Annotated in this window: 94 protein-coding genes and 3 pseudogenes (1 of these 97 only partly in view); 55 read left to right on the top strand and 42 right to left on the bottom strand. The window is 59.6% G+C overall.

The annotated features are described in order from the left end of the window. Positions 1–14: 14 nt before the first annotated feature. The gene (locus JFU04_RS13760; RefSeq protein ID WP_106803901.1) at positions 15–956 is read left to right on the top strand and encodes an alpha/beta fold hydrolase; all 942 of its coding nucleotides are present in this window, start codon (positions 15–17) and stop codon (positions 954–956) included. Here the strand turns inward: JFU04_RS13760 and JFU04_RS13765 are convergent. Continuing rightward, positions 919–2385 (bottom strand): sensor histidine kinase, encoded by a 1467-nt coding sequence (locus JFU04_RS13765; RefSeq protein WP_106803900.1) that lies wholly within the window; start codon positions 2383–2385, stop codon positions 919–921. The genes JFU04_RS13760 and JFU04_RS13765 overlap by 38 nt on opposite strands. Beyond that, positions 2382–3092 (bottom strand): response regulator transcription factor, encoded by a 711-nt coding sequence (locus JFU04_RS13770; protein WP_201144383.1) that lies wholly within the window; start codon positions 3090–3092, stop codon positions 2382–2384. Before JFU04_RS13770 ends, JFU04_RS13765 begins: the two co-directional genes overlap by 4 nt. A gap of 476 nt (positions 3093–3568) precedes the next feature. On the opposite strand from JFU04_RS13770, the gene msrB reads away from it, so the two are divergent. From msrB to msrA, 3 genes are all read left to right on the top strand, one after another. Then, entirely contained in the window at positions 3569–4069 is a 501-nt protein-coding gene (gene msrB, locus JFU04_RS13775; RefSeq protein WP_201144385.1) for a peptide-methionine (R)-S-oxide reductase MsrB, read from the top strand. Between the two features lie 35 nt (positions 4070–4104). After that, a complete protein-coding gene (locus JFU04_RS13780; protein ID WP_201144387.1) occupies positions 4105–5865 on the top strand; it encodes a cytochrome c biogenesis protein DipZ in 1761 nt (586 codons plus the stop codon). Positions 5866–6023: 158 nt separating this feature from the next. Further along, complete coding sequence (gene msrA / locus JFU04_RS13785; RefSeq protein WP_106803897.1) at positions 6024–6719, top strand: peptide-methionine (S)-S-oxide reductase MsrA; 696 nt, start codon at positions 6024–6026, stop codon at positions 6717–6719. Between the two features lie 112 nt (positions 6720–6831). Here the strand turns inward: msrA and JFU04_RS13790 are convergent, their stop codons facing one another. Continuing rightward, complete coding sequence (locus JFU04_RS13790) at positions 6832–7782, bottom strand: alpha-E domain-containing protein (RefSeq protein ID WP_120448562.1); 951 nt, start codon at positions 7780–7782, stop codon at positions 6832–6834. A 2-nt stretch (positions 7783–7784) separates the two neighbouring features. Further along, entirely contained in the window at positions 7785–9194 is a 1410-nt protein-coding gene (locus tag JFU04_RS13795; protein WP_120448563.1) for a circularly permuted type 2 ATP-grasp protein, read from the bottom strand. A gap of 397 nt (positions 9195–9591) precedes the next feature. On the opposite strand from JFU04_RS13795, the gene JFU04_RS13800 reads away from it, so the two are divergent. The 3 genes from JFU04_RS13800 (at position 9592) to JFU04_RS30400 (ending at position 10568) form a co-directional block, all read left to right on the top strand. Continuing rightward, positions 9592–10137 (top strand): hypothetical protein, encoded by a 546-nt coding sequence (locus JFU04_RS13800; protein ID WP_065905174.1) that lies wholly within the window; start codon positions 9592–9594, stop codon positions 10135–10137. 72 nt (positions 10138–10209) lie between these two features. Beyond that, positions 10210–10422 (top strand): hypothetical protein, encoded by a 213-nt coding sequence (locus tag JFU04_RS13805; RefSeq protein WP_065905176.1) that lies wholly within the window; start codon positions 10210–10212, stop codon positions 10420–10422. 11 nt (positions 10423–10433) lie between these two features. Continuing rightward, on the top strand, positions 10434–10568 hold the full coding sequence (locus JFU04_RS30400) for a hypothetical protein (RefSeq protein WP_256595100.1): 135 nt from the start codon (positions 10434–10436) through the stop codon (positions 10566–10568). Here JFU04_RS30400 and JFU04_RS13810 read toward each other — a convergent pair. Both JFU04_RS13810 and JFU04_RS13815 read right to left on the bottom strand, forming a co-directional pair. Beyond that, positions 10559–11911, bottom strand: coding sequence for a cation:proton antiporter (locus JFU04_RS13810; protein WP_065905178.1), 1353 nt, complete (start codon positions 11909–11911; stop codon positions 10559–10561). The genes JFU04_RS30400 and JFU04_RS13810 overlap by 10 nt on opposite strands. A gap of 57 nt (positions 11912–11968) precedes the next feature. Next, positions 11969–12895 carry a LysR family transcriptional regulator gene (locus JFU04_RS13815; protein ID WP_201144389.1) on the bottom strand — a complete coding sequence of 309 codons (927 nt, stop codon included), beginning with the start codon at positions 12893–12895 and terminating at the stop codon, positions 11969–11971. Positions 12896–13008: 113 nt separating this feature from the next. Between JFU04_RS13815 and JFU04_RS13820 the strand changes: the two genes are divergently transcribed. The 6 genes from JFU04_RS13820 to JFU04_RS13845 all read left to right on the top strand — a co-directional run bounded on the left by JFU04_RS13820 (position 13009) and on the right by JFU04_RS13845 (position 19673). Next, positions 13009–13974 (top strand): aldo/keto reductase, encoded by a 966-nt coding sequence (locus tag JFU04_RS13820; protein WP_201144391.1) that lies wholly within the window; start codon positions 13009–13011, stop codon positions 13972–13974. A 200-nt stretch (positions 13975–14174) separates the two neighbouring features. Beyond that, entirely contained in the window at positions 14175–16169 is a 1995-nt protein-coding gene (locus tag JFU04_RS30405) for an aminotransferase class I/II-fold pyridoxal phosphate-dependent enzyme (protein WP_201144393.1), read from the top strand. 39 nt (positions 16170–16208) lie between these two features. Then, the gene (locus tag JFU04_RS13830; RefSeq protein WP_371920701.1) at positions 16209–17030 is read left to right on the top strand and encodes a transporter substrate-binding domain-containing protein; all 822 of its coding nucleotides are present in this window, start codon (positions 16209–16211) and stop codon (positions 17028–17030) included. 237 nt (positions 17031–17267) lie between these two features. Further along, positions 17268–17972, top strand: coding sequence for an ABC transporter permease (locus tag JFU04_RS13835; RefSeq protein WP_065905185.1), 705 nt, complete (start codon positions 17268–17270; stop codon positions 17970–17972). Positions 17973–17979: 7 nt separating this feature from the next. Further along, positions 17980–18678 (top strand): ABC transporter permease, encoded by a 699-nt coding sequence (locus JFU04_RS13840; RefSeq protein ID WP_201144395.1) that lies wholly within the window; start codon positions 17980–17982, stop codon positions 18676–18678. Next, positions 18675–19673 carry a DMT family transporter gene (locus JFU04_RS13845; protein WP_201144397.1) on the top strand — a complete coding sequence of 333 codons (999 nt, stop codon included), beginning with the start codon at positions 18675–18677 and terminating at the stop codon, positions 19671–19673. Before JFU04_RS13840 ends, JFU04_RS13845 begins: the two co-directional genes overlap by 4 nt. Here JFU04_RS13845 and JFU04_RS30250 read toward each other — a convergent pair. After that, positions 19629–20168, bottom strand: a pseudogene (locus tag JFU04_RS30250) (TetR/AcrR family transcriptional regulator); the annotation flags it as partial. The gene JFU04_RS13845 and the pseudogene JFU04_RS30250 sit on opposite strands and share 45 nt — an antisense overlap. A 90-nt stretch (positions 20169–20258) precedes the next feature. Here JFU04_RS30250 and JFU04_RS13850 point away from each other — a divergent pair. Beyond that, positions 20259–21257, top strand: coding sequence for a succinylglutamate desuccinylase/aspartoacylase domain-containing protein (locus JFU04_RS13850; RefSeq protein ID WP_201144399.1), 999 nt, complete (start codon positions 20259–20261; stop codon positions 21255–21257). Positions 21258–21261: 4 nt separating this feature from the next. Here JFU04_RS13850 and JFU04_RS13855 read toward each other — a convergent pair whose 3' ends face one another. After that, the gene (locus tag JFU04_RS13855; protein ID WP_201144401.1) at positions 21262–22050 is read right to left on the bottom strand and encodes an aldolase; all 789 of its coding nucleotides are present in this window, start codon (positions 22048–22050) and stop codon (positions 21262–21264) included. Positions 22051–22053: 3 nt separating this feature from the next. Further along, positions 22054–22758 (bottom strand): haloacid dehalogenase type II, encoded by a 705-nt coding sequence (locus JFU04_RS13860; RefSeq protein ID WP_106803888.1) that lies wholly within the window; start codon positions 22756–22758, stop codon positions 22054–22056. Positions 22759–22873: 115 nt separating this feature from the next. Here JFU04_RS13860 and JFU04_RS13865 point away from each other — a divergent pair, with 115 nt between their 5' ends. The 6 genes from JFU04_RS13865 to xylB all read left to right on the top strand — a co-directional run bounded on the left by JFU04_RS13865 (position 22874) and on the right by xylB (position 29956). Further along, a complete protein-coding gene (locus JFU04_RS13865) occupies positions 22874–23719 on the top strand; it encodes a LysR family transcriptional regulator (RefSeq protein WP_201144403.1) in 846 nt (281 codons plus the stop codon). Between the two features lie 280 nt (positions 23720–23999). Further along, entirely contained in the window at positions 24000–25532 is a 1533-nt protein-coding gene (locus JFU04_RS13870) for a sugar ABC transporter ATP-binding protein (protein WP_201144405.1), read from the top strand. After that, positions 25525–26502, top strand: a complete 978-nt coding sequence (locus JFU04_RS13875; protein ID WP_065905202.1) for an ABC transporter permease subunit — start codon at positions 25525–25527, stop codon at positions 26500–26502. The genes JFU04_RS13870 and JFU04_RS13875 overlap by 8 nt, the downstream gene beginning before the upstream one ends. Positions 26503–26536: 34 nt before the next feature. Continuing rightward, positions 26537–27469, top strand: a complete 933-nt coding sequence (locus JFU04_RS13880) for an ABC transporter substrate-binding protein (RefSeq protein WP_065905204.1) — start codon at positions 26537–26539, stop codon at positions 27467–27469. Between the two features lie 21 nt (positions 27470–27490). Beyond that, positions 27491–28483 (top strand): substrate-binding domain-containing protein, encoded by a 993-nt coding sequence (locus JFU04_RS13885; RefSeq protein ID WP_201144407.1) that lies wholly within the window; start codon positions 27491–27493, stop codon positions 28481–28483. 15 nt (positions 28484–28498) lie between these two features. Further along, positions 28499–29956 carry a xylulokinase gene (gene xylB / locus JFU04_RS13890; protein WP_201144409.1) on the top strand — a complete coding sequence of 486 codons (1458 nt, stop codon included), beginning with the start codon at positions 28499–28501 and terminating at the stop codon, positions 29954–29956. Positions 29957–30382: 426 nt separating this feature from the next. Here xylB and JFU04_RS13895 read toward each other — a convergent pair whose 3' ends face one another. From JFU04_RS13895 to JFU04_RS13910, 4 genes are all read right to left on the bottom strand, one after another. Then, the gene (locus tag JFU04_RS13895; protein ID WP_106803884.1) at positions 30383–30841 is read right to left on the bottom strand and encodes an REP-associated tyrosine transposase; all 459 of its coding nucleotides are present in this window, start codon (positions 30839–30841) and stop codon (positions 30383–30385) included. Positions 30842–31022: 181 nt separating this feature from the next. Next, positions 31023–31289 (bottom strand): hypothetical protein, encoded by a 267-nt coding sequence (locus JFU04_RS13900; RefSeq protein ID WP_201144411.1) that lies wholly within the window; start codon positions 31287–31289, stop codon positions 31023–31025. Positions 31290–31391: 102 nt separating this feature from the next. Further along, positions 31392–32240, bottom strand: coding sequence for an NmrA family NAD(P)-binding protein (locus JFU04_RS13905; RefSeq protein ID WP_201144413.1), 849 nt, complete (start codon positions 32238–32240; stop codon positions 31392–31394). A 100-nt stretch (positions 32241–32340) separates the two neighbouring features. Beyond that, positions 32341–32781, bottom strand: coding sequence for an Lrp/AsnC family transcriptional regulator (locus tag JFU04_RS13910; protein WP_065905217.1), 441 nt, complete (start codon positions 32779–32781; stop codon positions 32341–32343). Between the two features lie 109 nt (positions 32782–32890). Between JFU04_RS13910 and JFU04_RS13915 the strand changes: the two genes are divergently transcribed. Further along, the gene (locus JFU04_RS13915) at positions 32891–33796 is read left to right on the top strand and encodes an EamA family transporter (RefSeq protein WP_201144415.1); all 906 of its coding nucleotides are present in this window, start codon (positions 32891–32893) and stop codon (positions 33794–33796) included. Here JFU04_RS13915 and JFU04_RS13920 read toward each other — a convergent pair. From JFU04_RS13920 to fabF, 3 genes are all read right to left on the bottom strand, one after another. After that, positions 33774–35753 (bottom strand): peptidase U32 family protein, encoded by a 1980-nt coding sequence (locus JFU04_RS13920; protein ID WP_106803880.1) that lies wholly within the window; start codon positions 35751–35753, stop codon positions 33774–33776. The two genes, JFU04_RS13915 and JFU04_RS13920, sit on opposite strands and share 23 nt — an antisense overlap. 70 nt (positions 35754–35823) lie before the next feature. Further along, complete coding sequence (locus JFU04_RS13925; protein WP_065905223.1) at positions 35824–36204, bottom strand: RidA family protein; 381 nt, start codon at positions 36202–36204, stop codon at positions 35824–35826. A 73-nt stretch (positions 36205–36277) separates the two neighbouring features. Beyond that, on the bottom strand, positions 36278–37546 hold the full coding sequence (fabF, locus tag JFU04_RS13930) for a beta-ketoacyl-ACP synthase II (RefSeq protein WP_201144417.1): 1269 nt from the start codon (positions 37544–37546) through the stop codon (positions 36278–36280). 107 nt (positions 37547–37653) lie between these two features. On the opposite strand from fabF, the gene JFU04_RS13935 reads away from it, so the two are divergent. Beyond that, entirely contained in the window at positions 37654–38136 is a 483-nt protein-coding gene (locus JFU04_RS13935; protein WP_201144419.1) for a winged helix-turn-helix transcriptional regulator, read from the top strand. Here the strand turns inward: JFU04_RS13935 and JFU04_RS13940 are convergent, their stop codons facing one another. Continuing rightward, positions 38137–39459, bottom strand: a complete 1323-nt coding sequence (locus JFU04_RS13940) for an OprD family porin (RefSeq protein WP_201144421.1) — start codon at positions 39457–39459, stop codon at positions 38137–38139. It abuts the gene before it with no gap. 376 nt (positions 39460–39835) lie between these two features. Then, positions 39836–40249, bottom strand: coding sequence for a VOC family protein (locus JFU04_RS13945; RefSeq protein WP_201144423.1), 414 nt, complete (start codon positions 40247–40249; stop codon positions 39836–39838). Positions 40250–40364: 115 nt separating this feature from the next. On the opposite strand from JFU04_RS13945, the gene JFU04_RS13950 reads away from it, so the two are divergent. Then, complete coding sequence (locus JFU04_RS13950; protein WP_201144425.1) at positions 40365–41690, top strand: LLM class flavin-dependent oxidoreductase; 1326 nt, start codon at positions 40365–40367, stop codon at positions 41688–41690. 45 nt (positions 41691–41735) lie between these two features. Here the strand turns inward: JFU04_RS13950 and JFU04_RS13955 are convergent, their stop codons facing one another. Next, the gene (locus JFU04_RS13955; protein ID WP_065905235.1) at positions 41736–42605 is read right to left on the bottom strand and encodes an isocitrate lyase/PEP mutase family protein; all 870 of its coding nucleotides are present in this window, start codon (positions 42603–42605) and stop codon (positions 41736–41738) included. Between the two features lie 227 nt (positions 42606–42832). Here JFU04_RS13955 and JFU04_RS13960 point away from each other — a divergent pair. The 4 genes and pseudogenes from JFU04_RS13960 to JFU04_RS13975 all read left to right on the top strand — a co-directional run bounded on the left by JFU04_RS13960 (position 42833) and on the right by JFU04_RS13975 (position 47612). Next, positions 42833–43824: pseudogene (locus JFU04_RS13960) on the top strand (LacI family DNA-binding transcriptional regulator). Positions 43825–43973: 149 nt separating this feature from the next. Further along, entirely contained in the window at positions 43974–44807 is an 834-nt protein-coding gene (locus JFU04_RS13965) for an inositol monophosphatase family protein (protein WP_201144427.1), read from the top strand. 56 nt (positions 44808–44863) lie between these two features. Further along, positions 44864–46234 carry an MFS transporter gene (locus JFU04_RS13970; protein ID WP_106803873.1) on the top strand — a complete coding sequence of 457 codons (1371 nt, stop codon included), beginning with the start codon at positions 44864–44866 and terminating at the stop codon, positions 46232–46234. A 79-nt stretch (positions 46235–46313) separates the two neighbouring features. Then, positions 46314–47612 (top strand): OprD family porin, encoded by a 1299-nt coding sequence (locus JFU04_RS13975; RefSeq protein ID WP_201144429.1) that lies wholly within the window; start codon positions 46314–46316, stop codon positions 47610–47612. Positions 47613–47644: 32 nt separating this feature from the next. Here JFU04_RS13975 and JFU04_RS13980 read toward each other — a convergent pair whose 3' ends face one another. The 3 genes from JFU04_RS13980 to JFU04_RS13990 are packed head-to-tail and all read right to left on the bottom strand — an operon-like array spanning position 47645 to position 53487. Then, a complete protein-coding gene (locus JFU04_RS13980) occupies positions 47645–50695 on the bottom strand; it encodes an efflux RND transporter permease subunit (RefSeq protein ID WP_065905245.1) in 3051 nt (1016 codons plus the stop codon). 9 nt (positions 50696–50704) lie between these two features. Further along, complete coding sequence (locus JFU04_RS13985) at positions 50705–51901, bottom strand: efflux RND transporter periplasmic adaptor subunit (RefSeq protein ID WP_242485896.1); 1197 nt, start codon at positions 51899–51901, stop codon at positions 50705–50707. A gap of 29 nt (positions 51902–51930) precedes the next feature. Then, positions 51931–53487, bottom strand: coding sequence for an efflux transporter outer membrane subunit (locus JFU04_RS13990; RefSeq protein WP_342389441.1), 1557 nt, complete (start codon positions 53485–53487; stop codon positions 51931–51933). A gap of 329 nt (positions 53488–53816) precedes the next feature. Between JFU04_RS13990 and JFU04_RS13995 the strand changes: the two genes are divergently transcribed. Further along, positions 53817–55142, top strand: a complete 1326-nt coding sequence (locus JFU04_RS13995; RefSeq protein ID WP_201144433.1) for an LLM class flavin-dependent oxidoreductase — start codon at positions 53817–53819, stop codon at positions 55140–55142. A gap of 15 nt (positions 55143–55157) precedes the next feature. Here JFU04_RS13995 and JFU04_RS14000 read toward each other — a convergent pair whose 3' ends face one another. From JFU04_RS14000 to araD1, 6 genes are all read right to left on the bottom strand, one after another. Then, on the bottom strand, positions 55158–55316 hold the full coding sequence (locus JFU04_RS14000) for a DUF2256 domain-containing protein (RefSeq protein WP_120448592.1): 159 nt from the start codon (positions 55314–55316) through the stop codon (positions 55158–55160). Then, a complete protein-coding gene (locus tag JFU04_RS14005) occupies positions 55313–56851 on the bottom strand; it encodes a cryptochrome/photolyase family protein (protein ID WP_201144435.1) in 1539 nt (512 codons plus the stop codon). The genes JFU04_RS14000 and JFU04_RS14005 overlap by 4 nt, the downstream gene beginning before the upstream one ends. Before the next feature lie 164 nt (positions 56852–57015). After that, the gene (locus tag JFU04_RS14010; protein WP_201144437.1) at positions 57016–58602 is read right to left on the bottom strand and encodes an aldehyde dehydrogenase (NADP(+)); all 1587 of its coding nucleotides are present in this window, start codon (positions 58600–58602) and stop codon (positions 57016–57018) included. Positions 58603–58718: 116 nt separating this feature from the next. Beyond that, complete coding sequence (locus JFU04_RS14015; protein WP_201144439.1) at positions 58719–60275, bottom strand: UxaA family hydrolase; 1557 nt, start codon at positions 60273–60275, stop codon at positions 58719–58721. Positions 60276–60320: 45 nt separating this feature from the next. Next, positions 60321–61640 (bottom strand): MFS transporter, encoded by a 1320-nt coding sequence (locus JFU04_RS14020; RefSeq protein ID WP_201144441.1) that lies wholly within the window; start codon positions 61638–61640, stop codon positions 60321–60323. Between the two features lie 68 nt (positions 61641–61708). After that, the gene (gene araD1, locus JFU04_RS14025) at positions 61709–62707 is read right to left on the bottom strand and encodes an AraD1 family protein (RefSeq protein WP_201144443.1); all 999 of its coding nucleotides are present in this window, start codon (positions 62705–62707) and stop codon (positions 61709–61711) included. A 103-nt stretch (positions 62708–62810) separates the two neighbouring features. Here araD1 and JFU04_RS14030 point away from each other — a divergent pair, with 103 nt between their 5' ends. After that, complete coding sequence (locus tag JFU04_RS14030) at positions 62811–63755, top strand: LysR family transcriptional regulator (RefSeq protein WP_201144445.1); 945 nt, start codon at positions 62811–62813, stop codon at positions 63753–63755. A gap of 21 nt (positions 63756–63776) precedes the next feature. On the opposite strand, the gene JFU04_RS14035 is transcribed toward JFU04_RS14030, so the two are convergent. Then, entirely contained in the window at positions 63777–64904 is a 1128-nt protein-coding gene (locus JFU04_RS14035) for an FAD-dependent oxidoreductase (RefSeq protein ID WP_201144447.1), read from the bottom strand. A gap of 317 nt (positions 64905–65221) precedes the next feature. Here JFU04_RS14035 and JFU04_RS14040 point away from each other — a divergent pair, with 317 nt between their 5' ends. Continuing rightward, the gene (locus JFU04_RS14040) at positions 65222–66055 is read left to right on the top strand and encodes an oxidoreductase (protein WP_201144449.1); all 834 of its coding nucleotides are present in this window, start codon (positions 65222–65224) and stop codon (positions 66053–66055) included. 90 nt (positions 66056–66145) lie between these two features. On the opposite strand, the gene JFU04_RS14045 is transcribed toward JFU04_RS14040, so the two are convergent. The 3 genes from JFU04_RS14045 to JFU04_RS14055 form a co-directional block, all read right to left on the bottom strand. After that, a complete protein-coding gene (locus tag JFU04_RS14045) occupies positions 66146–67465 on the bottom strand; it encodes an ankyrin repeat domain-containing protein (protein WP_242485897.1) in 1320 nt (439 codons plus the stop codon). Positions 67466–67693: 228 nt separating this feature from the next. Further along, positions 67694–68104, bottom strand: a complete 411-nt coding sequence (uraH, locus tag JFU04_RS14050) for a hydroxyisourate hydrolase (protein WP_106803861.1) — start codon at positions 68102–68104, stop codon at positions 67694–67696. Between the two features lie 10 nt (positions 68105–68114). Then, positions 68115–68618: a GlcG/HbpS family heme-binding protein gene (locus tag JFU04_RS14055; protein ID WP_201144451.1), complete on the bottom strand. Its 504-nt coding sequence runs from the start codon at positions 68616–68618 to the stop codon at positions 68115–68117. Positions 68619–68764: 146 nt separating this feature from the next. Here JFU04_RS14055 and JFU04_RS14060 point away from each other — a divergent pair, with 146 nt between their 5' ends. The 3 genes from JFU04_RS14060 to JFU04_RS14070 all read left to right on the top strand — a co-directional run bounded on the left by JFU04_RS14060 (position 68765) and on the right by JFU04_RS14070 (position 71271). Continuing rightward, positions 68765–69436 carry a heavy metal response regulator transcription factor gene (locus JFU04_RS14060; protein ID WP_065905273.1) on the top strand — a complete coding sequence of 224 codons (672 nt, stop codon included), beginning with the start codon at positions 68765–68767 and terminating at the stop codon, positions 69434–69436. Beyond that, complete coding sequence (locus tag JFU04_RS14065; protein ID WP_201146395.1) at positions 69433–70812, top strand: heavy metal sensor histidine kinase; 1380 nt, start codon at positions 69433–69435, stop codon at positions 70810–70812. The genes JFU04_RS14060 and JFU04_RS14065 overlap by 4 nt, the downstream gene beginning before the upstream one ends. A gap of 210 nt (positions 70813–71022) precedes the next feature. Continuing rightward, on the top strand, positions 71023–71271 hold the full coding sequence (locus JFU04_RS14070; protein ID WP_065905276.1) for a CsbD family protein: 249 nt from the start codon (positions 71023–71025) through the stop codon (positions 71269–71271). Positions 71272–71460: 189 nt separating this feature from the next. On the opposite strand, the gene JFU04_RS14075 is transcribed toward JFU04_RS14070, so the two are convergent. From JFU04_RS14075 to JFU04_RS14090, 4 genes are all read right to left on the bottom strand, one after another. After that, positions 71461–71826 carry a response regulator gene (locus tag JFU04_RS14075; RefSeq protein ID WP_201144453.1) on the bottom strand — a complete coding sequence of 122 codons (366 nt, stop codon included), beginning with the start codon at positions 71824–71826 and terminating at the stop codon, positions 71461–71463. 23 nt (positions 71827–71849) lie between these two features. Beyond that, on the bottom strand, positions 71850–73289 hold the full coding sequence (locus JFU04_RS14080) for an ATPase domain-containing protein (RefSeq protein ID WP_106805665.1): 1440 nt from the start codon (positions 73287–73289) through the stop codon (positions 71850–71852). 305 nt (positions 73290–73594) lie between these two features. After that, positions 73595–74575 carry a CobW family GTP-binding protein gene (locus JFU04_RS14085; RefSeq protein ID WP_201144455.1) on the bottom strand — a complete coding sequence of 327 codons (981 nt, stop codon included), beginning with the start codon at positions 74573–74575 and terminating at the stop codon, positions 73595–73597. 9 nt (positions 74576–74584) lie between these two features. Then, positions 74585–76186 (bottom strand): amidohydrolase family protein, encoded by a 1602-nt coding sequence (locus JFU04_RS14090; RefSeq protein WP_342389442.1) that lies wholly within the window; start codon positions 76184–76186, stop codon positions 74585–74587. A gap of 484 nt (positions 76187–76670) precedes the next feature. Between JFU04_RS14090 and JFU04_RS14095 the strand changes: the two genes are divergently transcribed. The 12 genes from JFU04_RS14095 to JFU04_RS14150 all read left to right on the top strand — a co-directional run bounded on the left by JFU04_RS14095 (position 76671) and on the right by JFU04_RS14150 (position 93795). Then, positions 76671–77963, top strand: coding sequence for an MFS transporter (locus JFU04_RS14095; RefSeq protein ID WP_162946086.1), 1293 nt, complete (start codon positions 76671–76673; stop codon positions 77961–77963). Positions 77964–78217: 254 nt separating this feature from the next. Further along, positions 78218–81124, top strand: coding sequence for an FAD-binding and (Fe-S)-binding domain-containing protein (locus JFU04_RS14100; protein ID WP_201146399.1), 2907 nt, complete (start codon positions 78218–78220; stop codon positions 81122–81124). A 104-nt stretch (positions 81125–81228) separates the two neighbouring features. Further along, entirely contained in the window at positions 81229–82794 is a 1566-nt protein-coding gene (locus tag JFU04_RS14105) for a PucR family transcriptional regulator (RefSeq protein WP_201144457.1), read from the top strand. Positions 82795–82865: 71 nt separating this feature from the next. Next, complete coding sequence (locus tag JFU04_RS14110; protein WP_201144459.1) at positions 82866–83366, top strand: hypothetical protein; 501 nt, start codon at positions 82866–82868, stop codon at positions 83364–83366. Positions 83367–83581: 215 nt separating this feature from the next. Next, entirely contained in the window at positions 83582–85012 is a 1431-nt protein-coding gene (gene gabP / locus JFU04_RS14115; protein ID WP_201144461.1) for a GABA permease, read from the top strand. Positions 85013–85264: 252 nt separating this feature from the next. After that, positions 85265–86548: a 4-aminobutyrate--2-oxoglutarate transaminase gene (gabT, locus tag JFU04_RS14120; protein WP_201144463.1), complete on the top strand. Its 1284-nt coding sequence runs from the start codon at positions 85265–85267 to the stop codon at positions 86546–86548. 45 nt (positions 86549–86593) lie between these two features. After that, positions 86594–86923, top strand: coding sequence for a tRNA-binding protein (locus tag JFU04_RS14125; RefSeq protein ID WP_120448609.1), 330 nt, complete (start codon positions 86594–86596; stop codon positions 86921–86923). Positions 86924–86991: 68 nt separating this feature from the next. Further along, the gene (locus tag JFU04_RS14130; RefSeq protein WP_120448610.1) at positions 86992–87714 is read left to right on the top strand and encodes a haloacid dehalogenase type II; all 723 of its coding nucleotides are present in this window, start codon (positions 86992–86994) and stop codon (positions 87712–87714) included. A 69-nt stretch (positions 87715–87783) separates the two neighbouring features. Then, the gene (locus tag JFU04_RS14135; protein WP_201144465.1) at positions 87784–88641 is read left to right on the top strand and encodes a DMT family transporter; all 858 of its coding nucleotides are present in this window, start codon (positions 87784–87786) and stop codon (positions 88639–88641) included. Positions 88642–88837: 196 nt separating this feature from the next. Continuing rightward, entirely contained in the window at positions 88838–90271 is a 1434-nt protein-coding gene (locus tag JFU04_RS14140) for an amino acid permease (RefSeq protein ID WP_201144467.1), read from the top strand. 611 nt (positions 90272–90882) lie between these two features. Next, positions 90883–92358, top strand: coding sequence for an NAD-dependent succinate-semialdehyde dehydrogenase (locus JFU04_RS14145; RefSeq protein ID WP_201144469.1), 1476 nt, complete (start codon positions 90883–90885; stop codon positions 92356–92358). A gap of 84 nt (positions 92359–92442) precedes the next feature. Further along, positions 92443–93795 carry an aminotransferase class III-fold pyridoxal phosphate-dependent enzyme gene (locus tag JFU04_RS14150; protein WP_242485899.1) on the top strand — a complete coding sequence of 451 codons (1353 nt, stop codon included), beginning with the start codon at positions 92443–92445 and terminating at the stop codon, positions 93793–93795. Between the two features lie 323 nt (positions 93796–94118). Here the strand turns inward: JFU04_RS14150 and gcvA are convergent, their stop codons facing one another. Then, complete coding sequence (gene gcvA / locus JFU04_RS14155; RefSeq protein ID WP_201144473.1) at positions 94119–95042, bottom strand: transcriptional regulator GcvA; 924 nt, start codon at positions 95040–95042, stop codon at positions 94119–94121. Between the two features lie 197 nt (positions 95043–95239). Between gcvA and JFU04_RS14160 the strand changes: the two genes are divergently transcribed. From JFU04_RS14160 to tnpC, 8 genes and pseudogenes are all read left to right on the top strand, one after another. Continuing rightward, positions 95240–96013 carry an SDR family NAD(P)-dependent oxidoreductase gene (locus tag JFU04_RS14160; protein ID WP_201144475.1) on the top strand — a complete coding sequence of 258 codons (774 nt, stop codon included), beginning with the start codon at positions 95240–95242 and terminating at the stop codon, positions 96011–96013. 91 nt (positions 96014–96104) lie between these two features. Continuing rightward, a complete protein-coding gene (locus JFU04_RS14165; RefSeq protein WP_201146400.1) occupies positions 96105–96446 on the top strand; it encodes a carboxymuconolactone decarboxylase family protein in 342 nt (113 codons plus the stop codon). A 70-nt stretch (positions 96447–96516) separates the two neighbouring features. After that, positions 96517–97185: a cupin domain-containing protein gene (locus JFU04_RS14170; protein WP_201144477.1), complete on the top strand. Its 669-nt coding sequence runs from the start codon at positions 96517–96519 to the stop codon at positions 97183–97185. A 2-nt stretch (positions 97186–97187) separates the two neighbouring features. Next, positions 97188–98345, top strand: coding sequence for a flavin monoamine oxidase family protein (locus JFU04_RS14175; protein ID WP_201144479.1), 1158 nt, complete (start codon positions 97188–97190; stop codon positions 98343–98345). Between the two features lie 261 nt (positions 98346–98606). Next, positions 98607–99323 (top strand): annotated as a pseudogene (locus JFU04_RS14185) (alpha/beta fold hydrolase); the annotation flags it as partial. Between the two features lie 495 nt (positions 99324–99818). Beyond that, complete coding sequence (gene tnpA, locus JFU04_RS14190; protein ID WP_120449271.1) at positions 99819–100151, top strand: IS66-like element accessory protein TnpA; 333 nt, start codon at positions 99819–99821, stop codon at positions 100149–100151. Then, complete coding sequence (gene tnpB, locus JFU04_RS14195; RefSeq protein WP_162946121.1) at positions 100148–100483, top strand: IS66 family insertion sequence element accessory protein TnpB; 336 nt, start codon at positions 100148–100150, stop codon at positions 100481–100483. The genes tnpA and tnpB overlap by 4 nt, the downstream gene beginning before the upstream one ends. A 61-nt stretch (positions 100484–100544) precedes the next feature. Further along, the gene (tnpC, locus tag JFU04_RS14200; protein WP_201144480.1) at positions 100545–102071 is read left to right on the top strand and encodes an IS66 family transposase; all 1527 of its coding nucleotides are present in this window, start codon (positions 100545–100547) and stop codon (positions 102069–102071) included. Positions 102072–102091: 20 nt separating this feature from the next. On the opposite strand, the gene JFU04_RS14205 is transcribed toward tnpC, so the two are convergent. Next, positions 102092–103054 (bottom strand): DMT family transporter, encoded by a 963-nt coding sequence (locus JFU04_RS14205; RefSeq protein WP_120449273.1) that lies wholly within the window; start codon positions 103052–103054, stop codon positions 102092–102094. A gap of 93 nt (positions 103055–103147) precedes the next feature. On the opposite strand from JFU04_RS14205, the gene JFU04_RS14210 reads away from it, so the two are divergent. Then, positions 103148–104056: a LysR substrate-binding domain-containing protein gene (locus JFU04_RS14210; protein WP_120449274.1), complete on the top strand. Its 909-nt coding sequence runs from the start codon at positions 103148–103150 to the stop codon at positions 104054–104056. A 78-nt stretch (positions 104057–104134) separates the two neighbouring features. Next, positions 104135–104443, top strand: coding sequence for a helix-turn-helix domain-containing protein (locus JFU04_RS14215; protein WP_201144482.1), 309 nt, complete (start codon positions 104135–104137; stop codon positions 104441–104443). Positions 104444–104615: 172 nt separating this feature from the next. Here the strand turns inward: JFU04_RS14215 and JFU04_RS14220 are convergent, their stop codons facing one another. The 4 genes in view from JFU04_RS14220 to JFU04_RS14235 are tightly spaced (at most 10 nt apart) and all read right to left on the bottom strand, a layout consistent with a single transcriptional unit that may run on beyond the window. After that, the gene (locus tag JFU04_RS14220; protein ID WP_201144484.1) at positions 104616–106658 is read right to left on the bottom strand and encodes a hypothetical protein; all 2043 of its coding nucleotides are present in this window, start codon (positions 106656–106658) and stop codon (positions 104616–104618) included. 10 nt (positions 106659–106668) lie between these two features. Next, complete coding sequence (locus JFU04_RS14225; protein ID WP_242485901.1) at positions 106669–110229, bottom strand: helicase-related protein; 3561 nt, start codon at positions 110227–110229, stop codon at positions 106669–106671. Between the two features lie 9 nt (positions 110230–110238). Beyond that, positions 110239–113016, bottom strand: a complete 2778-nt coding sequence (locus JFU04_RS14230; RefSeq protein ID WP_201144486.1) for a DISARM anti-phage system protein DrmE domain-containing protein — start codon at positions 113014–113016, stop codon at positions 110239–110241. Between the two features lie 2 nt (positions 113017–113018). Beyond that, positions 113019–115343, bottom strand: the final stretch of a protein-coding gene (locus tag JFU04_RS14235; protein WP_242485902.1) for a hypothetical protein. Its footprint extends 4182 nt past the window's final position; only the last 2325 of its 6507 coding nucleotides appear in the window; its start codon lies off the right edge, out of view; its stop codon occupies positions 113019–113021.

Here is a 115343-nt window from a genome sequence, read left to right on the forward strand (position 1 = left end):
CAAGGAGGCCAGTGATGAACGCTATCGAGCAGGACAGGATCCAGGTCAACGGGATTGAGTTGAGTGTGTACATCGCCGGCCCGGAGCAGGGCCGGCCGATCTGGCTGCTCCACGGTTTTCCCGAGTGCTGGCATTCCTGGCGCGAACAGATCCCCGCGCTGGCGGCGGCTGGGTTCCGGGTGTTTGTCCCGCAAATGCGCGGGTACGGCCAATCAAGTTCGCCGCCCGAGATTGCCGATTATGACGTGCTGACGCTGTGCGCCGATATCCAGCAGGCCATGGATCACTTCGGCCATGCACAGGTGGTGATGGTCGGCCATGACTGGGGCGCCGTGGTGGCCTGGCACCTGGCGCTGCTCGAACCCGAGCGCATTACGCACTTGATCACGTTGTCGGTGCCGTTTGCCGGCCGTGCGCGGCGGCCGGTGATCGAAATCCTGCGTGAGCTGTACGCCGACCGCTTCAATTACATCGTGTACTTCCAGCAACCCGGCGTCGCCGAGCAGGAACTGGACGCGGATATCGAACGTACGCTGCGCTTGTTCATGCAGGATGAAGATTTGTTTTTGCAGAAGCGGTCCGCCGACTCAAGCTTGTTCGACGGTGCGCAGCCCCCTGGTCCGCTACCGGCGTGGTGTTCACGAGAAGACCTGGACGTCTACGTGCAGACCTTCGCCGAGCATGGCTTTCGTGGCCCGCTGAACTGGTATCGCAACTTTGAGCGCAACTGGCAACGCAGCGAGTTCCTGGCCGGCCGGCAGGTGCTGCAACCGACGCTGTTCCTGATCGGCGACCGCGACCCCGTCGGCGTGTTTGAAGCCCACACCCTCAAGCGCATGCCGGAGTCGGTGCCGAACCTTGAGCAGCAGGTCCTGGCCAATTGCGGTCACTGGATCCAGAACGAGCAAGCTCAGCGGGTCAACGCGTTGATGCTCGGGTTTCTAGGGAAAACGTAAAGGTCGCGCCGTGCCCTGGGCGGTCGACCAGACGAATGCTGCGCCCGTGCAATTGCAGGATGCGGTGCACGATGCGCAGGCCCAGGCCACCGTCGCGCCGCGCGCCGCCGATGGTGAAGGCGCGCAGGAACAAGCCTTCACGCAGTTCGGCGTCGATCCCTGGGCCACTGTCGCTGACGGTCACCGCCACGCCATCGGCGGCTGGCGACAGGATCACCTCGACTTCGCCATTCACCGGTGTATGGCGCAAGGCATTGTCCAGCAGGTTGGTGAGCACGCGTTCGATCAGGCCCAGGTCCGCCAGCACGGTGGGCACCTGCGGGGGTAGGGTGGCAGTCAGGGTGATGGCGCGCGCCTCGGCGGTGAGTTCGAATTTCTGGAAGATGTCCTGCACCAGGTCCGGCAGGGAGAAGCCTTCGATCACTGGCTGCACAAAGCCGTGTTCCAGGCGCACCAACTCCAGCAGCGACTGGGCCAGGCCACCGACCTTGCGACTCTGGTCAAGGGCAATGCCGAGGTAGCGCCGGCGCTCTTCGGGGCTCAGGCTGGCATCCTTGAGCGTCAGGGTTTCCAGGTAACCATGCAGGGACGCCAGCGGCGTGCGCAGGTCATGGGAGATGTTGGCGACCATTTCCCGGCGTTCCTGGTCCTGGTGGGTGATGGCCCGCCACTGTTCGCCCAGGCGGTTTTCCATCTGCACGAAAGCGTGGTCGAGCACGGCGATTTCGTCGCCACTGTCGAGTTCCGGGGTGGCCGATGCCTGGGTTTTCGGCGCGCCGTTGATATCGAACTGACCGACCTTGTCGGTGAGCTGGCGCAATGGCCGGGTGATCCACGCGAAGGCGATGAGCCCCGCCAGCAGGCACAACAGGGCCACCAGGCCGATGGACCACAGCGCGATCTTCAGCGCCATGCCCGTGGCGTCCTTGGCGTCGTACACATCATGGGCTTCGCCGAGCAGCACCACGTAGAGGAAGCCGGTTTGCTGGCCGTTGGCCTTGAGCGGCGCGGCGCTGAACACCTTGCGCCCGTCGACGCTGCGCGGGTCATCGCCAAGGATCGGCAGCATGGCGCCGCTGAGGAAGCGCCGGATCGGTGCCAGGTCAACCTGGTCGCGCAGCAGGTGGCCGCTGGGTGCGGCATTGCCGACCACACGGCCGTCGATGTCGAGCAGGTACACCTCGACACTCGGGTTGACCAGCATCAACTGGCTGAACAGGTTGCGCACGGCGTCGGGCTTGAGGCCATCGGCGTCCATCAACTGCGTGTCACGGGCGATATGTGCGGCCAGGTCACGGGACAGGCCTTGCACCACTTCCAGCTCGTGCATGCGGTTGGAGCGCACTTGCAGCCAGGCCGAGGTGCCACTGCAGATCACCAGAAGCACGGCGAACACCACCGACAGGCGCTGGGTCAGGGTCAGCTTCATGGCGGGCTCTCGGCGAACTTGTAGCCACGGCCCCACACCGTGAGGATGCGCGCGGGGTTGGCCGGGTCGGCTTCGACCTTGGCGCGCAGGCGGTTGATATGGGTATTCACCGTGTGTTCATAACCTTCGTGGCTGTAGCCCCACACGGCGTTGAGCAGGTCCATGCGCGAGAACACCTTGCCGGGCTGGCGCGCGAAGAAATACAGCAGGTCGAATTCCCGTGGGGTGAGGTCCAGGCGCTGGCCTTGCAGCGTCGCGTCACGGGTCAGCGGGTTGATGAACAACTGGCCGAGGTCGAGGCTGCCGGCGTCCATCTTCAGGTTGCGTGCCATTGCATCGACCCGGCGCAACAGTGCCTTGACCCGCGCGACCAGCTCCGGCATCGAAAACGGCTTGGCCAGGTAGTCATCCGCGCCCAGCTCCAGGCCGAGGATGCGGTGCAGTTCGCTGGAGCGCGCGCTGGTGATGATGATCGGCGTGTAGCGCGTCATGGCGCGGGCGCGCCGGCAGATTTCCAGACCGTCGACGCCGGGCAGCATCAGGTCGAGTATCAATGCATCCCAACCGCCTTGCTCAAGCAGGCGCAGGCCTTCGTCGCCGTCGGCGCTGTGCACCACGTCGAACTGCTCATCGCGCAGGTGCAGGCAGATCAGGTCGGCAATATGCGCATCGTCCTCGACCACCAGGACACGTTTGGGCTGATCCATGTAAGAGAAACCTTCGCTTGTCGTTCGCGCATTGTGCGGCTTTTGCAACAGTGTAGTTATCACGAATTGTTTAACTCTGCGTGAGGATTCCGCGACCGTAAATCCTCCAACATCTGCCTATCGAAAGAGTGCGGGTTGTGGTGGTTCTGGTTTTGGCTGTGGCAGGGATTGTGGTTGTGGCAGTGACTCTGGCAGTGGTTGTGGCAGTGGTTGTGGTTGTGGCGAGCGGGCTTGCCCCGCGTTGGAGTGCGTAGCGCTCCCGCTTTTTTTGGGGCCGCTGCGCAGCCCAACGCGGGGCAAGCCCGCTCACCACAGAAGCCCCCTCACCACAGAAACCTGCTTACCACAGAGTCCACTTACCACAGAGACCTGCCTACAAGAGAAACCTGCCCACCACAGAAACCTGGCTACCACACAAGCCCGCGCACCACAGGGTAATCGTCGCCCAATGGACGGTATGGATCGAGGAGAACAGCATGTATTCACGTCGACAAATTCTGCTGGCCGGTGGCGGCCTGGGTGTCGCGGTCCTGGCGGGTGGCCTGTTGAGACAGATCAACCTGGTCACCGCAGCCGAGGCCGCCGAGACGTTCGAGGTCAACCACTCCGACGCCGAATGGCGCAGCCTGCTGACCGCCGAGCAATACAATGTCCTGCGCGAGGAGGGCACCGAGCGCCCCTACACCAGCGCCCTCAACGACGAGCACCGTGCGGGCACCTTCGCCTGTGCCGGGTGTGCGCTGCCACTCTTCTCCTCGGCAACCAAGTTCAACAGCCACACCGGCTGGCCGAGTTTCTGGCAACCGCTCGACAACGCCGTGGCCAGCCACACCGACACTTCCTACGGCGTGGTGCGCAAGGAAATTCACTGCCGCCGGTGTGGTGGCCATCAGGGGCACGTGTTCGATGACGGCCCGCCCCCCACCGGTTTGCGCTATTGCATGAATGGTGCCGCCATGACCTTCACTGCGGCTTAAGCCGATGTTTACTTATCTGTCTAAGGGAAGATCCCATGTGGCTTCTGGTTCTCGCGTATCTGGGCGGCGTGCTGACAATCGTCAGCCCGTGCATCCTGCCTGTTCTGCCTTTTGTCTTCGCTCGCACCGGGCAGCCGTTTTTGCGCAGTGGCTTGCCGCTGTTAGCGGGGATGGCGGTGACGTTCGCCCTGGTCGCCTCGCTGGCGGCGGTGGGCGGCGGCTGGGTGGTGCAAGTCAATCAGTACGGGCGCTGGCTCGCGTTGCTGTGCGTGGCCCTGTTCGGACTCACGCTCCTGTTGCCGCAACTGTCCGAGCGCCTGACGCGTCCGTTGGTGGCGGCCGGCAGTCGCCTGTCGGAAGCCGCCGGGGCCGATGCCAGGCCGCGTCCGGGCGCCTCGTTCCTGATCGGCGTGGCTACCGGCCTGCTCTGGGCACCCTGCGCCGGGCCAATCCTCGGGTTGGTACTGACCGGCGCCGCGCTGCAGGGCGCCAGCATCGGTACTACCTTGCTCTTGCTGGCCTACGCCGCCGGGGCTGCCACCTCCCTGGCCTTGGCGCTGCTGGTCGGCGGTAAAGTCTTCGGCTTCATGAAGCGCTCGCTCGGTGCCGGTGAATGGCTGCGCCGTGGCTTGGGTGCCTTGATGCTGGCCGGCGTCGCGGCCATCGCACTGGGTCTCGACACCGGCGTGCTGGCGCGGCTGTCGACCGCGTCCACCGGTGGCCTGGAGCAAAGCCTGGTGAACACGCTGAGCGCCAAGCCTGAGCAGAAGGGCGGGGCGATGATGGCTGGGGGCGCAATGATGGCCGCCGCCAACCACAGCGACACGTTGCCGATAGAAGGTGCGCTGCCTTCGCTGGACGGCGCCGTGCAGTGGCTCAACAGTCCACCGCTGACCGCCGAAGGGCTCAAGGGCAAGGTGGTGCTGGTGGATTTCTGGACCTACTCCTGCATCAACTGCCTGCGCAGCCTGCCGTATGTCAAAGCCTGGGCCGAGAAGTACCACGACCAGGGCCTGGTGGTGATTGGCGTGCATGCGCCGGAGTTTGCGTTTGAGCGCGACGTGAACAACGTCACCCAGGCGATGAAGGACCTGGGCATCACCTACCCGGTGGCCATCGACAACAACTACAAGGTCTGGCGCGCCTTCAACAACCAGTACTGGCCGGCGCATTACTTCGCCGATGCCAAGGGCCAGATTCGCTATCACCATTTTGGCGAAGGCGACTATGCCGAGTCGGAGCGGGTGATCCAGCAGTTGCTGCGTGAGGCCGGCGCACAGAACGTCGCCAGTGGCCTGATCGAGGCCGACGCCAAGGGCGTGCAACAGGCGCCGGACATGAACGAGGTGCAGTCGCCGGAAACCTACCTGGGCTTCCAGCGCGCCGAAAACTTTGTCACCACCGGCACCCTGGCCACCAACCAGGTGGCGAACTACCCGGCGGCCGGCAACCTGGCCCTGAACAACTGGACCCTGGAAGGCCACTGGAATGTCGGCGGCCAGCAAGCCACCCTCGACCAGGCGAATGGGCGGATTGTCTACCGCTTCCATGCCCGCGACCTGCACCTGGTGCTCGGCCCGGGCACCGATGGCAAGCCGGTGCGCTTCAAGGTCAGCATCGACGGCCAGGCACCTGGCGATGCCCACGGCACCGACGTCGCCCCGGATGGCAGCGGCACCGTCACCGAACAACGCCTGTACCAACTGGTGCGCCAACCCGGCGCCGTCAAGGACCGCACGTTCACCATCGAATTTCTCGACCCGCACGTGTCGGCCTACGCCTTCACCTTCGGCTAACTGATTTTTTGACTGGATAACCCCGTCAATGTGGGAGCGGGCTTGCTCGCGAAGGCGCTGAAACCGTCGCCGAATGCGTTAGCTGACACAGCGTATTCGCGAGCAAGCCCGCTCCCACCGGTTGACCCCGTTGATTCAGTTGCACTGGAGTGACTGTGATGAAACTGCTCAAGATCCTGCCCGCCCTGGCTTTCGCCGCGTTCGTGGGCCAAAGCTCGGCCTTTTCCTTCGGCGCCACCGAAGACGCCGTCGCCATCGCGCCACCGGCGCTGGACCTGCCCGCCGAACCCGGCAACCTGCAAACCGCTGTGTTCGCCGGTGGTTGCTTCTGGGGCGTACAAGGCGTGTTCCAGCATGTGCAAGGGGTGAAAAACGCCGTCTCCGGTTATGACGGCGGCGCGGCGAACACGGCCCAATACGAGTCGGTCAGCGGCGGCGACACCGGCCACGCCGAATCGGTGTCAGTGACGTACGACCCTGGCAAAGTCAGCTACGGCAAGCTGCTGCAGATCTACTTCTCGGTGGCCCACAACCCCACCGAACTCAATCGCCAGGGTCCGGATTCCGGCACCCAGTACCGCTCGGCGATCTTTGCGCAGAATGCCGAGCAGCAAAAAGTTGCCCAGGCCTACATCGCCCAGTTGGACGCGGCCAAGTCGTTCGATAAACCCATCGTGACTAAAATCGAGATGGGCAAGGCGTTTTACCCCGCAGAGTCCTACCACCAGGACTTCCTCACGGAGAATCCGTCCTATCCCTACATCGTGATCAATGACCTGCCGAAAGTCGCACAACTCAAGAAGCTGTTTCCCGACCAGTACCGCGCCGAGCCGGTGCTGGTCAAAAACCAGTAACCCCCTGTGGGAGTGGGCTTGCCCGCGAATGCGGTGGATCCGTCAGTACTGCTGTGACGGGCATACCGCTTTCGCGGGCAAGCCCGCTCGCACTTGTTGATCTGCTGCGTGGCTACACCACTTCCAGATACGAGCTATGGATCGCCCGCGCCAATTCACGCACGGTGTCGATAAACTCGGTCAACCGGCTGTGCAGCCCATCCTCGAGAATCTCATCGATCCCGGTGTACCGCAGCCGCGCTTCGAACTCCGCCGCCAGGCGCTGCGCCGTGCGCCCGTAACTGCCGGGCAGGTCGGCGAGGATATGGCTCAATTCCTCGATACACGCATGCAGCGAGCGCGGCACGTCACTGCGCAACAGCAGCAACTCCGACACCGAGCGCGCGTTCAAGGCATTCGGGTACAGCTCGGTATACGCCTCGAACGATGACAGCGCGCGGAGCAGGGCACTCCACTGGTAGTAACCACGGGCCGAGAGGTCGCTGACTTCCTCTGATTCCTCGCCGAACATTTCATAACGCGCATCCAGCAGGCGCAGGGTGTTGTCCGCGCGCTCGACGAAGGTGCCCAGGCGAATGAACCGGTAGGCGTCATTGCGCATGATGGTCCCGGACGTGGCGCCCCGGAACAGGTGCGAACGCTGCTTGACCCAATCACAGAAGTGGCTGATGCCATGTCGCGCCAGGCCGCCGGCGGCGATGCTGCGCATTTCCAGCCAGGTGGCGTTGAGGTTTTCCCACATGTCGGCGGTGATGCGCCCGCGTACCGCATGGGCATTGCCCCTGGCCGCGCGCAGGCAGTTGTAGATGCTGGCGGGGTTTTCTTCGTCGAGCGCGAAGAAGTGCAACATGCGCTCGGCGTCCAGTTGCGTGTGGCGCTCCAGGTAACTGTCGAGGGTGCCGCTGCTGAGCAACGACATCGCCAGTTCATCCAGGCCATCGCTGCGCCCGGCCTGGGGCATCAACGACAACGAGTAACTGACTTCGAGCATGCGCGCGAGGTTCTCGGCGCGCTCCAGGTAACGCGACATCCAGTACAGATCTGCGGCGGTTCTACTCAACATACTCAGCCCTCCACCACCCAGGTGTCCTTGGTTCCACCGCCTTGCGACGAGTTGACGATCAACGAGCCTTCACGCAGGGCCACCCGCGTGAGGCCGCCGGGCACCAGGCGGGTTTCCTTGCCCGACAGCACGAAGGGCCGCAGGTCAATGTGCCGCGGCGCGATGCCGTTTTCGACAAAGGTCGGGCAGGTGGACAGGCTCAGGGTCGGTTGGGCGATATAAGCATGTGGACGCGCCTTGATGCGCTGGCGGAAATCCTCGATTTCAGCCGCGCTGGACGCCGGGCCGACCAGCATGCCGTAGCCGCCGGAGCCTTGGGTTTCCTTGACCACCAGTTCCGGCAGGTGTGCGAGTACGTGGGACAACTCGTCGGGCTTGCGGCACTGGAAGGTTGGCACGTTTTGCAGCACCGGCTCTTCATCCAGGTAGAAACGGATCATTTCCGGCACGTAAGGGTAGATCGACTTGTCGTCCGCCACGCCGGTGCCGATGGCGTTGGCCAGCACCACGTTGCCGGCGCAATAGGCGGCTACGAGGCCGGGCACGCCGAGCATCGATTCGGGGTTGAACGCCTGCGGGTCGAGGAACGCGTCGTCGATACGGCGGTAGATCACGTCCACGGCCTTGGGGCCGTCGGTGGTGCGCATGAACACCTTGAGGTCATGCACGAACAGGTCGGCGCCTTCCACCAGTTCCACGCCCATTTCCCGGGCCAGGAACGCGTGTTCGAAAAACGCGCTGTTGAAGCGGCCCGGCGTCAGCACCACCACATTGGGGTTGTCCAGGCGGCTGGAGCTTTTCAGGGTCTTGAGCAACAGGTTGGGGTAGTGGTCCACCGGCGCGATGCGCTGTTTGGCGAACACCTCGGGAAACAGCCGCATCATCATCTTGCGGTCTTCGAGCATGTAGCTCACGCCACTGGGCGTGCGCAAGTTGTCTTCGAGCACGTAGTACGTGCCGTCGCCGTCGCGCACCAGGTCGACGCCGGAGATGTGCGAATAGATATCGCGGTGCAGGTCGAGGCCGACCATGGCCTTCTGATACCCCTCGTTGCCCAGCACCTGGTCTGCCGGAATGATGCCGGCCTTGATGATGCGCTGGTCGTGGTAAATGTCGGCGAGGAACATGTTCAGCGCATTGACGCGCTGGATACAGCCGCGCTCGATCACGCTCCACTCACTGGCGGGGATGCTGCGCGGGATGATGTCGAAGGGGATCAGGCGCTCGGTGTCTTGTTCGTCGCCGTAGAGGGTGAAGGTGATCCCCGCGCGGTGGAACAGCAAATCGGCTTCGCGACGGCGCTGGGCCAGCAGTTCCGGTGGCGTGTTGGCCAGCCAGCGGGAGAAATCCTGATAATGCGCACGGCACACGCCGTTTGCGTCATTCATTTCATCAAAGAAAGATCGAGCCATTCCAGTACCTTGTCAGTGCCGAGGGACGCATGGGGTGGCACTGCCGCTTTAAAAAACGCATTTTTTTATGAGCCCGTGGCTGACGGTGCCACTGGGCCTGGTCCTTACTTTCTTATGGGGTCGGCTCTGGGTCGGGGGGTAACGAATGCTCCTGTATCCGGGCAGATGAATGGATAAAGCAATGCCTGTGCCGGATTGGGCATACGCGGGGTATTTACCCGTTCGCGGGTAGCCGCTGACGATGGGAAGCCTGCTCACAGCAGGAAGATTGCTTTTCCGGGCTCCGATGGCCGGCCACAAAGGGGCAGGGTGCGCACCACGCTGGTGCATGAACAAACTTGAACTTCGCCCCCTGCCGATTCTTCTAACAGGTCTCACCCCAGCACGGAGCACGGACGTGCCCAGAATCATCTCACCCGATACCCCGGAATCGAACCTGACCGATCACAGCGAACACAACGCCAAGATCTTCGGTTCGCCCAAGGACCGCCTGGACTTCTACCGGCGCGAAATCCAGTACGAAACCACGATTCTCGCCAACCGCACCGACGCCTACCTCACCGCGCAATCGTTCCTGGTGATCGCGTTCGTCTCCGGCATGGGCAACCTCAATCCGGAATGGGGCAAGTTGTTCACCGTGGTCGTGCCGGTATTCCTGGCCGCGCTGGGGATCCTCAGTTCCCTCAACGCCTGGCCAGGCATCCGCGCCGCTTACGAAATCATCGACCATTGGCACTACAAGCAGAGCGAATTGCTGCGCAGTGAACCGGTAATGGGCATGGCCTATGACGAGTCGCCGCTGTTTTCCGAGATGGAGTCGTCCCACAAGGGCTACCGCAAGTCGCTGCTGTTCTCGATGCGCGCCCCGTGGTTGTTCATGGTGTTCTGGGTGTTGCTGGGGGCGTACGCGTTTTACATCCAGGTGGACAATCCTGGCTCTTAAGCAAGTTGAACTTCGGCTACCCGCGCGGGACCTTATCTTTACGCAGTCTGCGTTTTTTCAACGAGGTGACCCATGAGCACAGACAACGATCCGCAAACCAGCAACCGCAACGACCCGGCGATCGACGGCGGCGAGCCGGCGCCAGGTACGGCGGCCGATGCGCCCAAAGATCCGAAGCCTGCCAGTGATCCCAAGGCCAAGGAAAACGACTACAGTCCAGACTTCAAGCCTGAGCCCGAGGTCAAGCCTGAAACCGATGCCGATATCGACACCCAAGGTGGTTAGAGGAGACGGTCATGTCCAAAGAACTGGAAGAAGAACTCAACGACCCCGGCAATGAAGACCCGGGTTCGTTGATGGATGATGCAGAAGTGCCGCTCAATGACCTGGATGAAGCCGCCGATGTCGGCAACACCGAAAATCAGGACTGAGCCTTGCCCTTGGCACGTCGTTCATACCACGCCAGCATCGGCTGGGTACTGAGGCCATGAACGACGATGCTCAAGGCGATCACTGACAGCGTCAGGTTCACCGCCACCGCGCTGCTGGTCCCGATCAAGCCGTGGTTGAGCGCGTAGAACAGGTAGTAAATGCTGCCGATCCCACGGATCCCAAACCAGCCCATCAAGCCGCGTTGCTGGCGATCGATCAGGCTGCCCCACGGGATGGCGAAGACGCTCAGCGGGCGAATCACACAGAACAGCAACGCCGCCAACGGCAGTGCGCGCCAATCCCAATGGCTGATCAGCACAATCCCCAGCACCGTCACCAGGAACACCTCCATCGAACGCTCCACCAGGCTGCCGAACGAGAGCATGTCGCCCATCATCACGCCGGCGGCGATCTGGCTATCCTCCAGCCCGCTGGTGTCGCCTTGCAGTGCGCGTTCCGGCTCCACTTCCAGATGCCCCACCACCGGCAATGCCAGGTGTTCCGACGGCGTCTGTGAATGGCCGGTTGAGCGGAATTCGGCCTGGCGCAGCCCCAATCCGGCGGCGAACACCGACAGGAAGCCGTAACCGCCAACGGCCTCGGCCGCCACATAGGCCAGGGCGATGAGGGCGAGGGTCAGGTAGTCATTCGGCGACAGCGTGCTGTCGCTGTTGGTGATGCGCAGCCACAGCGTTACGCGGCCAATGCCGCGCCCCATCCAATAGCCGATCAACAGCCCGGCCGGCACCGCCCACAGCAGGTTTTTCAGCACCCAGCCGCCCAGCCAGTCACCGTCAAAACCGCCGTGCTGCATGAACACCAGGGCGAAAATCACGAACGGGAACGCCGTGCCGTCGTTGAGCCCGGCCTCGCCGGACAGGCCGAAACGCAGCGCGTCGTAGTCCTGGGCATTATTGACCTGCACCAGGCCCGCCAGCACCGGGTCGGTCGGCGCGAGGATGGCCCCCACCAACAGCGACACCCCCCACGACAGTTCAAACAGGTAGTGCAAGGCCAGGCAGATGCCGAGGATGCTCAACAGCATCACCGGGCCGGCCATGCCGAACGCAATCCGCCAGGTGCGATGGCGCAGCGGCAGGCGCAGCTTGAGGCCGCTGACAAACAGCGAAAACAGCACCGCGACCTCGGTGAGGTGCTCCATCCAGCGTGCAGAGTGCTGGATATCCAGGTGCAACAGGTCCACCCCCAGCGGGCCGATGCCGACGCCCAGCAGCAGGCACACGGCCGAGGCGGTCACCGGCATCCAGCGCAGGTAAGAGGAGGTGAGGGCGAGGGTGAGCAATACGGCGCCGAGGACGGCCATCCATAGAATAAAAGTCATCGAGCAGTTACCGGGCCGTGGTCTATCCAGGTTTGAGAGTGACGGCCCGGCGCAGGTTCAATGTGATTCCATCAACTGCGAACCGATGGTTTTCAGGCGGATCATGTCCATCAATTGGCGCAGTCCCGGCTGCGATTGCCGGCGGCTCGGGTAGTACATGCACAGCGGCTCGCCCACGCAGGCCCAGTCCGGCATGACATCTACCAGGCGGCCGTCCGCCAGTTCCTGTTGCACGCGGTTGGCCAGGCAGTAGGCAATGCCTACGCCTTGCAGGGCGGCATGCACGATGGTTTCGGTATCCGCCGCGCTGAAGTGGCCTGGCACGTCGATGCGCTGCTGGCGCGGGCCATTGCCCAACTCCCATTTGTAGGGCGTCTTGTCGCCCAGGTACATGCGGATGCACGCGTGCTGCAGCAGGTCCTTGGGTTGCTGTGGCGTGCCACGCCGGGCGAGGTAGGCGGGGGAGGCGATGGTGATCCAGCGCAACGCGCCCGTCAGCGGCACGGCGACCATGTCCTGGGGCACGGTGGCGCCGTAGCGGATGCCGGCGTCGTAGCCCTCGGCGACGATGTCGATCATCTGGTCCTGCACGATCAGGTCCAGGCGCAGCTGCGGGTAGGCGGCGCAGAAGTCCCCGAGAATCGGCGCCAGCAGCAATACCGCGGCATCGCGTGGCACGTTGAGGCGCAGCCGGCCGATGGGGGCTTCGCGGTACAGCTCCAGGGTGTCGAGGCCGTCCTGGATCGTGGCGAACCCCACGCTGAGTTTTTCCGCCAGCAGGGTGCCGGCGTCGGTGGGTTCCACGGCGCGGCTGGTGCGGTACAGCAGCTTCACGCCCAGGCGGGTTTCCAGGTTGCGCATGGTGTGGCTCAGCGCGGAGGTGGTCACGCCGAGTTCATGCGCGGCATGGCGAAAGCTGCGGCGGCGGATGATTGCCATGAACACGTTGAGATCGGCCAATTCGGAACGGTTGAAGGCAGCCATTTCAAGTCTCTTTAGTGGGGCTTTGGTTGAATGCGGCGTTGAGCCCTATTCAACCTGGGATGACCTAGAGTAATTGCTTTTCTAAGCATGTTGACGGTCAGGGGTTTTATTTCATGTACGTTGAGACCATCCGCATCGCCGGTATCGATACACCGGTCTCGCGAATAGCCCTCGGCACCTGGTCGATGGGCGGGCACCTGTGGGGCGGCGCCGACAACGAACAGGCGACCCGCACCCTTCGGCATGCGTTGGCACTCGGAATCAACCTGATCGACACCGCGCCGGTGTATGGCTTTGGTTTATCCGAACAGATGATCGGCAAGGCCCTGCGCGGCGTGCGCCACAGCGCCGTGATCGCGACCCAGGCCGGGCTGCATTGGGACGACGGCCCGCCACGGTGCAACGCCACGGCCCGGCGCATCCGCAAAGCGCTCGAAGACTCGCTGGTGCGCCTGGACACCGACTACATCGATCTGTACCAGATCCACTGGCCCGACTCGCCGGTGGCCCAGGAAGAAACCGCCGATGAGTTGGAGCGTCTGCGCCGCGAGGGCAAGATCCTTGCCGTCGGGGTGAGCAACTATGCCTCCACGCACAGGGATACTTTCAGCCAGCACACTGCGGCGGCCACAGTGCAACCGCCGTACAACCGGTTCGAACGCAGCATCGACAGCGCTATCCTGCCGTATGCCAGGCAGCATTGCCTGGTGGTGCTGGCCTACGGGCCGCTGTGCCGCGGCTTGCTCAGCGGCAACCTGCATGCGCAGCCCCCTTTTGCCGGGGACGCTGTGCGCACGCTCGACCCGACATTCAAGGCGCCGCGTTTCGAGCAATACCTGGAAACGGTGGCCGCGCTGGGTATCTATGCGCGCGAGCGCCACGGCAAATCGGTGCTGGCCCTGGCCTTGCGTTGGGTGCTCGACCAAGGCCCGACCATCGCGTTGTGGGGAGCCCGGCGTCCCGAGCAATTGCGCGGTTTTGAAGAAGCGTTTGGCTGGCAACTGACCCCTGAAGACCTGACGAATATCGACGGTATCCTCGCCAGCACCATAAAAGATCCGCTCGGCGCGCCGTTGTAGCCCTGCGCCAGCGATGTCGGCGGCCAGACTTCGAGCCTTGCTCGGTGCAGGATTGGCATTCGCGACCTGTTCGCACGATAAACGACATCGCCCTGAATCTATCCATTGAACGACTGTTCAGTTTCAACTATGTTGACCGCATCCACCCGTTTGCACACAGACGGGTTCGCGCTGTTTCTTCTTGAACGAGAGGCTCTGGCATGCGGTTTTCCCCTTTTGTTGAGCGAATTGCGGGCCAGGGTGTAGCGGCCTGGGACATTCACCACGCCGCCTTCCAAGCCGCCAGCCAGGGCGAAGACATCATCATCCTCAGCGTGGGCGATCCGGATTTCGCCACGCCAGCCTTCATCACCGACGCCGCCGTCGACGCCCTGCGCGAGGGCGACACTCACTACACCGAAATCCCTGGCCGCCCGGCATTGCGCGAGGCGATTGCTGCGCGCTACAGCCAGACCCTGGCGCGACCCTTGAACGCGGAAAACGTGATTACCGTGGCCGGTGCGCAGAATGCCTTGTTCGTCGCTTCGCTATGCCTGTTGCAGGCCGGCGATGAAGTGCTGGTGCTCGACCCGATGTACGTCACCTACGAAGCCACCCTCAAGGCCAGCGGCGCGACGCTGGTGCGGGTGCCGTGCTCGCCGGCCTCCGGCTTTCGCCTCGACGCGCAACTGCTTGCCGCCGCAATCACGCCGCGCACCCGCGCGATCTTCTTCTCCAACCCGAACAACCCCACCGGCGTGGTCCTCAATGCCGAGGAGCTGCAGGCCATCGCCGCGTTGGCCATCGCCCATGACCTGTGGGTGGTGGTGGATGAAGTCTACGAAAGCCTCGTGTTCGATGGCGAATACCACAGCCTTGCCGCACTGCCGGGCATGGCCGAGCGCTGCGTGGTGATCGGCAGTCTGTCCAAGTCCCACGCCATGACCGGCTGGCGCATTGGCTGGCTGGTGGCCGCGCCCGCGTTGATCGTGCATGCCGAAACCCTGGTGCTGAGCATGCTCTACGGGCTGCCGGGGTTTGTGATGGAGGCCGCCACGGCGGCGGTGCTCGCCCACGATGAGGTCACTGCGGGCATGCGCGAGATTTACCGGCGCCGTCGCGACCTGGTGGTGAGTGGCCTGAGCGCTTGCCCCGGGATCCAGGCGCGGGCGCCACAGGCGGGCATGTTTGTGCTGGTGGATGTGCGCGGCACCGGCCTGGGCTCGCTGGACTTTGCCTGGCGGCTGTTGCGTGAAGCGGGTGTGTCGGTGCTGGACGCGGCGGCATTCGGCGAGCCGGCCCAGGGGTTCGTGCGGTTGTCCTTTACCTTGAGTGAAGAACGCCTGGCCGACGCCTGCCGGCGCATCGCAGCGTTTGTCACGCGGCTCGCGGGTGAGCCGCGTATCGCGCCGGCGCCCATTGTCGAAGTGGCGCCGCCGGCACAAGCGAAAAAGATGATCGAAGTGGTCGACCTGCATAAGCGCTTCGGCAATATCGAAGTGCTCAAGGGCATTTCCCTCACGGCCCACGAAGGCGACGTGATCTCGCTGATCGGCGCTAGTGGTTCGGGCAAAAGCACCTTGCTGCGCTGCATCAATATGCTCGAGGTGCCGGACCAGGGCAGCATTCACGTGGATGGCGAAAGCATCAAGTTGAACTACGGCCGCCCCGGCGCGCCACTGGTGGCGGACGCCAGGCAACTGGTGCGCATCCGCTCGACCCTGGGCATGGTGTTCCAGAACTTCAACCTGTGGCCCCACCGCACGGTGCTCGAAAACCTTATCGAGGCGCCCACCCAGGTGCTGCGCGAAAGCCGCGCCGAAGCCATCGAGCGCGCCGAAGCCTTGCTCGACCGCGTCGGCCTGGCCGCCAAGCGCAACGAGTACCCGGCGTTCCTTTCCGGTGGCCAGCAACAGCGGGTGGCGATCGCCCGCGCGCTGGCCATGCGTCCCAAAGTCATGCTGTTCGACGAACCCACCTCGGCCCTCGATCCGGAACTGGTGGGTGAAGTGCTGCGGGTGATCCGCTCCCTGGCCGAAGAAGGCCGGACCATGATCCTGGTCACCCACGAGATGGCCTTCGCCCGGGATGTGTCTTCCAAAGTGGCTTTTCTGCACCAAGGCATGATCGAGGAAACCGGCTCGCCGGACTCGGTGTTCATCGATCCACGCAGTGAACGTTGCCGACAGTTCGTCAACGCGCATCAAACTCGCTAACTCCATAAAAAGACGGGGCAAATCATGACATTCAAACCCATGGCAAGCTGGTTGGGCGGAGCAGTATTGATGTTGGCCGCAGGTTTTACGCTGGCGGCCGAGAAACCTATCGTGTTTGCCGTCGCGGCCGAACCTTATCCGCCGTTCACGGTGAAAGGCGGCAACGGCCAGTGGTCCGGCTTTGAAGTGGACCTGATCCACAAGCTGTGCGAGGGCATGAAAGCCGAGTGTCAGATCAAGGAAGTGGCGTGGGATGGGATTATCCCGTCGCTGCTGGCGAAGAAGATCGACGTGATTTTCTCGTCGATGTCGGTCACTGACGAGCGCGAAAAACAGATCGCCTTCAGCCGCGCCTACTACGACTCGTTGCTGGGCGTGGCGGGGCCCAAGGGCAGTGAAGTGGAGATTTCCCCGGCGGGCCTCAAAGGCAAGTTGATCGGCGTGCAGATCTCCACGGTCAGTGCCAATTACCTGAAGAAGTACTACGAAAATATCGCTGACCTCAAGTACTACGACACCCAGGAATCGGCCAACGCCGACCTGATCGCCGGGCGCATCGACTACATGATGGCCGACGACACTGCCATCGCCATGATGGTCAAGACCCCGGAAGCCAGCGGCCTGGCGCATATCGCCAGTGTGCCGTACGACCCGATCATCGGCCGGGGCGTCGGCGCGGGGCTGCGCAAGGAAGACACCGAGCTCAAGGCGCGCCTGGACAAGGCCATCGGCGAACTGCTGGTGAGCAAGGACTATGACGACCTGTCCCAGCATTACTTCGGCCTGTCGGTCAGCCCGTGCAAACGCACCGACACGCCGGCGTATGTCAGCAAGGTGTGTGAGAGCCCGTATGCGCAATAGGTTTGGAGAAGTGGGAGGTGAGGGCGTTTTTATAGTGAGCTGGCTTTTGTGGTGAGGGGGCTTGCCCCCCGTTGGGCTGCGTAGCGGCCCCAAGAAAAGCGGGAGCGCTGCGCACTCCAACGGGGGACAAGCCCCCTCACTACAGAAAAACCAAAGCCAATGGATAAACCCTCTCACCACAAGAAAAACCTAGCCACAGGGCAATCACACAACCCTCGTTAATCGTGGAGTAAGCCGATGTTCGATCTCCTGAGCTTCAGCGATCAAGGCTGGGGCAATGCACTGCTCAAGGGCTTGTGGATGACCCTGCAGATCTCCGCCGGCGCGTTTGCGGTAGGGCTGTTGATCGGCCTGGTGGTGGCCTGCGCCAAGCTCAGTGCACCCCGGCCGATTGCCTTGCTGATGCGCGGCTACACCACACTGTTTCGTGCGGTGCCGGAACTGCTGCTGATCCTGTTGCTGTATTACGCCGGGTCCATGGGCCTGAACGCGCTGATGCTGTGGCTGGGGTTTGCGCAGGTGAACATCAGCGGTCCGCTGGTGGCGATCCTGGTGCTGGGGCTGGTGCAGGGCGCGTACGCGTCGGAGATCTTTCGCGCGGCGATCCTGGCGATTCCCCATGGCCAGATCGAAGCGGCGCGGGCCTTTGGCTTGAGCGGGTTTGGCCTGTTTCGCCGGGTGACCTTGCCGATCATGGCGCCGTACGCCTTGGCCGGCATGTCCAACCTGTGGATCAACCTGATCAAGGACAGCGCCTTGATCAGCGTGGTCGGCACCAACGAATTGCTCTACACCGCCAAGCAGGCGGCCGGTTCGACCCGGCAATACCTGTTGTTCTACCTCGCGGCCGCCGCCTTGTATTACCTGGTGACGCTGGCTTCCAACTACCTGTCCGGGCGCCTGGAGCGACGTATTCGTCGCTGGATGCCGGTTGTCGAGTGAGCCGCCCATGCCTGAATGGATAAGTTATTACGCCGCACTGATCGCCAAGGGCTTGCAGACCACCTTGTCGCTGCTGGTCATTTCCGCGCTGCTGGGCTTTGCCCTGGCGGTGGGGGTGGCGTTGGCCCGCCTGTCGCGGCGCAAATGGCTGGCACGTGCCGCATTGGCCTACACCAGCGTGTTGCGCGGCACGCCGCTGCTGATCCAGATCTACATTTTCTACTACGGGCTGGGCAGCTTGTTCGCGCAGTTTCCGATGATCCGGGGCAGCTTTCTCTGGCCGTTCTTGCGCGACGGCTATTGGTACATCGTGTTCGCCCTGGTGCTGTCGGTGGGGGCCTATGTGGGTGAGGTGATTCGCGGCGGGCTGCTGGCGGTGCCCAAGGGCGAGATGGAAGCCGCCTCGGCCTTCGGCATGACCCCGCGCCAGGCCCTGCTGCGGGTGCGCCTGCCACGCGCGATGCGCCTGTTGCTGCCGACCCTGGCGGGGGAAACGGTGATGCTGCTCAAGTCCACCGCGCTGGCCTCGACCATCGCCGTGGTCGACCTGCTCGGCGCGGCCAACGTAGTGCGTGCGCAAACCTTGCAGATCTATCAGCCGTTGCTGTTGGTGGCCGGGGTTTACCTGTGCCTGACCTTCCTCATCGAAGGCGTCTATGCCATCGCCGAACGCCGTGGCACGCCGCTGCGCAGGTCAGTCGGATGAGCCCGGATCGCTCGCTGCAGGGGATTGCCCTGTGCTCACTGGCCTATGCGTTCCTGGCGCTGCAGGACGCGGTGATCAAATGGCTGGTGGCCGATTATTCGGTGTTCACCATTCTGTTCTGGCGCAGCCTGGTGGTGGTCGCGGCGTGCGTGGTCGCCGGGCGCATGGGCTTGTTGCGCCGGGCGTGGACTTCGGTGAGCCGCCGGCTGCTGATCATCCGCGGGCTGTTGTCGTTGCTCGCCTGGCTGCTGTATTACACCGGCGCCAAGGACCTGACCCTGGCGGAAATGACCACGTTGTATTTCTCCGCGCCGATCATGGTCACGTTGCTCGCGGCGTTGATCCTCAAGGAGCGCGCCAGCCGTGGCCAGTGGATCTCGCTGCTGATCGGCTTTGTCGGCGTGGTGATTGCCTGTCGTCCGAGCAACATGGTCGACCCGTTGCCGATCGCGCTGACCCTGGCGGCCGCGCTGTGCTGGGCGTTTACCTATATCCAGCTGCGCCAGGTCGATCCGACCACCTCGGTGCTGGAGCAGATGCTGATCACCAATGTGGTGTTTGTGGTGTGCATGGCCGTGACCTTGCCCTGGACCCACACGCCCGCGCCGTTGCCGTCGTGGCTGGGCATGTTGGCGGCGGGGCTGGTCGGCGGTATCGGCCAGTTCCTGCTGTTTGCCAGCTTCCGCCGCGCGACCGCGACGCTGCTCGCACCGTTCGAATACACCGGGCTGATCTGGGCGTTCCTGTTGTCGAGCCTGATCTGGGGCACCTCGATGGATATCTCGCTGATCATCGGCGCAGTGTTGATCGCCGTCAGCGGCACCCTGGCCATGCTCAGTGCACGGCACCCGGTGTCACAGGACGTGGTCGGCGCCGAATGCTCCGTGACGCAACCCCTGTACCCAGCAGCGGCAGATGTGCAGCCCGTTGGCGGGGCTGAAGGTGCCGGGGTTGAGGCACCCCTCGAGCCAGAGTCCGTCGAGCATCGCCGATAGGCCGATGGCGGCGAGGTGGCTGTCGTGGATCACCAGCTGCTCGCTGCGGGCCAGGTCGTCGAGCAGTTGCTGGATCAGTCCGAGGTAGGCGCGGTAGCTGTTTTCGTGGGACTGGTTCACGTGGGGCGAGTGACGGATCAGGCTCCAGAACACCACCCACACGCCGAGCAGGTCGGGGTCCATGACCCGTGGCGAAAACGACGCGCTGAGGAACGCATCCAGGCGCGCGGCGGCGCCTTCGACCCGTTCGACCTGTGCCCACAGCGCGCTGGTCAACTCATTGGCCAGCTTGTGGTAGGTCTCGGCGATCAGCGCGTCGATGCTGCCGAAGTGGTGGTTGAGCAAGCCCACCGACACGCCGGCCTCGGCGGCAATCCGGCGCACCGAAATCCCGGCGTGGCCGTCGCGGGCAAGGCAGGTGAGGGTGGCGGCAATCAGCAGGTCGCGGCGTTCGTCAGGGTCGGCACGGCGCAATTTTGCAGGGGGTGTGGTCACGGCAATGCCCTTGAGGAAAGACCAGAAGGCTCAGGTTAGTTGAACATGTGTTCAATCTCTAGCGGTTAATTGATCAGAGGAGGGCAAGGCATGGCAAAAGACCTTTCGTGGCAGGTGCCCGGTGATGCCGGCAACCTGCTGCACATCGGCGCCTGGCGCTTTGAAGGCGACGGCAGTGGCCCCCGGGTGCATCTGCAGGCCGGCGTGCACGCCGACGAAATCGCCGGGATGCTGGTGCTGCACCAGTTGCTGCCGCGCTTGCAGGCGTGTCAGGACCAAGGCCTTCTCAGGGGCTGCGTGACAGTGGTGCCGCAGGCCAACCCGTTCGGCATCGGCCAGTTTCGCCAAGGCAAATTACTCGGGCGTTTTCATGAGGCCACCGGGCAGAACTTCAACCGCGCCTTCGACCATTCGCTGGCCATGCAGCGCCCGGCCAGCAACCTCGCGCAGTGGCAGAAAAGCCTGGTGCAACTGGCCGCCGACGCCGACCTGGTGCTGGACCTGCACACCGACGATGAAGCCTTGCCGTACCTCTATATCCACCGCAGCTTCTGGCCGGAACAGGGCCTGGCGCTGGCGGCGGCGTTGCAGGTGGACGTGGTGATCGTCTGGGATGACGGCGGCGACGGCTCTTTCGAAGAAACCATCATCAACCACGCCGCGCCGCAGTTGGCCGCCACCCTCGAGTTGCGCGGGCAGGCCGATGTCAGCGATGCCTTGGCGCGCCAGGACGCCGACGCCTTATGGAACTGGCTGTGCATCAGCGGCGTGATCGATGCGGTCGCGACCATCGGCGAATGGCAGGGCGAGGTGGTGGACATGGGCTGCATGGAGACGATCCTCGCGCCACGTACCGGTGTGCTGGTGTTCGAAAAATACCTCGGCGATTGGGTCGAAGAGGGCGAGCGCTTCGCACGGATCATCGGGCGTCCCGGCGACCCTGGCTCCGAAGTGTTGCTGCACGCGGCGCAGCGCGGACGCATGGTCACCGGCCACCGTGAGCGCCTGGTCGCCCAGGGCTCGGTGGTGGCCAAGTTCACCGGCACGCGCTTGTCCGACAGCTACAGCGGCGGCGTGCTGGACCCGTAGGCGATCAGAGGTCGAAGTGCGAGCCGCGCCGTTTCAGGCGGCGCATGGCACTGTCCAGGTGCGCCCGCGCGCTCGCCGGATCGCCCTCGCGCATCTGTGCATACGCCATCTGCGCCACCTGGGGGTCAATCGGCTTCAGCGGTTGACCACTGGCCATGGCCTTGAGCTGTACTTCGGCGGCACGCTCCAGGTAGTAGATGTCATCCCAGGCTTCGGCGATCGTCGGCGCGACCACCATCACCCCGTGGTTTTTCAGGAACAGGATATCGGCATCGCCCAGCGCCGCCGCGATGCGTTGACCCTCGCGGTGGTCCAGGGCCAGGCCGTTGTAGTCCGCGTCGACCGCCGTGCGTCCGTAGAACTTCAGCGCGGTCTGCCCCAGCCACAACAGCGGCGGGCCTTGCAACAGGCACAATGCGGTGGCATTGGGCATGTGCGTGTGGAACGCGGCCTTGATGCGCGGCTGCTGCTGGTGCAATTGCGCATGGATGTAGAAGGCTGTCGCTTCCGGCGTGCCCTCGCCATCGATCACATTGCCGGCGAAATCGCACACCAGCAGCTGGGACGCGGTGATCTCTTCGAAGGCATAGCCGAACGGGTTGACGAAGAACAGCTCGTCATGCCCCGGAACCGTCGCTGAAAAGTGATTGCAGATACCTTCTTCCATACCGTGCAGCGCCGCCAGTTGCAGGCACGCGGCCAACTCCACCCGCGCGTCGATGGCAGCCACGCTGTCGAGGTTGAAGCGCCCGGCACGCGGGCCCAGGGAGGAGGGCGTAAAGGTATGTGCCATGGCTCACCACCCCAGGGACTTGAACAGCCCGGGCACGCCGTCGAGGGTCGGCAGGATGGCGTCCGGCGTGTAGTCGGCCAGCAACTGGCGACCGGTGCCACGGTCGATCCAGACACAACGAAAGCCGATGTCCCGGGCGGCGGCGTGGTCCAGGTGCGGGCTGGCACAGATATGCACCACTTGGTCGAGGCTGACGCCGAGCTGCTCATGCGCGTAGTCGAACAAGCGCCGATTGGGCTTGTAGGCGCCGGCCTGTTGGGCGGTGATGACGCGGTCGATGTGGCCACCCAGTTGCGCGACGTTGCCGGCAATCACATCGTCGTCCGTGTTGGAGACGATACACAGCTTGTAGCCCAGCGCCTTGAGCTGCTGGAGCGTGCCCGGCACTTCCGGGAACGGTGGCATGGCACTGATGCTGTCGGTGAGCAACGCGCTGTCGCTGTCATTGGCGGGCAGGCCCAGTTCCTTGAAGGCCAGCTGCAGGCTCAAGCCCGCCAGGGTGCGGAAGCTGCGATGCGGCGGGGTTTGTTCCAGGGTGTGTTCGTGGCGGTCATACACGCTGAGCAGCGTGTCGGGGTCGACCGAATGCGCGCCTTTTTCCGCAAGGATGCGCTCAATGGCGGCGCGCAGGCCTTCGTCCCACTGGATCAGCGTGCCGTAGCAGTCAAAGGTCAGCCAGAGCGGGCGCGGGGAATGTTCAAGTGGCATGGGGCACCTGTCGAAAAGAGTGAGTGACCGGGTCAGCTTAGGAAACCTGGCGGTCAGTTGGAAATTAAATTAACCTCTCCAGCTCAGTTGAATTATCGATATGAGGGGCGCCAGCATGTTGGATCTAGAATTGCTGCATACCTTGGTCTGCGTGGTGGACGAGGGCAGCTTCACGCGCGCCGCCGAGCGTGTGCATCGCACCCAGTCCACGGTCAGCCAACAGATTCGCAAGCTCGAAGACAGCGTCGGCCAGGTCTTGCTGGTGCGTGATCGCTCCGGCCAGCAGGTCAGTGCCACCGAGCACGGCGAATTGCTCACCCAGTACGCGCGACGCCTGTTGAACCTGTCCCGTGAAGCCCGCGATGCGTTGAACACCGAAGCCCGCCTGGTACCGGTGCGTCTGGGCGTGCCGGAGGATTTCGACGCCACGCGCATGGCCTCGATGCTCTCCGGCTTTGTGCGCGCGCGCCCGGAAGCGCGGCTGGAAACAGTCAGCGGCATGAGCACCGATCTGCGCCGCCAGTTGGAGAACGGAGAAATCGACATCGCTCTGGTCAAGCGCGAAGCCGGCAGCGGCGAGTGTCACGCCAGTTGGCCGGAGCCCTTGGTGTGGGTCTGCGGACACGGCCAGGACCTGCAGGTCGAAACGCTGCCCCTGGCATTGTTCCCCCAGGGCTGTATCTATCGTCAGCGGGCCATTCGTACGCTGGACAAGGCCCGGCGCAGTTGGCGCGTGGCGTTCGGTAGCCACAGCCTGACCGGGATCCAAGCCGCCGTCACCTCGGGGTTGGGCCTGAGCATCCTGCCCAGGAGCGCGGTGCTGCCGACTCACCGCATCTGCACCGAACTACCGCCAGTGCCGCCCTCGGAACTGGCGCTGGTCAGTGGTGTGGAACGCCTGAGCGCCACCCATCAAGGCTTGATCGACTGCCTGCGCGACCAACTGTCAGCAGACGGCTAACGCCCGTTTTCCCTCAGCCAAACCCCTCCCTTAGCCGCTCTCGATCAAGCAGCCTTCCATTGCGCCGATCAGGCCAGGCTTTCCCGGACTGGCACGACTACCACTCCGCGTGAAACTTTCGCGCTCAATAGCACGCAGTAGGGGCGTTTCTGGCAGATCGCCATGATTAAACGTTTCACCTGCCGATAAATGGCCGACGCAAGCGCTTGCGTAAGCAAATGTATCTGACATAGAGTCGGCAGCACTCGACTACAAAAATAATAAACGCAGGAGCTCATTCATGAGCCTTGAACCCTTGCTTGAGATGCAGGGCATCAGCAAGACCTTCAACGGTCTGCGCGTGCTCAAGAATGTCGGCCTGAAAGTCTACCCCGGCGAAATCCACGCCTTGATGGGGGAGAACGGCGCCGGCAAATCGACGTTGATGAAAATCCTTTCCGGCGCTTACCAGGCCGACCCCGGCGGCGAAATCCGCATCGCTGGCCAGCCCGTCGCCACCTTCACACCCGCTACCGCCAAAGCCCTCGGCATCGCCGTGATCTATCAGGAACTGAGCCTGTGCCCGAACCTGAGCGTGGCCGAGAACATCTACCTGGGCCGTGAATTGCGGCGTGGCTGGACCATCGACCGCAAGGGCATGCAGGCCGGTTGCAGCGAAGTGTTGCAACGCCTGGGCGCGGAGTTCACCCCGGCCACCCCGGTCAGCAGCCTGTCGATTGCCGAGCGCCAGTTGGTGGAAATCGCCCGCGCGCTGCACGCCCACGCCAGGATCCTGGTGATGGACGAACCGACCACGCCACTGTCATCCCGCGAGACCGACAGGTTGTTCGCGCTGATCAAGCAACTGCGCAGCCAGGGCCTGGCAATCATCTATATCAGCCACCGCATGGCCGAAATCTACGAGCTGTCGGACCGCGTCTCGGTACTGCGGGACGGCCAGTACATCGGCGAACTGACCCGCGACGCGCTGTCGGCCGAGGTCCTGGTGAAGATGATGGTCGGCCGCGACCTCTCCGGTTTCTACAAGAAGGAGCACGCGGCGTACAACCCTGGCAACGTGGTGATGCGCGTACGTGACATGGCCGATGGCAAGCGTGTGCGCCATTGCAGTTTCGACCTGCACGCCGGCGAAGTGTTGGGCATCGCCGGGCTGGTCGGGGCAGGGCGCACCGAGCTGGCGCGGCTGATCTTCGCCGCCGACCCGCGCACCTCCGGGACCCTCGAAGTGGTCGGCAAGACCGTCACCCAGTTGCGCAACCCGGCGGACGCGATTCGCGCCGGCGTGGTCTACCTCACCGAAGACCGCAAGGCCCAGGGCCTGTTCCTGGACATGAGCGTGGCCGACAACATCAACGTCTGCGCCTGCGTGCCGGACGCGCATGCCGGGGGCGTGCTGGACCGTGGCCACGCCGCGCAACGCGCGAAGGCTGCGATCCAGTCACTGTCGATTCGCGTGGCATCGGGCAAGGTCAATGTCGGCGCGCTGTCCGGCGGCAACCAGCAGAAGGTCTTGCTGGCGCGGCTGCTGGAGGTCAAGCCGCACGTGCTGATTCTCGATGAGCCCACCCGGGGCGTGGACATCGGCTCCAAGTCAGAGATCTACCGCATCATCAATCAACTCGCGCAAGCGGGCGTGGGCATCGTGGTGATTTCCAGCGAGCTGCCGGAAATCATCGGTACCTGCGACCGCGTGCTGATCATGCGTGAAGGCCAGTTGGTGGCCGAAGTCGGCGGGGCCTCCGGCCACGTCATTTCCCAGGAACGTATTATTGACCTCGCCACCGGTGGCGATCAGGTGGTTGCCCATGGCTGATTCGATGATTGCAACACCCGGCAAGGCCGAGCGCGCCCGCGAACTGATGCGCACGGTGGGCATGCTGCCGGTGCTGATCCTGCTGCTGGTGGGCTTTGCCCTGGCCAGCGAGAACTTCCTGACCGTGCAGAACCTTTCGATCATCACCCAGCAGGCGTCGGTCAACGTGGTGCTGGCGGCGGGCATGACGTTTGTGATTCTGACCGCAGGTATCGACCTGTCGGTAGGCGCGATCCTCGCAGCCTCGGCCGTGGTGGCGCTGCAAGCGTCGATGTCGCCGCAGTTCGGCATGTTCGGGATTGCCGCCGGCATCGGTTTTGGCCTGTTGCTGGGCCTGGTCAACGGTGGCTTGATCGCCTTCATGCGTCTGCCGCCGTTTATCGTCACCCTCGGCGCGCTCACCGCGATGCGTGGCCTGGCGCGGCTGTTGGCCGATGACAAAACCGTATTCAACCCCGATCTGCCGTTTGCGTTTATCGGCAATGACTCGATCCTCGGCGTGCCCTGGCTGGTGGTCATTGCGGTGGCGGTGGTGGCGCTGTCGTGGTTCATCCTGCGCCGCACGGTGATGGGCGTGCAGATCTATTCGGTCGGCGGCAACCCCGAAGCCGCACGGCTTTCCGGGATCAAGGTGTGGAAGGTGCTGCTGTTCGTCTACGCCATGTCCGGCGCGCTGGCCGGGCTGGGGGCGGTGATGAGTGCTTCGCGCCTGTTCGCCGCCAATGGCCTGCAACTCGGACAATCCTATGAGCTGGATGCGATTGCCGCGGTGATCCTCGGTGGCACCAGCTTTACCGGTGGCGTCGGCACTATCGGCGGCACCTTGATCGGCGCGCTGATCATTGCGGTCCTCACCAACGGCCTGGTGCTGCTGGGGGTGTCGGATATCTGGCAATACATCATCAAGGGCATCGTGATCATTGGCGCGGTCGCGCTGGATCGCTATCGCCAGTCCGGTGCACGGACCTGAGTTCACCCCCATAACAATCACAAGAGAGACCCGCATGAACCTTAAACGCATCTTTCCCGTCATGGCCTTGGCTGCGCTGATGTCCCAAGCCGTCGAAGCCCGCGAACTCAAGGCCTTGGGCATCAGCATGGGCTCGCTGGGCAACCCGTATTTTGTGACCCTGGCCGATGGCGCCAGCGCCCGGGCCAAGGAGCTGAACCCGAATGTGAAGGTCACTTCGGTGTCGGCCGACTATGACTTGAGCAAGCAGTTCTCGCAGATCGACAACTTCATCTCGTCCAAGGTCGACCTGATCCTGATCAATGCCGTCGACCCGTCGGCCATGGCCTCGGCGATCAAGAAAGCGCGGGATGCCGGCATCGTCGTGGTGGCGGTGGATGTGGACGCCAAGGGCGTCAACGCCACGGTGCAGACCGACAACGTCGAAGCCGGCAAGCTGGCCTGCCAATACCTGGTGGACAAGCTGGCGGGCAAGGGCAACGTCATTATCCAGAACGGCCCGCAAGTGACCGCCGTGACCGACCGCGTCAAAGGCTGCAAGGCCGCGCTGGCCAAGGCCCCGGACATCAAGGTGCTGTCCGACGACCAGGACGGCAAAGGTTCACGCGAAGGCGGGCTGAACGCGATGCAGGGTTACCTGACGCGCTTCCCGAAAATCGACGGCCTGTTCGCGATCAACGACCCGCAAGCCATCGGCAGCGACCTGGCGGCCAAGCAGCTCAAGCGCAGCGGTATCATCATTACCTCGGTGGACGGCGCGCCGGATATCGAGAACGCGCTGAAGACCGACTCGCAGATCCAGGCCTCCGCCAGCCAGGACCCCTGGGCCATGGCGCAGACGGCGGTGAATGTCGGCAATGACCTGCTCAACGACAAAGCCCCGGCCGAAGCGGTTACCCTGCTCACGCCAAAACTGATCACCCGTGACAACGTCGGCACGTACAGCGGCTGGTCGAGCAAACATTGATTCATTGAGAGGAACAGCGTCGTGGTCACCATGGATGACGTGGCAAGCAGGGCCGGGGTGTCGTCGTCGACCGTGTCCCACGTATTGAACGGCACACGCAAAGTCAGCCCGGCGACGGTGCAGGCGGTGCAGCGCGCGATCCAGGAGCTGGGGTATATCCCCAACACCCTGGCGCGCTCGCTGGCCCGTTCGAGTACCAGCACGATTGGCGTGGCGATTTCGGCGCTGTCCAACCATTACTTCAGCGAGACCGTGCACGCGATTGAAACCGAGTGCGCCCGGCACGGCTACATGATGCTGTTCGTCGACACCCATGATGACCCGGAGCAGGAGCTGCGGGTGGTCACGGCGCTGCATCACCGGCGCGTCGACGGGATTTTGCTGGCCCCGTCGACCGGCTCGATGGCGCTCCACTACTTGCAGGCCAATGAGGTGCCTACCGTGTTGGTGGACCGCATGATGAGCCCGCAGTTTGACCAGGTCGGGGTCGAGAACACGTTGTCCACCCAGGCGCTGATCACGCATTTGATCGAACATGGGCACCGGCGCATCGGCTTCATCGCCGGGCGGGCGGGCCTGGGGACCACCGATGAACGCGTCGCCGGCTACCGTGCGGCGTTGCAGGCGGCGGGTGTGGATTTCGATCCGCAGCTGCTGGTCAACGGCGGCTCCAACAGTGAACCGGCCCGCGTGGCCACCGCGCAACTACTGGCCTTGCCGGTGCCACCTACCGCAATCATGGCCGGCAATAACCTGATGACCCTCGGCGCCATGCACGCGCTGCGTGACGCGCAGGTCGAGGTGCCGGGGCAGATGGCCCTGGTGGGCTTCGATGATTTTGACTGGGCGGATTTTTTTGTGCCGCGCCTGACACTGATCGCCCAGCCGGTCCAGGAACTCGGGGCGCGCGCAGTGCACCGGCTGCTGCAACGCATGGCTTCACCCCAGGCACCACCGGAAACGGTGCGCCTGGCGCCGAGCCTGCAACTGCGTAATTCATGTGGCTGTCTCTGACTGGAATACCCGCGTATGAACACCCCTGTTTCCCTCGGCATCGACCTCGGCACCTCGGAACTCAAAGCCATCCTGATGGATGCAAACGGCGCCTTGCTGGCCCATGCCGGGGTGCGTTTGAGCGTGTCGCGGCGCCACAGTGGCTGGTCCGAACAAGCCCCTGAAGACTGGTGGCAGGCGTGCCTGCAAGTGCTGGAGCAATTGCGCCGCCACCCAGCGTATGCCCGCGTGGCGTGTATCGGCCTGTCGGGGCAGATGCATGGCGCCGTGTTGCTGGGGGATGACGACCGCGTGTTGTATCCGGCGATCCTCTGGGATGACTCGCGCGCCGTGGCCGAGGCCGAACACCTCGGCATGGCGTTTGCCGACGCCACCGGCAGCTTGCCCATGGCCGGGCTCACCGCACCCAAATTGCTGTGGCTGGAACGGCACGAGCCCGAGGTGTTCCAGGCGATTGATTGTGTGCTGTCGCCCAAGGACTACCTGCGCCTGCGCCTGACTGGCGAGCGCGTCAGCGAGATGTCGGACGCCGCCGGCACCCTGTGGCTGGAGGTGGCCAAACGTGAGTGGTTCGAGCCGATGCTGCGCGCCACCGGCCTGACGCCCGCGCAGATGCCGCGGTTGATCGAAGGCGGCGCGCCGAGTGGTCGTCTGGTCGCCGCCGGCTTGGGCCTGACGCCCGACGTGGTGATTGCCGGCGGTGGCGGTGACAATCCGGTGGCGGCCGTCGGTATCGGTGCGATCAATGCGGGGGATGGCTTCATCACCCTCGGCACCAGCGCGGCCATTGTCGCGATCACCGACCACGCCGCCGGCAACCCGGCGAGTGCGGTGCACAGCTTCTGTCACGCGCTGCCGAACCGCTGGTACACCATGGGCGCCATGCTCGCCGGTGCCAGTTGTTTGCGTTGGGTCACGCGGCTGGTGGGCCTGGCCGATGAACAGACACTGTTGGACCAGGTCCAGGCGCAGTTGCCGATCGGCCAACCGGTTGCACTGGATACGCCATTGTTTCTACCGTACCTCGCCGGCGAGCGTACCCCGCATAACGATCCGTTGTTGCGCGGTGGTTTCATGAACCTTGGCCATGACTGCACCCCGGCGATGCTTGGGTATGCGGTGATGGAAGGCGTCGGTTTCGGCCTGCTCGACGCGTTGCGCGCGGTGCAGTCGACCGGCGCCGACGTGACGGCCTGCGCCCTGGTGGGCGGCGGCGCCCGCAGCGTGTATTGGGCGCAGTTGCTGGCAAATATCCTCCAGCGAGAAATCTACACCCTGCACGGCAGCGAGCTGAGCGCCTGTATTGGTGCGGCGAAGCTGGGGTTCATGGCCATCGGGCAGGGCGCCCAGCTGGCGGTGGGCCTGCCGGTCAAGGCCCGGTATCAACCCGACCCGACGCAGCAACCGGTGCTGCAGGCTCGCTATGCCAAGTTTAAGGGCTTGCTTGCGGCGGCGAGGGGGTTGCATGACTGAGGGGTGTTGGCGGGATTGATGGGGTGAGCAGGCTTTATGTGGGAAGTAGGTTTCATGTGATTAGCAGGCTTTGTTGCTTGCAGGTTTCTTGTGGTGAGCAGGCTTTGTAGCTTGCAGGTTTCTTGTGGTGAGCAGGCTTGCCCTGCGTTGGGGCGCGAAGCGGCCCCTGGTCCAAGCGCCCCGGGGTGTCTGGATAACCCTGTGGGGCTGCTGCGCAGCCCAACGCAGGGCAAGCCTGCTCACCACAGGAAACCTGTTCACCACATAGAGCCTGCTCACCCCATAAAAGGGCTGTTCACCAAATAAAGCCTGCTCACCCCATAACAGGGCTGCTCACCACACAACAGGCCTGCTCACCCCATAAAGAGTGCTCCCCCCAACAAAGCTGTTCACCCCCAACACGCCTTCTTTGCCCAGAGGCCAGGGTCACAGCCAAGCCGCATCCCACAACGGGTAATCGCCAACACGCTCGACCAGACCTGCCCGCAGTGGATTGGCAATGATGTAGCGAGCCATCTTGCGAAGGTCTTCCTCCACCCGAACCGCGCGGTCGTGGTAGCCACGCTGCCAGAACCTTTCCCGGCTGCGCCGCGCCCGGTTCACGCTCAATGTGCTGCGTGACTTGGTCTGGCGCATGACATCCGCCAGCGTCGCGTCGTTGAGGTCGAACAACCAATGGAAATGATCCGGCATGATCACCCATGCCCACGAATTGACCATGCCGCTGTCGTGGGCTCTTTTGAGTTCAGCGACCAGCAATCGGCCCAGGTGAAAGTCGCTGAACAGGGGGAAGCGTGGATGGACCACGGCGGTGACCAGGTAAGCGCGCCCGGTTTCCGAGTATCGGCCCCGGCGTAAAAGGTGAGAATTCGGCTGACGAAACAATCCGTTGCTCCTTGCAGGGATGAGAGACTTTCACGTTAGCAGCGGAGGTGGAGTACGCATGGGGAGATCCGTGTCTGCCTGTTTCATCGTGGCAAATGGCTTGTTGTGGCAAGTTGATTTCAGGTGACAAGCAGGCTTCATGTGACAGACGGGGTTGTTGGGATGAGCAGGCCTTTTGTGGTCAGCAGAACCTTGTGGTGAACAGGCCTTCTGTGGTGAGCAGAATCTTGTGGTGAGCAAAAACTTTGTGGTGAGCAGGCTTGCCCTGCGTTGGGGCGCGAAGCGGCCCCTTGGCCAGACGATTGAGTTTTTCTGGAAACATGTGGTGACTGTATTGGGGCTGCTGCGCAGCCCAACGCAGGGCAAGCCTGCTCACCACAGAGAGCCTGCTCACCATGTAGGTCCCACTCTCCACAACAAGCCTGGTTGCTACAGAGAGTTTGTTCACCACAAAGAGCCTGCTCACCACAAAGGGCGTATGCCACATAGCGTTTGCTCACCACAACAAACCTGCTGGCCACATAAAGTGTTGTAACCACAACAAACCTATTCAGCCAGCCAACTTGCGCAGCACACTGTCCAGTGAGGTGCTGCCCTTGAGCACCTGATCGTGCTCGAAGCAGATCCAGCCTTCGTTGAACCCATCGACCATGCGCATGCGCGGTGTTGGGTTTTGTGCGCCTTGGGCACGCAGCAATGCTTCCCAGCTCTCACGCTCGACCACTTCGGCGCGTACGTCACGGCCGAGGATCTGCGTCAGGCTGCGGGCGATGTCGTTGGGGCTGACCCATTGGCCTTCCAGTTCGACCACGCGGCGGCCAGCCCAGTCCTGCTGCAGCAACTGCGCCGCCAGGGCGCCGATGTCGGCGGTGGCGATCATCGGTACGGCCTTGTCCAGGGGTTGCAGGAAGCTATGGATGACGCCGGTTTCCCGGGCGGCAATCACATCGTAAAGCGCGTTCTCCATGAACCAGGCCGGGCGCAGGAAGGTCACCGGCAGGTCCAGAGCGCTCAGCGCCTGTTCCATCAAGGTGCGCTGGGTCAGCAGGTTAAGTTCGCGGGCCTGGGCGCCGATGGTGGACAGGCACAGCACTTTCTTTGGCGCCGCTGCCTGGAGTGCCTGGCTGACGGCGGTAATCACCGCGCGCGCTGCGGGGAAGTCCGGCAGCGGGTCGAAATCCGAAGGCGGTAGGATGAACACCCCCGTCGCGCCCCGGAAGGCCTCCGTCAGGGCCTGGGCATCTTCCATTCGCGCCAATGCTATCTCGCAGCCCAGTTCCGCCCAATAGTTCGCCTTGCCCGCGTCACGCATGACTGCGCGCACCGGTTGGCCCGCTTCGATGAGGTGATGCGCCAGGGCGCCGCCGACTTTGCCTGTGATTCCAGTAATGACGTACATGAGCTTTATACCTGTGGTTCCAATGAGTGGAGCCCAGCATAAAGATCGGCCAATGTTGACAGAATAGCGATCCGGTCACTGCGTTGATGACGCCTGGTCACTAATCCGCAAGCGGCGGCAGCCGTCGCTTGACCGGGGTTTTCTTGACGATCGCGGTGTTGGTTTCGGCATACGCGTTCAGCCGGTCGAGGAGGGTGTCGAGGTGGTCCATGGTGCGCACGTGCAAGCGTGCGATAAAGCAGTCATCGCCGGTGACCTTGTCGCACTCGGTGAACTCGGGGATCGCCTGGATCTGGCGTTCAACCTCCTGCAATTTGCCCGGCAACGGGCGGATGCGCACGATGGCTTGCAGCAGGTAGCCGAAGTGTCTGGGGTCGATGTCGACGGTGTAGTGGGTGAGCACGCCGCGTTCCTCGAGGCGGCGCAGGCGTTCGCCGACACTCGGCGAGGACAACCCGGTGATGCCGGCCAAAGCCTTGAGGGACAGCCGCGAGTCGTCCATCAAGGCGGCGATCAGTTGCTGGTCGATGGTGTCGATCATGGGATGCGCCTAATTAGTAAAGGTGAATACGAGGTTTTGCCTTTTTTAGTCGCTGGAGCGGCTGCCAAGCAGATTGCCATAATTGAGCCTCATTTGAGGAGCCTCCATCGTGGACACATCTATCCGTCGCGGTTCGTGGGAAATGGTCGCCGCCATGCTGATCTCCGGCACCATCGGCTGGTTTGTACTGGTGTCGGGCGTGTCAGTGATCGAAGTGGTGTTCTGGCGCTGCGTGATCGGCGGGCTGGCCCTGCTGCTGGTGTGCGCGCTGCTGGGCTACCTGCGGCGCGACCTGCTCAGCTGGACGAAACTCGGCCTGGCGATGCTCAGCGGCGTGGCCATCGTCGGTAACTGGTTGCTGTTGTTCGAGTCGTATTCCCACGCGTCGATCGCCATCAGCACGGCGGTGTACAACGTGCAGCCGTTCATGTTGGTGCTGTTGGCGGCGCTGTTTCTGGGTGAAAAGATCACCATGCAGAAGCTGGCCTGGTTGAGCGTGGCGTTCCTCGGGATGCTGGCGATTGTCACGGCCCATGGCGAGCAAACGTCGGGTGGTGGCGACTATCTCGCCGGGATCGCCCTGGCCTTGGGCGCGGCCTTTTTGTATGCGATTGCCGCACTGATTATCAAGCGCTTGAAAGAAGTGCCGCCGCATTTGATGGCGTTGATTCAGGTCACCACCGGCGCGGTACTGCTGGCGCCGCTGGTGCCCTGGAACAGCCTGCCGGCATCGACCAACGCCTGGTCGGCCTTGATCACGCTCGGGGTGGTACATACCGGGTTGATGTATGTGCTGCTGTACGGCGCGATCCAGAAATTGCCCACGGCCATCACCGGCGCGTTGTCGTTCATCTACCCGATTGCGGCGATCCTGGTGGACTGGATCGCCTTCGGGCATCGCCTCGGCTGGCTGCAATGGCTGGGTGTGGCGGCGATTCTGCTGGCAGCGGCAGGGTTGCAGCGGGGCTGGTGGTGGCCCCGCTCCCGCAGCGTCAGTGCGTGCCCTGGTAGATGAGGTTTTCGGGGTCGAAATGCGCCACGCCACTGCCCGGTTGCGGCAGGCCGAGAATATGCCCCTTGATCTTGCCCACCACGTGCATCTCGCAGGGTTTGCAGTCGAACTTCAGGGTCAGCACTTCATCGCCATGGATCAGTTGCATCGGCGCAACCTTGGTTTTCACGCCCGTCACGCCCTTGGCCTGTTTAGGGCACAGGTTGAACGAGAAACGCAGGCAGTGCTTGGTGATCATCACCGGCACTTCGCCGGTTTCTTCATGGGCTTCGAACGCGGCGTCGATCAGCTTCACGCCGTGGCGATGATAGAAGTCGCGGGCCTTCTGGTTGTAGACGTTGGCCAAGAACGACAGGTGCGCTTCCGGGTACACCGGCGGCGGCGTGGTTTCGGCCTTGCGCCCGCCACGCGGGTGCGCCGCGACGCGAGCAGCGGTCAGGGCCTCGATCACTTCGCGGCGCAACGCCTTGAGCTGCGAGTTGGGGATGAAGAATGCCTGCGGTGCATCCAGCGCGATGTTGGTCGCGTGGTATTCGGTGGTCCCGAGTTGGCCGAGCAGATCGCGCAGGGTGTCCAGCGCCTGTTCCGGCTTGTTGGCCACACCGAACGGGCCGGGCAGGGTGACGCTGGCGCTGATGCCTTCTTCGCTGGTCGCGGTGACGTGCAACTGCTCTTCACGCAGGCGCGCCACCCATGACAGGCCGATCCGGCGTTCAGCCGAGGTCTTGAGCAAGGCCTGCTGCCAGTTGTGGTCCAGGTTGCGGTTCAGCGGATGGTTCGGGCGCAGTTGATGCAGGCCGGCCGGCATTTCGTTCGGCTCGACGCGGTAGCGATAGCGTTTCTCGCCGTCTTCCTCGAACTCGCCCTTGGGCTCGGCGATGTTCGCGCGAAAACCCACCACTTCACGCTTGACCAGCACATTGAGGCCGTCGCCGTTGGACAGCGGCTCATGGGTCACCACCTGCAGGTCGCGCTTGCCGGCTTTTTCCACCACACCCACCGGCAGGCCGGTGAAGGTTGGAGTGTCGAAGGCGCCGATGTCGATCTTGCGGTCGCTGACAAAGTAATCGGTGCTGCCCCGGTGGAAGGTTTTTTCCGGGTCGGGCAGGAAGAAGTGCGCGGTACGGCCGCTGGAGGCGCGGGCCAGGTCCGGACGGTCTTCAAGAATCTCGTCGAGGCGCTGGCGGTAGTAGGCGGTGATGTTCTTCACATAGCCCATGTCCTTGTAGCGGCCTTCAATCTTGAACGAGCGCACGCCGGCCTCGACCAGGGCGCGCAGGTTGGCGCTCTGGTTGTTGTCTTTCATCGACAGCAGGTGCTTTTCAAAGGCCACGACGCGGCCCTGGTCATCTTTCAAGGTGTACGGCAGGCGGCAGGCCTGGGAGCAATCGCCACGGTTGGCGCTGCGGCCATTCTGCGCGTGGGAGATATTGCACTGCCCGGAGAACGCCACGCACAGGGCGCCGTGGATGAAGAACTCGATGGCGGCATCGGTTTCGTCGGCGATGGCGCGGATTTCCTGCAGGTTCAGCTCACGGGCCAATACCAGCTGCGAGAAACCGGCCTGGTCGAGAAACTTGGCGCGGCCCAGGGTGCGGATGTCAGTCTGGGTACTGGCGTGCAGCTCGATAGGCGGGATATCCAGCTCCATCACGCCCAGGTCCTGCACGATCAACGCGTCGACACCGGCGTCGTAGAGCTGATGGATCAGCTTGCGCGCAGGTTCCAGTTCGTTGTCATGCAAGATGGTGTTGATGGTGGTGAACACGCGCGCGTGGTAACGGCGGGCGAATTCCACCAGTTGAGCGATATCGCTCACCTCGTTGCAGGCGTTATGGCGGGCGCCGAAGCTCGGGCCGCCAATGTAGATGGCGTCGGCGCCATGCAGGATAGCCTCGCGCGCGATGGCGACATCGCGGGCAGGGCTGAGCAATTCCAGGTGATGCTTGGGCAAGGACATAGTTTTTTTAGTCAGGCTTGTCACGGTTGAGGCGCGCATTGTAGCCGTGAAATGCCTGACCGGCATCACTTCAGGCTTGAGCGGCCATCGCGGTGACTTCCACACGCATGCCGTCGACCGCCAGGGCGGCGACGCCAACAGCCGCGCGCACGGGCCAGGGCTTGGCGAAGAAGCGTTTGTAGACTTCATTGAAAGCGGCGCGGTCGGCCATGTCGGTCAGATAAATGGTCAGGTGCATCACCCGGTCCATCGAGCTGCCGGCTTTTTCCAGGGCGACTTTCAAGGCCTGCAGGGTGCATTCGCTTTGCGCGGTGATATCGCCCAGTTCCAGGCTGCCGTCGGCGCGGGTCGGGATCTGGGTGGAGACCAGGATGCCGTTGAAGCCGATGACGTCGGAGGAAATCGAATCGGCATCCGGATCGGGAGTGTAGGACAGGTCGTGGTTGGCCATGGGCGCCTCTGGTTGGCAGTCAAGGAAAGGCGCCCATGGTCCCCGAAAATCACAACAGGGGCAAACCGGCGGGTCAGTGCCAGCGGCGGAACAGCACGCTGGCATTCACGCCGCCAAAGCCGAAGCCGTTGGACAGCGCGTATTCAATGGCCATCGGCCGTGCCTCACCGCGCAGCAGGTCCAGGCCCTCGGCGAGGGCGTCAGGGTTGTCCAGGTTGAGGGTGACCGGGGCGATCTGATCGCGCAGGGCGAGGACGGTGAAGATAGCTTCGATGCCGCCCGCAGCGCCCAGCAAGTGGCCGGTGGCGGATTTGGTCGAGCTGATCGCCGGGCTGCCCGTGGCGCCGAACACCGTCTTGATCGCAGCCAACTCGCCTTTGTCGCCCACGGGCGTCGAGGTGGCGTGGGCGTTCAGGTACTGCACCGCAGACGCCTCGATTCCGGCCTGGCGCAAGGCCTGGGTCATGGCCCGGCGCGCGCCGTCACCGTCTTCCGGGCCGCCCGTCATGTGATAGGCATCGGCACTGGTGCCGTAGCCCACCAGCTCGGCAATCGGCTGGGCGCCGCGTGCCAGGGCGTGTTCGAGTTCCTCGATGACCAGGATGCCGGCGCCTTCGCCCATCACGAAGCCGTCGCGCGCCTGGTCGAAGGGCCGCGAGGCACGCTCCGGGGTGTCGTTGAAGTCGCTGGACAGCGCCCGCGCCGCTGCAAACCCGGCGAGGCTGACCCGGTGGATCGCCGCTTCGGCGCCCCCGCATACGGCGACATCGACTTCACCGGCACGGATCATCCGCGCGGCGTCGCCAATCGCCTGCACGCCGGCCGCACAGGCGGTCACCGGTGCACCCAGCGGGCCTTTCAAACCGTAGTTGATCGACACATGCCCGGCGGCCATGTTGCTCAGGAACGACGGAATAGTGAACGGCGACAGACGCCGTGGACCCTTGCTGTCAGTGGTGCGCACCGCATCGGCAATCGCCGGGAAACCGCCTACGCCCGAAGCAATGATGGTCGCGGTGCGTTCCTGTTCTTCCGGGGTTTTCGGTGCCCAGCCGGCTTGCTTCAACGCCTCGTCGGCCGCCGCCAGGGCGAACAGGATAAAGCGGTCCATCTTGCGTTGTTCCTTGGCCGCCAACAGCCGATCAGGATCAAAGCCCGCCTCGGCATCCTGCTGCGCACTCTGGACTTGGCCGCCGATGCTGACCGCCAGGTCGCCAATCAATTCTTCAGGCAGGCGACGGATGCCCGACTGGCCTTTCAACAGGCGCTGCCAGGTTGCTTCCACGCTGGCGCCCAGCGGCGTCAGGGCGCCCATGCCCGTCACAACGATACGTTTACTCATGATCAATCGACTCCGGTTGTGTTGAGGGTACAGACCCTATGGACGTCACTATCATGATGAAAGTAACATGGCGTCACACAACTTTATAGCGACTCACAGGAACCCCTATGCAACGCAAGTCCCTGACCCGCGACGAATGCCCCATCGCCCGCAGCCTCGACCGGGTAGGGGAGTGGTGGAGCATCCTGATCATGCGCGACGCGCTGCAAGGCCTGCGCCGTTTCGATGAGTTTTCGCGCAGCCTCGGCATCGCACCGAACATGCTCACGCGCCGCCTCACCGCCCTGGTCGACGCCGGGATGCTCGAGCGCAAGGCCTACAGCGAACGGCCGCCGCGCTACGAATACGTACCGACGGCCAAGGGCGAGGATTTTCGTATGGTGCTGATGTCGCTGGTGGCGTGGGGCAACCGGCACTACGCCGAGGAAGGCGCCAGTGTGCAGGTGGTGGAGCGCGGGACAGGGCGGTTGGTGCAGCCGATGATGGCTGATGCCGATGGGCAGGTGGTGCCCATGGATGCCTGCACGTTGCAGGCCGGTCCAGCCGCCAGCGCGGGGATGCGCGAGCGGCTGGAGTCATTCGGGCAGTGATTACAGCAGGGTGAACGGGTAGTCGACGATCAGTCGCAACTCGTTCAAATCGCCGTCGCGCTGGTCGGCGTTCGACGCCACGATCGCATCGCGCACGCGCACCGACAGGTTTTTCGCCGGGCCGCTCTGAATCACGTATTTGGCCTCAAGGTCAGTCTCGTGGTGAGCGCCATCGGCGCCATAGTCGCCAGCATACGCGCTGTTGACCGGCGTATGGGTGCCGTTGATGTCCGAGCCATTGATGTAACGACCCATGAAGCTCAGGCCCGGCACACCATAGCTGGCCATGTTCAAGTCATAGCGGATCCCCCAGGACTGTTCGCCCGGGCCGTTGAAGTCGCCCCATTGCACCGAGTTGGCCAGGTACACCGAGTCGCCGCCTTCACCCGCGCCGTTGTTGCCGGTGCCGATGTAGTCGAAGGGCGTATCGCCGTGCACTTTCTGGAACGACAGCGTCAGCGTATGGGCCTGCAGGAACGAATACGCCGCCGCGACCGAATACGTGGTGTTGTTGATCGCGCCGGCCTTGGCGCTGCCGGTGTCGAGGGTGCGGTACAGGTTGCCGTCCAGGGCCAGCGACTGGTCATGGCCCAGCGGGATGACGTAGTTGAGGTTGGTGTAGTACTGACGCCAGATATCTTCCAGTTCGCTGGCGTACAGCGTCGCGCTCAGGGACGGGGTGAAGGCGTATTTGCCGCCGACAAAACTCGCGCTATTGGCCGGCACGTTGGCGTAGGTGGCGTAGATATCGTGGTCATGGTCGCTGGTCATGCCGCTGTTGGTGCTGGTGAAGTGCCCGGCTTCCAGGTCCAGCCCGGCGATCTCGCTGCTGGTCAGGTCAAAGCCGGTGGCGGTCTGGGGCAGCAGGCGCGTACCGCCGGTGGCGAACACCGGTGCAGTGGGCTGCATGTCACCGAACTTGAGCTGGGTCTTGGAGATTTTGATCTTCACCGCGGCACCGACGGAGCCGTAGGCATCTTCGGGATCGCCATGCCGGTCGGTCGGCAGGTTGCCGGTGCCGGCGTCCGCATGGGTAGCGTCGAGTTTCAGCCCGCCGTAGGCGTAGGCATCCACGCCGAAACCGATGGTGCCCTGGGTAAAGCCCGAGGCGTAATTGAGCATCGCGCCCTGGGTCCAGTCACGGTTGTCGGCCCTGCCGCCTTCGCGGTTGCGGTCAAAGTAATAGTTGCGCAACAGCCCGGTGACACTGCTGCCCTCGATAAACCCTTTGGAATCGGCCTGGTCGGAGACGGCGTCGGCTTGCGCGAACTGGCTGATACTGGCGCACACCGCCAGCGCTAACAGGCTGCACTGTTTGATCATGTTGTGACTTCCCCGGAATAATTAACGCGCACAGAAACATCGCACTGACTGGATGGCGCATAAGAGCGTATTGGCAGATGTTTTTCAGGTGAGGCGTTACGATTCTTATTGTGTTCGGCGAGTTTGCCGAGGTTGATTCTAAGCACAGTTCACGCGGCCTGCAGCCAGGCGCTGGATTAAACTCGATTAATTAAACTTCACACTATTTAATCAAGCAGGGGTGTAGCGTTGGCCCTGTCTTAGCCGCTCTGCTTCGACAAAAACCTTTGGTTGCCGCCGCAGACTCTGCGGCGGATTTTTTATGCGCGGTCGAATAACTTATATAACGCGGCACTTAACCAATGGCTATTTAAACCCCGCGTGGCTCAATTGGAATTCAACGCGTATACAGCGCGCTCATCGACCTGAACCCCTTGAACTCGATAGGGTTGCCAAACGGATCGAGGAAAAACATCGTCCACTGCTCGCCGGGCTCACCGGCAAAGCGTACTTGCGGTTGCAATACAAAGTCGGTGCCGGCGTGGGTCAGGCGCTCGGCGGTGGCTTGCCAGTCTTCCAGGGCCATGGCCAGGCCGAAGTGCGGCATCGGCACCAGGTGCTTGCCGACATGCCCGGTGTTTTCGGTCTTGAACGGTGTGCCCAAGTGCAATGACAGCTGGTGCCCGAAGAAATCGTAATCGACCCACGTCTCGGTGCTGCGGCCTTCCTCGCAACCGAGCACGCCGCCGTAGAAGGCCCTGGCGCGGTCCAGGTCGGTGACATTGAAGGCAAAGTGAAAAACGGTCTGCATGCTAAACCTCACGACTGGCACGGTTGTATTTCAAGGAATAAGCCAGCACGTTTGATTATTGGACAGCAAAAGTCCAGCCGGACGATGCTTGAGGACTATTTCCTGGGAGTGCTTCATGACTGCACAACGCCAACTCAAGCTGGGCGCGTTCATGCGTCCGGCCAGTATCCACACCGGCGCCTGGCGCTATCCCGGCGCTTTTCGTGACGCCAATTTCAATTTCGCGCACCTCAAGCGCTTTGCGCAAACCCTTGAGCGCGGTCGGTTCGACGCCTTCTTCATGGCCGACCACCTGGCCTTGCTGAACATGCCCACCGAGGCACTCAAGCGCAGCCATACCGCGACCTCGTTCGAGCCGTTCACGCTGTTGTCGGCCTTGAGCCAGGCGACCGAGCACATCGGGCTGGTGGCCACCGCGTCCACCACCTATGACGAACCCTTCCACATTGCCCGGCGCTTTGCCTCCCTGGACCACCTGAGCAATGGCCGCGCCGGCTGGAATATCGTCACCACCGCCAACCCGGATGCCGCGCTGAATTTCGGCCTGGACGAGGCCTATTCGCATGATCAGCGCTACGCCCGTGCCCGCGAGTTCTACGACGTGGTCACCGGGCTGTGGGACAGTTGGGCCGACGATGCGTTTATTCGCGATGCCGACAGCGGCGTGTTCTTCGACCCCGACAAGCTGCACACCCTCGATCACAAGGGGCGCTACCTGAACGTGCGCGGCCCGCTGCACATTGCCCGCCCGGTACAGGGCTGGCCGGTGATCGTGCAAGCCGGCTCCTCCGAGCCTGGGCGGCAACTGGCGGCAGAAACCGCCGAAGTGATCTTCGTCGCGCCGGGCAACCTGGAGGAGGGCAAGGCCTTCTATGCCGATATCAAGCGGCGCATGCGCCTGATCCAGCGCAACCCCGACCACCTGAAGATCCTGCCTGGCGCCTTTGTGGTGGTGGGCGACACGCTTGAAGACGCACGCCGCATTCGTGCGCACCTCGACAGCCTGGTGCATGAGCAGAGCGCAATTGCCTCGCTGTCGGTTGCGCTGGGTACGGACGCGTCCAAATTCGACCCGGACGGCTACCTGCCGGCAATTCCCGAAACCAACGGCAGCCAGAGCTCGCGCGAACGTGTGCTGGCCCTGGCCGATCGCGAACAACTGACCGTGCGCCAATTGGCACAGCGCCTTGGCGGGTATGCCGGCCTGTCGTTCGTGGGCACCGCCCAGAGTATTGCTGACGAGATGCAGCAATGGCTGGAGGAGGAGGGCAGTGATGGCTTCAACGTGATGTTCCCGTGGCTGCCGGGCGGGCTCGATGATTTCGTCGACAACGTCGTGCCTGAGTTGCAGGCGCGGGGGATTTTTCGGCGCGAGTATGAAGGGGTAACCTTGCGCGAGAACCTGGGATTGCCACGGCCGGGCAACCGGTTCTTCAGCTGAAGCGGGGTGTGGAGGAGGGGGTGACCCCCTCGTTCCGCCCGGGTATTACTCTTTGACGTCCATGAACTCTTGCGCCCAGGCCACGTAGTTTTCCGGCAACGTGTAGGTGTGCGTCAGTTCGGTGGCACTGAGGTTGGAGGTGCTGTGAGTCAACTGGCGCTGGGCGCGCAGGCTGTCGTAGGTGGCCTTGATCGCAGCAAAGTAGGCGCCGTGACCCGCCACGACCACGCGTACACCCAGGCTTGCGAGGCGTTGGCTGTCATTGAGCTTGGGGTTACCGTAAGTCACCAACATCAACGGCACGGTGAGGTTTTCGGCGATTTTCTCCAGGTGCTCGAAGTCGCTGACACCGACCATGCAGATCCCGTCCGCACCGGCCTTTTGATAGGCCAGGGTCCGCTCGATCACGGCTTCGGTGGGCAAGACGCCGGCGTTGGTGCGGGCGATGATCGCCAACTCCGGATCGACGCGTGCTTCCAGGGCTGCCCTGACTTTGCCGATGCCCTCCTCGATGGAGATCAGGTCGGTGGATTTGCGCCCGAATTGCGCGGGCAGCAACGTGTCTTCGATGGTGAGCGCGGCGACACCGGCACGTTCGAGTTCTTCGACGGTGCGCATGACGTTCAGGGCATTGCCGTAGCCGTGGTCGGCGTCAGCAATAAACGGCAACTGGGCGACGCGGCCGATGCGGGTGGCCTGTTCGACGAACTCACTCAGCGTGATCAAGGCAAAATCGGGGGCGGCGAGTACCTGCAACGAGGCGACGGAGCCCCCCAGGATACCTACCTCAAAACCCAGGTCGGCGGCGATACGCGCCGACATCGGGTCGAATACAGACGCGGTTTCAACGCACGTAGGCGTTGCAAGCAATTCACGGAAATTACGACGCAGGGCTGAGTGTGACTTTCTTGGCATGATCTTTCCTGGTTGGGGCCATTGTCGACAAACGATCAATGCCTATTGGTAGGGATGTGAGATTACCATGTAGGAAAACGTAGGATTATGACGTTTGAGAATGGGCTATGCCTCTAGCACATAGGTTAGCCTGTGTTTTTTCCTGCCAGCAACTGCGCCGTTGCCGTCGACTTCAGGTTTTTGCGCTGCCAGAATGCTGCCTTCTCCTTCAGGCCGACTTTGCCTACATGCCTAGCCCGGACATTATCAACGCCGAAGCCGTCGCCCTGCATGCCGGGGTTTCACGCTCTGCCGTCTCCCGTACCTTCACGCCGGGCGCCAGCGTGTCGCCACGCATGCGCGAACGGGTGATGAAGTCTGCCGAGGCGCTGGGTTACCAGGTCAACCTGATTGCCAGGACCATGAACAAGGGCAGCAGCAATTTTGTCGGCATCATCACCGCCGGGTTTGAAAACCCTTTCCTCGCGAGCCTGCTGGGGCCCTTGACGCACCATCTGAGCCTGCACGGCTTGATGCCGCTGCTGATGAACGCCAATGACCCGGAACAACTCGAACGCTCGATGCAGGAGTTGCTGAGCTATCAAGTGGCCGGGGTGATCCTCACCTCGGCGGCAGCGTCGAGCGAACAGGTGGAGCGCTACCTGAATCGGCAAGTGCCGTTGACCATGATCAATTGCGATGCGCACCTGCAGGGTGCCAACCTGGTGGTCAGCGATCATGTCGAAGGGGGCCGGTTGGCGGCGCGTGAATTGCTGCGCAGCGGCGCGACGCGCCTGGCCTTCGTCGGCCAGAGCGAGGGCAATTACAGCTCACGACAACGCTTGCAGGGATTTCGCCAGGTCGTCGCCGAGGCCGGCCTGGCGCCCTTGGCCGAACATTACGAGGCCGTCGGGGGTTACGCTGCAGGCGTGGACGCCGCGCTGGCCCTGTTTGCACAGCCGACGCGCCCCGACGGGATTTTTGCGCCACCGATCTGCTGGCCCTGGGGGTGATGGATGCCCTGCGATTCAAGCTGGGCCTGCAGGTTGCCCGGGATGTGGCGGTGGTCGGTTTTGACGATATTCCCCAGGCGGGCCACGATGCCTACGCCCTGACCACCGTCCGCCAGGACCCCGAGGCGTTGGCCCGGCACGCAGTGGCCGCCACGCTCAACGCGGCAGTGGAGCAGCCTTTCGTGGTGCCGGTGCAGTTGATTCAACGGCGCAGCACGCTGGAATAAATAGTTTAAAAATGTGTTGAAACGAATATTTTTTTCGTGCCTTATAAAGCGGTTCAGTGTGAATGGCGGCAGGTCCGCCATTTTTTTGCATCCACTTTGCACACGTGTGCAACACGCTGAAATTCACACATCCAATAAGGGGGTAGCCCATGCAAAGTAGCCAACAGCGCTGCACACCGCTGAGTCCTGAAGACCTGCAACAGCGTTATGCCTGTGCGCAGGAGCTGGCCATGCAAGCCGCGCGGCGCGCACTCGGGCCTTACCGGCAGCGCGACACACTGGTCGTCAGCCACAAGGGCGACCAGCTTCAGGACTTGGTGAGCATCGTCGACCAGGACACCGAGGCCTACATCAAACAACGCTTGGCCGAGCGGTTTCCGCAGGATGGGTTTCTGGGGGAAGAGACAGGCGGCGCGACCCTTGATGCGCAGTGCATCTGGGTGGTCGATCCCATCGATGGCACCAGCTGTTTCGTCAACGGCCTGCACAGTTGGTGCGTGTCCATCGGCCTGATGGTCGACGGCGAACCGTGGTTGGGCGCCGTGGCGGACGCGGTGCACGACGAGTTGTTCCATGCCTGCAACGGCCAAGGTGCCTGGCTCAATCAGCAGCGGCTGAGCGTGCACACGGCGCCCGATATTGCTCATGGCGTGATGGGCGTAGGCACCTCCCATCGGCGCGGCAAGCAACATTTCATTCCCTTTATCGCGCAGTTGCTGGAGGAGGGCGGTACCTTCATTCGCAATGGTTCGGGCGCGCTGATGGTGGCCTACGTCGCCGCAGGCCGGCTGATCGGTTACTACGAAACCCACATCAACAGCTGGGACTGCCTCGCCGGGCTGGTACTGGTGAAGGAGGCGGGCGGCGTGAGCAATGACTTTCTGCGCAACCACGGCCTGACCGAGGGCAATCCGTTGCTGGTGGCCAACCCGCAGGTCTACGCCCAAGTCGCCTCGATGCTTGGGAATGCCCTGGACGCCTGATCGCAGCAGCACCTTTTAAAGCACGTACAGCACAATAAAAACAGGAACTGTCGGCTATGAAATCTCTATTGAGCTTGCTCAAGGCTGCACCAGCGCGCGCGCTGGAGCCCGAAATCGACCCCAAACTCTTCAGGCGCATCCGCCTGCAAACCTTGCTGTCGATGTCACTCAGTTATGCATTGTTTTATGTCTGCAGGTTGTCGTTCAACGTGGTCAAGCCCGCGCTGGTGTCCCAGGACATCCTCAGCCCCAGCGAATTGGGGATGATCGGCTCGGCGCTCTTCTTCACCTATGCCATCGGTAAATTGGTCAACGGCTTTCTCGCCGACCATGCCAATGTGCGCCGCTTCATGATGCTTGGCCTGGCCCTGAGTGCGCTGGTGAACGCCTGCATGGGCTTGACCACCAACGCGGTGATCCTGACCCTGGCCTGGGGCATCAATGGCTGGGCGCAGTCGATGGGCGTCGGGCCATGCGTGGTGTCCCTGGCGCGCTGGTATGGCGACCGGGAGCGGGGTACCTATTACGGCTTCTGGTCGATTGCGCACAACCTCGGCGAAGCGCTGACGTATGTCGCCGTCGCCGCTGTCGTGGTCACGTGGGGCTGGCAGTATGGCTACTGGCTGGCGACCGCCATGGGCTTGCTCGGCATTGTGCTGGTGTTTGCGTTCATGGCCGACTCGCCGGAAAGCGAAGGCTTTGCACCGGTCAATTCCAAGCCCGCACTGGAAATCAAAGGCACCGTCACCAGCGTTGCCGCAATTCAATGGTTATTGCTCAAGAGCCCGGCGCTCTGGCTGCTGGCACTCGCTTCGTGCCTGATGTATGTCGGTCGCTATGCGGTCAACTCCTGGGGCGTGTTCTTCCTGGAAAACGCCAAGCACTACGACACCCTGACCGCGTCCACGCTGATTTCCGTGGCGAGCATCTGCGGGATTGCCGGTACGGGCTTGAGCGGGCTGATCTCCGATCGCTTTTTCGCCGGCCGCCGCCATGGCCTGGCGGTGGTCTTCGGCGTCATGAACGCAGGGGGCCTGGCGTTGTTTCTGTATGGCCCGGCCGGGCATTACTGGATGGACGTGCTGTCGATGGTGATATTCGGCAGTTCGCTGGGGGCATTGCTGTGCTTCCTCGGCGGCCTGATGGCCGTTGATATCGCCGGCAAGGCGGCGGCTGGCGCGGCATTGGGCATGATCGGGATTGTCAGCTACATCGGCGCTGCAGCCGGCGAAATGCTGACCGGCGTCATCATTCAGCGCGGCACCACGCTGTCGGCCACCGGCCTCAAACTCTACGACTTCAACACCCTCTCGCAACTGTGGGTCGGCGCGGCCATCGGCTCGGTGCTGCTGACCTGCCTGTTGTCCTGGGTGGCACGGCGTCCACGACGCCCCTCGTCACTGGCGGCGCTGCCTGCCAACACCTGACCTTTTCTGTGTAAACCGCCCCGGCGACGGTAGTCGGGGACGGGATCGCTGCGCTCAAAAAACAATGGGAAGCATAATAATGAGCCTCAATTTTCAGCGTGTGAAAAGCAACGTCGTGGTCATTGCACTGGGCTTCTCGGGCCTGGTGCAGGCCGATGGGTTTATCGAGGATGCGAAGGCCAACCTGGTGCTGCGCAACTTCTACATGAGCCGTGACTTTGTCGATAACGGCGCCTCCAAAGCCCTGCCGGGGTCTACCGGGCATGGCCAGGCCGCGGAGTGGACACAAAGCTTTATCCTCGATGCGAAGTCGGGTTTTACCTCGGGCACCGTCGGCTTTGGCCTGGACGCGCTGGGCATGTTGGCGATCAAGCTCGACGGCGGCCGGGGCACTTACGGCACGCAGTTGTTGCCGACCCACGACGGCAACCGGCCGGCTGATGACTTTGGCCGCTTGGCTGTCGCCGGCAAGGCGCGGTTTTCCAAGACCGAGCTGAAAATCGGCGAGTGGATGCCGGTCCTGCCGATACTGCGTGCCGACGATGGCCGTTCACTGCCGCAGACCCTCGAAGGCGCGCAAATCACCTCGCGAGAAATCCCCAACGTGAACCTGTACGGCGGCCAATTTCGCGGCAACAGCCAGCGTAACGACGCCAGCATGCAGAAGCTGTCGCAGAACAGCGTCGGAACGGTGTTGCACGGCAGGAACAGCATCGAATCGGATGCGTTCAATTTCATTGGCGGCGACTATACGTTCAACCACGAACACACAGTGGTTGCGGCCTGGTACGGCCAACTCGAAGACGTCTACCAGCAGCAATACTTCCAGCTGCTGCATACCCAGACGATCACCGAGAGCATCAGCCTCGGTGCCAATGTTGGCTATTTCATCGGCACGCAAGATGGCGCCGCGCTGGCCGGCAGCGAGGACAACCGCACGCTGTCGGGCCTGTTTTCCCTGAAGACCGGCGGCCACACCTTCTACGTCGGCCTGCAACGTCTCACCGGTGAAACCGGCCTGCAGCGGGTTGCCGGCACCAGTGGGGCGACCCTGGCGAACGACAGCTATGGCTCCAGTTACGACCTGGCCAACGAGCGTTCCTGGCAGGTGCGGCATGACTACAACTTTGCGGCCGTCGGAGTGCCGGGGCTGACACTGATGAACAGGTTCATCAAGGGCAGCAATGTGCACGCCGGCGCCGTGAGTGATGGTCGCGAACGCGGGCGCGAAACCGAAGTGGGCTATACGCTGCAGAGCGGGCCGTTGCGCTCATTGAACCTGCGCTGGCGCAATGCGACGCAGCGTCGAAGCTTTGGTAACACCAACAGCTTCAACGAGAACCGCCTGATCGTTCAGTACCCGATCTCGATCTTGTAAGCGCGTCAGTGCACAGCGGGCTGTGCACTGGCTCAACTCTCATACACCGGTTGTTCGACCTCTCGATGGTGCGTGGCACCGATAAACAGGTACATCGCCGGCACCATGAACAGCGTCAACAGCGTGCCGATCGACAGCCCGGCAAAGATCACCAGCCCCATGTCATGTCGACCCGCAGCCCCGGCGCCGGAGGCCCAAACCAGCGGCACCACGCCCAGGACCATGGCCGCCGTGGTCATCAGGATCGGCCGCAGGCGCACGGCGGCCGCTTCTTCAATGGCCTCACGTTTGCTGTGGCCTGCGCGCTGCAGTTCGTTGGCGAACTGCACAATCAGAATCCCGTGCTTGGTGATCAGCCCCAATAGCGTCACCAGGCCCACCTGGGTGTACACATTGATCGAGGCGTAACCCATGGTGATAAACGCCAATGCCCCAAACAGCGCCGGTGGCACCGAGAACAGGATCACCACCGGGTCGCGGAAGCTTTCGAACTGGAAGGCCAGCGCCAGGTAGACGATCAGGATCGAGAACATCAGCAGCCCGACGAAGCCACCGGATTCCTGCATGAACTGCCGCGACTCGCCGGAAAAGTCGGAGGTATAGCCGGACGGTGCCACGTTGTTGAGGATCGTATTGAGTTTGGCCAGCAGTTCGCCCTGGGCCACGCCACTCACGCCGGAAAGCGTGGCCGAATTGAGTTGCTGGAAGTGGTTGATCGACTCCGGCTGCGTCGACGTCTCGATGTGCGCCACGGTGCGCGCGGGGATCATGGCGCCGGCGGGCGTGCGAATGTAGTAATCGAGAATCTGCTCCGGGTTGAGGCGGTTGACCTGCAGCACCTGGGGAATGACTTTGTACGAGCGCCCGGCAGTGGAGAAGTAGTTGACGTAGTTGCCGCCCAGGGCCGCCGACAGCGCCGCGCCGACATCGGCCTGGGTCATGCCCAATGCAGCGATTTTTTCCCGGTCGACCACCAGTCGCGCCTGGGGCTTGTCGAGTTTCAGGTCCATGTCGGAGAACCAGAACAGTTGCTGCTTCTGCGCCTCGGCCATCACCGCTTGCGCGACCTCATTGAGGTTTTCCACCGAATCAGTGGTGGTGATCACAAACTGTACCGGCAACCCTTGGGCACCCGGCAGCGACGGCAACGGAAAGGCGGCGATGGTTGCGCCGGGCACCTGGTTCCACTTTTGCTGCAGGTCCAGAATCAGCTGGGCCTGGGAGCGGGTCCGATCGTCCCAGGTCTTGAGCAGCACGCCGCCCAGGCCTTGATTGAGCGCCGGCAGGCCGGTGAGCTGGAACATTTGCGCGTACTCGGACTCCTTGCTGGCGATCTGGAACGCCTGGTCGGCGATACGCTCCATCTGCTGCGGCGAGGCGGTCGGCGGGCCTTTGATCTGCATGAACACCAGGCCCTGGTCTTCGGTCGGCGACAGCTCGCTCTTGGCGGTCATGCCACTGGCGGCGACCAGCAGGAACAGCACAAAGCCAAACGTCACCAGCACCGGCCAGATGTCCAGTCCGCCGGACAGCACGCGGTGATAACGCCCGCGCAGCCAGTCAAAATACTGATCGAGGCGGCGCGCGAAGCGACCTTCCTCCTGGCCGGTCTTGAACAGCTTGGAGGTCATCATCGGCGACAGCGTCAACGCCACCACGGCCGATACGGTGACCGCGCCCGCCAGCGAAAAACAGAACTCCTTGAACAGCGCGCCCGTCAGGCCGCTGCGCAAGCCGATGGGCACGTACGCAGCAATCAGCACCACCGTCATCGCAATGATCGGCCCGCCCAGTTCGCGCGCCGCCACCAACGCGGCCTCCAGCACGCCTTTACCTTCTTCCTTGATATGCCGGTCGACGTTTTCCACCACGATGATTGCGTCGTCGACCACCAGCCCGATCGCCAACACCAGCGCGAGCAGGGTCAGCAGGTTGATCGAGTAACCGAGCAGGTACATGACGAAGAAGGTACCGACCAGCGACAGCGGGATCGCCACCAGGGGCACAATCACCGCCCGGAAAGAGCCGAGGAACAGATAGATGACCACCGAGACAATGATCATCGCCTCCACCAGGGTCTTCACCACCTCGTAGATCGAGGTATTGATGAACGCGGTGGAGTCATACACGATGTCGCCGCGCACGCCGGTGGGCAGTTGCGATTGCAGCTCGGGGAACGCCTGGCGCACGCTGTCGGCGACCGTGAGGATGTTCGCGGTGGGGGCCACCTTGATGCCGATGAACACCGAGCGCTTGCCGGAAAATGCCACGCTGCTGTCATAGCTCTCGGCGCCGAGGGTGACCGTCGCCACGTCCGCCAGATACACCAGTGCATCGCCTTTCTGCTTGATCACCAGCTGTTTGAACTCATCCACCGTGTGCAGATCGGTGCCGGCGGTGAGGTCCACGGTCACGGTCTGCCCGCGCGTGGAGCCGACGGCCGACAGGTAGTTGTTGTTGGCCAAGGCCGTCGACACGTCCTGCGCGGTGACGTTATGCGCCGCCAGTTTGTCCGGGTCGAGCCAGGCGCGCAGGGCGAACTGGCGTCCGCCGAGGATTTCGGCGGTCTGCACGCCCTGGATCGAATCCAGCTTGGGCTTGACCACGCGCACGAGGTAGTCAGTGATGTTGTTGGTCGGCAGGGTGTCACTGTAGAAGCCCAGGTACATCGCATCGGTGGTCTGCCCGACGGCGATGGTCAGCACCGGTTCCTGGGCCTGGGCCGGCAACTGGTTCTTGACCGAGTTGACCTGGGTGTTGATTTCGGTCAGCGCCTTGCTCGCGTCGTAGTTCAGCCGCAGCGTGGCGGTGATGGTCGAGATCCCGGTGATGCTTGAAGAGGCCAGGTAGTCGATGCCCTGGGCCTGGGCAATCGCCGACTCCAGCGGCTGGGTAATAAAGCCTGCGACCGTGGACGCGTCCGCCCCGTAGTAGGAGGTGGTAATGGTCACCACGGTATTTTCGGTGCGCGGCCATTGGTTGACCGGCAATTCGAAGATCGAACGCAGCCCCAGGATCAGGATGAACAGTGACACGACCACGGCCCACACCGGTCGCTGGATAAAGGTATCGGTAAGCTTCATGGGACACCTTTAATGTTCTTGGGGAGTCGGGGCCGGGTCATTGAGCGGTGCCGCGCTGTTATCGACCTTCACCGGCGAGCCATTCTTGAGTTTCATCTGGCCGCTGGTGATCAACAGGTCGCCTTCCTTCACGCCGGACAGGATCGCTACCTGGTCGCCACGGGTCGGCCCGGTCTGGATAAAGGTTTGCTGCGCCGTCAGCACGTCCTCGCCCTTGTCGTTCTTCGCCGACGTCGCGATGAATACGGTGGTGCCGTAAGGGTTGTAGGTGACCGCGGTCTGCGGCACGGTGAGGTAGCGCTGCGGCGTCCCGGAGGTCACGACGGCGCGGGCGAACATGCCGGGCACCAGGCTTTGCCTGGGGTTCTCGACGGTCGCTTCGACGGTGACGTTGCGCGTGGTCGCGTCGAACTGGGTATCGATGGTGCTGACGCGCCCGGTGAACGTCTGGTTGGACAGGCCGTCGGCGGTCACTGCGACGGGTTGGCCGATGGCGATGGCTTCGAGCTGGGTTTGCGGCACGGTGAAGTCGATGTAGATCGGGTCGAACGTCTGCAGCGTGGCGATTTTGTCGCCGGGGTTGAGGTATTGCCCCGGGTTGACGCTGGTAATGCCGATCCGCCCGGCAAACGGCGCGCGAATGGTTTTCTTCGCCACCAGCGCGCGCTGTTGCTCGGCTGCCGCTTGCTTGGCCTTCAGGTCGGCGGTGTCGGTGTCGACCTGGGCCTGGGACACGGCGTTGACCGCCAGTTGGGCTTTGTCGCGCTTGAGCACGATCACCGCCAGGTCGGCCGTGGCCTCAAGCGAATGCAGTTGCGCGATGTCGGAATCGGCATTCAGTTGCACCAACAAGGCCTGGGCCGGCACCTCTTGGCCAGGTTTGAATCCGAGGGTGCGCACGATACCGCCGACCTCGGTGGTCACATCCACGCCGCGAACCGCCTTCATCGACCCCACGGCCGAGACGCTGGGTTGCCACTCGCTGAACGGCACGTGCATGGCCGTCACTACGGCGGCGGGCAACGGCGCCTTGGACTGGGCGATCAGTGCCGAAATCTGCACGAATTTCACCCCGGCAATGATCGCCACGATCACCAGCACCACCGCGACCATGATCAGCATCGGCCGCCATAACCGGCGCTTGCGTGGGCTGCCCGGTGCGCTGGGTTCGGGAGGCAGGGGAGAGGCAGTCTGGACGTCAGCCATGGAGAATCTCACTGTTTCAATGATTCAGTTCAGTCGAACCGCGCCGAGTCGCTGGGCGCAGGCTTTTTCGTGGCCGGCATGATTTCCTGCCACGACGGCAGGCCGAAGCGATCCGGGCGGCCCTTTGTCGCGGGGTCCACATCCGTGCGGTTCCACCAGCCGCCACCCAGTGCCTGGAACAGCGCCGTGGTGTCGCTGTAGCGCGCAGCCTGTGCCCTGACACGTGCCAAAGCAGTGTTCTGGTAGGTTTGCTGGGCGTTGAGCAGGTTGATGTACGCCACGGCGCCGAGACGGAACTGGGCTTGCACCAGATCCAGGCTGGCTTGCGCGGAGCGTTCCGCCACGACCTGCTGGTTGAGTGCGTCAGCGTCGGCTTCCAGCGCCCGGAGCGCGTTGGCCACGTCCTGGAACGCAGTCAGCACGGTGCCGCGATAGCGCGCCGCCGATTCGTCATAGGCCGCCACGGCCGCGCGTTTGCGGTGTTCAAGCGCGCCGGCATCAAACAGCGGCTGAGTGATCGCGCCGGCCAGGCTCCACACGCCGGAGCCGGACGAAAACAGCTTGGTGCCGCCCGCCACCGTGGAGCCCAATGACCCGGTGATGCTGAACTGCGGCAGTTGGTTGGCCACGGCCACACCAATGTCAGCGCTGGCCTGGTGCAATTGCGCCTGTGCAGAGCGCACATCCGGCCGCTGCGCGACCATGTCGGAAGGCAGGCTGACCGGCAGTGCCTGCGGCAGTTGCAGGGAGGCCAGGTTGAAACGCTCATCCTGATCCTGATTGGGGAAGCGACCGAGGTAGGCCATCAGCTGGTTGCGCGTCTGCGCCAATTGCTTTTGCAACGGCGGCAAGGTCGCGCGCGACTGTGCCAGCGCGGTCTGTTGCGTGAGCACGTCGGCATCACTGATGGCGCCCAGGCGCCGCTGGGCTTGCAGCAAGTCGAGCTGGCCGCCCTGCAGGCGGATGATTTCCTCGGTGACGGCGATCTGGTCTCGCACCGACGCCAGGCTGATCGCGGTATTGACCACATTGGCGGTCAAGGTCAGGTACGTCGCCTCCAGCTGGAAGCGCTGGTACTCGGCCTGCGCCGAGGTGGCTTCGATTTGCCGGCGCGTACCGCCAAACACATCGGGCGCATAGGACACGCTCAACGAGGCCGAACTGACGGTGAGAATCGGCGACTCCGGCAGCCCCGAAGTGACGCCGGAGACTTTCTCGCGGGCTTTTTGCACATTGCCACTGACCGAGGGAAACAGAGACGCCTGGTCGGCATACACCAACTCGTTGGCCTGGCGCAGCGCGGCTTGCGCGGCGCTCACGTCCGGGTTGGCACGCAAGGCCTCTTCAACCAGGGCATTGAGGGCTGGCGAACGGAAGAGCGCCCACCATTGACCGGGAATATCCATCCCGGCGATCAACCGCTGCGCCGCGCCCCCGGTGTCGATATCGGCCTGGGCAGTGGTGCTGAGCTTTTCGCGAGAGTAGTCGGCATTCGCCGGCGCATCGGGGCGCACGAAATTCGGCCCGACCGTACAGCCGGCGAGGGCGAGGCATAGCAGGCTCAAGGGCGCCAGAAGGTGTGCCACCTGTTGCGGTCTGATTACACGCTGCCGCGGGTGCTCTTTCATAGTTACTCTATTAATCAGTTGGTTAACTGCTTTTTTTGTCGAGCAATGCGTGCAGGTGCAACGGACCGGCCGGGTAACAAGGGCGCGGCGTCGCCGGATTCAGATGAGTGTAGGTGGTGCCAGGCGCTGCGCAATGTCAGTGCATGGGGTCGCACAGGCACGGCAGGCGCATTAAATGCGCTTTCGGCATTGTTAATGCATTAGGTTATGCATTGTGGGTATTTTACACAGCGGGGCGAGTCGCTCACTGTATGCGCCCTTAGTCAATTGGGCTGGAATACCTGGACATGAGCAAAAGACAGCTGAAACTGGGCGCCCTGACCATGGGCTGCGGTGGGCCCGGGCGCCACAACCTGTGGCTTGACCCACACCTGCCGGCCGATGCCAGTGTCAACGTCGACTGGTATATCGACATTGCGCGCCAGGCAGAGGCAGCGCTGTTCGACTTGATGTTTATCGTCGACAGCCAGTTCATCACACCGGGGTCGCCCTCCCATTACCTCAATCGCCTGGAGCCGTTGACCCTGTTATCGGCGCTGGCCGTGAGCACGCGGCATCTAGGCCTGGTCGGCACGCTGACGACTTCCTATAACTCGCCGTATAACGTCGCGCGGCGCCTGGCATCGCTGGACCTGATCAGCAAAGGCCGCGCCGGCTGGAACGTGGTCACCAGCGGCGACGCCGGCACTGCCGGCAATTACAGCCGCGACGAGCATTACGATTACGACACCCGCTACGGCCGCGCCGCTGAACACGTGCAGGTGGTACAGGGGTTGTGGAACTCCTATGAAGACGATGCCTTCGTGCGCGACCGCTCCACCGGCCAGTTCCTCGACCCGAGCAAACTGCACAGCCTGAACCACAAGGGCGAGCATTTTTCCGTGGTCGGCCCGCTGAACATCCAGCGGTCACCCCAGGGCCAGCCGGTGATCTTCCAGGCCGGTGATTCGGAACAAGGCCGCGCCCTCGGTGCCGCTACCGCCGACGTGATCTTCACCCACGCCGCCAGCATCGAGCAGGGCCAGGCGTTTTACCAGGATGTGAAGGGCAGGGCAGCGCGGCTGGGCCGTGACCCGCAGCACCTGCTGGTGATGCCCGGCGCAGAAGTCTATGTCGGCGACACCGACGCGCACGCGCGTGAAATCGAGCAGCATTACCATCACGTCGACCATAGTTTTGAACTCGCCCTGAAGGAGTTTGGGCGCAACTTCGGTTGGCATGATTTCAGCCAGTACGACCTGGATGCGCCGTTTCCGCAAGAAAGCCTGGAGGCTGCGCGCAGCAGCTTCTTTACCGCAGCCAAACGCATTGCCGACCAGGCGCGCGATAAGGGTTTTACCTTGCGCCAGGCCGTTGAGTTTGGTCGACAACTGCGTCCGGGTGCCTTCGTGGGCACCGCCGACACCGTCGCGCGGAAAATGGCCGAGTGGTTCGAGGCGCGCGCCGTGGATGGTTTCAACCTCTATATCGGGCACCCAGAGCAATTCAAGCGGTTCACCCAGGACGTCATTCCGTTGTTGCAGGAACGAGGGGTGTACCGCACGGCGTACGAAGGCACGACACTGCGTGAAAACCTGGGGCTGGACATTCCTCGGTTTGCACGCGGCGGCTAGCGATCCAAGCGCTGTTCAGGCGGGCGGGTGGCTGCCCGGTGCTGACGGCTTGTGTCGTCGGCAACGCTGCGAGCAGTAGCGCACCTCGTCCCAACAGCGCGCCCATTTCTTGCGCCAGGCGAAATCCAATCCGCAGACCACGCATTTTTTGACCGGGAGTTCGCTCTTCTTCACAACGACTCCCCGGCATCGAGCCTGGCGAGCAGTGTCTGGCCGCGGTCCCAGAGCGCTTGTTGTCTGGGCTCAGTCATTCGGTCGAGGTTTTTGTAGACCATGCCCATGCGCGGATTGCTGCGCAGAAGGTCGCCGTGACGCATGAGGAAGTGCCAGTAAAGCGCATTGAACGGGCAGGCGTCGTCAGTGGTGCTTTCACTGACCTTGTACGCGCAGTTGCCGCAATAATCGGACATGCGTTTTATATATTGGCCACTCGCGCAATAAGGCTTGGAGCCCAGGTAGCCGCCGTCCGCGTGCATGACCATGCCCAGTGTATTGGGCAACTCGACCCAGTCGAACGCGTCCATGTAAATCGCCAGGTACCAGTCGCAAATCTGATTCGGCGTGATGCCGGCCAGTAGCGCAAAGTTGCCGGTCACCATCAGCCGCTGGATATGGTGGGCATAGGCATGCTTCAGGCTTTGGCCGATCGCCTGGCGCATGCAGTTCATTTGGGTCTCGCCCGTCCAGTAGAACTCCGGAAGCGGCCTGCTGTTGCCAAACAGGTTGCCGCTGGCGTAGTCCGGCATTTTCAGCCAGTAGACACCGCGGACATATTCGCGCCAACCGATGAGTTGGCGGATAAAACCTTCGGCGGCGTTGAGGGGAATCCTCTGCGCCCAATACGCCGACTCGACGTCCTGGCACAGCTGGCGCAGATCCAGCAGGCCGATATTCAGCGCGGCGCTGATCCGGGCATGAAACAGGAAGGGTTCATCGCTGGCCATGGCATCCTGATAGTCACCGAACGCCGCCAGCCCCCAGTCGAGGAAATACTCCCACAGCGCCTGGGCGTCGGCGTGGGTCACCGGGTAGTCAAAGGTGCCTACGTCGCCATAATGCTCGGTGAAGTTTTTCGCCACCAGCGCCAGCACCTCCTGGGTGATGGCATCTGCGGTAAAGCGCATCGGCAAGGGCGCTCTCACCTGCTTGGGCAGCGCCTTGCGGTTGTCGGCATCAAAGTTCCAGGCGCCGCCCACCGGACTGCCGTCGCCATTGACCAGCAGGCCGCTCTTGCGCCGCATCTCACGGTAGAAAAACTCCATGCGCAGCTGCTTTTTGCCGGCGGCCCAGGACGAGAATCCGGACCGGGTGCAGAGGAAGCGGCTATCGGTATGCCACTGGATGGCCAAGCCGCATGTCTTGAGGGACTGCTCCAGGCGCCAGTCACCGCACTCGGTCAGATGCAGCGAGTCGGGCTGCAGCAGCGACTGCCAGCGCTGCAACTCGCCCGGCACCGAGCCGCTGTTGTACGGATCATCAAGGGTAACGTAGTGCACGCGGATGCCCCGCTGTTGCAGCGCATGGGCGAAATGGCGCATCGCGCTGAAGATCAGTGCGATTTTCTGCGGGTGATGGGCCACGTGGCTGGCTTCCTCCATCACCTCGACCAGCAACACCGTGTCGTGTTCGGCATCCAACGCCTTCAAGGAGGCCAGGTCAAAAGACAACTGGTCGCCCAGGACCAGGCACAGTCGGTGAGTCTTATCCATTGCAGAACATCGCCGACCACTGCGATTTGTTGTACATAGCCTATGTCCTTGTATAAGTTTTTAACAAGATAGGCTTAAAGGGATGGACTGACAATCCGCCATAAACAGAAAACCCGACACAGCGGTCGGGTTCTCTATTGAAGCGTTTTTATTCCCCGCTCGCTTTAGTTGCCCAGGGCAGCACGCGTGTGTTCGCCGTCGACCAAGCGCGCAATGCCAAGCGGGTTGGCATCTTGAAGCGCTTCGGGCAAGAGGGCGTCGGGGTAGTTCTGGAAGCAGACCGGACGCAGGAAGCGATCAATCGCCAAGGTTCCCACCGACGTGCCGCGCGCGTCGGACGTCGCCGGGTAAGGCCCGCCATGCACCATGGTGTCGGTGACTTCGACGCCGGTTGGATAGCCGTTCAACAGGATCCGTCCGACTTTCTCCTGCAGCAAGCCGGTCAACCAGCTGTATTCGAGCAACTCATCGGCTTCGCCAAGCACGGTGGCCGTCAGTTGCCCGCGCAGTCCATTGAGTGCGGCGACCAGTTGTGCCTGGTCGGCGACTTCAATAACGATGGTGGCAGGGCCGAACACTTCCTCCTGGAGCAATTCGTCACCGGTGAGCAGCAGGCTGACATCGGCTTTGAACAATTGTGGCTGGGCCTGTTTCCCTTGCTGAGGATTGCCCGCCAGGTGCTCCACGCCCGGATGCGCGTGCAGGTGTTGCAGACCGCTGGCATAGCTGGCCAAGGCGCCTGCGTTGAGCATCGTCTGGGCCGGCTGGTCATGCATCTGCGCGGTGAAGCGTTGCAGGAAGGCGCTGAAATCCGCTGATCTCTGGCCAATGATCAGCCCGGGATTGGTACAGAATTGCCCGCAACCCAAGGTCACCGAACCAGCCAGCTCCTTGGCGATGGTCTCGCCGCGCACTTGCAGGGCCTGGGGCAGAATGATCACCGGGTTGATGCTCGACATCTCGGCAAACACCGGAATCGGCTGCTGACGTTGCGCGGCCATCTTGCACAGCGCATTGCCGCCTTTAAGCGAGCCGGTGAACCCCACGGCTTGGATGGCGGGATGTTTCACCAGCCACTCGCCGACGCCCCCGCCATAGATCATGTTGAACACGCCGGCGGGCATGCCGGTGCGCTGCGCGGCCCGCATGATCGCGTCCGCGACCCATTCAGCGGTCGCCATGTGGCCGCTGTGAGCCTTGAACACCACCGGGCAGCCCGCTGCCAGGGCAGAAGCGGTGTCGCCACCGGCAGTGGAAAACGCCAGCGGGAAGTTGCTCGCGCCGAACACGGCGACGGGGCCCACCGCGATCCGGAACTGGCGCAAGTCAGGGCGGGGCAGGGGCGCCCGGTCCGGCAGGGCACGGTCAATGCGCGCACCGTAGAAGTCGCCTCGCCGCAGTACCTTGGAGAACAGGCGCATTTGCCCGCTGGTGCGGCCACGCTCACCCTGGATACGCCCGGCAGGCAAGGCGGTCTCACGGCAGACGGTGCTGACGAAATCGTCGCCGAGGGCATCCAGCTCGTCGGCGATGGCCTCCAGGAACTCGGCGCGGCGCGCGGCTGGCAGGTTGCGGTAAATCGGGTAGGCGGCGCTGGCCGCCTTGGCCGCCGCGTCGACCTCGTCTTGTGTGGCCTGGATGAAGTGGCCCGGGAGGGCTTCGCCGGTTGTCGCATCGAAACTGTGCAGCTGCACGTTGCCCGCGCCAAGTCGCTGACCACCGATGTAGTTCTGACCGAGAATCTGAGTCATGTCAGGGTTCCTGATTGGAGGATGAAGAGAAATGCCAGGCTCGACACCGGCAAACTAAAGCGGCTCCGCATCGTGCGGGACGACGGGAGCCGGTGTGTCGAAGTGAATGCAGGGCCTTAAGTGATCGCACCGATCTGCCAGGGCACGAATTCGTTCTGGCCGTAGCCATGCTGTTCACTTTTGCTTTTGTCGCCTGAGGCGATGCGCAGCATCATGCGAAAGATGTATTCGCCGCGCTCCTCAATGGTCATGGTGCCGTCGGCAATCCCGCCGCAGTTGACGTCCATGTCCTCTTCCTGGGTTTCCCACAGACGGTTGTTGGTGGCGAGCTTGATCGACGGCGAGGGTGCACACCCATAAGCCGATCCGCGCCCCGTGGTGAAGGCAATCAGATTGGCGCCGCCGGCGACCTGGCCGGTAGCGGAGATCGGGTCATAGCCGGGGGTGTCCATGAACACCAGGCCGTGGGCCCTGACGGTTTCAGCGTATTCGTAGACGTCGACCAGATCGGTCGAGCCGGCCTTGGCCACGGCGCCGAGGGATTTCTCCAGGATGGTGGTCAGGCCACCGGCCTTGTTGCCCGCCGACGGGTTGTTGTTCAGCTCGGCATCCATGCGCTTGCAGTAGGCTTCCCACCAATGAATGCGCGCGATGAGTTTTTCACCCACTTGCTGGCTGACGGCGCGACGGGTCAGCAAGTGCTCGGCGCCGTAGACCTCCGGGGTTTCCGACAGGATCGCGGTGCCGCCGGCAGCCACCAGGCGGTCCACGGCATTGCCCAGTGCCGGGTTGGCGGTGATGCCCGAGTAACCGTCCGAACCACCGCATTGCAGGCCGATAATCAGGTGTTTGGCGCTGACCGGCTCACGCTTGACCTGGTTGGCTTCGGCCAGCAGCGACTTCACTTGAGCAATGCCACTGGCAATGGTCTTGGAGGTGCCACCGGTGCCCTGGATGGTAAACGTGCGCAACGAATCGCTGCTTTCAAGGCCCTGGGCGGCGAGCAATTCGGGGATCTGGTTGGTCTCGCAGCCCAGCCCAATCAGCAGCACCGAGGCAAAGTTGGGGTGGACGGCATAACCGCCCAGCGTCCTGCGCAGCATGGCCAGTGCCTCGCCGCCGGGGTCGACTGCGCAGCCAACGCCGTGGGTGAGTGCAACGACACCATCGACGTTGGGGTACTCGACCAGCGCTTCAGGATGAATGTCGCGGCGGAAGTAATCGGCAATCGCACGCGCCACCGTCGCCGAGCAATTGACCGAGGTCAGAATGCCGATGTAGTTGCGGGTCGCAACACGGCCATCGGCGCGCACGATGCCCATGAACGTCTCTGCGGTGGGCGCAGGACTGCCTTTGGCATCGACGCCGAAGGCATAGTCCCGAGAGAAATCGCCCATTGCGACGTTGTGAACGTGCACATGTTGTCCCGCTTCGATTGGCTGGCTCGCGAAGCCGATGATCTGCCCGTAGCGGCGCACGGGTTGGCCCACGTCGATATGACGCGCAGCGACTTTGTGGCCGGAGGGCACCGGCTCAAGTACCTGGATGCCTTCGGCCTTGAGCTCCAGGCCCTTGATCAGCGGTTGCCGCGCGATCAATACATCGTCGAGCACATTGAGTCTGATCACGGCATTGGCAGCGGTCTCGCTGCCTGTTGTAGTTATGAGTTGCATGACGATTGCCTCGGTTTTTCAGGGAGCGCTATGGAGTCGGGCAGGTCAGGCCAACCCACGCTCGCGATAATCAATCAGGCTGGAGAACAGCATCAATCCTGAAGCCATGACGACGAAGAAGATCAGCGCCAGGAAGTACGAGCCGGTGAATTGCACAATCAGGCCGATCAGGATAGGCACGATCACCCCGACCATATTGCCGCAGAAGTTCATGCTGCCGCCCAACACGCCGGCTTTGGACTGGCCGCCGAGAATGGCGGGCAGGCACCAGTACATGCCGCACCAGCGAATGAAAAACAGCGCGACACAGAGCAGCGAGATAACCACGACGGCATCACTGCTGTAGGCCACGGCGAGGATACAGATCGCGGCAATCGCGGCGGAGCCTGCGAACATGCTGCGCATGACCGTGTTGGGTTGGCCGCCGGCAGCCTTCCATTTATCCGACACCCAGCCGCCAAACAGTTCGCCGATGAAGCCGCATATGAAGATCAGGAAGGTGGCGCCGCCCATGGCCTTGATGTCGAGGTTATGGGCTTTGTGCAAGTAGCTCGGCATCCAGGTCAGCAGGCCGTAGAACACACTGTTGTAGCACGCGTACCCCGCAAACATGGCCAGTACCGAACGACTCTTGAGCAGGTCCTTGAGGACCGCCTTGCGCCCACCGGTGGCTTTCTTCGCGGCTTCGTTGGCATCGGTGATGTAGGCCAGCTCTGCAGCATTGACTTTCGGGTGTTCACTGGGATGGTTCCTGATGTACCACCACGCCCATATGCCCACGACCATGGTGCCGACGCCCGCGATAACGAATGCGATCCGCCAGGAATCAAACCAGGTGATCAGCCCTGCGATCAGGATTGCGCCCAGTGCAGTGCCCAGCGGCGCGCCGCCGTCAACCAGGGTGGCGCCGCGCCCGCGTTCATTGGGCGTCAGCCAGGCACCGTTGAGCTTGGCGCCGGCCGGCATGATCGGCGACTCCGCGACACCCAGGCCGATGCGTGTGATGAGCAACGTGATCCAGTTGTGCGCGCCGCCCGCCAAGGCCTGGAACAGGCCCCAGCCGACCGTGGCAATGCCGACGATATTGCGCGTCTGGAAACGGTCGAGCAGCATGCCGCCGGGGATCTGCATCAGCGCGTACGACCAGAAGAATGCACTCAGCATCAACCCTTCAAGCGCCGGCGTCATGTTGAAATCAGCTGAAATCAGCGGCAGTGCAACCGACAGTGACGCCCGGTCGATGTAGTTGATGGCCGAGAGCAGCAGCAGGAGCAGGAAAATCCTCCAACGTACGGTGGTCGGGCGGGCGGTGATGGCGGGACTCGCTGTCGTAGCGGTAACGACCTGTGCAGTGCCAGTGGTCATTTTCATCTCACTCTTATGTTTATTATGAAATGCAGCCTTGCTTGAGGCCCGATCAAGGGCCGCATCGGTCACAGCGTCTGTACTTCTCCAGTGCTGAAGGCGGGTGCAACCACTTCGATGGTGTTGCACAGCGGTTCACCGAACTCACGCATGCTGACTTCGAAACGGTCGCCCGGCTGGGTCTTGATGTTATCGGCTACCGACAGGGTGGCGGTGCCGAAGAAGTGCACATGCACATCGCCTGGACGCAGGAACTGGGCGTACTTGAAGTGGTGGTACTCAAGGTTCTCCAGGCTGTGGCACATATTGTCCTCGCCACTCAGGAACTCTTTCTCCCATAACACGGTGCCGTCGCGCCAGATCCGGCTGGTCCCCGCCAGGTGCCGGGGCAACTCGCCCACGCGCAGCTCTGGCCCATAGGAGCAGTTACGCAGCTTGGAGTGTGCCAGGTAGAGGTAATTGCGACGCTCCATGACATGGTCGGAGAACTCGTTGCCCAAGGCAAAGCCCAGGCGGTAGGGCTTGCCGTCTTCGCCGATCACATAGAGGCCGGTCAGCTCTGGTTCTTCCCCCGCATCTTCGGCGAAGTCCGGCGACTGGAAGGCCTGGTTCGGGCGTACCACAATTGAACCGTCGCCCTTGTAGAACCACTCCGGCTGGGCGCCCACCGTACCTGCCGCCGGACGGCCGCCGTCGAGGCCCCATTGGAACATTCTGGCGGTGTCGGTAAGTGCGGCCTTGTCGTCGACCTTTTGCTGGTGCATCTGGTCACGGGTGGAGGCGCTTCCCAGGTGGGTCAGGCCAGTGCCGCTGATCAGGCAGTGCGCGGGGTCTTCATGGTCGAGGGGCGGCAGGATTCGGCGGGCTTCCAGCACGTGGGTATAACCTTCAGGACCGAGGGTGGTGCCCCTGGCCTCGACTTCCTTGAGCAGGCTGCGACCATTGGCAATCGCGGCGAGGGCAAGCGTGCGGGTGCTGGATGCACCGTTGACGACTTGAATCGCGTCGCCTTCGACGACGCCGACTCCACGCTGGCCGGTGGAGTCTTCAAATTGGATTAATCGCATGGAGGAGCCTCAGCTTGTTGTTATCGTTGGGGCCACTTTAAATTTCCAGGCTGTTGCTGCCTAATGAGAGTTACGACCCGAGCGATAACTTTCAGGTATACCCATGCTTCCGTCCTTCTCATCCATCGTATCTCGCCTGAGGCTCAAGCAATTGCGCCTCTTGATTGCCCTCGACGAGCACGGCTCGGTGCGCAAGGCGTCGGAGATCATGGCGCTGTCTCAACCCGGTGCCACCAAGGCATTGCAGGAAATCGAAACCATCTTCGGCTCAAGCCTCTTCGAACGCACGAGCAAAGGTTTGGAAGCCAACGACCTTGGCCGCTGCGTGATTCGTTATGCGCGTTTGATTCACACCGACCTCGAGCACCTTCGCGAGGAAATGGTCGGCATTCTCAAGGGACACGGTGGACGCCTGGCGGTGGGCACCATCATGGGAGCCGTGCCGGCATTGGTGGAGAGCCTGGCGCGCCTTCGCGATAAACAGCCGGAGCTGTCGATTGCGATTGTCGAGGACACCAGCTCGCGACTATTGAGCTTGCTGGATCAGGGGCGGTTGGATGTGGCGATCTGTCGAACCAGCGTCAGCCCACGCCCGACGGCTTACCAAACCCGTTTCCGCGCACAGGAACCGCTGGTCGTGGTGGCCAACCCGGGGCATCGACTGGCCAGCGCGCAGACGCTGCAACTCGCCGACCTCATGGACAGCCACTGGGTAGTCTTCCCGGTCAATATGCCCATGCGCCTGACATTGGAACGCGAGTTTCGCCAAGTGGGGTTGAGCTTCCCGCTGTACGCCATCGAGACCTCATCGACATTCACCACCTTGTCGCTGTTGCTCAAGGACCCGAGCCTGGTCGCCGTCATGCCGAACGATGTGGCGCAAATGGCACTCGACCACGGCATGTTGGTCAAGCTGGCGTTGACCATTCAGTCGACCAGCGAGCCCTATGAAATCGTGACGCGGGCCGATGTGGAGTACACGGCGCCGATGGTTCTGTTGATTGAAGAACTCACCGGTGCAAGCGTGAGCCCAGCAGCAGGCGTTTGATAGGACTGAAGCGTCCCGTGTTCAAGTACCTGCGCCGTTGAACATGCTCACCAGGCTGTGCGGTGCGTCGTCACCAAACAGCAACTCATGCAGTTCATTGCACTCTGCAGCCGTTTGCGCGCTGCGCGGGAACATCGCCTGTTCGTACGCATGCAGCGCGGCTTCGACGTCATCCGGGTGTGAGGCGATGGCTTTGCCGAGTTCGGCGCCATCGTACATGGCCAGGTTGGCACCTTCGCCATTCGGGGCTGCAAGGTGTGCGGCATCACCCACCAGCGTCACGCCCGGCACTCGGTTCCAGTGGTGTTCAACCGGCAGCGTGAAGAGCGGGCGCCATACCAGCTCGGTGTCACTGTGGGTAATCAGTGCCGTGAGGGCAGGGGACCAGCCTGTGAATACCTGCGCGATCCGTGCTGCCGCTGTTGGCGTGTGAGTGAAATCGATTGCGGCAAACCACTCCTGGGGTGCGGTGATGGCGACATAGGTGTGCAGCGTGGAGCCCGCCTCACGGTGCGCCTGGATGCCTTTTGCGGGTTGCAGGGCGAACATCGCACCGCCCCCTACCGCCTGGGCGGTGGCGGGGTGGCGGGTGTCGCTGTCATACAGGTAGGTTTCAATGAACGAGCGGCCCATGTACTCGGGGACGGCGGTACTGAGCAGCGGGCGGACTTTAGACCAGGCACCGTCGGCCCCCACCAGCAGGTCGGTGACAACGTGAGTGCCGTCGGCGAAGGTCACCTCATGGCGACCCGCGCCCAGGGCACGCACGCTATTGACCTTGTGGCCCCAGCGCACGGTACCGGCAGGCAGTGAATCGAGAAGCATCTTGCGCAGCTCGCCACGCATGACCTCGGGACGCCCACCGGTGCCGTCGTCGGGTTGGTCCAACAGAACGGTGCCGTCCCAATCAAGCACTCGAGTCGCCTCGCGACCTTCCAGGACAAGGGCGCGGAATTCATCCGTCAGGCCCGCCGCCTGCACAGCCAGTTGGCCGTTGTAGTCGTGGATGTCGAGCATCCCGCCTTGTGCGCGTGCGGTTGCCGACGGCTCGGCTTCATAGACCGTGGCGGCAATGCCGTGGACGTGCAGGACACGCGCCAGGATGAGGCCGCCCAGGCCAGCCCCGATGATTGTGACGCAGGTGTGCATAAGGTACCTGTTGGCTCTGAGAAAGGGGCCGGCTACGCGGCATATCCCGGCCATGGTTGGCCGGAGATTTCTACCCTATTTTGCCGGCAGAAAGGGGTAGGCCTGCAACCAATGATTGTTCAGCCAAGCCGCGGGGCGCTACAGATCAGGCGCCGTCATTCCAGCTGGGACGTGCAGCGCATCTCCACAGCCTGCCAGCAATGCCAATCCATTCCTCGCAGGGCTGATAGGAATAGGCAAGCCTCACAGATGATCCGGCATAGGTCGGCAGCGGTGACATGACTACCATCAGTACTCATCAACCGAGAGGCATATGCATGAGCACTCACAAAACCCTGTTCATCACCGGCATCAGCAGCGGCTTTGGCAAGGCCCTCGCGACCGAGGCATTAGCGGCCGGTCACCGTGTCATCGGTACCGTGCGTAATGAGGCAGCCCTTGCAGCATTCGAGGCGTTGTCTGCGGCACGTGCCCATGGGGTGATTCTGGATGTCACCGACTTTGCGCGGATCGACAGCGTCGTCGCCGAGATGGAGACTCGCTACGGCCCGGTGGACGTCCTGGTGAACAACGCAGGGTACGGCCACGAGGGGATTTTCGAAGAATCGTCGCTGGAAGAAATGCGCCGCCAGTTCGACGTCAACGTGTTCGGCGCAGTTGCCGTGACCAAGGCCTTTGTGCCGTATTTCCGCCGGCGTCGCCGCGGACACATCATCAACATCACGTCCATGGGCGGCACCATTACTATGCCTGGGATCGCCTACTACTGCGGCAGCAAATTCGCGCTCGAAGGCATCTCCGACACGCTGAGCAAGGAGCTCAAGCCGTTCAATATCTTCCTGACCGCGGTGGCGCCGGGCTCGTTTCGCACCGATTGGGCCGGCCGCTCCATGCAGCGTACGCCGCGCAGCATTGCCGACTACGACGCCAGCTTTGATCCGGTGCGCCAGGCGCGCGAAGCCAAAAGCGGCCACCAACTGGGCGACCCGCAGAAGGCTGCGCACGCCATGCTGCAGTTGATCGCCAGCGACAATCCACCGGCCCACCTGCTGCTGGGCAGTGACGCGCTGGGATACGTGCGCGAAAAACTTGAGCAATCCCTGCGCGATATTAGTCACTGGGAGGCACTGACGCGTTCTACGGATGGTTAAGAGGCCGGGAGTTGGCAAGGAGGAGGGCGGTTGTCACCCAGCCGCCTGGCATAAGGCGCGTGTCTTCACGCTGGATGTCTCCTATCGCTCTCATACCCAATGATTTTGGAGATTTCCGCTACGCACGATCGCATTGATCTGCTGCAAGTGACTCATGGACGCCAGAGCCAGGCTTGAGCCTTGGGGGGCATGGAGGGCAGCCTGAGCCAAGACGCTCTGCCGAAACTGGCTAAGCTGGGCAGGCGTCAGGTACTCGGCTTTGTCTTCCCTCTTACCCTTGATTCGGACCAGCACCTCTTCTGGTAGTTGAGTACTTTTAACTTCGCATCCGAGCAGTAAAGTGGCCAGATCTGCCAGGCTGCGCACTTCTATTTCCTTAAGTTTGCCGCCGTTTGCACCACCTGACAGTGGGTGATTCTGATTTTGGTATGAATAGAGCTTGGTGGCGTTGCCCGAGTGGTCATGAATAGGGTGGGAGGAAAGATTCCTGAGTTTTTCAAAACCAAACACTACCGGTATTACCGTGCCTTTATTGAGCAGGCTCAAATAAGGCGCTTTACCCTGCTCCAACGCCTCGCGTAGTTTGCAAGCCCACTGCGTATACAGGACCTCCAGCGCTTTACCTTCGAGCACACGGTCGGGGGCGTTTTCGAACTTAAACGTTAAGCTGCGAGGAAGTTTCACCGCGTTGACGCTGTGCTCAGGGGGCGCGGTGAGCAGCTTGCTGGCAGCACCGGAAACGATATAGGCATCATGCAGAAAGTTCTGCAGCCACGCGCTACCCTCAGCATCAATAGCCTGGGGATCTTTTATAGCGAGCGTCACCGGCTTGTAAGTCAGCGAAAGTGGCGAACCTCGATCCGTTGAGTGTGTGAGGATCTGGGTCAAACGGTGTTGCTGGGCGCGGGATGACGCGTTAGAGGGCACAATCCCGAGACCTCGTGAGTAGGTACGGGCCTTGGTGCGCAGATTTTTACGGGTCGTGGCATCCGTGGCACTTTCAGGCGTTCGATCAGAGAAAAATACCCGACCATTCAACGACTGTGAGCCCCCCTTGGCATCATTGACGCCGCCCTTGAGCGAGCCAGAGGTCAGTATTTCCAGGCCCCAGGGGGAACCATGCAGGGCTTCGGGCTTGATGTAGCCCAGAGGCGCAGTAGGGTTTAAGGATTGCAACAAGGCAATGCGCATGCGGGAGAGGCTGCGCTTGTCCAGGTCACGCATGCTCTCCAGCACATCGATAGGCGAGCGACGTTCGCTATCCAGCACGTCGGCGCGCATGCCTTCGATGCGCGCTTGCAACACCTGCTTGCTATCGCGGCGGGCCACAGCAGCATGAATCGGGTCGTTAGTGTTGCAGATCATCAGCGGCGCTATCGAAGCGCGATTGCCGGGAGGGACACAACTCATACCATGGCTCCAAACTTATTCAGCGTGCAGCTTAGTGGTGTTGCTCTCCTTTCCAGTTCTATTGGCAAATCCCACACCTATTGATACCCGTAGAGCGCTCAACATCTGATGCGCGCGGGCATTTAGATGTCGCTGCATTTTCCCAACGGCTCTTTTGATCGAATCGGTGTCAGGCACAAATGCCGCCCATCTGGTAAGGGCGGCCTTGCCTCTGCGCTGGGGCGACGCTCAATTGCCTCTGTAGGTCGAGAAACCGTAGGGACTGAGCAGTAGCGGGATGTGGTAGTGCGCAAGGGTACCGTCTACTTCAAAAATGACCGGTACTTCGGGGAAGAAACTCGAGACTTTGTGAGCCTTGAACCACTCACCGGTTTTGAAGGTGACACGGTAGGTGCCTTTCTCCAGGGCCTTACCCTCCGGGTACAGGCCGGGAATACGCCCTTGCTCGTTGGTCGCAGCGCTGTTGAGCAGGCTCCAGTTGTTGCCATCCTGTTTTTCCAGCGTGACATTGACGCCAGGGGAGGGCAGACCATCTTGCAGGTTGAGTACATGCACGCTGAGCGGGTTTCCTGCCGCGAATGCCAGCGAAGAGGCGACACTCAATACAACGCCAGCGAACAACGATTTTAATCCAGTCATGAGGATGTCCTTAGTTTTTGACGGTAGGTAGAATTTTGTTGATAGCGGCTAATGCGCAACCTTCATCGTTTGCTGCACCACCGGCGCCGGCCACGCCTATGGCGCCAATGACTTGCCCTTCAAACAGCAATGGCACTCCGCCGCCTAGCAGCAATAGCTCATGCAGGGTGTTGAGGTTTTCCGCATCGGGGGTGCTGCGAGCACGCTCTGCCAATAGCCGTGTCGGGGTCTTGGTCGATAGGGCGGTATAGGCCTTGCGTTGGGCTGCCAATGTATTGTGTGGGCCAACGTTATCGTCACGCTGCAGGGCGACTAAATTGCCTCCTCGGTCGACAATTGCTGCTACACCTGTACGTCCATCGGCATGACACGCTGCCAGCGCGGCATTCAGCAAATCATTGGCGATTGCCAGTGATACGTCGTTGCGCTGCACAACTTGATCCGCAGATGCAACCGCGAGCGCAGAGCTCATTGCGAGTGGCATCAGCAATAAGTTCGATAGGCTTGTCCGCATGCTTTTTCCTTTGTTTGGTCTGGCTGAGTCGTAGTCGGGCAGGATGACGCGTGCGGGCCGTCAGAATGATTGCCTGATGATTACCAAGATGTAATGTGCCAAAACGCTCAGGCGCGCTAGCCTATGCTCCAGTTCTGGAGGAAAAGATGCGTATCCTGGTTGTTGAAGATGAAGCGAAAACCGCGGATTACCTGCACAAAGCCCTGACTGAATCGGGCTACGTGGTAGAAGTCGCCCTGGATGGCCTGGAGGGCCAGTATCTGGCGCAGGAAAGTGAGTTCGACTTGATCATTCTGGACGTCATGCTGCCGCGCCTGGACGGCTGGCAACTGCTCCAGATCATTCGGCGCAAGTGGCAAACCCCGGTGCTTTTCCTGACCGCCAGGGATTCTGTGGAGGATCGGGTCAAAGGGCTCGAGTCAGGCGCCGATGATTACCTGGTCAAACCCTTTTCCTATGCCGAGTTGTTGGCGCGCGTACGTACGCTGCTGCGCAGGGGGCCGCCCCGTGAAGTCGAGCAGTTCCTGGTTGCAGACCTGAGCCTGGACCTGTTGCGCCGCAAGGTCACGCGCCAGGGTGAACGGCTGACCCTGACCAACAAGGAGTTTGCCTTGTTGCACCTGCTGGTCAGTCGGGAAGGCGAGGTGCTATCTCGCTCCTCGATTGCTTCGCAGATCTGGCAGATGAACTTTGACAGCGATACCAATGTGGTCGACGTCGCCATTCGGCGACTGCGCGCCAAGGTTGACGATCCTTACCCGCTCAAGTTGATACACACCGTGCGGGGCATCGGCTACATGCTTGAGGTGCAATCCTGAAACTGTTTCCGCGTACCCTGAGCTTGCGCCTGGCGATCATGTTCGCGTTGGTCAGCGCGTTGCTGCTGGGCTCCATTGGGTTTTATCTTTATCAGTCGCTACAGCGAGAGATCGCGTGGCGCGATGACCAGGCGCTGCTCGGGCGCCTGGAGCGCATGCAAGCACTGATCAACGACAGTGTCAGCGTCGAGCAACTCAGAAATCGGCCCAAGCTCTACGAAAATATGCTGGGCAATCGCGACAACCTGCTGTGGATTCTCGATGACACCGGCCAGGTACTGATCGAAATCAACCCCGTCAGCATGCGCTTGCCCACGTTACCGGCTGCGGCCCAGGCTCAGCTCGGTGACGGCGACTCTTCGGTGCCAGTGCGGCTTGCCTGGCAGCATGTCATGCAGGGTGGTCGCGGCTTGACGCTGATTGCCGGCAAGTTGTTGAGTGAGCGCGAGCAGATGCTGGCGGCTTACCGTCTCAAGCTCTGGCTCGCCCTGTCAGTCGGCGCGCTGCTGGCTTTTGTGCTCGGCGGGTGGGTCAGTCGGCGAGGCTTGCAGCCTGTGCGCAGGCTGGCTCAGCGCGCCGCCGCGATTGATGTGCAGCATCTGCATCTGCGGCTGGATGAGTTCAACGAGCTGAGTGAGCTGCAAGTGCTCAGCCATGCGCTTAATCAAATGCTTGCACGCCTTGAAGACGGGTTCGCCCAACTTTCACGGTTCTCGGAAGACCTCGCCCACGAGATGCGTACGCCACTGAGCAACCTGATGGGGCATACCCAGCAAAGCTTGAGGCATAGCCGCTCCATCGAGGACTATCAGAACCTGCTGGTGTCGAACCAGGAAGAATATGAGCGTCTGGCGCGGATGATCGACAGTATGCTGTTCCTCGCACGGACTGAGCAGCCGCAAGCATCCGTGCATGACGAACTCATCAACCTGCATGAACTGGTCGAGCAACTGTGTGAGTATTTCGAAGGCGTGGCGCAAGAACGCGACGTCACCCTGATTAATCAGGCCCATGCTGAGCTGCGTGCCGATCCGACCTTGATCCGCCGAGCCTTGGCTAACCTGGTGGCCAACGCCCTGCGCTACGGTTCTCCCGCGGCGGGGGTGATTATCCGCAGCGTGGTGCGCGAGGCTGGGGTCGAAGTCTCTGTACACAACCAGGGCCCGCCCATTGCCGCGGAGCACCTACCACGACTTTTTGAGCGCTTCTACCGGTGCGACCCGTCACGCAATCAGCCGGATGATTCCGGGGGCCTGGGGTTGGCCATCGTGCATTCAATCATGCAGTTACATGGCGGCCGGGTGACCGTAGACAGCCGCTCATCAGGAACAAGCTTTCGCCTGGAGTTTCCTGCGCAAAACCCTCGCGTTGTCTGACTCAGCGTCTAACGACTAAGCCTAAGCAGAGAGGCGCTTTTCGCAGCGCCTCTTTTTTGTGGGCGTCAATGACCAGCGGTGGTCATAAAAAGTGGAACTCCCGCTCATCCCCACCGGTCAACTTTTTTGTCCCGATGAGACGCCTATTCCTCTGGTCGCCAGAGCAGTTGGCTTAATTTGAGTTTCCACTGACACGAAGGTGTATGAATCATGAAAAGTGAACAGGTAGAAGGTGTTGCAGAAAAGCTGACTGGCAAGGCACAAAGCGCCGTGGGAAAACTGTTCGGTGATTCGAAGCTGGAAGCCGAAGGCGCCGGACGCCAAGCGGCAGGTCAGCTGACCCAGACTTACGGCGACGCACTGGACAGTGTTTCGACGTTCGTTAAAGAGAAGCCTGTTGCCGCACTGGCAATCGGTGCAGTAGCACTGCTGGTGCTTGACCGTCTCCTGCGGCGCTAAGCCAGGAGTAGGCCGTCAATAGCTTGTCCGAAACCTTCCCTCTGACTCTCCAGGGCTTCCCAGCAGGAGAGGGGGAGGGAGGCGATTCAGGCAGGCATCCACGCTGCTGATCTCGCTGGCTCGCCGCGTCGTAGAGGCCTCTTACGGCGGCGCTGGGTAGTTGTCAGCTGTGATTGATCATCCAGAACATCACGGCCTGTTCGCCAGGAGCTTTCGAACCTCGGCGATGATCAAGTCGATATCGAATGGCTTGGCCAATACAGCATCAAACAAATCTGATCTCTGCATGCCGATATGTGCCTGAGCACCGCTCATCAAGATAATCGGCAAATGGCCAGCGGACGGGAGGGCTCGGACAGCTGTGGCGAATTCCAGGCCATCCATGACCGGCATCATAAAGTCGGTAATGATCAAGGCTGGCTGTTCTCTATTGAGCACCTCGAGGCCTTTTTGACCATTGCTGGCGGTCACCACCATGAACCCCTCATCCTCCAGCGCGAAGCAGAGAATATCAGCGATCAAATACTCGTCGTCGACGACCAGGATGGTGGTCATGTTAATACAACCTGCTCAAAAGCTTAAAAAGTTGAACCGGGGCATGAATCAGTGGGGACTGAGGGTTCATGTCTTAAAGCCTTTTTCAGGAAAACATCATGATCACGGATGACGACCTCAAATCGAGAGGGATCGTAAGAGCTGTCTCTTACTTTAAGAATGGATAGCGTCCGGCTTAGTTCAGAGTGATTCTCAGAGAACCGCATCAGCATCAGATTGTCGACGATGCTGGACAGGTCAGAGTTCGGTGCACTGACCTCTGAGCCAAAAAGATCGCGCATTTCCCAGGACGCAAATACCGTAACGCCCCTGGATCGCAACTCGTTCATCAGCGCACTGAAGAAGTCAGTAATACGCGCGGGATTTGTCGAGACCCGTGTCATACCGCTGAGGCTATCGATGAACAGGCGCTTGATGCCCTTATCTTCAACGATACTCAGCAATCGTGCCCCCAGGCCATCCAGCAGGCCTTCGGTAGTCGGCTGCCAGGCAATATTCAGGGCACCACTGTCTTCCATACCTTTGATATCGATACCCAGTGATTGGCCTTTAAGCCGCAACCGCTGTGGACTCTCGTAGAAACCAAAATGCAGTCCCGGAGCCTCCACCGTCGATTCGGCCAGGAATTTGAGGCCCAGCGTGGTTTTGCCAATTCCTGATGGGCCAATGACCAGAGTCACACTGGAACTGTAAAGGCCTCCGCCCAATATGTCGTCCAGTGAGTCAATGCCACTGGCAATGCGCGTCATGTCGGCGCTGTCTGGGGCGGACGGGTGGCTGTAAAGACTTTCGAGTCGAGGGTAAACCACCAATCCGTTGTCGGTGATCTCACATTCATGAAGGCCTGTCATTGCCCCACTGCCGCGAGTTTTACGCAGTTGAATACGGCGCACCGAGCGAGTGCCATATAGCTCTTCACCCATCTCAATCACGCCGTCTACCATCGTGTGCTCAGGGCTGCCGTCATCGAGTCGCGAACTGGTAAGAAACAGGACGGTGCAACCGGCGAAAGCCGCATGCCCTTGCAACTCTGAAATGAATTTCTTGGTGTCGATGTGCGAATCGGCTTTTGAGCGCGCATTGAGCAAGCCGTCAACTACCATCACGGTGGCTTTTTGGCGACTTATCTCGCGCCGAAGCAGCTTTACTACTTCATCCAGGCCTTCGTTTTCCAGGGTGTCAAAAGCACTGACAAATTGAATTTCGGCGCCGACTTTGGACGAGTCGAAAAAGCTTAGCGTAGAAAGAAACTGAAACAGGCGGTCATGTGACTCGGCCAGTAGCGTGGCGACCAGAACCCGGCCTCCATTGCTCGCATGATGGAACCCAAGTTGGTTGGCGAGGATCGTTTTTCCAGATCCCGGGCGGCCTTGGATTATGTATGAAGCGCCTGCGACCAGCCCTCCCTTGAGCAGAGCATCGAGCCCTTCGATTCCACTTTGGAGGCGTTTTAGCTTTTCCACGTTGCGACCCTGATCTGAAAAAACAGGCTGTTTAAGCCGAGTGAGGCGGAATGCTAACGCCATTTTCGTTCTGGGGCCATTCTCGGCTAAAGCATGGCTGACTTAGAGCGTTATATGGCCCATTCCAGCCGCCTTGAACTCGGACTTAGACTCTCTAAAGTCACGGCGAAATCAGCCTTGCTAGCAGATGACCCTTTAATCTCGCAGTGATTCAATTGCAGTTAGAGTTAGCGAGCGTTTGCGACAAGTGGAATGAAGTCAGGCAAAGCGTAGGAGGGGCGTTGAACTGGCCTGATCTTCATCGCTCAGTTGGCTTCCTGCTCCCACTCTATAGAAAGGCTCGACGGAATCCTTGTCAGCTCATTTAACTCGCAGTCCTGGGTGATGAAGATGGCCACCGATCGACCTCCAGACTTTGTACGAAGTAGCCGTGGCGCGGAAAACGCTGTGCCGACTGTCTGCATCAGAAAATCCCTCTCTGGTGTACAGATCAGTGCTTTGCTTCTGAGCAGTTTTTCGCCGAGACAGCCGGTGACGTTTTCAAGCCAGTCGATGGCATCGCCCGGGTCTGGCTCATTTAGCTGAGCCTGGTATACGTGTATGCGTGGGTGAGCGGTGGCTTGAACGAGCTTGCGTTGGGGGAGGGTGTGATCAAGGGAGCGTGGGGTCGCGTTCAGAAAAGCGCGATGGCTCCTCTTGGCTTGCGATATCTCTTCGACAATGATTGCGAACGGGTTGATTCGCTCTGCTGTTGCCATTGCAGTGCACAGTTCCTGCTGTGACGCTGAATCAATCTTGGTGAGCACTACAGTTTGGGCTGCACTAAGTTGAGCGGCTGCTGCATCGAACTGGGTGCTTAGTAAGGAAGGTCTCGTGCAGTCGTAGGTGCAGATGATCGAAACGGCCATCTGCAGGTCGGCTAAGCCAGCCAGGGAGCGCACCACTTCACCGGGCATGGACAGCCCGCTGCACTCCAGGATGATTCGTTCAAATGGCGGTAAATCCATCCGTGCCCTGGATTCGACTAGATGTTGCACCGTGGTGACCAAGTCATTGTTAAGGCTGCAGCAAACGCACCCATTGCTGAGTGTTTCGATGACCAGCCCATTGGTCGAATCGACGAGTACCGCGCCGTCGATGTTGACGGCACCGGCTTCGTTGACGATTACCGCTGTGCCGGTGCTGTCTTCTACGGTGTAGAGAAGCTGTTCCAGCAGGGTGGTTTTGCCGCTGCCCAGCGGGCCGGTCAAGATGAAGAAATCGATACCCTTTGCAGGAGAAATCATATCCGCCTCCTACAGGGTTGGCTTATGTTCGCCGTTCCAGGTTTCGTCAACCATCTCGCGGACATCGGCGAGCAGTTCCCCGGTATCAAAAATGACGCCGCCCTTGAGGGTGTAATCAAGGCAGCGCTTACGTTCGGCTACGTTGGTGTCATCGTTGAGTCGCACGGCGCCAGTCCCGTAAAGCAGCTTGAAGTCCGACAAGGGGTTCTGGTTATGAATGAGGATGTCGGCCTCTTTTCCGACCTCCAGCGTGCCAGTCTTGTGCTCAATACCCAATAGTTCGGCCCCTTGCAGGGTGGCAGCACGCAGCACCTCCTGTGGCGTGAATCCTGCCTCTTGTAGAAGCTCAAGCTCACGTACATAGCCGAAGCCATAGACCTGGAACATGAATCCGGAATCGCTGCCAGGGCACACCCGGCCCCCTCGGTTTTTGTACTCATTCAAGAACTGCATCCAGATCCTGAAGCTTTCCTTCCACTCCAGTTCATTCTTGGTTGACCAGCGAAAGAAGTAGGCGCCGTGCCCACCTCGTTGAGGCTGGAAGTAGTTCCAGGAGGTGCTGTCGGTGTACTCCTGATGCCAGTCAGCGCGACGAGCTCGCATTACGTCACGGTTACTGTCGTAGACATTCATCGTCGGAACAAAGGTGTGGCCTACCTCAAGGAATGCTTCGAGCACCTCATTCCACTTCTGGCTACCTGGTTTTGTTGCCTGCAGGAATGTTCTGCCGGCGGCGGCGAAGCGGATGTACTCGTCGTTGTAGTTGTAGTCGTCATCAATGAACTGAAGGGTACTTCCTTCCATCAGCGCTTCGGGGAGGCCGTAGGAATGCTCTGTGCTGGTCAGTCCCCACTTCGCTGTCTTGAGCGCGTTCATGCGGCCGACTGAAAGCTGGGCATGGTGGCAGCAGGTTTTGAGACCGAGGTTTCGGCACTCGTCCAAAGCGGCTTCCATAATGGCGGGTGGAGAGCCAAAGAACTTCACACCACAGGCGCCTTTCTCGCGCACCTGGCGCAACCACTCACGTCCTTGCTCTGGGCTGTAGATCACCTTCAGGTAATCGTTCACAGCAGGGAAGTAGACGTACGGGTAGAGATTGGGCGCCCCGATGGTGTGATCAGCTGACGCACGTTGCTGCTCACATGTCCAGGCGAGCCCGTTCATGCAGCCGGCCTCTCGCACCGAGGTGACGCCATGGGCCAGCCAGAGCTTGTATACGTAATCGGCTGAAAGCATCTCACCGCTTTCTGCGTGAAAGGGTGTGCCGACGTGAGCGTGACAATCAATGAAACCTGGCGTAGCGAACTTGCCATGGCAGTCGATCTCGCGAACGCCTTCTGCGGGGCGACGGGCGGGGTTTATCGGCAGCCCGGGGACGCCAACCGCTGCGATTTCAGTGATGAGGCCATTTTCGATAACGATATCGGCAGGCCCCCAAGGTGGGGCACCGGTACCATCAATGACCGTGATGCCTCGAAGCACCAGGCGGGAGTATGGTCCATTGCCTCGCTCGTTGCTGGTGGCGGGTTTGACTTGGCCAAGGCCTTTCTTGGCGAAGCCGGCGACCATTTCTTCGCCTACCTCAATTGACGTAGCAGGGCTCGTCTTCACATAGCCTCCTATTGTTTTATTTACCGACCAGCGACGACTAGTGGCGGGCCTGTTGGAGTTGAGCAGGGGCTCACAGCATTTTAGACGCTGATGTCGAGCCACTCAGGGGTGTGGAGTTACCACAGCACCCTAGGCAGATGGGCAGTAAGAAAGTCGGCCTGAATCGGGTGGTCTTTGTGACCTTTGCTCAGGCTCTACAGGGCCTATCTCAGCCATCTGGTGGCGCGGCTTGGATGTACGGCTGGAGGGTTTGCCCTTACACCCATCCTATCCCTGCAGCTCTTGCATTTCTTAGTGTCTGGAGTCGAAGCGAGACGGTTAAATTCCGACTCGGAATAGGTTGAAGTGCTCGAAATAGGATTTATTTGCCTCAAATTCCTATTTTGGTGTGGTAGAAGCGCGACGTTCCCAGGCGCTCAATTGACGAACCCTACAACAACGACAAAAGGCGCGGCTTTCACAGAAGGCTCGAGGGAATCTGAAAATGAGTGCAATTAGTTTGGATGTTGGTCGTGCGGTGGATACGAGCGCAATGCGGCGCAAAGCTATCATCGCCACTGTTCTAGGGAATGGATTCGAGTGGTTTGACTTCATGGTGTATGGCTTCTTTGCCATTATCATCGGTAAGTTATTTTTCCCTACCGGAGATGACTTGACGTCGCTGATGCTTTCGGCGGCAACCTTTGGTGTCGGGTTTTTGGTGCGGCCTGTGGGCGGTGTGCTGATCGGCATCTACTCTGATCGCTATGGCCGAAAGGGGGCGTTGTCTCTGACCATCATCTTGATGGGGGCTGGTACGGCCCTGATTGGTTTGGCGCCGACCTATGAGCAGGCAGGTATGCTCGCTCCATGTATCATCGTATTTGCGCGACTGCTCCAGGGTATATCTGCGGGGGGTGAGATGGGCGCGGCCACGGCTTATCTGACTGAACAAGCACCTGAAGGGAAGAAGGCTTATTACTCAAGCTGGATCCAGACGAGTATTGGCTTTGCAGTTCTGCTCGGTGCTTGTTTCGGTACCGGCATTACACTTGGCTTGAGCCCGGAGGAGGTCGAGAGCTGGGGTTGGCGAATTCCATTCCTGTTCGGCATCCTGATTGGCCCTATCGGATTCTTCATTCGCCGCAACCTGCATGAGTCACCGGTGTTTGAAGAGTCTTGCGAGCTGACCGAGACGCCGCTGCGAGACGTCCTCCGCGAGTATCCACGGCAGGCGGTCGCTAGCTTCGCCATGATCGTACTTTGGACGGTGTGCATCTATGTCATTCTGTTTTATATGCCAACCTACTCTGTGAAGGTGCTGAAGCTTCCTCAGTCTGCATCCTTCATTGCCGCTATGGTGGGCGGCGGCGTAATTGCGTTCTGCTCTCCAATCACGGGCTACATTTCTGACAAGGTTGGTCGCAAGTACCTGCTGGCTGGAGCCTCGGCGGTGATACTTCTTGTGGCTTGGCCGATGTTCAATATGATCGCCAGTTCGCCCTCGCTTTACACACTCTGCATCTTCCAGGCGGTGTTTGGTGTCCTGATCGCGGTTTACACTGGTCCGATACTCGCTGCGCTTTCAGAGACCTTTCCCACCAAGGTGCTGTCGACGGGCCTGTCCTTGGCCTACAACCTTGCAGTGATGACTTTTGGTGGGTTTGCCTCGCTGATCCTCACTTGGCTTATCAGTGTTACCGGCTCGGTTACTGCTCCAGCTTTCTATGTGATGATCGCGGCAGCGTTCAGTTTTCTAGGTGTAATGCTCGGTTATCGGCAGCCTGGTCGTCGCTGATCGATGAAGCGCCGGGGTCGCTTATGCGATACCCGGCGTTCTTGCTGTGTATTGGGCCATCTCATCTGAAATTTTGTCTTTGCTTAATTCCTATTTTGAGCAGGATAAAATAATGCTTTTATCCTTCTTTGAGTTGGTAGAGCTGCGCGCTTTCTCGGCTTACAGTACCTAACCTCCGTCGCTCTACCTCCGGTCTTCCGCGTAGGGCTTCACGTTGTGTTCCCGTGCTGCTGATCGAGACCAGGCTTTTCCAAATGACAAAAAATAATCCTATCCCCTTCGACCTCAATGTCCTCATGAGTCTGCGCTCCAAGCTGGAGGCTGAGACCTCGGCGGAGGTGAGGTTCGACGCTGCGACTCGTGCGATCTACGCCTCTGAGGCATCGAACTACCGTCAACTGCCAATCGGTATCGTGATCCCTAGAAGCATCGACGACATCATCGCCACGGTGCGAGTTTGCAGGGATTCCGGGATTCCGATTCTTCCGCGTGGTGCTGGTACTTCGATGTGTGGCCAAGCCGTCAACGCTGCGGTGGTCATTGATGCGTCTAAATATCTCAATGCAATTCACGAGATCGATCCGGGCCGACGCCTGGCCAGGGTTGAGCCAGGTGTTATTTGCGATCAGCTCAAAGGCGAAGCTGCAAAGGTGGGCTTGACCTTCGGCCCTGATCCCGCGACTCATAGCCGTTGCACCCTTGGCGGCATGATTGGGAACAACTCCTGCGGCGCTCACTCGGTAATGGCCGGCAAGACGGTAGAGAACGTGGAGCGGCTGGAAATCCTCACCTACGACGGCGAGCGTTTTTGGGTCGGGCCGACCGATGAGGCCGCGTATCAGGAGCATATCAACGCCGGCGGCCGTCGCGCCGAAATCGTTCGTTCCTTGAAAGCGTTGGTAGATAAGAACGAGGAGCAAATTCGTCAAGGCTTTCCTAAGCTGAAGCGTCGAGTCTCGGGTTATAACCTGGATCAGTTGTTGCCGGAGAATGGCTTCAACATTGCTCGAGCACTGGTAGGTGTGGAGGGTACCTGCGTGACAGTGCTCCAGGCCGAGACCCTCCTGGTGAAGAATCCAACTCATCGTGTCCTTTTGGTATTGGGTTACGAGGAGATCTACTACGCCGCCGATTCGGTCCCTCAGTTGCTACCGCTCAACCCTATCGCCATGGAGGGGCTGGACGACGGCATTATCGATGGACTCAAAGAGCGCGGTATGAAGCTCGCTGACATTGCGGAGCTGCCTGCCGGCAATGCCTGGTTGATGATTGAGTTCGGCGCGCTCTCAACCGAAGATGCGATCGCTTTCGCTCAGAAAGCCGTCGATATAGCGCCAGAGCTGCCAGGGCGTCCAAGCGTCCGGCTGGTTACGGATGCCGGCTTGATGAACCGGATTTGGACAATTCGTGAGACCGGGGCTTCGGCCACTTCCCTGGGGTTGGACCCCAACGAACCTGATCCTGTCGTGGGTTGGGAAGATGCGGCGGTTGAGCCAGAGCACCTGGGGAAGTACCTGCGCGAGTTCAAGAGCCTAGTCAGCAACTATGGCTACAAAACGAATCTCTATGGCCACTTCGGCGATGGTTGCATCCACTCTCGGATCACCTTCGATTTGAAGTCTCAAGATGGCCTGGACAACTGGCGGGCGTTCCTCGACGAGGCTGCACACTTGGTTGTCCGTTACGGCGGCTCTTTGTCCGGCGAGCACGGCGACGGCCAGGCAAAGGGTGAGTACCTGCGCATCATGTACTCCGCCGAGATAATGAATGCCTTTGCCGAGTTCAAGGCTATCTGGGATCCGCTCAACAAAATGAACCCAGGCAAGCTGATCCATGCAATGCCTGTCGATGCCAACCTTCGCTTGGGTCCAGATTACAAGCGTCGAGAAATCCCCAGCCAGTTCACATACGACCCTCGTCTCGGCGACAAAGGCCTGGCTCGCGAATCCGAGCGCTGCATTGGAATGGGTAAGTGCCGCTCCCTGGAAGGTGGAACCATGTGCCCGAGTTTCAGGGCTACACGCGACGAAAAATACTCCACGCGGGGTCGTGCGCGCCTGTTCTTCGAGTTACTCAAGGGCGAGGTGATTGAGGATGGCTGGCAGAACGAAGAGGTCAAAGACTCGCTTGATTTGTGCTTGAGCTGTAAAGGCTGCAAGACCGACTGCCCTACCAATGTGAACATCGCGCGATATAAAACCGAATTCCTCAATCGTTACTACAGCGAGAAGCGTCGCCCGGTCATGGATGCGATGATTGGCCGAATTGGTGAATGGCTGCCCCATGCCACCAAGTTTTCACCTGTACTCAATTACGCGATGGGAAACCCGCTGGTGCGCACAGCAGGTTCATATTTCGGCCTGGCGCGCCACGCCAAATTTCCCAAGATCGCGGCGAAGAGCTTTCGCAGTGGTGTCACAGCCAAGCGTATCCTGAAAAACCAAGGCCAGCGCACAGGCACTGAAGTGCTGTTGTGGGTAGATAGCTTCAACAATGGGTTCACGCCCAAGGTGTTGGAGGCGGGTGTGACTGTCCTGGAAACGCTCGGCTTCAATGTGAAGCTGATGAAGCGTCATGTGTGCTGTGGCCGGCCTTACTACGACGTGGGGATGATTGATCAGGCGAAGGCTAATCTGGAGCAGATCCTCACTCAGTTGGAGCCGGTGTTGGAGGAGCGCATGCCTGTCATTGTTCTGGAACCAAGCTGTCTTTCGGTATTCCGAGACGAAATGCCCAGTTTGTTCCCAGCAGACCCGCGTGCCAAGCAACTCGAGGAGTCGATCATGACCCTTAGTGAGTTCATCAAGAGTCGTGGCTTGCAATTGCCCCTGATTGATGAAGATGTCCGCATTCATGGTCATTGCCATCAGAAGTCTTGTGGCGGCATGGAAGGCGAGCAAGGCGTCCTGGAGAAGCTCGGTGGTAAAGGCCAGGTGATCAATTCCGGTTGCTGTGGTGTTGCTGGAGCCTACGCCTACCACAGCAAAACGGCTCCGATAGCCAAGATCATCGGTGAAAAAGAATTCAAGCCCCATATCGACAAAATCCCACAGGAAACTCCGGTGGTCGCCGATGGATTCAGCTGCCGGGGTCAGATCCGAAACGTGAGTGGTCGAGAGGCCATGCACTTGGCTGAGTATCTCGCGAAAATTCTGGGCTAGTCGCGCCAGGCACGGCATTCTCATGCATTCGGCTGCTGGGGCCTGTGTCCCGGCAGTCAGTGGATGCCAGCGTGTAGGTACTTATGGAGTGGAGTAGGTTGGTCATGAAGCTCGATACTGCGATTGAAAACACTGTGTTGCGCGAAGCCTCTGTTGTTGCAGGGGCAAATGCCATGGATCGCGAAATAACGTGGGTTCATATCGTCGATCACCCTGAGATCACCAATTGGTTGAAACCAGGCGAGCTGCTGTTGACTACCGGTTACAACTGGCCGGTGGATGACGATGAAAGCCGAAGCATGGTGCGTCGCCTCAGTGAGATCGGCTTGGCAGGAGTCGTTTTGGCAGTCCCGCATTTTCGGGAGCACTTCACTGAAGCGGCAATCGAAGAAGCCAACCTCTGCAATCTGCCTCTGCTTGAATTGCCTTGGGAGATTCCGTTCAGCGACATCATGCACGATGTGTTGGCACGGATCATCAATATCCAGGCCGAGACGATTCGCCGCTCTGACCACATCCATCGCACATTGACGGAAGCTGCGCTGGAGGGGAAAAACCTGGAGGGGCTGGCTAAGGCTTTGAAAGCGGCACTCGACAAATCAGCTACCGTCGTTTCCGTGGACGGGACGATATTGGGGGCGTCCGACCCCAGCGCAGATGAAGCCTGCGAACGACTGCTGGTTAAAAAACTCACCGAACTGGAGCCTCTCACAGCATTTTTCGAGTCCAATGCCCCTAAAGTGGTTTCGGAGTGGGTGGCCAAGCCCAGGTTGGGTGGAGCCATCCGTTTAAGGAACGAGGTCATTGGAATCGTATGGCTGGGAAGTGATGAGCGCGAGTTTGAAGAGCTAGACTCCCGCGCCTTGGAGCATGCTGCGGTTATTGCAGCTCTGCACCTGACCTATCAGCGAGAGCTGTCTGATCAAGAAACTCGCTTGGGTTACGCATTTGTAGCGGGTTTGTTGGAGGGAAAATTTTCGGCCACGCCTAGCGCTATCGAGCGAGCTCAAGCTTCGGGTTGGAGTGAAAATAGAAACTACAGGGTTTGCCTGGTGCTCTTGAATGAGCCGATTCCGCTTTCTATCGAGGGTTTCACTCGGCGTTCAAGAACTGCGGATCGAATCTCGCAAGCAATGCAGAGTCTGGGTGTGGCGCCGCTCATGTCCGTGTCTCTGAACCAGGTGAGCTTCTTGTTGCCGTCGGAAATTGCGCCGGACGCGTTATGGCGGGCTGTGCGCACCGAGGGCTGTGCAATGGCGGTCAGTCGGACTCATCAAGGAGTGACCGGTATGGCTCATGGCGCAGAAGATGTATCTGCGCTTCTGCCTTTGCTCAAGCCAGGTAAGTTGCATGATTTTGATGAGGTTCTATTTCCCAGGGCGCTGATGGGCGATGCGGATGCTCGACGCTTGCTGGTAGAGAAAATGATTGAACCGCTGGGCAATCCCAAGCGTGGCAACACGCTCATCGAAACGGCTCTTACCTTGGCCAAGGAAGGCTTCCAGTTATTGAATACCTCCAAGGCACTGGATATCCATATTAGTACGTTGCGCTACAGGGTAGAGCGTATTGAGATGATGTTGGGTATTTCGCTCGATAACCCTGATGACAAATTCAAGCTTCAAGTAGCCGCTCAAATGTATCTTTTGGCCGCTGACGAGAACTCTTAGAAAATATTGCGTGTTGGGGCGCGGCTATTAATTGCCTGTCCCAAAGCGTGGGAGGCTATGTGTCTAGGCGTGTGACGAAAACTTCATGCGGGCTGCGTTTGGTATCGCAGTCTGAAAATACTCTCTTTGATCTCGACGGCGGGGTAGTGCAGTCTGAGTTAGTTGCGCTGGCCAGAACGGCTATTGATTTAAAGGCTGCTGGCAACCGCGTTGTCGTCGCCGTGGGTGAACCTCCGTCTGCCGGGGCTGGATGCTCAGGTGGTCAAGTCTACCGTGCGGGCTATGCTGCGATGGTTGTATCTCAGACCAGGCTCATGGCTGAGTGGGAGAAGTGCTTTAACAACGGTGGTGAGGTGGCGGCTCAAGTTCTAGTAGACGCCGTAGTTTTTCACAACGCGCTCAGAGGCCAGCAGTTGGCAGGCGTCTTGTGTGAGTTGACCGATAGGGGGGTTGTTCCTATCGTGGGACTGAGTGCCGGTGGTCGTGGAGCCTGCACTACATTGTTGGATTCGTTCCTGCTGACTTTACTGGATAATCACAAGAAAGGGATCGGGCAAAAAGTAGCTGTTTAATATTACTTATCTTTTTCTTCTCTATTACGGCTGTGTGCTATCAGCCGACCCAAAAAACGATCGCGAATTCGTTTGTCGAGTAGGTAGTCTCTTTCGTCCCCCTCCTGTTCAATGATTCCCTGTAAGTCCCAGGGAAAGGGCCTGCCGGTCGTGCGAACCGAGTAGTTAGATCCAGATATGTACGCCTGCCTAATAATAACTCGAGGCTTTTCAAGATGTCCCAACCCTCTCATTCAGTCCATTCAGCTACTGCTGAAGGATCAAACCTTTCCACTGGTTTAAAACAGCGCCACGTCACGATGCTCTCGATTGCGGGTGTCATCGGGGCGGGTTTGTTTGTTGGCTCGGGTCATGCAATTGCTGCTGCTGGCCCGGCGGTGCTTCTTTCTTATATCGCAGCCGGTACGCTTGTTGTGCTGGTGATGCGAATGCTCGGCGAAATGGCAGTAGCCTCTCCCGATACCGGATCATTCTCCACCTATGCGAACAGGGCCATCGGTCAATGGGCCGGATTTTCAATCGGTTGGCTGTATTGGTGGTTCTGGGTTCTCGTTATCCCCTTGGAGGCCATTGCAGCAGCTGCCATTTTGAACACATGGTTCCCGGTTATTGATACCTGGTTGTTCGCGTTGGCGATTACTGCACTTCTGACCATTTCAAATCTCTTCAGCGTCGCTAAGTACGGCGAGTTTGAGTTCTGGTTTGCGTTGTCGAAAGTGGTCGCAATCATGGCATTCATCATCTTGGTTGCAGTCGCTCTCGTGGGAGGGCTGCCCGGTCGGGAGGTTGAAGGCTTCGTCGCTACCATGCACGCAAATGGCGGTTTCGCCCCGAATGGCTATGGGCCGGTGCTGGGTGCCTTGCTGACGACCATGTTCAGCTTCATGGGTACCGAGATCGTCACGATCGCTGCAGCAGAATCGAAAAACCCGTCTCAGCAGATCGCCCGGGCTACAAACTCTGTTATTTGGCGCATCGGTATTTTCTACATTGTTTCGATCTTTATGGTGGTTTCCATCGTGCCATGGAACGACGCCCAGCTTTCCGTGGTTGGGTCGTACCAGCGTGCGCTGGAGCTGCTGCAAATTCCCTACGCCAAGCTGATCGTCGATATCGTGGTTCTCGTCGCTGTAGCGAGCTGTCTCAATTCGGCCATCTACACCGCTTCCAGGATGATGTTCTCCCTGGCCAAGCGCGGTGATGCGCCACAAGCGCTCAAGGCCACAACTGCCTCAAATGTCCCGCGCAGGGCGGTCTTGGCCAGTACGGCTATTGGCTTCGTTACGACTGCCATTAACTACTTTGCCCCTGAGACAGTATTTGCATTCCTCCTGGCAACCTCGGGGGCAGTTGCATTGCTGGTCTACTTGGTTATCGCGGTTTCGCAGTTGCGCATGCGCAAGCAGCTGGTCGCTGACGGCCAGGAGTTGGGCTTCAAGATGTGGCTTTACCCTTGGCTGACCTGGCTTGTGATCATTTTCATTACGGCCGCGCTGTGCCTGATGCTGACGCTCCCTAAACACACTTATGAGGTGGCGTCGACGGCGGTGCTGGCACTCGTGATCGTTGCCACTGGTGTTTACACCAAGCGCCGTAGCAACGCGGCGAATTGGTCTCAGGGTCTCGTCAGCAATAACCGCCGCTGACCTATTTCAGATCCAGGTTATTCAAGAAGGGTGGGGGCGGGCGGGGGCGCGTGCCCCCTTGTTCTTGGCCGACAGTTGCCAACGGAATAGTTGGGCTCGGCTTGTTGCTGTCTTGCTTTCCTGCCCTGAGCCCCATCTTTTCTGTATCTACTTTTAGTACGAAAAAATCAATCAGTCTTCCTAGTTCTCGCACGTATTTTGAGTGTGAGGGTGTAGTTACGATTGCCACACTGACACACAAAGGTGAATACCATGTCTTCTCAACAAAAACTGTCCGTATCGCCTCGCGCACAACATGTATCCAATGGTGTTGCGGTTGCTCACCCGATCACCGTGAGCCGCGCTGCTGGTGCTTACCTCTGGGATGACCAAGGTAAGAAATACTTGGACTTCGTGGGTGGTATCGGCGTGCTGAACGTCGGTCACAACCACCCACGCGTCGTCGAAGCGGTACGTAAGCAGCTGGATACCTTCTCGCACATCTGCTTCCAGGTCGCGGCTTACAACCAATACACCGACCTCGCCGCAAAGCTGAACAACCTGGTGGGTGGCTCGGAGCACTACAAGTCAGTGTTCCTGACTACCGGTGCTGAAGCTGTTGAGAACGCCATCAAGATCGCGCGTGGCCATACCAATCGTCCAGGTGTGATCGCATTCCGTGGCGGTTTCCACGGTCGTACCTTGATGGGTATGACCCTCACTGGTATGAGCCAGCCTTACCGTCAGAATTTCGGCCCGTACGCTCCGGATATCTACCATACGCCGTATCCGAACGAGTACCGTGGGGTGACCACCGAGAAAGCACTGGCCGCTCTGCAGGAGGTATTTGATACTCAAATCGCTGCTGATCGCGTCGCTGCAATCATCATTGAGCCCGTCCAGGGTGATGGTGGCTTCATCGCCGCGCCGGTCGAGTTCATGCGTGCTCTGCGCAAGAAAACCCAAGAGCTGGGCATCGTCCTGATCTGCGACGAAATTCAGACCGGCTTCGGCCGTACCGGCAAGATGTTCGGCTTCGAGCACTCCGGCATCCAGCCTGACTTGGTAACCGTTGCCAAGAGCATGGCCGGCGGTCTGCCGATCTCTGGTGTCGTAGGTCGTGCCGTAATCATGGATGCCCCACAACCAGGTGGCTTGGGCGGTACGTATGGTGGCAACCCGCTCGGTTGCGCTGCAGCCTTGGAAGTCATCAAGATCTTCGAGTCGGAAAACCTGACGGAGCGTAGCCGCGCGATCGGCGCCCAGCTTCTGGAAGGCTTCAAAGCCCTGGAAGGCCGCTTCAAAGGCATCGGTCACGTGCGTGCGATCGGTGCAATGGCAGCCGTTGAGTTCGTTTCTGATCGTGAGTCAAAAGAGCCAGATGCGGCTCTGGCGCAACGGATCATCGATGCTGCCCGTGAAGAGGGGTTGCTGGTGATCAAATGCGGCGTGTACCGCAATGTTGTCCGCTTCATCTGCCCACTGGTCATTTCCGAGCAGGATGTGGCTGAAGCCTTGGGCATGTTTGAGCGTGCGCTGGTTGTCGCCGAAGCATAAGGCTGAGGTTTTATCGATTTACACCGCAATAATACTGGAGTGGTTATGTCCCCGTTTGAAGCGTTCAATGAGGTTGACATTCGTATCGGCGAGGTCGTGCGAGTGGAGCTCAATGAAAAAGCAAACAAGCCAGCTTATAAGTTCTGGATCAATTTTGGTGAGTTGGGCGAGAAAACCACCAGCGCGCAGTACACCAAGCTCTACAGCCCTGAGGAGCTTGTCGGTAAGCAGGTGGTGTGCGCCGTCAATCTGGGCGCCAGGAAGATTGCGGGCTTTACCTCCGAAGTATTGATGTTGGGTGTCGATCGTGAGCCGGGTGAGGTTGTTTACCTGACCACAGAGCGGCCTGTTCCACTCGGTAGCAAGATTTTTTAACCCTCTAGCCGCTGTGCTGCGATACCGCGGCTGATTCAAAACAAGTAAACCTAAAGTAGGATATCAAGATGCAACTGACCGACTTCAAAGCGTTGACCTTCGACTGCTACGGCACCCTGATCGACTGGGAAACCGGTATCGTCAACGCCCTCCAACCACTGGCCAAGCGCACTGGCAAGTCTTTCACCTCTGACGAGCTGCTGGAAGTGTTTGGTCGCAACGAGTCGCCTCAGCAAACCGAGACCCCTGGTGCGCTTTACCAGGACATTCTGCGCGCTGTGTATGACCGCATCGCCAAAGAATGGAGCCTGCAACCTGAGGCTGCTGAGCGTGAAGAGTTCGGCACCTCTGTGAAGAACTGGCCTGCATTCCCAGATACGGTGGAAGCTTTGCAGTATCTGAAGAACCATTACAAGCTGGTCATCCTGTCCAACATCGACCGCAATGAGTTCAAACTGAGCAATGCGAAGCTGGGTGTCGAGTTCGACCACATTATCACCGCTCAGGATGTGGGTTCGTACAAACCAAACCCAAACAACTTTACCTTCATGATCGATGCACTGGCTCAAGCTGGCATCGAGAAAGGCGATATCCTGCACACTGCAGAAAGCCTTTACCACGACCATATCCCCGCCAACGACGCAGGTCTGGCTTCGGCCTGGATCTACCGCCGTCACGGTAAAGAAGGCTACGGTGCGACCCACGTTCCGTCGCGTATGCCCAACATCGATTTCCGCTTCAACAGCATGGGCGAGATGGCTGAGGCCCATAAGCAAGCGCTTAAGGGTTAATACCGATGCCGGCGACTTTTGCGGGTCGCCGGTATATTCCGCTGAACTTGAACTAACAGCGAGACTGCCATGAGTTCGTATGATTCAACTGTCTCAAGATCTCAGTTCGGGATTATCCCAGCGGTAGTCTCAGTGATCATCTGGAGCACCTTGGCAGTGAGTGTTACCTACTGCCAGAACGTGTCTCCCATGTTTATAACGGGTGCTGCGCTATTTATTGGTGGGCTCATCGGCCTTCCGTGGTTCAGGCTCTGGGCTATGCCGCGCAGGCTCTTTGTGCTGGGCACATTCTGCATGTTGGCCTACCACGTCATTTATTTTTACGCGCTCCAACTGGCTGATCCGATCGGCGTCAGTCTGCTGCACTACCTTTGGCCTGTGCTGATCGTGGTGATGGCTCCACTCTTTGTGTCGAGCGGACGACTCACCACGAGATCGATTTTGGCCGGGCTCGTGGGTTTTGTTGGCGCAGTGATCAGCTGTAATCCGGATCACTCTCTGGGTGAGGGTAACTGGCTTGGCTATGGCCTGGCATTTGTTTCGGCCATCCTGTGGGCAGCTTACTCGCTACTTGCCAAGCAATATACGGGGGTTCGCAGTGCATCGGTTGGGCTGTTTTGTCTTGTGTCGGGCGCTGCGTGCCTGTTGGTTTATCGCGCAGGCGCGCAATGGCCGTCGCTCACCCCTAGTGAGACCTGGGCAATTGTCTACATGGGCTTGGGGCCTATGGGTGGAGCCTTTTACCTCTGGGACTATGCCATGAAAAAGGCCAATCATGAGCAGGTAGCCGTCCTCAGTTATGCCACACCTGTGCTGTCCACCGCATTCTTGGCCATCTACCTGCAGGTCGGCATGCAGTGGTACATCTGGGTAGGCGCCGGATTAGTTGTTTGCTCGATGATAATGTCGAGAAGAGCAACTTCGTAAACGTTATTGATTGTGCGCCCGCGTCAATAAGGTGAAGAAATAGAACAGGTCATTCTATTCATATTCGCCGATTTAACCTTGCCCCCGTCACGCTGGGGGCTTTTTTATATGCCTGAACTATCGAAGTAGAACATCCAAGTGCGCAGCGCCGCAGATGCTTGGCAGAAATGTCGTTGGTAAAAATAGAGGTGACTCGATGATTGAAACAAATATAAGTATCGAAAACCCGAAGATCCAAGATAGTCAACTCAAGACGGGGCTCAAGTCCAGGCATCTCACCATGATGTCTATCGCGGGGGTCATTGGTGGCTCTCTGTTCGTAGGGTCGGCAAGTATCATCCATACTGCAGGTCCCGCTGCCGTCTTGGCATTTCTGGTCGGCGGTATTCTGATGATGCTTATCATGAGAATGCTGGGTGAGATGGCGACGTCCTCTCCTGATACGGGGTCTTTCTCAACTTACGCCGATCGGGCGATTGGCCGGTGGGCCGGGTTTACCATTGGCTGGCTTTATTGGGGTTACTGGGTAAGCCTCATGGCTTGGGAGGCCTACGTTGCAGGTAAGATCCTTAACGGCTGGTTTCCATCGATCAGTATCAATGTCTTCGTTCTGGCAACCACTCTGGTACTGATCAGCATCAACTTCTTCAACGTGAAAAACTACGGCGAATTTGAGTTCTGGTTTGCACTGATCAAGGTCGTGGCGATTTTCTGCTTCTTGATAGTGTGTGGCCTCGCTGTAGCCAATATCTGGACGCTGGGGGAGGTGAGGGGCATCACCAACTTGACGGCGCACGGTTTCATGCCGAACGGCATAGACCCTGTCGTCGGCGCCATGCTGGGAGTGATGTTTGCGTTCCTCGGGGCAGAGATCGCGACTATTGCCGCTTCTGAGTCTGCGAACCCGTCCCAGCAGATCATCAAGACGACCAAGTCGGTCGTTTGGCGCGTAGGGTTGTTTTACGTGGGCTCGATTTTCCTGATTGTGTGCTTGGTGCCATGGAATGACCCCATGCTCGGTGTGCCAGGCTATGGGGCCTACCGCCGCACGCTGGAGCTGCTTGGGGTGCCTGGTGCAGAAGTGCTGATGAATTTCGTGGTGCTGACGTCGGTGAGCAGCTGCTTGATTTCCGCGCACTACACAGCTTCACGCATGCTCTATTCGTTGGCCACTCGCGGCGACGCCCCGTCATTCTTCAAGTTTACAAAACAAGGAACGGGTGTTCCGCTCTATGCCATCGTCGGATCCTGTCTGGTGGCTGTGATTCTGGCACTGATCAATTTCAGCGAGGCGCTGAGACCCAAGGATGTGCTCGATACGCTGATGAACATGACCGGTACTATCGCGCTTCTGGTGTATCTGGTTATCGCGTGCTCTCAGCTGAAAATGCGCCGCAAGCTGGAGCTGAAGGGCAGTGAAATCCCGCTGAAAATGTGGCTGTTTCCTTGGCTGACCTGGGCGGTGATTATCTTCATCGTGGCGTGTTTGGCGGTGATGTCGTTCATGGCTGAGTACCAGGTCCTGGTAGTGTCGACAGGCAGTGCAGGTCTCGCTTTGGTGCTGATTGGAATCCTGCATCAGCGACGTTGTAATCGCTTGAAGCGCCAGGAACACAACGTAAGACTCTGACCATAGACTCACACTCAGCAGACCGCGTGAATGTTGTGCTTATCAGAAGAAAGCCACCCTTTGCGAAAGAAGGGTGGCAATGGATCCCGTCCCCTCATAACAGCACTTAACCTTTCAGTGCTCATTTGACTAATCGTAAAAATCACCCTCTGAATGACTAATCTTGTACGGGGCATTAAATGAATAACAATAAAAGTCTATTCATCAGCATGCTAGTCGCCATTCGGGATTTTTGTTTGGCAAGGCCTGTTACCGAGAAAGATGACGACGTGTTGGTAGCCTGCCCATGCCCTCATATTCATATTGAAGTATCTCCCCCGTTCTCGAAACCACCAGGGGGCACTTCAAGGCTTAAATGATTAATACTTTAAATACTAAAAACACCCCTGTTTATCCTGCTCGGGATCGGTAGCTGACACTGAGTTCGTTGCTTAGGATTTACCCAAGATGAATGGTTGAAGTTACGCCTCCCAAAGACGGCCTGCAGGCGTAGTGGATTGAACCATGGCTCTAAGTGCTTAGTCATCGACGGTACATGAATACCTGTTCCTTCGTGGTGTAGTCACGAAGGTATTTTCTTTTCATTTTTTACGAATCTCGTTGGAGGTTTTATGAGTTTTAAGCTGCAGCGCGAAGAGTTGATACTCACCAAGAACTTTATCGCGGGTGTGTGGCAGGACGCAGTCACTGGCGCAACCCTCCCAGTCAACAACCCAGCTTCGGGAGAGCGCGTAACCCTCGTTGCCGATAGCGACGAAAAGGATGCAAAGGCTGCAGTTGACGCTGCAGTGCAAGCGTTTGAAGCTTGGCGCTCGACACCCGCCAAGCAGCGAGCTGTGATCTTGAAGCGCTGGAATGACTTGATCATGGCTAACGCTGAAGACTTGGGTAAGATCATTTCTACTGAGCAAGGTAAGCCCCTTGCTGAAGCCGTTGGCGAAATCGCCTACGCCGCAAGTTATGTAGAGTGGTTTGCTGAGGAAGCCACCCGGGCGAACGGTGACATCATTCCTCAAGCCGTACGCGGACGTAAAATGGCTGCTTACAGGGAGCCGGTAGGCGTTGTAGCGGCCATCACGCCTTGGAACTTCCCCGCAGCGATGATCGCTCGGAAAATCGCTCCGGCTCTGGCCGCAGGTTGTACTGTTGTCTGTAAGCCAGCGGCGGAAACACCTCTGACTGCTTTGGCATTGGTGAAGCTTGCGGAGGAGGCGGGCGTCCCGGCTGGGGTCTTGAACATCGTCAACACTTCCGCCTCAAAGACGGTAGCGGATGTCTGGTTGGATGATCCCCGTGTTCGCAAAATCACCTTCACAGGATCGACGCCGATCGGTAAGCACCTGGCCCACGAATCATCGCGTACCTTGAAGAAATTGGCGCTGGAGCTGGGCGGTAATGCGCCGTTCATCGTGTTCGAGGACGCCGATATCGATGCCGCAGTAGAAGGTTTGATGGTGGCTAAATTCCGTAACGGCGGCCAGACCTGCGTGTGTCCAAACCGTGTGTACGTTCAGTCGAAAATCTACGGCAATTTCCTGGAGAAACTCAGCGCCCGCGTGTCGGCCCTGGTCGTTGGCCCTGCCAGCGATTCGACGTCGCAGATTGGCCCTATGATCAACGCCAAAGCGATCGCCAAGATCGAGGAGCACGTCAATGATGCAGTCGCGCGTGGTGCTCGAGTCCTCACGGGTGGCAAGCGTCTTTTTACCGAACAGCGTGCCGAGTCCACTTACTACGCGCCAACCGTCCTGGCGGACGTAGATCCTTCCTCTAAATGCTTCCATGAAGAAACCTTCGGGCCGGTTGCACCCATCACTCGGTTTGAAACCGAGGAAGAGGTCATCAAGATGGCCAATGACTCGCCATTTGGATTGGCATCTTATTTCTATACCAACGACATGCGCCGTGTGCACCGGGTTACTGATGCGCTGGAGTGCGGCATTGTTGGCGTGAACGAAGGTGCTATAGCCGCCGAAGCCGCTCCGTTTGGGGGAGTGAAGGATTCGGGCTATGGCCGAGAAGGCTCCGTACATGGCCTGGAGGAATACATGCACATCAAATATGTCTGCCAAGGCGGCCTGGATTGACTCCCGACCTTTGATGAGTGAGCTCTTTACTCAAACCTGTTTGAGGCGGAGAGAATCCGCTATGTGTGTTTATTGAGAGATCGTATGAACAACCTTCAGAAAAAAGATCAACACTGGGTTCACCCTGTGACCGCCCTGATGGATCACCAGGCAAAGGGCGTATGTGCCTGGAAAAGTGCGGATGGGATTCACCTGGTGGATGTGAATGGTCATCGAGTCCAAGACGCCTTCTCGGGCCTCTGGTGTGTGAACGCCGGTTACGGACAGCCGACGATCATCGAGGCCGCAAGGAAGCAGCTTGAAGTCCTGCCTTACGCGACCGGTTACTTCGGCTTCGGTAGCGAGCCTGCGATTGAGCTAGCCCATCGTTTAGCCAACCTGGCGCCTTCTGGTTTGAACCACGTCATTTTCGGGCAGGGCGGATCTGATGCGGTAGACACAGCGATCCGAACGGTACGCTACTACTTCAACGCGATCGGACAGCCTGAAAAAAAGCACTTCATTGCAGTGCAGCGTGGCTATCACGGCTCCTCAGCTTTGGGCAGCGGACTTACCGCACTGCCCGTGTTCCATCGCTATTTTGATGTACCTGCGCCTACCCAGCACCACATTGAAGCGCCTTACACTTACCGTCATAGTGCCGGCCCAGATGAGGTATCGGTACTGCAAGCGACCGTTGCGGCACTTGAAAGTAAAGTGCGAGAAATTGGCAAGGAAAAAGTGGCCGCGTTCATCTGCGAGCCCATCATTGGCTCTGGTGGGGTAATTGTTCCTCCTGCTGGTTATCTGAAAGCAATGCGCGAGACCTGTGACAGGCTTGGCATCCTGCTGATCGTTGATGAGGTGATTACTGGATTTGGTCGTACTGGCCCCATGTTCGCCTGCGAGCACGAAGGTGTTAGTCCAGATATCTTGACACTCGCCAAAGGCCTTACTTCAGGGTATGCGCCCATGGGCGCAACCATCATCTCCGACAGCATCTATGCCGCAATCGCGGAGGCCGGCGCTGATGGTACTCCGTTTGGTCATGGCCAAACCTACGCCGGACATCCTGTCAGCGCGGCAATTGCCAACGCCACGCTGGATCTGTACGAAACCGGTCTCTTGGAAAATGGCAAAGCTGTTGGTGAGTATTTCCAGGAAAGGCTGCGTAGCCTTGAGGCGCTGGCCGTAGTAGGACAGGTGCGGGGGCAGGGTATGCTGGCGGGCGTTGAACTTGTTACAGACAAGCACACACGAGCCAAGCCTGACCCGAGCTTGAAAATCGGTCAGAAAATCTTGGCCCATGCGTTTAGCGAGGGGCTTGTATTCCGTGCTTTTGCCGACGACATACTCGGTTTTGCTCCCTCTCTGAATTACACCAATGCTGACGTCGACAAGCTGATTGAGATTCTGACCTTTTCTATCGAAAAGGTGATCGGCGCTAAATGGGTCTGACTGCTTCCCGTTGCGCGATTTAGCACTGCGTTTAAGGTCTTCGATCAGAAGACCTTCTTTTTAAGATAGCTATAAGCCGTTTAATTGCTCAGCTTATCCCTGCTATTGATTCCAGATGCCTTCTTCTTCCCTGAGTTGATAACTCATGGCGTCACAGGCACCTGACCACGATATGAGCCATTCAGGCATCTCTGGAGACTTATCGGGTAGCCCAAACTCTCGAACAAATTCTCTTGGCGAAATATTACTTTTCGCGGCTCACGAGAACAGAGCGAAAACGTGGTGTAGGGGGCGCGTGCGGGTACCGTAAATCATCTTCAAAGTCAGCGATTTTCCGTCTGCTGCGCTTGCGCCAACAACCAGTCCCGAAAAGTCGTCAGCCGGGGCAAGCTGGCGCACTCAGGCCGATAAACGATGTAGTAGGCCAGCTCCGATGCAAAGCTGATGTCGGGGAACAACCGCACCAGGCGTCCGCTTGCCAGGTCATCGTGGGCCATGACGCTGCGGGCCAGCGCGATGCCGTGCCCCTCAACCGCAGCTTGCAACACGGCGGCAGAATTGTTGATTTGCATGCCCCGCAGAGAGAGTGCGTCCTTCGCCCCGGCTTTCTGCATCCAGGTTTCCCAGGTCGGAAAACCGGTATGGCTATCCATCGACAGGTCGTGAATCAACGTCTCCTGTGTCAGGTCATTGGGCTTCTGCAAACGCGAGTGCTCGCGCAACAGTTGCGGCGAGCACACCGGATAGACCTCTTCATCCATCAGTTTTTCGGCGGTCAGCCCCGGCCACCGCCCCGTGCCATAACGCACGCCGATATCGATCCGCTGTGCAACGAAGTCCACCGGTTTGAGGTTGGTATCCAGGCGCACGTCTGTTTCGGGGCACATCGCCTGGAAGCGGTCGATGCGAGGCAACAGCCACTTGGCGGCAAAGGCCGGGCTGACCGCCACGGTCAGTACGCCGTTGATCGAACTTTCCCGCAGTCGCTCCATCCCCAGGGTCAGCCTGTCGAAACCTGCGCGTATGTCGGGCAACGCGCGCTCGGCTGCCTCCGTGGGTACAAGCCTTGCCCGGCCGCTGTTGCCGCGCACAAACAGCGGGCTACCCAGCCAATCTTCCAGCGTGCGTACCAACTGACCGACCGCCGCCGGTGTGACGTTGAGTTCGGCCGCCGCCGCAGAAAAGCTCTGATGGCGGGCGCTGGCCTCGAAGGCACGCAAAGCGTTCAGATGGATCGGTGATTTCATGGCGATAAAGTTTTTCTTTCAGGGTTTGACACTTTATCTCGTTTGTCTGCGGCCTGAAAGAAGAGAAAAATCACCTCCATGCCGACTGCCGACCTGTTTTATGGGTGAGGGCATAGGCACGTGAACACCATTGGAACCAATAGTTTTTCTTCCACTCAAGTCCTGCCGGAAAGCGGGCGCACGGAGAGAGTTTAAAGATGAGCAATCAATTCAAAGGTAAGAAGCTGTTGGTCGTCGGTGGCACCAGCGGCATGGGCCTGCAGACCGCGCGCACCGTACTGGCCGAGGGCGGCAGCGTAGTCATCGTGGGCAACCGCCCGGAAAAAACCGAAGCAGCCCGCAAGGAGCTGGCTGAACTGGGCCAGGTGTGGGCACTGACTGCCGACCTGTCCAACGACGCCGCCGTAGCTTCGCTGATCAAAACCCTGCACGAGCAGCATTCGGATATCGACCTGCTGGTCAACGCCGCCGGCGTGTTCTTCCCCAAGCCATTCCTGGAGCATTCGGAAGCTGACTACGCCCAGTACATGTCGATCAACAAAGCGACCTTCTTCATCACGCAAAAGGTTGCCGCCAACCTGGTCGCCAACAACCGCCCCGGTGCGATCGTGAACATTGGTTCGATGTGGGGCAAGCAGGCGATCGCAGCCACACCGTCTTCTGCGTACTCGATGGCCAAGGCGGGCCTGCACTCGCTGACCCAGCACCTGGCGATGGAACTAGGTAGCAAGAACATCCGTGTTAACGCGGTGTCGCCTGCCGTGGTGCAGACCCCTATCTACGAAGGCTTCATTCCAAAGGCCGAAGTGCACAGTGCGCTGCAAGGCTTCAATAGCTTCCACCCGATTGGTCGCGTGGGCACGCCTCAGGACGTCGCCGAAGTGGTCGCTTTCCTGCTGTCGGACAAGGCGGGCTGGGTCACTGGCGCTGTCTGGGACGTCGATGGCGGTGTGATGGCCGGTCGTAACTGACCTGCGCTGCTGCAAGCGTTGCTGAGGCACTGAGTTCTTTGCCAGGCGTGACCCGACACCTGGCTTCAATCTGTTTTGGAGAAAGACCATGATGCAAGACTGGAATGGCTACCGCGACTCCCTGATGGAGCGCGTAGGCGACTACGCTAAACAAAGCCCCGACGTAATGCGTGGCCTGATGATGATCGACAATTCGGCGGTCAAGACGGGGCATCTGGAGCCGAAGATCCACGAACTGATCGCATTGGCCGTGGCGGTGACCACGCGCTGCGACGGGTGTATTTCCGTCCATACCAAAAAAGCGGTCGAGCACGGTGCCACGCTTGAAGAAATCACCGAGGCCCTCGGTGTAGCGATTGCCCTGAACGCGGGTGCTGCGTTGACGTACTCGGCACGCGTCGTCGAGGCCTATCAACAACTGCCCAGTCAGTAAGCCCTATCGATAAGCACCGACCACCCACGGACGGGTTGGCCGGTGTCTTTGCCCCGTTTGGATAACCCTCATGCTGATCAATGCCGACTTCACGCGCCGCGCCATCGTGGCGTCCCAGCAGTGCCAATGGGTGGCTTCGCCCCAGGATGGCGTCGAGCGTGTGATGCTGGATCGCGTGGGTGCTGAAAAAGCCCGTGCCACCAGCCTTGTGCGGTATGCCCCTGACTCCTGTTTCGCTCGCCATTTCCATCCCGGGGGAGAGGAGATTCTCGTGTTGTCGGGGACCTTCTCTGACGGGAGTGGGGACTACCCGGCTGGCTGGTATTTGCGCAATCCCCCCGGGTCCAGCCACCAACCCTCCAGTGCCGGGGGCGCCGTCATTTTCGTCAAGCTTCAGCAGATGCACGGAGGCGAGCAGCGCTCTGTGCGCATTGATACCCGTGACCCTGCCGCGTGGCGTCGGAAGGGTCAACGCGAGATCTGCGCGTTGTTCTGCGATGAAACAGAGCAGGTCAGTCTGCAACGCCTGACACCGCGCGAAGCGATTTTCGAAACACCGCCTGACGGCGCTGAACTACTGGTGCTGGCGGGCAACGTGACGCTGGATGGAGAGGCCTACGAACGCGGCAGCTGGCTGCGCCTGCCCGCCGGCGAGTCTGCGAACCTCCACGCTGGAGACCAAGGCGCCACTGTGTATCTCAAAACTGGCCATCTGGCCGATGTAGCGGTCGAGGAATAAGCATGCACACTGTACGCATCGCTATCGTTGGTGCTGGTTTGAGCGGCCTGTATGCCGCTTACCTGCTGGAGCGCCAGGGCATTACCGATTATGTGTTGCTGGAGGGGAGGGAAGTCCTCGGCGGTCGGATTGCGTCTATCGACGCCACCGGCCAGGCGGTCACACACACCACCGCGAACACTGACGGCATCGACCGTTTCGACCTGGGCCCCACCTGGTTCTGGCCTGACTACCAACGCGAGCTTGACCGGCTCGTGGAGGCCTTGGGCCTGGAGCGGTTTGAGCAGTTCGAGGAGGGTGACATGGTGGTGGAGCGTTCGCCCGAGGAGCACCCTGTGCGCATGCGTGGTTACGTAAACTCGCCCGCGTCCATGCGCCTGGTCGGTGGCATGGGGAGCTTGATCGAAGCCTTGCGCGAGAAACTGGCCCCAGCAAACATTATCACCGGCCACACGGTGCGCCGGCTGCGCAAATACGACGGTCATATCGAACTCGAAAGCGAAGATGCCGCAGGCCATGTCAAGGCCTGGCAGGCTGAGCATGTCTTGCTGGCGCTGCCGCCTCGCCTGGTTGAAAGCACCCTCGTATTCGAACCAGCCTTGCCTGCATCCCTGGCCCAACAGTGGCATGAAACGGGAACGTGGATGGCGCCCCAAGCCAAGTACGTCGCCCTCTATGACACGCCGTTCTGGCGGGAGCAGGGTTTGTCCGGGGAAGGCCGCAGTGCACGTGGGCCGCTGGGTGAAATCCATGACGCCTCCATGCCCGGTGGCAGCGCGGCGCTGTTTGGCTTTCTGGGTGTGCCGGCGCAAGTGCGCAGCACGGTCTCCGACGAGGTACTGCGCACCCATTGCCGTTCGCAACTCGTCCGGATGTTTGGTCCCCAGGCGGCGACGCCTAAGGCCGAGGCCATCAAGGACTGGGCGCAAGAGCCGTTCACGGCCACTGCAGTCGATGTAAATGCGGCGCCCCAGCACGCCCGGGCGCCCTCGGCCAACGCAACTTCGGGACCTTGGCAAGGGTACCTGACAGGCATCGCCAGTGAGTGGTCTCCGCAATTTTCGGGCTATGTGGCCGGTGCCGTCGAGGCCGCCGGCCTGGGCGTGAAGGCATTGGCTGAACGTGCCGCTGCGCCTGCGTTGAGTCCATCGAAGCGTTGACGTGAGATCGCGAGGCAAGGCGGCACTGATCAGCAGTGCCGGTATCTCCCGTTATTCATCATTTTTAGGAGCGACGGCTATGAACGCTACATACCGTGCCATGCAAGTCACCCGACCGGGTGTTCTTGAACTGGTGGAACGTCCGTCAACAGCACCCGGTATTGGCCAAGTGCTGATTGCTGTTGAGGCCTGCGGTATCTGTGGTGCCGATGTGGGTGACATCGAAGGGGCAGACCCTGCACTGCAGCCACCGCGCGTGCCAGGGTTATCGCCGTCGACTTGCCTGGCCTCGGGATGTCGGAGCCGCTTAAGACAACTTACAGCGGGCAGGAAGTCTCACCCTATATCTACGCATTTGCCAAACGCTTCAGCCCCGACGCACCGTTCAATTTGATGGCGCACGACATCGGTATTTGGGCGACATACCCAATGTTGGCGCAACATCCAAAAGACATTACCAAGGTGGCTTATCTTGAGTCAGTCATCCCGGATGAACTGATGTATAACTTTCCCGCGTTTACCCCGCAAGGTGAGTCAACCGCTTGGCACTTCAGTTTCTTTTCAGCGGACGACAGGCTGGCGGAAACCTTAATCGCCGGCAAAGAAAAGCTGTTTCTCTCACACTTCATCAAAAAACATGCAGAAAAGCAGTCAGTGTTTACCGATGAGCTGTTGGGGCTTTACGCAAAGTCGTATGCAAAACCGCAAACCTTGCACGCTGCATTCGAGTATTACCGCGCACTGCCACAATCGGTACAGCAAAACAAAGCGCTGTTGGCCCAAGGCCAACTGAGCATGCCGCTACTGGCTGTGGCAGGAAACGGGCGTGTTAGCCTGGGCCAGACTCAAATCGATCAGATGAACAAGTACGCTTCGAATGTACAAGGCCATGTGCTGGAAGGCTGTGGGCATTGGTTGATGGAAGAGTGCCCTTCGCTGGTCGAACCGCTCGTGGTAGGTTTTTTTGACGGGAAATGATCGAAAGATAATCAGCGATGCCCGCTATGGCGGGCATCTTGATGGTCCTTAAAGAAAGACGTGAATACAAAACAGGCATTGCGAGTGGGAGTGAACAGCCCGAGCGCAGACCGTACCAGATACATGATTTAACAAGTGGGCGATGTCAGATGTTCATAAGTAGCTCACGGGCCGCAGGCCGCTGACTCAATGTTCTCGTATATAGTGTTGTTGTTCATCGATTGATGTTCATAGACTTAGTTTCCCCACGCCATCCTTAGCCTCATCGCCCGACCTCTGACTGAATCGCCCCGGGTTTTCTAGACACTCTCCAGGCTCACGAGGCCTGTGGCCTCGCGTTTGAATTCAGCGGAAAAGGTACGGCGTTGTTTGGTCATCAGACACCTCTATTCGTATGCGTCCGGCCAAGTCATCTACCCAGCCCCGCAAAGCCAAGACATGGTGTGCACTTAAATTTAAGTGGGCACCAGTTCTAGCCTTTTAAGCGGGTATTTCATGCAGCCAACACGCCGTTCCTATTCCAAATCCTTCAAGGCCCAGGTCATTCAAGAGTGTGCCCAGCCCGGTGCTTCGATTGCCAGCATCGCTCTCAGCCATAGCCTCAACGCAAACCTCGTCCACAAATGGATTCGGGTGCACACGCACAAAAGCGCCGTGCTACAACATGCATTTATCCCATTACCCGTGCCGGTGGCCGCAGCAAGTTCGCACGCAGCGTCATCGAATATCTGTGTTGAGATCCAGCACCCACGCGGTACCGTTAAAGTGAACTGGCCCACTGAAAATGCTGCTGCATGCGCGACCTTTCTTCGAGACCTTTTACGATGATCCGCATCGACGCCATCTGGCTCGCCACCGCGCCGATGGACATGCGCGCTGGTACCGAAACTGCGTTAGCCAAGGTGGTCGCGGTGTTCGGTGCGGCGCAGCCGCACTGTGCTTATCTGTTCGCCAACCGCCGCGCCAATCGAATGAAAGTGCTGGTGCATGACGGCTTCGGAGTATGGCTGGCGACGCGCCGGTTGAACCAAGGCAAGTTTCACTGGCCTGGCATTCGTTATGGGTCTGAGATGGAGCTGGATACCGAGCAACTTCAGGCATTGGTGCTGGGTCTGCCATGGCAACGCGTAGGTTATCGAGGCTCGATCACACTGCTTTAGCGGTTGCCATTAGCCCATCGGCCTATCGCCGCAAAGCGCCTGCTCTGGCAAAATCCAGCGCATGACTTCTTTGTCCAATCTCGACCAAATGTCCCCCGACCAACTGCGTGCTTTGGCAGCGCAGTTGCTGTCGCAAGTCGACACGATGGGCAAGAAAATAAACCGTGATCAAACAGTCATCGAGAAACTGACCGTCGAGATCGCCCAGCTCAAGCGTTTGAAGTTTGCCAAGCGCAGCGAGCAGATGAATCCTGAGCAGGCCAGTTTGCTCGATGACCTGATCGATACCGATATCGCAGCGATTGAAGCAGAGCTTCAGGCTTTGCAGACAATGCCAGCGACGACCGAGAAAAAGCAGAAACCCAAGCGCACTGCATTACCGGCTGAGTTTCCACGCACACTGATCCATCACGAACCGGACAACACTCACTGCCCATGCGGCTGCGCCCTCAAGCGCATCGGTGAGGACGTTAGCGAGAAGCTGGACTACACGCCCGGCGTGTTCACCGTCGAACGCCATGTCCGTGGCAAGTGGGTCTGCGATGACTGCGAAACGCTGATCCAGGCACCGGTTCCGGCGCAGGTTATTGATAAGGGCATCCCGACTGCGGGCCTACTTGCACACGTCATGATTGCCAAGTTTGCTGACCATTTGCCGCTTTACCGTCAGGAATCGATTTTTGGTCGAGCGGGCTTGTCAATTCCACGTTCAACATTGGCTCAATGGGTTGGCATGACTGGCGTTCAGTTACAGCCGCTGGTCGATGCACTGCGCGACGTAGTCCTCGGACAGCAGGTCATCCACGCCGACGAAACACCGGTACAGATGCTCGCCCCTGGATCTAAGAAAACCCAACGCTCTTATGTCTGGGCCTACGCCACCAGCCAGTTCTGCGAAACGGCGGCGGTGGTTTACGACTTCAGCCCCAGCCGCGCCGGTGAGCATGCTCGTAACTTTCTGCAAGACTGGAGGGGCAAGCTGGTCTGCGACGATTTTGGCGGCTACAAAGCCAGTTTCGAACTGGGTGTTACCGAAATCGGCTGCATGGCCCATGCGCGGCGCAAGTTCTTCGAATTGCACGCAACTAACAAGAGCCTGCTCGCCGAACAGGCCCTGCGTTACATCCAGTTGCTGTACGAAATCGAGGGCGAAGTGCGCGACCTGGAGCCGGATTTACGACGGCGAATACGGCAAGAAAAAGCCGTGCCAGTGATGGATATGCTGCATGCCTGGATGGTGGCCCAGCGCGATCTCGTGCCTGAAGGTTCGGCTATCAGCAGAGCGCTGGATTACAGCCTGAAACGCCGGGCAGCGTTGTCGCGCTACCTTGATGACGGGGCCGTACCCATAGACAACAATTGGGCAGAGAACCAAATCCGGCCATGGGCTCTTGGACGCAAGAACTGGCTTTTCGCAGGGTCGCTACGCAGTGGAAAACGGGCTTCGGCGATCATGAGCCTGATACAGTCTGCGCGATTGAATGGACATGATCCGTATGCTTACTTGAAGGACGTTCTCACGCGCCTGCCGACGCAGCGAGCGAATGAAATAGGTCAATTGCTTCCGCATCACTGGATCCCTTCCTAATTCGAGCGGGCGAGTTTGAGTCATCTACCTTTGGCAGACGCATCATCTACATTGAGAATGCTGTGAACCGCTATTCCTGCACCTATGAGCACGGCAATAAGACCTGACGCCTCTATGGGAGTTGGAAGCCTGCCGTTAAAGAGCAAGCCGAGTAAAGCTGCGAACAAAGACTCCAGCGAAATCAACTGACCGGAAAGCACCATCGGGAGCCGTCGTGTCGCTGCGTTCCATGCCCAAGCGCCGATCACCGAAGACATAACCGCAATGACCAAGCTCCAGGTATAAAGATGTCCCGCCAAGGTGATGCTGAAACCAATGCTCGGGAGTTTAAAGAGGCCTAGCGCTTGTACAACGGGTATCAGGCACAAGGTGCCCATGCCAGCACCCGCCATCATCAACCCTGTCCAGATGCCTGTTGCAGCACGGGGAAGTTTCCCCATGGCGCTTTGATTCAGCAGACTGAAGGCTAACCACAGGGTCACTGCTAAGACAGAAAAGAATAATCCCGCTAGCCAAGACGTCTTACCTGCCTGCGGCAGATTCATGCTGCTGATATTTGAAAGGACGAGCCCAACCATCAAGAAAGTCAGTGGTAGGGCAAGACTGTGCCACTGCACCGTCTTTTCTCTCGCATTGCCAAATAAGGCGAGTAGAACAGGTACGAACCCAACAAACGCTGCCGTCAGCACGGGGCCACCGAAGATTACGCCTGCGGCAATACAGCTGCTGTACCCTAAATATCCGATTGCGCCCAGCCCTGCGGCGAGCAACTGCTGGGAGCGTTGCAATAAACGCCTCTGGGCGCGGCATAGGATCACGCCTAATGCCCCCAAGGCACCCGCGATTAGAAACCTGATGATCGTAAGGTCGTAAATGCTGTAGGCGCCAGTGACGTAAGGGGCTATGAAGTTAAGAGCCCAAGCCAGCGTAGCGAAAACGGCGAGTATCACTCCGGCGATGATATTTGAACGGGCGGTGACCATTAGCTTAAATCCAGTATGTGTTCCGCTCATATTGCCCACCGTCGCAGGTGTGTTACAAACGAGTTCTCAGGTCTGGATGCATAACGGCTGATTATGAATAAGCTTAGGAAGACATTGCCTCCGCTGACCAGTTTGCTGCCTTTTGAAGCGGCTGCCCGGCTGGAAAGCTTCTCGAAGGCCGCTGATGAGTTGCACATCACCCAGGCCGCCATCAGCCGGCAAATCCGCGGTCTTGAAGAAGATCTCGGCTTGAAGCTCTTTATCCGCCGTAATCGAGCTGTCTTTTTGACGGAGGAAGGACGGGAGTTTGGAGGAGTGGTGAGCGCGGCATTGGGAAGTATCAGCGACGGTGCTGTGGCGCTTCGAAAAACACATCGCAAAAATCGTGTCGTTTTACTTTGCCAATTATGTGAAGCCTTTTATTGGATGATGCCTCGCCTCTCCACGTTCCAAGATCAATATGCGGGAATCGAGGTTCAAGTAGTGACATCGACGCGGCCTATTACCGAATTCAATGACCACTTCGATGTTGCCCTGCAAAGCACCGGACGCGCTAGCGGCTCGTATGCTCTAGTATTTACGGCTGCCGACGAAGTCTTCCCAGTGTGCAGCCCGAGCTACCTTGCGACTGGCAAGTTGCTGAGCCTTGAAGAGCTTCGTCCGCGCAATCTTTTGCACTATCGCTCTACGCCCCCAGACTTCATGGCTTGGGAAGACTGGTTGCAGGCGTTTGGAAATACGATGGCAGATCATCCGCGAGGTACGGTGTTTGATAGCTACCCGCTGATGCTTCAGGCGGCAGTCGCGGGGCATGGCATTGCATTAGGATGGCGTCGAACTGCCGGAAAACTTATTGAAGAGGGTGCTTTGATGCAACCCTGCGCAGAAAGCGTTCCTTTGCCCCATGCAATTTCTGTTTATAAAAAAAATAGCGGAGATGAACGGATCGAAGTGCACGCGCTACTGGAGTGGCTCCAAGAACAGTTGCTCATGAAGATCTGACCACCTTCCAGAGCACTGGATACTTCAGCTTGGACAAGGTGCCTTCGGCAGACGCTTACCTCTATTCGGCGATGAGAAATGACAACGTTTAGCAAGCGCTTGAAAGAGGCGCGCAAGGCAAAAGGAGTCTCTCAGGAACGATTGGGAATAGACGCCGGGATTGAGCCAGCGTCAGCGTCGGCGAGGATGAATCAGTATGAGAAGAGGGTTCATCAGCCAGGCGAAAGCATTGTGAAGCAGATTGCTGCTGTCTTGAATTTGCCGATGCCGTATTTTTACTGCGAAAACAACGAAGAAGCGCATTTGCTCCAGTGCTTTCATTTGTTGAAAGGCAAGGGTCGCAGGGATGTGATTGATCTCGTGGAGCGACTAGTACTGGGAGGCTGATTCACTCTGCGAAAAGTTTACAAAGTGCTTTTCTTGATCGATTGGTTTAAGACAATGGAGACACAATTGAATAGAAGCAGCCTGCAAAAAAGTCCGCAGGCTATTTCTAGTCTTCAGGGGCTCATTGCTTATGGGGACAACTCTTGGTGTCTTCCGCCAGTTTAGGATCCCACTACAACCTTTCCCAAAAACCTTTCTTGATGGTAAGCGAGCACTCGCGATTGGCAGGGCCGCCGTGAATGTAAGCTCGGGATAATCCTTGGTTGAAAGTTTCGCAGCCAATCTCTATCTGTACACAGCCACTGCAGGAGTTCCCAACATCAGTGCATACGGGGTCAAACGCGCAGTTGAAGGCGAACATGCTAGCGTCATCAAACCAAGGCAGCAGGTAGTGCTGGAACAACGTAAGCAACCCCCCGGCGGTATAGTTCTGGACAGACGAAACATACAGGATGACCGACAAATCCATGGGTATCAGGTATTCCTGAATGCTCTTGGAGTCGTACCCGGTATGGCGGCGCGCGGTGAGCATGAGCGCATGGCTGATTGAGTGCAGCAGGTTGAAAGGGGCACCGTCTTCGGGGTTACGCGACGGGATTTCCCTCGCTGCTTTGCCAGGAAGCATTGCCAACACGTGATATTGGCTCAGTAGGTACGCATGACTGCGGGCTTTGTCATTGAGTACATCTTCATCCGGTGATTCGAGGTATGCCGAATCGATACACCATCGAAGCACTTTCCGAGGGTCCAGTCGGATCCACAAAGCCTCTGTTTTCGCGGACATTGCATAGATGGACGTTTTGCCTTTCATGCCCTCGTCTACGCGATCGGCAAAGGCGTTGAGCACTACCGGCGGAGCATCAGGGTTGATCGAAGGGGCGCTTCTTTCCCGTGAGTATCCCAGTGTGGCCAAGACAACTCGAAGGTCTGGGATGTGCGTGATCGAATCGATTCCATAACGCTCCTGTATGCTCTGCCACTGACCGGCAAGCATATCCTTTTGCGCGATATCTACGGTTTCTTCGATCTCCTGTTCGATCGTTCTGCCTTGGACATCATGGGGCAAGAAAACGGCTTCGAGCGTTCGTCTATTACTGACCAATTCGATCAGGGTGCTGAGCTCCGGAACTAAATTGCGTACGGCGCTGAAACAACCGGTGGATGTGGCGAGCTTTGCCTCGATCTCAGCGACCTCTTTTCGCGTTGAATCAAGCATCTGCGCCAAATCTTCATCATCTTCAGCCATCACTTCGTATTTTGCGATGCTGAGCTTTTTCCTCTCTAGTTGCGTACGCAGGGCTGCTTGTTCATTTGCATCGCCAACATTCGCCGAGAGCAGCAGAGACAGCTTTTGCTCCAGCTCACGGCCAGACATCTTTTTCAGCAAGGTGAGCGCTACACCTTCGGAAACGTCTTGGGCCATGCCCTCGGCGCCTTCGCGCGCGTCTTGCAAGCACTGCAAGAGGTTGGCGATGAGCTTGCCCTTGTCTTCGCTCAGCGCGATGTACTGGGTACTCTGGGCGTAGAAGGACTCACCACTGGTGAGTGGTGTTCCACGCTTTTGGATTTCGGCGCCGAACAAAGCACTGCAAGCAGGGCACTCGTCCTGATATGAACCCGACAGCTTATCGCCGGTTTCCACATCAAAAAACGATGAGTGGAAGAACGAGCCAGCATCTCGGTAGCCGATGCTGGTGGATCGACGAGCGGGGTGTGGGATGTGGACGGGGCTCGCATAACCGCACCGATGAACCGAAACGTAAGGAAGCTGGATCATTTCTCCCGAGCAACCTTTGCGCTTGCAAGGGATGAACCCCCTGCCATTGTGCTCCCTGATCCGTGACTGCATTTTTGAAAGCGTCCGGTCATCTGGTTCGCGCGCATCGTAGTAATCAAGCACTTTGCACCGCTTGCAGGTGAGGATCAGGGGGGCAGGCGATACAAAAATTTCAGATGGGGATTGGATTTCCAGACGCTTCTTTTCTGCGGCGGTCAAAAAGGTTGGGTCGACTTCTCCACCGGCGCTTTCCCAGTCGTGTACGAATGTCAGGACAGCTTCGCGCAACTGTGGCTTATCAACCCCTTCCAGGGCTGACCCGCTATTGTTGAGGATGCCCATAACACGCCCGTACGCTTGGTTCCTAAGGCGAATGTAGGCCCCTGGGAGGAAGGCTTCCCTGAAAAGACGGCTGCGACTCACATATTCCTTGTCCATTTTTCCTCCCTCACCTGGCTATTGCCATGAATACTTGATCAGCCGCGCTGTTGACGGGCTTGATCACAATCTGGTTTTCAATGTCGCGGAACGAGCGGAAGGGGGCATACCCGAAGATGTCACCCAATGCTTCGCTCAACGTCTGTTCGTTCTTGCTTCCCGGCCACCGCTCTAATTCAAAGAACGCATTGTCCACACGGGTAATCAATGCGATGTCGAAGCCGGCGGTAACTCGCGAGTCGAACGTATCGCTCAGCACTGCCGGGATGCGCAGCGAATTGATCACGACGGTTTTGATTTCTGCCGCAGCGACCTTTCCCATGTCGCTTCGCAGCAGCGTGACGAGGTCGGTCACCCTGTGGCTAAGGTCGCCTCCCCATCTCTGCTGTGGTGCCCAGTTGAGAAGTACCGCCGACATAACTCCGGGCAGTGTGCGGTCGATAATGTTGGGAGCGAATCTGTTGATCGGCACCGAATCCACCAGGCGATCAAGGAACGTGTGGTAGTCGCCGAAGTTCATGAACACACCAGACTCAAACAACTGATGTGATGAAAGCACGCAGAGCACTATGCCCGGGTGCACGCGCCCACTCCGAGCAGAGGCCTGGATGTATTCCGCCGTCGATTTTGGCCAGCCAGCGACGATCATGAAGTTTAATTCCGCGATGTCGACGCCGTGCGACACAACGCTGGTGGCAATGATGTGCCGACAGGTGTCGTTCGCATCCTTGGTTTCAACATGGCGAATTGCGTCGAGGATCATGTCCAGGCGAGTCTCGCCATCAAGTAATCGTGCTTTACGCTCCACATCGGTCTTGCTGTTGACCTCCTCCATATACCGCATGATTTCGGTGATGCTGCGTTTGCTGTTGGCATACACCAGGTCGGTGTTCAGGTTTTTCTCGATGTAGCGCAGGGCATCCTGACTCTGGCCATTAGTTAGGCCGATCGCCTTGAGCAGCTGAACGTCACCGTTTGCAAGCTTGTCTCGCCAGTCATCTACCTGATCCAGAAAACGCGAGCTGGCTTCCGCCACTGCTTTCATGGCGACCCGACCTCGACCAATGGGGAGAATTCCCGCAAACCAGCGACGAATCAGTTGTGAGCCTGTCTCGTCATCCTTCGCTTTACGGGCATAGAACGACTCTCCCTGGTTGACGCCTGGGGCAGGGAAGCGAACGGCGTTGCGCAGGTACAGATGATGGATGTGGTCTTCGAAATCCTTGATGGTGGCTGTTGCCGAGAGCACTTTGGGCGCCCGACCGCCGTGACTGATCTGCAGGGTACTGAGCAATGTCTCGTAATGAGCATCAAAGTTGCCCAGAGACTCGCGAAGCAAGTGCAGCTCATCCTGAACCAGCAGTGAGAAACCTGGGTCTTTCATGGGGGAGGTGGGCACCACTCTGACCACGCTAGTGCGGGTATTGTTGCCGCAGTCGAGGGCCTCCCATTTCTCTCTTCGCTGCTCAATGCGACGATGTTCGCATTTGGATCTCTGAGAGAAGCCGTGTTCAGGGCAGAAGTAACGCGCCCCACCAAAGAAGTTCACGAAGCGATGGTTGTGGCCTATGACGGCGAGTTTGTCCACCGTGCCCACCAGTACTGAAGGCAGATACCGGTAGCATTCTTCGTCCGAGACATAGATACCAATCTCCCCCTGAATGCCCTGTCCATGCTCTCCCGAATCGGCTTCGCAGTTTGACCAGCATTCTGCGTTTTTACAGACATGCTTGATGCGTGCGCGAGCCATATCGGTCGCAATACTGATGGAACCTGCGGTGCCGCAATAAGGGCAATCAGAGATGAACTGGTAGGATTTAAGGCGTTCGTTGCTGAAAGATGGCAGAAAGCCTTTCTGCAAATCTTCGCCATAGGTGCTGCTAACTCGGTTTGGCGTACCTTCACCGGTGTAATAGCCAATTGTGAATGGCCATCCTCCAAGACGCTCACGATGACGCAGTATGTTGGTCTGGGCGAGCACGAAGGAAAGCCGTTGGAATTGCTGAACGGACAACATCCGCAATGGAAATCTGAGCCAGGCAGTCGTGCCGTAATTGCGCCCCTTAAGCCGGCCATAGAGCAACGCCATGCTGATAATACCGAGGTATGCCTCAGTTTTACCGCCGCCGGTGGCGAACCAGAGTACGTCTGCTGTTTCCATGCTGCCTCGGAGTTCAGCCGAGGTGGCATGCCGCTCGTAGATCGAGCGTATCTGCGAGAGAATAAAACCGAGCTGGAATAGGTGCCATCCGGTAAACCTTTTCCCCTGAATCTTGATGGCGGCGCCCATTGCTTCGTTCATCCACTGGAAGCATTGACGCAGGTCGTCATGTTTGCGCAGAAGCTCAACACCGTCGCGGATCCGGGTAGTTTCCTCCTGAAAGGCATTGCGGTCAGCGATAGCAACATCCTTATCCGCCATCAGCCCTGCTGATTCCAACGCACTGATACGAATTGCCCACTCATCGAGGTAGCGTTCTTGTGTTTTCAGGAAGCTGTCGCAAATCAGAATTGGATCGCGTGCGAGCATTTCATAGCTCGGAGCTGAGTCCATTCCCACTTCGGCAGGCAATGGAGCATCAACCCGGGGCTGAGCGTAGGTAGGCATCCCATCCGTCATGAACAGCTTTTTTTCTACCTCAACGACCGCGCAGCTAATGCCGTAACCAGGAAGGCCGTCATTATCGCGGTAGCGGTATTCTTCCGGCTGCAGGCGATGGGGCACCTTATAGCTCTCGCCAGCAACGAGCTTGGTGACCAGGCGGGCATCCAACAGATATGGAGCGTCAACGCCAAAAGCTCGGGCGTGTTCGGTGGTCGTCTGGTTTTCCAAGAACACTTCGAGCAGGAAGCTGCCCTGGGCGCTCGTACCGAATGCCGATGGGGTGGGGCGAAGACGTGCACGCAGGTTTATCGCATAGTTGAGGATCGCATTTCGGTCACTCACGATCTGCTCATGAACGGTGCGGTTCAGGCTCGTCTGATCGGCCAGTGCGGTGTCGCTCCAGTTGTAGCTGAATTTCGCGTTGCCATTAGCGTTCGTTTGACAGCGCCGCATGACCCGAGAATCGTTCATCCAACGTTGTTGTTCCGCGTACAGCACAGCGTCTATTGCAGCTTTCCCTGAGACCCATTCGTTGGGCTTGTGGGGATCAAGATCAAGCATGATTGATGAGAAACTTACCGTGTAGCGCTTGAACGCCATGGGCAGGGTTTGGCCCCTTCTTGGCGAACCTGCATCAAGCACCAGGTTTTCTTCCACGCTGCGCAGGTCTGGAATGTAGCGATGCACTACATCGAATTGGCCGCTCAGCTCACATTTGAGCCAACCCTCCTCATCGGGAGAGACTAACAGCACGATGCCGATCGAGTTTGGAGGTTGTGGGCCTGTATAGGCTGGGTCGGGCGCTGCGCCCAAGCAACCAACCAGGCTGATGCGGCTCGGTTCGATACCGTCATACAGTTTGCCGTCTTGTGGCAGTACATCTACGTCCTTGTCACTCAGTCGCAGGCGCATCTCTTCAAGAAATGCAGCCGTCAGGCCCATTTCTTCTCGGTAATTGAGAGCCATGGTTCGTCCTTAAGATTGTGTGGTTTCCAGATGTTTACCGGCGTGATGGATGACGAGTAACTTGTCATCTGCGTCCCAGTCGAAGTGAATGCGCAATGTGCGTGAGGGATCGCGGGCGTTCCCAAGGCAGAAGTGCCTGTTCATGTTCGCAGGCTTACCCTTGTACTTGCGGTTGTCTGCGTACATACCCATCGTCACTGGGGACATTTTTGGTTCGAAGTCGATGCTTTCCAGCTTAAAATGCTCAAGCACGTCATGGAGTCGACCCGCTTTTTCACTGTAGTGGTCGTATAACTTTGTCGCCATCAGTGACAGGCAAGCCCGGAATTTTCCATGGTCACGGTACACCGAGTCACGCAGGGATTTGAGAGCCGGGTTGGTCATGTGAATACGCCCAGGATGTGTGTCCGCAACCCCATTGGCGATGTCGATCAAACCTTCCTCTTTTGACGAGATGACCTGCTTTGGGGCCGTCCGGATCGACTTCACCACCGAGATTTCGATCATGTCGTCGAAGGCCCAGCCGTCTAGCGTAAGTTGGCCGATCTCGACAGTGGTAGCACCTGCAGCTCTTTCCAGAATGGCTCTGCGAAGCTGATTGCCAATCTGCTGATGAGCGATTCGCACCTGCTCGATGGCATTGGCTATGTAGAGTGTCGCTCTCTCGGGATTTTTGGCACCGGAAAGACGTGCGAATACCGCGACCGCCGCTCGGTCACGGGGCCCGTAGACCTTGTGACGAAACCAGTTGCCCACCGTTGCGTCGCACACACTCACCTTTTCCTTGCGCAACTGGGTTTGCACCTGGGCGACTGACATTTGTGCGGAGACGGTATCGACCATTGTTCTCCAGCGGTTGGCGGCCCTGAGGAACTGCTGCATGCCCTCGGAAAGAGCCACCATCTCGAAGAGCTTTTCTTGAGTGGCGATACGCTCGTCAGTGTGTCGGAGCAGGATGATTTGATCACCTTCAGTCAGCTCATCGGGAGGCGTTGGATGAATTTCTTCCTCTCGCAGCACGAGCACTGGACGGGTCTTGCTCCAAGGCAGCTCTGCCTTCGCCTCTTCGAGGCAGATCCAGACAAGATCCTGAACCAAGGCCTCGCCGCTCTGCACAGAGGCCATAGGTTCTACGGGCTGCTCCATCATCAGATCCAGCCAATTATTGAACTCCATTGCCAACGGAATAGAGACCGCACGTTCTTTTGCCGGATACAGACTGCAATCGGGATGGGTGAACGTTTCCAGGGCCAAGGACGGCTGCAGCGTATCGATATCGTCGCATCGACGATCATTCCAGCCGAGCTGCCAGTGAGTCAGCTTGTCGCCATCGATACGGCTTTGAACGCCATGCTTAGACCACCATAGATGGAGCATGCGCTCTACAAAGGGCTTCTCATATTCGTAGGCTGGGATGGTCAGACGGCGACATGGGGTTGCTAACCAGTGCTGCCGATTTGGCCGTAGCATTCCTATGATGACGACTTCTTCGACTACCCCAGAGAACCGTCGATAGGCTTTCACGCCATCCATCGCGGTGATTTGAATGGTCTCGTTCCAGCCTTCGTCGAGTTCATTGTCGAACCAATGTTCCAGGGCTGCTACTTCATGGGAGCTGCCACACAGCACCAACGTATCAGTCTTGTTCGTGCACGAATCCTTGAGGTGTTTGAGCAGCCATCCCGCCTTGCCTGTGATGGACTGCATAAGTAATTGGTGCCAGTCCCTCAACTGCTGAATCAGGTTGCGTGAAGCCACATCTGACTCACCGAACAGGCAGCTTCCTTTGTCGGCAATTTGCAGCCATCGCTCCAGGCAACGAATTGGGAAAAGACCCGGGCGGGTCGCTGCCTGTAATGTCGTTTCCAAGTAGGGAAGGGGGAGGGACAACTCGTTGAGGCTGCGAAAAACCTTGCCGATAATGGCCAGGCGTTCCCTCAGCACGAAATCCTTTCGATCCAGTTCGCGTCGTAAACCGAAGAACCGGTCAGCGATCAGTCCCAGCTCAGAATTAGCCCTTCGATCTTGGATCACCGTCAGTTTGAACCGAGCGTCGGATCCTGCAGGTGAAGTCAATACAGCTGTATCGCCGAGCCGCATCACCCATAGATGGCTTCGAGTTCCGTTCGAGCGCATCCTGTCCAGAGATTCGCTGTCACCCAGCGATAGCAGCGTGATTCGAGGTACCTCAGGGAAACTCTCTGACAGTGCGCTATCCACGGCAGCGAAGTTTTCATTTCCTCCAAGCGTACCATCTATGACGAGAACGAAAGGCTTGCTTGCTTTGCTGATCGCTTCAACCAGCTCCATTACGTCCGTGGAGCCATCCACAACTAGCGTTTGGGAGGCGGATGCCTTGTTGCGCTTGAGGTCAGACGCTCGCAGTACGCGAGCACGCAAGGCCTTTACACGCGAGAGATCGTGGAAACCGTTACGGGGTCGGGAGATAAATACGATGTCCGGACACTGTTCCATGTTGCCCGGATTGAGCCAAGGCGAACGTATCCCCCCTTGCAGTGAATCCAGCCGGATCCGTTGCAGATATACCATCAGTCGGGTCATACCTTCCCCACCCATCAATGGCAGCGCAATCGCCACTGACTGACCGTATTTCAGAGCCCGTCCCGCCACCGCGAAACTCGTGCATTCGGCTACATCAGGAGCGGTCAAATTGATTGATGACCACGCTTCTGAGTTGGGGTGGAGCAGTTCACTAGCGGGAACTGCTCCCCACGCACCCTGCATCACCTGCACCCAGCCAGATTGACCTGTTGTTTGCTGGGTCATGATTAGGCCTTGGCCTCTTGAGGCGCCTTGCTGAGCAGGGCAGCCTTGATGCTTTCAGGAATGCGATAGAAATTTTTCTTAGCCACTCTGCAAGGAACGATGAGGCGCAAGCGGGTCAACCAACGAAGTGCCTGCTGTGGATCGACATCCCCATAGTCATCCATGAGCTGCAACTCAATATCTTCTTCATCGAAGCGCTCTTGCTCACACAGCGCGCTCAGCACCTGCCGCCCCCAGCTCACAGCGGTTACGCCGGTCTTTCCGAGGAACTCTTCCATGCTCTTAGGCTTGGCTTGAAGCACAGATGTGTAGGCCGCACCGAAGCCGCTCACCTTGACTACATCGGATTTCTTTTTCTTGGCAGCCAACAGCCTGTCCAAGGAGAAGTACCACCCCTGGCTATAGCTTTCCAAGGTGTTGGTCGATGTTGAAGTGTTCTCAAGGTTAAGCTTGTTCAGCAGGTGCGCCATTGCGGTCTTCTTCCAGACATCCAAGGCGATGAAGGGCTGCATGGTTTCTCGGCCTTGGGTGAGCTGTGGATTAGACTCCCACTGCCACAGGGCTCGCGGCGACATGAGGAAAATGACCCGAACGCGGTTGCGTTTGGCGTTGGTGTTCAGTCGTGCTTCGTGTGCAACGTCAAGCAGATCCAACGTCAGACTGATCGGTTGTTCACCTGTAATCTCAACGAAGAACATGATGTTCTTGCGAAGCGACTGAACACCAATGACACTCTCGACCAACAGCTTCTTGAACTCACTGGCTGAGCCGAGATCGGTGTCTCTTTTGTGAGCTGGAACGTAGCGGCCAGAGTTCTGGTTGGTGGTCAGGGCAGGCTCCTCTTCCCCAATCGCCAGGAGAGACTCAAGCATCCACTGAGGATCCAGCCCCAAGGCCTCCGACCCTGTGATGATGCCGACGGAGTAGTTTGAAGAGCGCGCCTCAATGGCACCAAATGTAGGCTTTTCACGCACCTCTTCGCTGATGAGCAATTTCTCGTCTCGCAGCGTAAGCGGGGATGGGCGTGTAGCGTTAACCGGATATGCGTGCGCGGACAATGGGTCGTTCTCATTGATCGCATCTACTGCAGCCAGCAGTTTGTCTTCGATGTTCTGTTGGCCGCCCACCAAGTTCATGATGTTGGTATTGCGCAGAGCGTATTCCTTGCCGCCCTCGGTGCGCCTCATGTACTGAAGTACGCCTAGGCCGCACAGCTCATCCAGAAACGCTTCAAACTGCGCATCGGTCATCGGCTCGAAGATATGCGGAGCCCACTCCTGGACAATGAGTTTCGCGCGGCTGGGAGAGAAGCTGCTGGTGCTTTGCGAGATCAGACTGTAGGCAATCAACTTGTAACGCAGGTCGAGGTTCAGCGTGATGTCAAAGCGGTCGCAGATGAGCTGTCGAATGTTCGGATCCTTTCGAATCTGCTCGATGTCTTCAGCGGTGATGGTGACCGATCCCACGCGACGGTTGTGGCGTGCATTCAGGGTCTGGATCAGTTCATGGCAGACAATGTGAATCAGGCCAGGATGGCGGTTTGTTTCGACAAGAATCCTGTTCATGAGCAAGGGAGATTCGAACTCATAACCCAAATGCCCCAATGGCTCGCGAATGAGCTGAAGCGCCTCAGCAGGGCTCATGATCGAGACCTGGATTGCGCTGCCGAGCTGATGCAGTGGGTAGTTCGGGGCATCAGCGAATCGGCGTACGTTCTCCAGACCCGCAATTACGACCTTGAACCGACCATTGCTGTTGTTCACCAGGCCACTGAGCTCACGGAAAATACGGAAGCCGTTGGCAGCATCGAGTCCCAGAATCGGATCAATTTCGTCGAGGCAAACCATGAGCGCATCTGGATTGTCTTTGGAGAAATAATTCCGCAACTCATCGACCATCCCGTCAGCGTCTGAGGGGTACGAATTTTTGACTAGACCACTTGTGACGGCAGCGTTGTGAATCGATTGCCAAACCCGATATCGGTTTTTTTCCAGTTCGTTACCAGAGAGGTTGGCACGATCCAGGTCTCCATCCATTTGGTAAAGGAACGCATGGCGACGTTGCCCAGGGTTGTTGAACAAACGCTGTGTTTCGTTGAGCAACGTTGTTTTACCCAGTTGTCTACCACCAAAGATCATGGCCGCGCCATTACGCATGGTGGTCAGCGATTTGATGTCTTTTTGGCGTCCATAGCGCATCTCCGGCGGTGCCGGCTGCATCTGGTTGCCGGTGTACGGGTTACTGAACGTCCATGGCAAGCTTAGTTGGAGGAAGGTCTTGAGCCGTTGGTGATCCGAAACGTTGAGACCAGCCAACATGGTCATCAG

It is taken from the genome of Pseudomonas sp. TH21 (assembly GCF_016651025.1).
Lineage (GTDB): Bacteria > Pseudomonadota > Gammaproteobacteria > Pseudomonadales > Pseudomonadaceae > Aquipseudomonas > Aquipseudomonas aylmerensis.

Coding starts and splice junctions, on each gene's coding strand:
- JFU04_RS13835 (WP_065905185.1), top strand. CDS start 17,268: ATGTTCGATCTCCTGAGCTTCAGCGATCAAGGCTGGGGCAATGCACTG.
- JFU04_RS14085 (WP_201144455.1), bottom strand. CDS start 74,575: ATGATTTCTCCTGCAAAGGGTATCGATTTCTTCATCTTGACCGGCCCG.
- JFU04_RS14020 (WP_201144441.1), bottom strand. CDS start 61,640: ATGACCACTGGCACTGCACAGGTCGTTACCGCTACGACAGCGAGTCCC.
- JFU04_RS13855 (WP_201144401.1), bottom strand. CDS start 22,050: ATGGCACATACCTTTACGCCCTCCTCCCTGGGCCCGCGTGCCGGGCGC.
- JFU04_RS14030 (WP_201144445.1), top strand. CDS start 62,811: ATGCTTCCGTCCTTCTCATCCATCGTATCTCGCCTGAGGCTCAAGCAA.
- JFU04_RS13935 (WP_201144419.1), top strand. CDS start 37,654: ATGCAACGCAAGTCCCTGACCCGCGACGAATGCCCCATCGCCCGCAGC.
- JFU04_RS14055 (WP_201144451.1), bottom strand. CDS start 68,618: ATGCGGACAAGCCTATCGAACTTATTGCTGATGCCACTCGCAATGAGC.
- JFU04_RS13850 (WP_201144399.1), top strand. CDS start 20,259: ATGGCAAAAGACCTTTCGTGGCAGGTGCCCGGTGATGCCGGCAACCTG.
- JFU04_RS13790 (WP_120448562.1), bottom strand. CDS start 7,782: ATGTTGAGTAGAACCGCCGCAGATCTGTACTGGATGTCGCGTTACCTG.
- JFU04_RS13965 (WP_201144427.1), top strand. CDS start 43,974: ATGCAAAGTAGCCAACAGCGCTGCACACCGCTGAGTCCTGAAGACCTG.
- JFU04_RS14230 (WP_201144486.1), bottom strand. CDS start 113,016: ATGACCCAGCAAACAACAGGTCAATCTGGCTGGGTGCAGGTGATGCAG.
- JFU04_RS13925 (WP_065905223.1), bottom strand. CDS start 36,204: ATGGCCAACCACGACCTGTCCTACACTCCCGATCCGGATGCCGATTCG.
- msrB (WP_201144385.1), top strand. CDS start 3,569: ATGTATTCACGTCGACAAATTCTGCTGGCCGGTGGCGGCCTGGGTGTC.
- JFU04_RS13980 (WP_065905245.1), bottom strand. CDS start 50,695: ATGAAGCTTACCGATACCTTTATCCAGCGACCGGTGTGGGCCGTGGTC.
- JFU04_RS14160 (WP_201144475.1), top strand. CDS start 95,240: ATGAGCAATCAATTCAAAGGTAAGAAGCTGTTGGTCGTCGGTGGCACC.
- JFU04_RS14225 (WP_242485901.1), bottom strand. CDS start 110,229: ATGGCTCTCAATTACCGAGAAGAAATGGGCCTGACGGCTGCATTTCTT.
- JFU04_RS14165 (WP_201146400.1), top strand. CDS start 96,105: ATGCAAGACTGGAATGGCTACCGCGACTCCCTGATGGAGCGCGTAGGC.
- JFU04_RS14040 (WP_201144449.1), top strand. CDS start 65,222: ATGAGCACTCACAAAACCCTGTTCATCACCGGCATCAGCAGCGGCTTT.
- tnpC (WP_201144480.1), top strand. CDS start 100,545: ATGACTTCTTTGTCCAATCTCGACCAAATGTCCCCCGACCAACTGCGT.
- JFU04_RS14145 (WP_201144469.1), top strand. CDS start 90,883: ATGAGTTTTAAGCTGCAGCGCGAAGAGTTGATACTCACCAAGAACTTT.
- fabF (WP_201144417.1), bottom strand. CDS start 37,546: ATGAGTAAACGTATCGTTGTGACGGGCATGGGCGCCCTGACGCCGCTG.
- JFU04_RS30400 (WP_256595100.1), top strand. CDS start 10,434: ATGTCCAAAGAACTGGAAGAAGAACTCAACGACCCCGGCAATGAAGAC.
- JFU04_RS13875 (WP_065905202.1), top strand. CDS start 25,525: ATGGCTGATTCGATGATTGCAACACCCGGCAAGGCCGAGCGCGCCCGC.
- JFU04_RS14220 (WP_201144484.1), bottom strand. CDS start 106,658: ATGGACAAGGAATATGTGAGTCGCAGCCGTCTTTTCAGGGAAGCCTTC.
- JFU04_RS14125 (WP_120448609.1), top strand. CDS start 86,594: ATGTCCCCGTTTGAAGCGTTCAATGAGGTTGACATTCGTATCGGCGAG.
- JFU04_RS13765 (WP_106803900.1), bottom strand. CDS start 2,385: ATGAAGCTGACCCTGACCCAGCGCCTGTCGGTGGTGTTCGCCGTGCTT.
- araD1 (WP_201144443.1), bottom strand. CDS start 62,707: ATGCGATTAATCCAATTTGAAGACTCCACCGGCCAGCGTGGAGTCGGC.
- JFU04_RS14205 (WP_120449273.1), bottom strand. CDS start 103,054: ATGGTCACCGCCCGTTCAAATATCATCGCCGGAGTGATACTCGCCGTT.
- JFU04_RS13975 (WP_201144429.1), top strand. CDS start 46,314: ATGAGCCTCAATTTTCAGCGTGTGAAAAGCAACGTCGTGGTCATTGCA.
- JFU04_RS13985 (WP_242485896.1), bottom strand. CDS start 51,901: ATGGCTGACGTCCAGACTGCCTCTCCCCTGCCTCCCGAACCCAGCGCA.
- JFU04_RS13880 (WP_065905204.1), top strand. CDS start 26,537: ATGAACCTTAAACGCATCTTTCCCGTCATGGCCTTGGCTGCGCTGATG.
- JFU04_RS13905 (WP_201144413.1), bottom strand. CDS start 32,240: ATGTACGTCATTACTGGAATCACAGGCAAAGTCGGCGGCGCCCTGGCG.
- JFU04_RS13830 (WP_371920701.1), top strand. CDS start 16,209: ATGGCAAGCTGGTTGGGCGGAGCAGTATTGATGTTGGCCGCAGGTTTT.
- JFU04_RS13795 (WP_120448563.1), bottom strand. CDS start 9,194: ATGGCTCGATCTTTCTTTGATGAAATGAATGACGCAAACGGCGTGTGC.
- JFU04_RS13945 (WP_201144423.1), bottom strand. CDS start 40,249: ATGCAGACCGTTTTTCACTTTGCCTTCAATGTCACCGACCTGGACCGC.
- JFU04_RS14175 (WP_201144479.1), top strand. CDS start 97,188: ATGCACACTGTACGCATCGCTATCGTTGGTGCTGGTTTGAGCGGCCTG.
- tnpA (WP_120449271.1), top strand. CDS start 99,819: ATGCAGCCAACACGCCGTTCCTATTCCAAATCCTTCAAGGCCCAGGTC.
- JFU04_RS13955 (WP_065905235.1), bottom strand. CDS start 42,605: ATGCCAAGAAAGTCACACTCAGCCCTGCGTCGTAATTTCCGTGAATTG.
- JFU04_RS13770 (WP_201144383.1), bottom strand. CDS start 3,092: ATGGATCAGCCCAAACGTGTCCTGGTGGTCGAGGACGATGCGCATATT.
- JFU04_RS13920 (WP_106803880.1), bottom strand. CDS start 35,753: ATGTCCTTGCCCAAGCATCACCTGGAATTGCTCAGCCCTGCCCGCGAT.
- gabT (WP_201144463.1), top strand. CDS start 85,265: ATGTCTTCTCAACAAAAACTGTCCGTATCGCCTCGCGCACAACATGTA.
- JFU04_RS14150 (WP_242485899.1), top strand. CDS start 92,443: ATGAACAACCTTCAGAAAAAAGATCAACACTGGGTTCACCCTGTGACC.
- JFU04_RS13865 (WP_201144403.1), top strand. CDS start 22,874: ATGTTGGATCTAGAATTGCTGCATACCTTGGTCTGCGTGGTGGACGAG.
- JFU04_RS14210 (WP_120449274.1), top strand. CDS start 103,148: ATGAATAAGCTTAGGAAGACATTGCCTCCGCTGACCAGTTTGCTGCCT.
- JFU04_RS13845 (WP_201144397.1), top strand. CDS start 18,675: ATGAGCCCGGATCGCTCGCTGCAGGGGATTGCCCTGTGCTCACTGGCC.
- JFU04_RS14075 (WP_201144453.1), bottom strand. CDS start 71,826: ATGACCACCATCCTGGTCGTCGACGACGAGTATTTGATCGCTGATATT.
- JFU04_RS14135 (WP_201144465.1), top strand. CDS start 87,784: ATGAGTTCGTATGATTCAACTGTCTCAAGATCTCAGTTCGGGATTATC.
- JFU04_RS14070 (WP_065905276.1), top strand. CDS start 71,023: ATGAAAAGTGAACAGGTAGAAGGTGTTGCAGAAAAGCTGACTGGCAAG.
- uraH (WP_106803861.1), bottom strand. CDS start 68,104: ATGACTGGATTAAAATCGTTGTTCGCTGGCGTTGTATTGAGTGTCGCC.
- JFU04_RS13760 (WP_106803901.1), top strand. CDS start 15: ATGAACGCTATCGAGCAGGACAGGATCCAGGTCAACGGGATTGAGTTG.
- JFU04_RS13810 (WP_065905178.1), bottom strand. CDS start 11,911: ATGACTTTTATTCTATGGATGGCCGTCCTCGGCGCCGTATTGCTCACC.
- JFU04_RS13870 (WP_201144405.1), top strand. CDS start 24,000: ATGAGCCTTGAACCCTTGCTTGAGATGCAGGGCATCAGCAAGACCTTC.
- JFU04_RS13970 (WP_106803873.1), top strand. CDS start 44,864: ATGAAATCTCTATTGAGCTTGCTCAAGGCTGCACCAGCGCGCGCGCTG.
- gcvA (WP_201144473.1), bottom strand. CDS start 95,042: ATGAAATCACCGATCCATCTGAACGCTTTGCGTGCCTTCGAGGCCAGC.
- JFU04_RS13815 (WP_201144389.1), bottom strand. CDS start 12,895: ATGGCTGCCTTCAACCGTTCCGAATTGGCCGATCTCAACGTGTTCATG.
- JFU04_RS14130 (WP_120448610.1), top strand. CDS start 86,992: ATGCAACTGACCGACTTCAAAGCGTTGACCTTCGACTGCTACGGCACC.
- JFU04_RS14140 (WP_201144467.1), top strand. CDS start 88,838: ATGATTGAAACAAATATAAGTATCGAAAACCCGAAGATCCAAGATAGT.
- JFU04_RS13805 (WP_065905176.1), top strand. CDS start 10,210: ATGAGCACAGACAACGATCCGCAAACCAGCAACCGCAACGACCCGGCG.
- JFU04_RS14010 (WP_201144437.1), bottom strand. CDS start 58,602: ATGACTCAGATTCTCGGTCAGAACTACATCGGTGGTCAGCGACTTGGC.
- JFU04_RS13995 (WP_201144433.1), top strand. CDS start 53,817: ATGAGCAAAAGACAGCTGAAACTGGGCGCCCTGACCATGGGCTGCGGT.
- JFU04_RS14045 (WP_242485897.1), bottom strand. CDS start 67,465: ATGAGTTGTGTCCCTCCCGGCAATCGCGCTTCGATAGCGCCGCTGATG.
- JFU04_RS14015 (WP_201144439.1), bottom strand. CDS start 60,275: ATGCAACTCATAACTACAACAGGCAGCGAGACCGCTGCCAATGCCGTG.
- JFU04_RS14095 (WP_162946086.1), top strand. CDS start 76,671: ATGAGTGCAATTAGTTTGGATGTTGGTCGTGCGGTGGATACGAGCGCA.
- JFU04_RS30405 (WP_201144393.1), top strand. CDS start 14,175: ATGCGGTTTTCCCCTTTTGTTGAGCGAATTGCGGGCCAGGGTGTAGCG.
- JFU04_RS14105 (WP_201144457.1), top strand. CDS start 81,229: ATGAAGCTCGATACTGCGATTGAAAACACTGTGTTGCGCGAAGCCTCT.
- JFU04_RS13780 (WP_201144387.1), top strand. CDS start 4,105: ATGTGGCTTCTGGTTCTCGCGTATCTGGGCGGCGTGCTGACAATCGTC.
- xylB (WP_201144409.1), top strand. CDS start 28,499: ATGAACACCCCTGTTTCCCTCGGCATCGACCTCGGCACCTCGGAACTC.
- JFU04_RS14215 (WP_201144482.1), top strand. CDS start 104,135: ATGACAACGTTTAGCAAGCGCTTGAAAGAGGCGCGCAAGGCAAAAGGA.
- JFU04_RS14100 (WP_201146399.1), top strand. CDS start 78,218: ATGACAAAAAATAATCCTATCCCCTTCGACCTCAATGTCCTCATGAGT.
- JFU04_RS13860 (WP_106803888.1), bottom strand. CDS start 22,758: ATGCCACTTGAACATTCCCCGCGCCCGCTCTGGCTGACCTTTGACTGC.
- JFU04_RS14035 (WP_201144447.1), bottom strand. CDS start 64,904: ATGCACACCTGCGTCACAATCATCGGGGCTGGCCTGGGCGGCCTCATC.
- JFU04_RS13840 (WP_201144395.1), top strand. CDS start 17,980: ATGCCTGAATGGATAAGTTATTACGCCGCACTGATCGCCAAGGGCTTG.
- JFU04_RS13820 (WP_201144391.1), top strand. CDS start 13,009: ATGTACGTTGAGACCATCCGCATCGCCGGTATCGATACACCGGTCTCG.
- JFU04_RS14060 (WP_065905273.1), top strand. CDS start 68,765: ATGCGTATCCTGGTTGTTGAAGATGAAGCGAAAACCGCGGATTACCTG.
- gabP (WP_201144461.1), top strand. CDS start 83,582: ATGTCCCAACCCTCTCATTCAGTCCATTCAGCTACTGCTGAAGGATCA.
- JFU04_RS14170 (WP_201144477.1), top strand. CDS start 96,517: ATGCTGATCAATGCCGACTTCACGCGCCGCGCCATCGTGGCGTCCCAG.
- JFU04_RS13940 (WP_201144421.1), bottom strand. CDS start 39,459: ATGATCAAACAGTGCAGCCTGTTAGCGCTGGCGGTGTGCGCCAGTATC.
- JFU04_RS14005 (WP_201144435.1), bottom strand. CDS start 56,851: ATGGATAAGACTCACCGACTGTGCCTGGTCCTGGGCGACCAGTTGTCT.
- msrA (WP_106803897.1), top strand. CDS start 6,024: ATGAAACTGCTCAAGATCCTGCCCGCCCTGGCTTTCGCCGCGTTCGTG.
- JFU04_RS13910 (WP_065905217.1), bottom strand. CDS start 32,781: ATGATCGACACCATCGACCAGCAACTGATCGCCGCCTTGATGGACGAC.
- JFU04_RS13950 (WP_201144425.1), top strand. CDS start 40,365: ATGACTGCACAACGCCAACTCAAGCTGGGCGCGTTCATGCGTCCGGCC.
- tnpB (WP_162946121.1), top strand. CDS start 100,148: ATGATCCGCATCGACGCCATCTGGCTCGCCACCGCGCCGATGGACATG.